Below are 111,227 nucleotides of genomic sequence, written 5' to 3'. Positions count from 1 at the left end.
ATTATCTCGGCGCGGATTCGCGGCGCCTGCCGGACGGCTTCGAGAGCTTCGGCGATTATGGCTGGGTCGATGAGGACGGCTATCTCTACATCGCCGACCGGCGGACCGACCTCATCATCTCGGGTGGGCGCAACCTCTATCCGGCGGAGATCGAGGCGGCGCTGATGGCCCATCCGGACGTTCTGGAAGCGATCGTGATCGGCCTGCCCGACGAGGATCTGGGCGCACGGGTCCATGCCATCGTGCGGCTCGCGGAAGGGGCAGAGGCAGGTCCGGAAGACCTGCTGCCGTTCGTGCGCGGCAGACTTGTGTCCTACAAGGTGCCGCGTACGATCGAGTTCACCGAGGCGCCGCTGCGCGACGAGGCCGGGAAGGCCCGGCGCAGCGCGTTGCGGGCGGAAAGGATCTGAAGCGAGGCAGGGAAGGGGCGCCCTTCCCCGCCTCATCGTCCTCAGTTCTCGAAGGCGACGCCCGGCAGTTCGGGGTTCTTGCGCCAGTCAGCGAGCATGTCGCGGAAGGCGTCCCAGCCAGCCACGTAGCCCTTGAACAGCGCCCACTTGGGGTTCTTCTCGCCTTCGTTGTTGAAGTAGCTGGGGGTGCACTCGTTCTGGAACGCGGACATGTCGACCTCGTTCTCGCGGCAGTGCTGCACGTAGCCCTCGACGCCCTGCTTCGTCGCGGTGAACGTGCTGGCGCCGCGCCGGACGGTCTCGCCGATCATGAAGGCGATGTGCTCGGCCTGCCGGCCGAACTGCTCGGTCGTGCTCGAGTTGGTGGCACCCTGGATATAGCCCATGTAGAACATGCCGGGGAACTGGTCGGTGGTGACACCGTGGAAGGTGCTCGGGCCGTTTTCCCAATGGTCGTAGATCGACAGGCCGTCCTGGCCCTCGACCGTGTCGATGCCCCAGCGGCGCTTGAGTTCGGAAGTCACCTCGAAGCCCGAAGCGAATACCATGAGGTCGACTTCGTATTCGACGCCATCTGCCACGAAGCCGGTTTCGGTCATCCGCTCGACGCCCTGCGTGGGCGAGACGTCGATCAGCTTGACGTTGGGCTGGTTGAATGCGGCGTAATACTCGTTGTTCGAGAGCGGCCGCTTGCACATGAAGCGGAACCAGGGCTTCAGGATCTCGGCGGTGTCCTTGTCCTCGACGATTGCATCGACGCGGCGGCGCAGGCGCTCCATCACCTGGAAGTCGATCACGTCGCGACGGGCCATCAGGTCTTCGAGGCTGAGCTGGGGATGGCCGTCCTCGGCCAGTTCCATCTCGAGGTTGCGGCTGATCTCGGTCCAGATGTCGCAGATCAGGTCGGGCTCGCCGGGCAGGAACATCATCTGTGCGCCGCGGTGGAAGTTCGCCATGCGCTCCTGCTGCCAGCCGGGCTTGAGCGAGGCGGCCCAGTCAGGATCGGTTGGCGGGTTGGGGCGCTCGTCGACGTTCGAGGGCGTGCGCTGGAGCACATAGAGCTGCTTGGCGTATTTCGCGAGGTAGGGGATCGCCTGCACCGCCGTGGCGCCGGTGCCGACGATGGCAACGCGCTTGTCCGCCAGCCTGGTGAGTTCGGGTGCCTTCCACGAACCGCCGGAGTAGTCGTGCTCCCAGCGGCTGGTGTGGAACATCTTGCCCTTGAAGTCATGGATGCCGGGAATGCCGGGCAGCTTGGGCATGTTCATCACGCCGCCTGCCATGACCACGAAGCGCGCGCGCAGGTCGTCGCCGCGGTTGGTCTTCACGTGCCAGCGCTTGATTGTTTCGTCCCAGGTGATGCTTTCGACGAGGGTATGGAAGAGCGCCTTGTCCTTCAGTTCGAAGCGCTCGGCCATCATGTCGCAGTATTCCTGGATCTCCCAGCCGTCGGAGAACTTCTTGCTGGGCATCCAGCCCATCTCTTCCAGCAGCGGGAGGTAGCAGTAGGCGTCATTGTCGCACTGCACCCCAGGGTAGCGGTTCCAGTACCACACGCCGCCGAAGCCGCCCGCATGGTCTATGTTGCGCACGTTCTTCACGCCCTGCTTCCACAGGTGGTGGCCTGCCAGAATACCCGAGAAACCTCCACCAAGGATCGCGACGTCGAGGTCTTCAACTACAGGTGCGCGCTCGGCGACGGGCGTGAAGGGGTCATGCGCGTAATTGTCGGAGAGGTCGTCGGTCGGGCGCACGTATTGCTCGCCGCCTTCCTTGCGCAGGCGCTTGTCGCGCTCGGCGAGATACTTGGCCTTCAGCGCCGGGATGTCGAGTTCCCCGGGCGCAGGCATAAGGTTCTTCTGGCAGGTCATGTCCGTTCCCACTTCTCCATACGGGCGACTCTGTGCCGGAGCGGCCGCCGTTACGTGGTGTGATGTAAGTTTGTGCGTTTAGTTGTCAACAGTGTTGTTCATTAATCGCCCTTGCTCGCCATGGCGAAACTGTAGCCGATGTGGCCGACGTGGCCGTGCAGGCCGAAGTCGAGGACCTGCGGATTCTCGGGCCCCTTGTCGTGGAAGCCTTGGCAGGCGGCGGCGACATCCTCGATCGTCCACGAGGGACGGTAGACGCCCTTCGTTTCGGCGAGGAATACGCGGGCCACACGCCCGGCAATCGAGGCGATCATCTCGCCGGTGACGGTGCAGGCTTCGTGCGCCAGCCAGGCGACGACCGGGGCGACCAGTTCGGGGTCCATTGGCGGGTACTGCGAGATGTCGATGCCTTCGGCCATGCGGGTGACGGCGCTGGGCACGATCACGTTCGATTTGACGTTGAACGCATCGCCTTCAAGCGCGGCGACGTTGTTGAGGCCGATCATGGCCGACTTCGACATGCCGTAGTTCACGCAACGGTTGTTGCCGTAGATGCCGCCAATCGAGCTGGTGAGGACGATGCGGCCGAAGTTCTGGTCGCACATGGGCCCGAACGCGGCCTGCACCACGTGAAAGGCCCCCATCAGGTGGACGTCGATCACGGATTTGAAATCGTCGTAGCTGATGTCGCGGATCGAGCCGTAGCGCACGTTGCCCGCGTTGTGGATCAGCACGTCGATGCGGCCCCAGGTGTCGAGCGCGGCCTGGATGATCGCCTTGCCGCCTTCGGGCGTGGCGACGGAATCGGCGTTGGCGATCGCTTCGCCCCCCGCTGCGACGATCTCGTCGACGACACTCTGCGCCACGCTTGTATCCGGCTCGTCACCGCGAATGGCGCCGCCGAGGTCGTTGACGACGACCTTGCACCCGCGTGACGCGAGCAGCAGAGCATAGGACCGGCCAAGGCCGCGCCCGGCCCCGGTGATGACGGCGACGCGGCCGTCGAAGCGCAATTCGGTATCGGGCATGGGCGGGGCGTCCTCTCGGTTCTTTGCCGGTTCGGAGAAAGCCAAACCGTGCAATTGCATGACCTGGCCTGTCGCGGCGAATGGCTATCGGAATGCTGAACGGGTATGCGGACAGCCACCTGCTTGGCAACCGCAGAACCACGCTTGTTATACGCCGTGGCGATGGCCTTGCCGGAGGCGCGCGTGAAAGCGCCTGTGCGTTGCGCCTTCCGGGACCCGGCGATAGGCTCGGGCCAAAGACTCGGCGCTTCGCCGTGGGAGAAGGATGTATACATGCTGGAACCGAGTGGCCGCAATCAGGGTGGATTGTCCGCGAACGCCGCCGAGGGCTGGGCATTGCACCGCATGACTCCGGCCAGCCGTCTCAACGGCGCCAACGGCATCCGCACCGGCGCGGACGGGCGCATCTATGTGGCGCAGGTTGCGGGCAGCAAGGTCAGCGCGGTGGACGTCGATACGGGCGCGATCGAGACGATCTCTCCCATGGGCGGCGGCATCGTTGGACCGGATGACCTGGCGTTCGACAGCGCGGGCAATCTCTACTGCACGGAGATCACTGAAGGGCGCGTTTCGATGATGACGCCTTCGGGCGAGTACAAGGTCGTCTACGGCGACATGCCGGTCGCGAACCCGATCACCGTCTATCAGGACCGCGTGATCGCGGGCGAGCTGCGCATGGGCGGGCGGATCATGGAGCTGGACAGGAACGGCGGCGCCCCGCGCGTGATCGTCGAGGGCCTGCCGATGGTCAATGCCTTCGAAGTCGGGCCCGACGGAAAGCTCTATTTCCCCGCGCAGGGCGCCAACGAGATCTGGCGCGTCGGCGTCGACGGCGGCGAGCCCGAAGTCGTTGCGAAGGAACTGGGCGTGCCGGACTCGGTGAAGTTCCATCCCGACGGCTACATCGTCTCGACCCAGGTCTATTCGGGGCAGGTGCTCAGGATCGATCCGCGCACCGGTGAGAAGTCGGTGCTGGCGGATATCGGGCCGGGCCTAGACAACGTGGCCTTCGTGAATGGCCGCACCTTCGTTTCGCACATCAACGGCTCGATCACAGAGATCGTCGCGCCGGGCCAGACCAAACCCCTGGTCGAAAAGGGTCTGCAGTGGCCGATCGGACTCGCCGTCGGGCCCAACGGCCATGTCTTCGTGGCCGACGGCGGTTTCTGTTACCTGCTCAATCCCGGAGAGCCGCTGCAGCTGATCGGCATGTTGTTCTCGCCCGGCTTCCCTGGCTGGGTGCGCGGCGTTGCGCCAGCGGGCACCGACGAATGGGTGGTCACCACGGCCAATGGCGATGTCGCGTACTGGAATCCGGCAACCTGCGAATCCCGGAACATCGCGAGCGGTTTCGATCGGGTGATGGGTGTGGCGGTGGCACCGGGCGGAGGCGTGGTCTTCGCTGAATTCCCGACAGGCAGGGTGCTTTCTGCCGATAACGGCGATTCCGCCGAACTCGCCGTCGGGCTCGATCGTCCGGTGGGTGTGGCCATTTCGGATGACGGCACCGTTTATGTGGCTGAAAGTGGCGCCGGACGGGTGGTCAAGTTGTCGGGCGGGCGCACCGAAACGGTGATCGACGGCCTGTCACGCCCCGAAGGCATCGCGATTGGCGGCGGCTGGCTCTACGTCGCCGATCCGGGCGCGGGCGAAGTGGTCGTCAGTGATCTTTCGGGCGGAAATCGCGAAGTCGCGGCCAGCGGTCTGCCCTTGGGCGGTCCGGGCGGGGCGAAGCCCGTCCAGCTCGGCGGCGTGGGCGACATGTGCGGGCCGATGAACACCTTCACCGGCATCGCCGCCGCGCCCGACGGCACCGTATACCTGTCCGCCGACGCCGAAGGGAGCGTACTTGCCCTGAAGCGCAACTGAGGAGGCCGCCATGGCCCGTGTCGACACGCTGGAACACCTTGCCGAACTGATTCCCGATCCCAGCCCGCGTGCGGCTGCCAAGGTGCTCGATCATATCGACACACAAGGCGCCGCCTTCATCGCGCAAAGTCCGTTCCTCATGCTCGGCACCGAGGGTGCGGAGGGCATCGAGATCAGCCCCAAGGGTGACCGGCCGGGCTTCGTTGAAATGGTCGATCCGCGCACTCTCCTGATACCCGAACGGCCCGGCAACCAGCTGAAGATGGGCCTTCGCAATATCGTCGCGAATGGCCGCATCGCCCTGATCTTCCTACGCCCCGGCACGGGAGACATGCTGCGGGTGAGCGGACGGGTGGAGCTCGATGACGATGCGGACCTGTGCGCGCGCTTCACGATAGAGAGCAAACCCGCGCTGCTGGTGATGCGCGTCGCCGTCGAGCGCGCGTTCTTCCACTGCGCCCGCGCCGCCCTGCGTTCCGGACTGTGGGAGCCGGATACATGGGGCCAGGCGCAGCGCATCTCATACGGGAAGATCTATGCCGAGGCGCTGGACAATCCCGAAATCGAACCGCTTTTCGATGCCATTACCGATGAGCGCAACGCCGACCTCTGGCACTGATCAGGCCTGCCGAAAGGATACGAGAAACCGCCATGCTCAAGCAGATCTGCTTCTTCCGCAAGCGCCCAGACATGACCATGGACGAGTTCATGGACTACTACGAGAACCAGCACTCGCAGCTGGCCAAGAAGATGGGCGCGCAGCCGGCCATTCCGAACGCGGTGCGCTATGTCCGCCGCTATCTGGTGCCCGAGAAGAATCCGATCACCGGCGAAGTGCATGATCCCGGCTACGACTGCATCATGGAAATCTGGTGGAATAGCCGCGAGGATTTCGAGCGCAGCCAGGCGATCATCTCCTCGCCAGAGCGTAAGCCGATGACCATGGCCGATGAGGAGAAGCTCTTCGCCAGCCATGCCAATCCCGTGGTCACCTGCATCGAATACGATTCGCCGATGGGCCCTAACGGCGAGGCCACCCACGTGGACCTGCGCTACGGCGATTGACGGATATGACCAAAACGACCGCGCGTGAAGAATGGCGCGCCCATGCCATGGTGCCGGTGGCGGCCGGGCTGGGCTATGCCACCAGTGTGATCCACATCTACGGCATCGGTCCCTACTTCGGCCCGGTGGCGGAACAGTTCGGCTGGAGCCGCACCGAAGTGACTTTCGGCCTGACTATCGCGACGCTGGTGCAGGCGGTGGGCGGGGTGTTCATCGGGCTGGCGGTCGACCGCTTCGGGCCGCGCCGGTTCGGCGTGGCGGGACTGCTGCTGCTGGGCGCGGCGTTCGCCCTGCTCGGCACGGCCAGTGGATCGCTCTTGCAGTGGTATCTGCTCTGGGCCCTTATCGCGCTTGCGGCGCTGCCGGTGCAGGCCTCGGTCTGGACCAGCGCGGTGGCTTCGCTGTTCCACGTTTCGCGCGGTATGGCTTTTGCCGTGACCCTGTGCGGCGCCTCGATCGCGGCGGGCGTGTTTCCGCTGATGGGCACCTATGCCATCGCCCGGCTCGGCTGGCGCATGGCCTTTTCCGCCCATGCCGGGGCATGGCTGCTGCTGGCGTTTCCGCTGATCTTTCTGTTCTTCCGGGGACGGTATGATCGTGGACGGAAGGGGGCGGAGGCAGATGCCAAGGCGACGGCCGCCGATCTGCCCGGCGCATCACTTCGTGAAGCGCTTCGCTCGACGATCTATCACCGCCTGTTCATCGCCAGCCTGCTGTTCACTTTCACGATCATCGCCATCGTCGTGCATTTCACTGCGATACTCGGCGACCGTGGGGCCGATCCGCTGACAGCGGCGGCGATCGCCTCGTTCGTCGGCTGGTTCTCGCTCGCGGGCCGTCTCGGTACCGGTGTGCTGCTGGACCGGCTCCCGGCCTCGCTGGTGGGCGCCGCCGTGTTCATGCTGCCGGTGGCGGGCTGCCTGCTGCTCCTGCTAGGCGGATCGTCATTCGCGGCGATGATCGTTGCCTCGGCGCTGATCGGACTGACACTCGGGGCGGAGATCGATGTCGTCGTCTATCTGCTTACCCGCCATTTCGGCTTGAAGAACTTTGGCGGCCTCTACGGCGGCGTGCTCGCCGCGCTCTCGATCGGCACCGCGATCGGCCCGCTGGCCGCTGCGCAGATCTTTGACCGCACGGGCAGCTATGAAGGCTTCCTGTGGCTGGCGCTGGCGTTCATGACCGGATCAAGCCTCGCCATCGGCACGCTGCCACGGCGGCATGAGGCCTTCGCCGCACATTGATGCGCCAATCCCCGGAACCGCACGGGCGATTTGCGAGTCTGTCTCGATAATGGGATAGTGGCCGTAAATCGGAACACTTTGCAGATAACGAGGACACCATGGGTGAGATAGGCAAGATCGTGCAGGCGCCGGAAGAACTGGTGGCGCCGGTCAATGTCCCCGCCGAGGCTTACGTTTCGCCCGAATACGCCAGAGCCGAGCGCGACAGGCTGTGGCGCAAGGTCTGGCTCCAGGCAGGCCGCATGGAGGACATCCCCGAGCCGGGCAACTACGTGACCTACGACATCATGGATGATTCGGTGATCATCGTCCGATCCTCGACCACAGAGATCCGGGCCTTCCACAATGTCTGCCCGCACCGCGGCCGCAAGCTGATCGATACGCCCAAGGGCATGCGCAATGCGCGCGGCGGCCGCGTGAACTTCATCTGCGGCTACCACGGCTGGACCTTCGACCTCGAAGGCACCAACACCTATGTCGAGCATCAGGAAGACTGGCAGGGGCACCTGTGCGGCGGTCTCGCCGACCTCGGCAAGGTGAACGTCGATAGCTGGGGCGGCTGGCTCTGGATCAACCTCGATCCCGACTGCATGCCGCTGGCCGACTACCTCAATCCGGCCGCCAAGATGCTCGATCCCTACGGCTTGCAGAACATGCGCCCGCGCTGGCGCAAGTGGGTGGTGTTCGAATGCAACTGGAAGGTCGCGATGGAAGCCTTCTGCGAGACCTACCACGTTTCCACCACGCACCCGGAATTCATGGAATTCGGCCAGTTCCGCGGCTGGGCGCGCAATCAGGGCCTGCATTCCAACATCGGCTACGACGCGCCCAAAGGGCAGGAAGAGGATTCGGGCAAGTTGCGCCTCGGCGCCGGTGAGGATCCGCGCCTGACCACGGCGGAAATGCAGAACTTCACCTGGGAAAACGCCAATACCAACACCACGCGCACGCTTGTGGACGTGGCGAACCGGCTGAAGGACGAATTGCCCGAAGGCACGCCTGCCGCCGAAGTCTCGGCCTACTGGATCACCACCGCGAAGAAGGAAGATGCCGAGCGCGGCGTCGTGTGGCCCACCGTCGATCCGCAGCACACCGCGCAGGCGGGCACGGCCTGGCAGATCTTCCCGAACTTCCAGATCGGCCACGCGGTCAACAACATGCTTTGCTATCAGGCGCGGCCCTACGGCACCGATCCCGACAAATGCATCTTCGAAGCGGCGGTCTATGAGCTCTGGCCCGAAGGCGAGGCGCCGCAGACCGAATGGGAATATACCCAGCCCCACGAATGGCCGCCGGTGCTGCAGCAGGACTTCGACAACATGGCTGCTGTCCAGCAGGGCATGAAGAACGTCGGCTTCCGCGGCGCCCAGCCCAACCCCTACATGGAACGCTCGGTGGCCTCGCTGCACTACAATCTGGCGAAGTTCATGGGGACGGGCGCACCCAAGACCTACTGACAGGTATGGTTGCCTGTCCGCGGGGGATCGTCTTCACGATCTTGGCGGACGGGTAGAGCATTGCCGTTCCTTTCGTGCGAGGCTGGCCGAAAGCCAGGACAAAGCGAGAGGACCCCGTCATGCAATTCCCCCTCGTCCACATAAGCTGGGCGCTGGCCGACAACGCTGCGCGTCCAGCCTGCGATGCTTTTTTCCAGGATGTGTTCGGGGCCGAGACGGTCTTCGAAATGCTGGTCACGCCTGAGACCGAGCATTACGGCTTCGACCGCGAAGAACGTCTGATGATGATCGGCGATGCCATGATCATCCCCATCGCGCCGGCGGGAGGTGGGGCGCAGGAGGGCAGTCCGCTGGGCGACATGCTGCGCCGCTCGGCCGCGCCGATGCGTTGGATCGGGCTTGCGCTCAAGACCACCGACCTGAAGGCGGCGGACGACTGGTTCGCCTCTCGCGGGTTCAAGCGCCACTACGACCGGGGCATGGAGGAGCACTACTTCCTCGTGCCGCGCGGGCAGGTGATGGGAATGCGGCTGGAGATCGTGAAGCAGGACATGCCGAACGAGCCGCGCATCCGCCCGGACTGGTCGCCCGCCAGGTGGCGCGATGCACACCCGCTCGGGATCGAGGGCCTGCAGGCCGTGGGCATCAGCGCCCCTTCGCTGGCAGAGGCGCGCGAATTGTTCGCCGGAAAGCTGGAATGGCCGGAGATTGCTGCGAGAGGCGAAGGCGATGCGCACCTCGCCGCCTTTGCCATGGGCGACACAGTGCTGGAGGCGCTCGAAGGTGCAGAAGGCTCACCGGTCGCAGATCATGCCCGCGACGTGAAGGGTATCTACCACCTCGTCTTCAAGGTGAAGGATGCCGCTTCGGCGGCGTCGTACCTGCGCGGCAAGGGTCTGACCCTGATCGGTGATGTTTCAGCCCGTTTCGCCATCGCGCCCGGTGAAGCGCAGGGGCGCCTGATCTGGTTCACCGAAACGACGCCCGGGGGGTATCCCGAAGTGGGGTCGAAGCTGGGTGAGGTTGCGGGCGGGTAGCGGATAAGCCCTGGCCGCCTGGGCCAGGCTTCAGAGGCAGGTACAACGGCGGTTATCGCGGCGCGGCATCAACGATCGGCCTTTATGCGCCCCAGCTGCCATCCGCATTCATCCCGGTCATGGCCCGGACACTCTGCCGGGAATAGGCCTTGATATCCTGCTTGATGACCTGAGGGGTTATGCCCTCGTACACCAATGCGGCTGTCACCACTGCCATGATAAGGATGAGCTTCCTTGCCATGTCCGGGACTTTACGATCATGGCATCAATATTTCGTTAAATTTCTCGCTCTGCCCTTTCCCGCGACGAGCGCTCGATCATTCCGAATGTCGTCATGCCGTCCCACGTGTAGCGGGCGCCGCTCTGCGAAAGACGCAGTCCATGCAGGTGGCCCTTGCTCAGCTGGAAAGTCGACAGCGCCGTAGCGCCTTCGATCCGCGTTACGCCCAGTTCCGATTCCAGTTCGAACGATACGTCCTGCCCCTGCGCGGCGATCGTCTCCAGCCAGGGGATTTTCGTTGCCCTGGCCGGGTACATCCTGCCGTCCTGATAGACGAAGCCTTCGTTCCACGGCTCAAGGCCATCGTCGTGCACGGGCCTTGCCTCGTATCCGGCAGCACGGCCATCCGGGAAAACGACGGCTTGCCAGCAATGACCGCGCAGCATCAGCCCGTCCGTGCGAACGCTTCGGCGTTTGACCTTGCTGCCGTTCACCTTTCCTGCGAGGCACTGGCCATCCGCTACGACCTCTCCTTCACCGCGCAGCATCTGTTCGAACCGTGAGCCCAGTCCGATGGAAACCGCGTCCCGCTGGCGGCCCTTGCCCCACGTGGCGAAGCGGCTGGGGGAAATGTCCTGAATGTTGGGCGGCACGACCATTTCCAGCTCGAACTCATACCGTAGCGGCACCTGCCTGCTGTGATCGACATTGACGGCGATCTGGTCATCGGCGTGGGTATCCACGGCCATTCCGTCGAACGTGACCAGCCAGCGCCGGAAAGGCTCGATACAGCGGTAGGTCAGCGGACCGCCGCCCAGCACGGCAGGCCGTCCCTTGTCGTCGAGGACGGAAGGCATGGCACCCATGCCAGCGCTCTGGAGGATGCGTCCGTCAGGAAAGGCGAAATTGGCCTGGTAGCGGCGGTTGTTCCAGCTCGACGGTTCGGCCTCCACACCGTTGCGCGGGATGCCGAAAGCACCGTTTTCCTCGAACAGCCAGTACGACGTGCCCTCTCTTACCCAGTCGAACGGCGGTGGCGGCGGGGTCTCCAGCATGAAGTCCGCTTCAGGGGGGAGCCCGCCGCTCAGGTCGATGTCTGCCATGTGCCTCTCCTTGGCCATGCCCGGCAGTTGTCCGGCTGTTGCATCCTGTATTCGCATATGAGATCAATAATTCACTATTTAGGCAATAGCAGATTGGGAGAGGCCATGGGCAAAGCCTTGGACGCCGGCACGGCGATAGCGCGTGCCGTGGAGCAGGCAGGGTGTTCCGACTTCGGCGCGGACGGCTGGCAGGACGGGCTTGAGCGGTCGCTCGCCGCCTTTGCAGCCATGCCGCTGACGGAGCAGGCCCGGAAAGCGATCGAGAACAAGATCGTCAGCGACCTGTGTATGCGCCTCCACATCGAGCAGTGGTACGGCCTGAATCCGCAATCGGCCGGGGCCGGAATGGAAGGCCCCGTTTTCGTCGTCGGCCTGCCGCGGACAGGCACAACGGCGACCGTGGCAATGCTGGCGCTGGATCCGGCTTTCCGGTTTCTGCGCCCCTGGGAGGGGGCAGCGCCTTTCCCGCCGCCGGTCGCAGGAGAGGAGGAGCGCGACCCGCGCCTCATCGCCGCGCGCGAAGCGGCCCGTGCTTACGACAAGCCGCACGTGCATCTCTACGATCCCGATGGTCCGGAGGAGGATCTCGCCTTTCTCGCCGGGCTGGACATGCATGCTTATCATGGCGCCTATCCGATGCCGGATGACTACGTGGCCTGGTGGATGGCGGAGGATTTCGCCAGCACATATGCCTTTCACGCCCGCGTTCTCAAGATGTTGCAGTCGCGCCGGCCGCCTAATCGGTGGCTGCTGAAATCACCACCGCAACTGTTCAAGCTGGATGCCATTGTCCGACAGTACCCGAACGCCAGGTTCATCATGACGCATCGCGATCCGTGTAAGGTGATCCCTTCAGTCGCCAGCCTGCACTTCATGCTGCATTCCGAACGGTGCCTGCCCGGCTCGCTCGACAAGGCGGCTTCGGGCCGCAAGCTGCTGTCGTTCTGGCAGGAAGGGATGCGGCGCGGGCTGGCGGCGCGCCGCGAGATCGGCGAGGACCGCTTCATCGACGTCTGGAACGAGGATGTGGCGCGACGGCCAATGGAGACGTTTGAGCGCATCTACGCTCATCTCGGCATGGATCTGACGGCTGAAATGCGCGACCGGTTGGCGGCATATAATGCCCGCAATGCCCCCGGCGCCTTCGGGCAGCATCGCTATACGCTCGAGGAATACGGGTTGTCGGAATGCGCCGTGCGCGATGCCTTCGCGGATTACCTTGAGCGGTTCGCCATGGCCTGAGCCGCGCCTACTTCGCCTCGGCAATCAGTTTCAGCGCCTCCGGCGAGGACCAGTCGTTGCCGCCCGTGTAGCGCCACACTTCCTTGCCTTTGCTGTCGAACAGCACGGTCACCGGCAGGTTGCCGCCATACTGGAAGCCAAGGTCGCCCTTTTCGTCGATCCACGGCTCCACCTGGTCGAGCTTGCGGCGGCGCAGGATCTCGACGACCTTGTCGTCCTGCCCCATGTCCTGCGAGATGGGCAGGACGCGTACGCCGAGTTCGTCCTCGCGGCCGATCAGGGCGTCGAGCGTAGGCATTTCGGCGATGCACGGGGCGCACCATGTGGCCCAGAGATTGATCAGCAGAGGCTTGCCCTTGAGCGAGCTGAGGTCAAGGCTTTCGCCGGTCGGGTCGGCGAGCGTGATGTCGGGGATCGGCTCGCCCTTGTGCGAACGGTCGAGCTTGTCGACCGCAAGTTCGTTGCTCTCGGGAGCGGCCTGTGAAGCCTGCGGTTGCGTGTCTCCGCCGGTTTGCTTATCGCAGCCGCCGGCCAGCAGGGTCACGGCCCCGGCAAGCGAACACAGGACAAGCGACTTGAGCGATTTGGAAGACAGCAAGGCGGGAGGCTCCAACCAGATGTGGGGCGGACGGTTCGCGGAAGGACCGTCGGCGATCATGCGCGAGATAAACGCCTCGATTCCCTTCGACAAGGCGCTGTGGCGGCAGGACATCGCGGCCAGCAAGGCGCACGTCGCGATGCTGGGCGCCTGCGGGATCGTTTCGGATGCCGATGCGGTGACGATCCGCGACGGACTCGATGCGGTCACGGCCGAGTACGAGGCGAACGGCGTGCCCGAGGACTGGGACCTCGAAGACATCCACATGACCACCGAGTCCCGCCTTGCCGAACTGATCGGCCCGGCGGCCGGGCGCCTGCACACCGCGCGCTCGCGTAACGATCAGGTGGCGACCGATTTTCGCCTCTGGGTGCGCGATGCCATGGATCAGGCCGATGCCGGACTGCTCGCGCTGCAGATCGCGCTGGTGACTCGTGCGGACGAGCATGCCGACAGCATCATGCCCGGCTTCACCCACCTGCAGACGGCACAGCCGGTGACGCTTGGCCACCACCTGATGGCCTATTACGAGATGATCGCACGGGACCGTTCCCGCTTCGCCGACGCGCGGAAGCGCATGAACAGGTCGCCGCTGGGCTCGGCGGCGCTGGCGGGCACGGGCTTCCCGATCGACCGCGAGATGACCGCGCAGGCTTTGGGCTTCGACGGACCGACTGCCAACAGCCTCGATTCGGTGTCTGACCGCGATTTCGCGCTCGACTACCTGATGGCCGCCTCGCAGTGCTCGCTACACCTTTCGCGCCTCGCCGAGGAGTTCATCATCTGGGCCAGCCAGCCTTTCGGCTTTGTGACGCTGCCCGATGCGCTTTCCACCGGCAGCTCGATCATGCCGCAGAAGAAGAACCCCGATGCCGCCGAGCTGGTGCGCGGCCATTCCGGGCGTATCTCGGGCTGCCTGATGAGCCTGATGATGACGATGAAGGGCCTGCCGCTCGCCTATTCGAAGGACATGCAGGACGACAAGCCGCCGGTGTTCGAGGCTGCCGGACTGCTGGCGCTGTCGATCGCGGCGATGACGGGCATGGTCGCGGACACGAAGTTCCGCACCGACCGCATGCGCGGCGCCGCCGAACTGGGCTTTGCCACGGCTACCGATCTGGCCGACTGGCTGGTGCGGGAGGGAGACATTCCGTTCCGCGAGGCGCACCACATTACCGGCGCGGCCGTTAAGCTGGCCGAGGGCCGGAGCGTGGCGCTCGATCAGTTGCCGCTCGAGGATCTCAAGGCCATCGACAGCCGCATCGACGAGCGCGTATTCAAGGCGCTCTCGGTCGAGGCGTCGGTCGCCGCCCGCAAGAGCCACGGCGGCACCGCGCCTGATCAGGTGCGCCTGCGCGTGGCCGAAGCGCGCGTGGCGCTCGGTCTGGAGTGATAGACATGCGCAAGGTTTCCGCCCTGATCCTGATCGCCTTGCTGGCAGCGTGCGGGCAGCGGTCCGGGCTGGGGCTGAAACCGGGCCAGCAGCTGCCGCCCGCGCCTTATGGCCGAGAGCAGAAGCCCGATGCGGCTGAACTGCTCGAGCCGCCCACGATTGCCATCCCGGAGCGCAGCGTCGAGCTGCGCACCCGCTCGGAAGAGCGTGACGATGACCCCTTCGACCTGCCGCCGCCCGAAGCGCCGCAGCCCGAAGAAACGGCCAAGCCCTGACAGGACCCCCATGGACCATTTCGAACTGAAGAACGGCGAACTTCACGCCGAGGATGTGCCGCTGGCCGCGATCTCCCGCGAAACCGGCACGCCCGTCTATGTCTATTCGCGCGCCACGCTTACCCGGCACGCCCGTGTGTTCCGGGAGGCGCTGTCGGCGCTGCCCAGCGTTCATATTGCTTTCGCCGTGAAGTCGAATCCGAACCTTGCCGTGCTGCGGTTGCTCGCCAGGGAAGGCTATGGCGCCGACGTCGTCTCCGAAGGCGAGATGAACCGCGCGCTGGCCGCCGGGATGAAGGCAGAGGACGTCGTGTTCTCGGGCGTGGGCAAGACCCATGCGGAACTGACGGCAGCGGTGAAGGCGGGGATCGGCCAGTTCAACCTCGAAAGCGAGGAAGAGGGCATCGAACTTGCGGAGATCGCGGCGAGCCTCGGCAAGACCGCTTCCTGCGCGCTGCGCGTCAATCCCGATGTCGATGCCAAGACCCATGCCAAGATCTCGACCGGAAAGTCCGAGAACAAGTTCGGCGTGCCCTATGACCTTGCTGCTGAAATCTATGCGCGGCTTTCCGCGCTGCCGGGCCTCGAGATGCGGGGCCTGGCCGTCCACATCGGCAGCCAGATCAGCGATCTGGAGCCTTCGCGGCAGGCCTTCCTGAAGATGGGCGAACTGATGAAGGCGCTGCGCGGGCAGGGCCTCTCCGTTACCCACATGGATCTCGGCGGCGGTCTCGGCGTGCCGTACAAGGCTGGCGATCAGCTTCCCACGCCGGCTGACTATGGCGCGATGGTCGCGGAAGTGGCCGGAGGCTGGGGCGCGACGCTCATGTTCGAGCCGGGCCGCGTGATCACCGGCAACTCGGGCGTCCTCGTGACCGAAGTGGTGCGCGTGAAGCAGGGAGCGAACCATCCCTGGGTGGTGGTCGATGCGGCGATGAACGATCTTGCGCGTCCCGCAATGTACGATGCCTGGCACGACTTCATGGCGGTGAAGCCCAGTGGCGAGACGATGACCGCCAACATTGTCGGCCCGATCTGCGAAAGCTCGGACACTTTCGCCATGGCGCGCGAAATTGACGTGGTGAAGAAGGGCGACCTCGGTGTGTTCCGCACCGCGGGGGCTTACGGTGCTACGATGGCCAACACCTACAATTCACGCGCGCTGGTGCCTGAGGTCATGGTCGATGGCGACAAGTGGTCGCTGGTCGCCAACCGCATCGATCCCGCCACGATTCTCGCTGCCGAGCAAGTGCCGGAGTGGCTGGATTGAAGCAGGGGTGCTAGCCTGAAGCCATGATCGAGACGCTTCCCCTGTTCCACCGCATCGACGGACAGCCGGTGGTAGTGCTGGGCATGGGTGAGGCGGCCGAAGCCAAGCGGAGGCTGGTCGAGCGCGCGGGCGGTCTGGTCATCGACGATTTGCAGGAAGGCATCGACAAGGGCGCGCGACTGGCCTTCATCGCCTATGAGGATGACACCGCCGCAGAAGCCGATGCGATCCGGGCGCGGTGTGCCGGGCTGCTCGTCAATGCCACCGACCGGCCGGCACTGTGTGATTTCACCGTGCCATCCATTCTCGACCGGTCGCCGGTTCTTGTTGCCATTGGCACGGGTGGCGCCTCGGCGGGCCTGGCCAAGCAGGTGCGGCTGCGACTGGAGCAGATCCTGCCGCAATCGCTGGGAGCGCTGGCCTCGGCGCTGGGCAAGGCGCGGGGAGCCCTGAGGGCGCGCTTCCCCGATGCAGGAGACCGTCGGCGGGCGCTGGATGCGGCTCTGGGCGAAGGTGGTGCGCTTGATGTGCTGTCTGATGTCAGCGCCGGGCGTGTCGAGGTCTGGCTCTCTGCGGCGCCGCTGGAACAGGGCGGCACAGTGGAAATTGCCTTGCGCAGCGATGATCCCGAAGACCTGACGCTGAAGGAGGCGCGGTTGCTCGGTTCTGCGGATGTCATTGCTTTCGAGCGCGGCGTTTCTTCGCGTATTCTCGATCGCGCCCGGGCCGATGCGCAGCGCGCGGTTCTTGGCAAGAATGACGGCGTCTCGTTCGCAAGTGGGCTGACAGTTATAGTTCGTGCGCCTTCAGCGGCCCGTTGACAGCTTGACCCTTTATTAAGTTGTTACAATAAATTAATTAATTTTCGGCGATGGAATCCGGCATATTTACTTTCATGTGAAGTCCATTCTGGATTTCGGGGGTGGAAATGAACATGGCCGAATTGGAGCAGGCCGGGCTGCGCAGGATTGAGCCGGAGGCGTTGCCTGACCTCAATGTTCTTACAGGCGTTTTCGGATGCCGGGCCGACGGGCCGCGTTTCGATGCGGAAGACGACAATCACGCCGTACTGATGCCGTGCCTGTTTCCATTCGCTTTGCTCGATTGACGATGCGCTGATGCCTTTGCGGAATATGCTGGCGAGGTGCCGGCAGGATGCTTCGGAGTGGGAACACGGGCAGGCAGAGCTTGCGCGGCGACTGGCCGGGTGGCGGGCCAGCCCCGCGGTTGCCCCGGTCCTGTCGGCCATGAACCGTTTCGGGGGCGGGGATACACTGGAAACGTGCGGGCCGCTGGCGGAGTTGTTCTCGGGTGAAAGCGGGGTTGCGATGGACTTCGTCCGCAGCTTTGCCGCCGCGGGGCTGGCCGGGCTGCGTGATCATCCGCTGGGACAGCTCCCGCTGCTCCACGGTACTCGCACGGCGGCTCCGGCGCTGGTGCTGGCCAGTGCGGGGCGGGCCAGCCTTGCTCTTGCCGCATATGATGGCAGCGTTCTCGATACATTGCCTCCGCCCAAAACGGCAAAATTCGTGCCGCGCGAGACCTGGGTTCACGTTCTCGAAGGCTCCGGCATCGCCGATCTGGTGCTGCTGCGTGACGAGGAAACGCAAGAGGGGCGTCGTGTCCTGCATTCGGGTTCGATCGATCTGCAGCCGGGTACGGTGACCTACCGGTATGGGCGGCGTCAGGCGCTGCAGGTGCGGTCTGCCAGGGGCAGTCTGGTGCTGTTGCGGCTCCAGCGGCGCTTTCCCGATCGTGAGCCGGTGCGGGAATACAGCCTGCCGGACGGTGCGCTGGTCCATCAGACCGCGGCGCGTGCGGAAGACACCATGCTGGAGCTGGCCGTGAGCCTGCTCGGGCGGATGGGCCGGCGGGACGCGGTTACTCCGCTAGTTCGGCTGGCATCGGGCGTGACCGATCCCGACGCGGGGCAGAGCCTGCGCTGGCAGGCACTGCGCGAAGCCCTTGCCATGGACCCCGCAGCGGGGCTCGACCTCCTGGCCATGCTGGCGACCAGTCCCGGCGACGCCCTGGCCCGCCCTGCAGCGGCGCTGCGAGCGTCACTGCTCGAGGCCCGGCCAGAGCTGGGGAGGAGCGGCTAGTGGCAACGACAATCGAGGTTCGCGATCCAACGCCGGCTTCTCTGGACGAATGCATCGCCGAACTGAACGCATGGGGCTTCGATCCGGCCGAGGACACCAGTCTCTCGCACGCGGCGAACTGGCTCAAGCGGCTGGGAAACAATCCGGATTTTCTGGGCGACGCATTGATCGCGATGCTTACCCGGTCGGGGCCTGCCCGAGCTGACATGCCGCTGCCGCAGGGTTCCGGCACCAACCGTGTGCTGTTGGCGCGGCCACAGCGGGGCAATTTCATTCTTGCTGCGGATCTCTGGCCGTCGTCAGCGGACCATGTGCTGCGCGCGAGCGCGCCGGCGGCATTGGGCTATGGCATCGTTCACAATCACAATGTGGACTTTCTTACGCTCGGCTATTTCGGCCCCGGCTATGAGGTGGACGACTATACCTGCGATCCGGACACGCTGTCGGGATGGAAAGGCGAGCGTGTTCTGCTTCGCCCCTGCCACCGCTACCGGCTGGAGCCGGGGCGGATGGTCCATTACCGCCGTATACGGGATGTGCGGTCGCTGCAGCCGCCCGCGTCGCTTTCGGTATCATTGACCCTGTCGCATGTGCACGGCGCGCAAAGCTGGGACAGCCACTGCATCTTCGAGCCGGTCAAAGGAAGCAAGGCTGGCTTTTGCGTGACAAAAGTCCTTGGTCATGGCCCGAGCGAGACATTCCTGCGTCTGGCGGTAGCGCTGGGCGGAGATGAGGCTGCCGATCTGGCCTATCGTTTCGGCAGGGAGCACCCCAGCGATCGCATGCGCCTGACCGCGTGGCGTGCGCTGGCTGGAGCAGCGCCGGATGATCACGCGCGCGATACGGTCTGGCGCGAGGCCGAAATGTCGGGGAGCCTGGCCGTCGCCGAAGTGGCGAAGCGCCAGCGGGCCTAGTTCCTGACCCTAGAACATGCCTCCTGCCAGCGCATCGATGGCACCCTGCAGGATGACTGCGGCGGCAGCCGAATCGATGCGTGTAGCACGCTTGGCGCGGCTCATGTCCTGCTCGATCAAACCGCGCTCGGCGCCACTGGTGGACCAGCGCTCGTCCCACAGCAGGATCGGCAGGCCCAGCACCGCTAGGTTGCGGGCGTAGGCGCGGCTCGATTGCGAGCGGGGGCCTTCCGATCCGTCCATGTTGAGCGGCAGGCCGATGACCACGCCCTTGATCGAACGCTCGCGAATCAGCGCTTCGAGCAAGGCCTTGTCGGCACCGAACTTGCCGCGTTTCAGCGTCTTGCCGGGTGAAGCGAAGCGCCAGCCGGCGTCGCAGAAGGCGGTGCCGATGGTCTGGGTGCCGAGATCGAGCCCCAGCAGCGCCCCGGCCTCGGGCAGGGCATCGCGGAATTCGAGTGCGCCGGTGGTAATCACGGGGCTCATCAGTTTTGCACCTTGTGCTTCTCCGCCCATGCCGCGCTGCGCCGGGCAAAGTCCGAGCGGAAATTCGACCAGAACAGCGGGATGTCAAAGACGTGGTAGTTGTTGCCCGGCAGCACGAAAGCGTCGAGCGGCAGCCTGGGTGGCGGGCCGATGTGCAGGAAGTGATCCGGGCCACAAGCGGCGGGAACCGTCTGAGGCTTGAGTTCGCCGCTCGCTTTGGAAAAGTCCGGGACAAGCGTGCCGGTGTTCCGCGAGGCATCGGTGGCGCCGCCGGGCGTGCCGGTCAACGGATTGGTGCACAGGAACGCACTTTGCCCCACCGGCTGTCCGTCGAGGCCCTTGCGGCGGCCATAGGCGGCCATCATCATCGCGGTGTCGGCGGGGTCAGCCACGCTGAGCCAGCTGAGCACGCAGCCCGAATCAGCGGCCTGTTCGCAGGCGGGCAGGCCCATCTTCGGCAGGTCATGGCCGAGCGAGACGGGCCATCCGACCGCATAGGCGGCGATCACGCGCCCTGCGAGCGGGGTCCCCGCGATCCGGTCACGCAAGAGGCGGCGCAGCAGGAAGGCGCCCTGGCTGTGTCCGGCCAGCACGATCGGGCGGTCTTCGGGCACTTGCGCGATGAAAGCATCGAAGGCGGACAGGATGTCGCGGTAAGCCAGGTCAAGCGCGGCGTTGGCTTCGGGCTTGTCCGTGAGGAAGGCGCCGATTGCGGCCTGACGGTAGCGCGGGGCAAACACGGCTTCCGCCGCGTTGAACGGACTCGCCATCGTCTGGACGAACAGCTTCGCGTATTGGCGCGAGGTCTTGTCGTTCAGATCCGCGTTCCAGTCACCCTTCTCGATGTAGCTGGTGGGGTGGATGAAGAAGACATAGGGGCGAGCAGGATTGGCCGCGCGCTGCGCGCCCGCCGGGAGCCATTCGGCGGGATCGGCACCCTTCGCCATCCCGGGCCGTGCTATCCACATGCCCGCGTCTTGATATGCATTGTCCGCGAGCGCTGGCCTGTCGTGGAACGGACCGTCCGGCACGAAGGCCATCGCGGTCAGGTCTTCGGCATAGAATGTCAAGATCAGCCTGATCAGGATGTAGAGCACAACGCAGACGGCGATGACGTAGAGGAACTTGCGGGCCATGGCCGCTGCGTCTCGCGCGGCCCGGCGCCGGGGTCAAGCGCAAGAGCAATGCTGGCCCGGCAGAAAACAGGACCCGCTCACCCTGAGCCTGTCGAAGGGGTGCACTCCCAGCGCTGCGCAAGGTCCTTCGACAAACTCTGGACGAGCGGCGCGTTGCGAATGATCTCAATTCTTCGCCGCGTAGGCCGGATCGATCTGCGGACGCAGGCTCCTGAAGGCGCGCCCTTCACGCATGGCGCTCCACCACGTCAGCGGGTTCCAGCTCTGGGTACCGTCGAGCGAAAAGGTGATGAACTCGGCCCGTCCGCCGATGTTCGACAGAGGCACCGGGCCGCCGAGACCACCGCCGGGATTGCCCATGAAGTCGGTATCGAACGGCGCGCGGCTGTCAGCCGAGCGGTCGCGGTCGTCGCCCATCAGGAACACGTGGCCTTCGGGCACGGTGATCTCGGCATAATTGTCTAGGCTCTGGTTCATGTAGTCGATGACATCGTAGGTCGCGCCGTTGGGCAGCGTTTCGCGATAGGTCGGCAGTTCGTAGACTTCGTGCCCGTTGGGCAGACGGGTGCGGTATTGCTCGAACCCGTCATAGCAATGGCCCGGCGCCTGTCCGTCGCACTGGAGCGAATCGTCGGCCGAAATCTGGGTGGCAGGCTCGACTTCGCGCTTGATGAACTTGCCGTTGAGCCGGATGCGGCCATCGACGACGGCGATGCGATCTCCCGGCAGAGCGACCACGCGCTTGATCAGGTCTTCCTTGCGATTGCCGGGCACGACGATGACGATGTCGCCATATTGCGGTGTGCTGCCGAGGATGCGCCAGGTGTCGCGCGGGAGCAGGTGAAAGCTCAGCGATGACCAGTTCCAGCCATAGGGATACTTGGATACCACCAGCCGATCACCCACCAGCAGGTTCGGCATCATCGAGATCGAGGGGATGTAGAACGGCTTGGCGAGGAACGAATGGAACGCCAGCACGCCGAGCAGCATCAGCGTGAGGCCGCGCACTTCGTGCCACCAGTTGATCTTTTCAGCCTTTCCCTTCGTCTCGGGAGCGGACGGGGGGGCGGTATCGGTCATGACGGGGGGCAATTCTGGTCCTGTTCGGCGGGAAGGGGGCGGGCTTCGATGACGACGAAGGCCTGCGCCCATGGATGGTCGTCTGTGAGCGTAAGGTGAACCACCACTTCATGACCGGGCGGTGTCAGCGAATCGAGGCGCATGCGCGCACCGCCGGTCAGAGCAAGCGTGGGCGCGCCCGACTTGGCATTCACCACACCGATGTCCTTCATGAACACCCCGGCCTTGAAGCCGGTGCCCACAGCCTTGGAAAAGGCTTCCTTGGCGGCGAAGCGCTTGGCCAGCGTTCCGGCCTTCGTGAACGGGCGGCGGTTGGCTTTCGCCTGTTCGATCTCGGTGAAGACGCGCGTCTCAAAGCGCTCCCCGAAGCGGTCGAGCGAGTTCTGGATGCGCTCGATGTTGCAGAGGTCCGAGCCCATGCCGATAATCATGACATCCCCTCCTTGTGGCGGAGGATATTCACCGCACTTCGTCCATCAGCGCGCGCATCTTCTTCACGCTGGCTTCCAGCCCGCAGAAGATGGCCTCGCCGATCAGGTAGTGGCCGATGTTGAGTTCGGCGAGCTGGGGAATCGCGGCGATCGGTTGCACGTTCTCATACGTGAGGCCGTGCCCGGCATGCGGCTCGATGCCGTTCTTGGCGGCAAGGGCTGCCATGTCGGTGATTCGCTTGAGTTCCACCGCCACCTGTTCGCCGGAGGCATGGGCATATTCGCCGGTGTGCAGCTCGACCACTGGTGCACCCAGCTTCATCGCTGCCTCGATCTGGCGCGCTTCGGGCGCGATGAACAGGCTCACGCGGATGCCCGCGTCGGTCAGGCGGCCGACGATGGGCGCCAGCTGGTTGTGCAGACCGGCGGCGTCGAGCCCGCCTTCGGTCGTGCGTTCCTCGCGCTTTTCCGGGACGATGCAGGCTGCGTGCGGCTTGTGCCGCAGGGCGATGGCGAGCATTTCCTCGGTCGCGGCCATCTCGAAGTTGATGGGCAGGCCGGTCGCGTCGGCGACGCGCTGCAAGTCCGCGTCGACGATGTGGCGCCGGTCCTCGCGCAAGTGCAGGGTAATCCCGTCGCCGCCCGCCTGCGCCACGATTTCGGCCGCACGGGCCGGGTCCGGGTGGTCGCCGCCGCGCGCGTTGCGGATGGTGGCGACGTGGTCGATGTTTACGCCGAGGCGCAGGCGGGAGGGATTGAGCACGTTGGTCACGATGATCCTGTCGGTGGTCCTGTCAGTTCAGGGCTGGGCGCGGCTGCCCGGCTTGATGGCCTCGGTTCCGGCCAGTTCGGGCGGCAGCTCGTCCGGCGCGTAAGTGGGGAAATTGATCGCCACCAGCGGGAAATAAGGCACGCCGAGATCGACCGCGCCAGCCGAGCGGTCCACCAGCGATGCCGCGGCGACCACTTCGCCGCCAGCCGCCTCGATGGCCTTGATCGCCTCGCGCGAGGACTTGCCGGTGGTCACGACGTCCTCGACCATCAGCACCTTGTCGCCGGGCTCCAGCTCGAAACCGCGACGCAGTTCGAACGTGCCCTCGGGGCGTTCGACGAACATCGCGTCGACCTGCAGTGCACGGCCCATTTCCTGGCCGATGATCACGCCACCCATGGCGGGAGAGACGACTTTCTGGATCTGCTTGCGGATGTCGTGGGGCAGAGTCGCGGCCAGCGCCACGGCCAGTCGCGCGGCGCGGTCCGGATTCATCAGCACGCGCGCACATTGCAGGTAGTGCGCACTGTGCCTGCCCGATGAAAGCAGGAAGTGCCCCTCAAGCAAAGCCTTGCTGGCCCGGAACTCGGCGAGGACCTCTTGTTCGGTCATATGGACATATACCCCTGGTGCGATTTGCATTGATCGGGAGCACGTTTGTGCATCCCATGGTCAAAAATTCCCCTAGAGGCGCTTGAGACACGCGGCAAGCACGCGTATAGCCCCCGCCGAAGGGGGGCTGTCGCCTCCGCATTTGGGGTGCGCGTAACCGGGGGGCTACTCGCTTGCGCGTCGATAACGAGAACGGAAGCGTGACAACGATGACATCCGGCAAAAACGCCAGTGCCTTTGGCAAGTCCCTGAAGGCTCTTGGTCTTTCTCTCGCAAGTTTCCTTGCCGTTGCGGCCGCTCCGGCGCTGGCGCAGGACGCTCCCGCTGCAGGCAGCTATACGCCGATGAAGCCGACCGAAGGCGTGGGCATGCCCGTTCCCGAAGGTCTCGGCCTGCAGGATCAGTATTCGAAGATCGGCGAATACGGCGCGTGGATTCACAACGACGTGCTGCTGCCGATCATCACGATCATCACCCTGCTGGTGCTGATCCTGCTGATCGTCGTCATGGTGCGGTTCAACCGCCGCGCCAATCCGGTCGCTTCGAAGACCAGCCACAACACGCTGATCGAAGTGATCTGGACACTCGTTCCCGTGCTGATCCTGATCGGCATCGCGGTCCCCTCGATCGACCTGATCGCCAAGCAGTACAAGCCGGCTCCCAAGGGAGCGCTGACCATCAAGGTCACCGGCAACCAGTGGTTCTGGACGTACGGCTATCCCGACAACGGCGACTTCGAAGTCGTGTCGAACATGCTCAATGTTCCCGGCCAGCCCACCATCAACAACGGTGTGCGTGAAGTCGGCTCCGAGCCTTGGGACGGTCCGTCGCACCTCGAGGTGGACAACCGCATGGTCGTTCCCGCCGGTGAGCCGATTCGCCTGCAGATCACTGCGGCCGACGTCATCCACTCGTTCGCGGTGCCCTCGCTGTGGTTCAAGCTCGACGCTGTTCCGGGCCGCATCAACGAGAAGGTGTTGATGATCGAGAAGCCGGGCGTGTACTACGGCCAGTGCTCCGAACTGTGCGGTGCCAAGCACGGTTACATGCCGATCGCCGTTGAAGCGCTGCCGCGCGACAAGTACGACGCCTGGGTCCTGACGCATCCGGGCGCTGTCATCGATGGCCAGAAGCCCGCGGCCGCTGAAGCTGCCGCTCCTGCAGCAGACGCCTCCGAGGCGCCGGCTGCCGACGCAATCGCTGAAGCCGAATAAGCGCGAATAGAAGGACAGGGTCCCCGAACATGGCAACGACTGCTGAACACTTCCAGGCTCACGCGGAAGACCACCACCACGATCACAAGCCGGGCTTCTTTGCCCGCTGGTTCATGTCCACCAACCACAAGGACATCGGTACGATGTACCTGATCTTCGCGATCTTCGCGGGGATCATCGGTGGCGCCGTCTCGGGCGTCATGCGCCTCGAGCTGGCCGAACCGGGTATCCAGTACCTGCAGTACATCTCGCCGCTGGTGGGTGATGATCCGTCGAACTTCAACGCCACGCTGCACCTGTGGAACGTGCTGATCACCGCCCACGGCCTGATCATGGTGTTCTTCATGGTCATGCCGGCGATCATCGGCGGCTTCGGCAACTGGTTCGTTCCGATCATGATCGGCGCGCCGGACATGGCCTTCCCGCGCATGAACAACATTTCGTTCTGGCTGACCGTCGCCGGTTTCTGCTCGCTGATGGCCTCGGCCTTCGTGCCGGGCGGCACGGGCATGGGCGCCGGCACCGGCTGGACCGTCTATGCGCCGCTCTCGACCACCGGTTCGCCCGGTCCCGCGGTCGACTTCGGCATCTTCGCGCTGCACCTTTCGGGTGCGGGCTCGATCATGGGCGCGATCAACTTCATCACCACCATCTTCAACATGCGCGCGCCTGGCATGACCATGCACAAGATGCCGCTGTTCGTGTGGTCGGTGCTGGTCACTGCGTTCCTGCTGCTGCTGTCGCTGCCGGTCCTGGCCGCCGCGATCACCATGCTGCTGACCGACCGCAACTTCGGCACCACCTTCTTCGATCCTTCGGGCGGTGGTGATCCGGTCCTTTACCAGCACCTGTTCTGGTTCTTCGGCCACCCCGAAGTCTACATCATGATCCTGCCGGGCTTCGGCATCATCTCGCAGATCATCTCGACCTTCTCGAAGAAGCCGGTGTTCGGCTACCTCGGCATGGCCTACGCGATGGTCGCCATCGGCGTCGTCGGCTTCATCGTGTGGGCCCACCACATGTATGCGACCGGCCTGTCGGTGAACACCAAGATGTACTTCACCGCTGCGACCATGGTCATCGCGGTGCCGACCGGCATCAAGATCTTCTCGTGGATCGCGACGATGTGGGGCGGCTCGATGGAGTTCAAGTCGCCGATGGTATGGGCGATCGGCTTCATCTTCCTGTTCACCGTGGGCGGCGTCACCGGCGTCGTGCTGGCGAATGGCGGCGTCGATGACGTTCTGCATGACACCTACTACGTCGTGGCGCACTTCCACTACGTGCTGTCGCTGGGTGCGGTGACGGCGCTCTTCGCGGGATTCTACTACTGGTTCCCGAAGATGAGCGGCAAGATGCACTCGGAGTTCCTGGCGAACCTGCACTTCGCGGTGTTCTTCGTCGGCGTGAACATGATCTTCTTCCCTATGCACTTCCTCGGGCTGCAGGGCATGCCGCGCCGTTATCCGGACTATGCCGAGGCGTATCACTACTGGAACCAGTTCGCGACTCATGGCTATGAGATCATGGCTGTCTCGATCCTGATCTGGTTCGTGAACATCATCTACGCGTACACTGCCGGCAAGAAGGCGGAAGACAACTACTGGGGCGAAGGTGCGACCACGCTCGAGTGGACGCTGTCGAGCCCGCCGCCGTTCCACCAGTTCGAGACGCTCCCCGTGATCGAGGAAGCGGCTCACCACTGATCCGGCTGCGCTCGCGATGACGAGCCGTGCGAAGCAATCCGGAGCCTCCCTGAGAGCGGCTTCGGATTGCTTCTCCGCATTGGCGGCTCGCATCGAGTGCGCATTCCGGTGTATGAATGGCCAGTCATGAACCCGACGATTCCCGCCTCTGCTGCCACGCCGCTGCCGGCTGACTGGCGCGATCTGTTCGCGCTGACCAAGCCGCGCGTGATGAGCCTGGTGATCTTCACCGGCCTGTGCGGCCTGATCGCCGCGCCGGAGCGAATTCACCCGGTGCTCGCGTTCACGGCGATCCTGTGCATTGCCATGGGGGCGGGCGGGGCCGCCGCGCTCAACCAGTGGTGGGAAGCCGATCTCGACGCGGGGATGAAGCGCACGGCCAAGCGGCCGTTGCCGCAGGGCCGGCTGGACCGCACGACCGCGCGCGACTTTGCCGGAATTCTCTGCGCTGCATCGGTGTTCCTGATGGGCTTTGCCGTGGGCTGGCTCGCCGCCGCGATCCTCGCCGTCTCGATCATCTATTATGCCGTGATCTACACGATCTGGCTCAAGCCGCGCACGCCGCAGAACATCGTCATCGGCGGTGGAGCGGGCGCCTTCCCGCCGCTGATCGGCTGGGTTGCCGCTACCGGCCATGTCACGGCGATGCCGATCGTGCTGTTCGCCATCATCTTCTTCTGGACGCCGCCGCATTTCTGGGCGCTCGCGCTCTTCGTGAAGAGCGATTACGCCAAGGTCGGCATCCCGATGATGCCGGTGGTGGCCGGTGAGAAATCCACGCGCCGCCAGATCCTGATCTACACCGTGCTTCTGCTGCCTCTCAGCGCACTGCCCTGGTGGCTGCCGGGCAAGGAGCACACCGGCGCGATCTACGGCATTTCGGCGCTCGTGCTGTCGAGCCTGTTCCTGGCACTGTCGGCGCGCGTCGCGTTCCGGGAACGTCAGGGGTCGGACGATACGATGAAGCCGGAAAAGCAGCTTTTCGCCTATTCGGTGATCTACCTCTTCGCGCTGTTCGGCGCGCTGGTGGTGGATCGTTTCATCGTGATCTGAGCGGGGCAGGCATGGACAATCCCAATTCCGAGCGGGACCGCCGGACCATCGACCAGATTCGCAAGAGCCGCAATCGCGTTCTCGGCCTGAGCCTTGCGGGCTTTGTCATCCTCGTGTTCTTCATCTCGATTGCCAAGATGGGCTGAGCGGTCATGAGCGGCACGATCAGCGCGACCGAAAGGGCCAGGCAAAGCAACCGCAAGGTTGCGACTGTCGCCTTGTCGCTGGCGCTGGGGATGCTCGGTCTCGGCTACGCGTCGGTGCCTCTTTACCGCATCTTCTGCCAGGTCACCGGTTACGGCGGTACCACCCGCCGGGTGGACGTGGCGCAGGCCGCCACCATCAAGGACAGCGGTCACGAGATGCGGGTGCGCTTCGACGCCAATGTCGCCCGCGACATGCCCTGGGAATTCAAGCCGCTGCAACGCACTGACACGGTATCGATCGGCGCGCGCGACATGGCGCTGTTCTGGGCGAAGAACGATTCGACCCAGACCGTCACCGGCACGGCAAGCTTCAATGTCGAGCCGGAGCAGGCAGCAAAATACTTCAACAAGATTCAGTGCTTCTGCTTCACCGAGCAGACGCTCAAGCCCGGCGAGGAAGTGCGGATGCCGGTGCTCTATTACATCGATCCGGCGATCCTCGATGATCCGGACAACAAGGACGTGCACGAGATCACGCTCAGCTATACGTTTCACGTAACGTCGATCGGTGATGGAAAGACACTGGACCAGAACAAATCGGGCGGTTAAGGCCTCCCGGAATCTGTGCGCGGGGCCTATGGGGGGAACCGCAGGAAAATAGACAGTTGGAAAACGGGGAAGTAGGCACCATGGCCGGTACGAAGAACCACGATTACCACATCCTTCCGCCGGATATCGCGCCGCTCGCCACGACCATCGGCGCATTGACGTTCACTTCGGGCATGGTGCTGTTCATGCACGGCATGCCTGGTGGTCATTTCGTGCCGTGGCTGGGGCTGGCGGTTCTGCTGGCGTCCATGTTCATGTGGTTCTCGAAGATCATCAACGAAGCGCACGCTGGCGATCACACGCCTGTCGTGCAGCTGCACCAGCGTTACGGCATGATCCTGTTCATCGCTTCGGAAGTGATGTTCTTCGTCGGCTGGTTCTGGGCGTTCTTCGACTTCTCGCTGTTCCCTTCGACGCTGGCCGAGGTGGTCGGTGGCCAGTGGCCGCCCAAGGCGATCGAAGCAGTCATGGACCCCTTCGCCCTGCCGCTGCTCAACACGCTGATCCTGCTGTGCTCGGGCACCACTGTCACCTGGGCGCACCACTCGCTGATCCACGGTGACCGCGATGGCCTGAAGAAGGGGCTGTGGGCGACCGTGCTGCTCGGCCTGCTGTTTACCTCGATCCAGGCTTACGAGTACATTCACGCACCGTTTGCCTTCGGCCAGAACACCTATGGTTCGGCGTTCTACATGGCGACCGGCTTCCACGGCTTCCACGTGATCGTGGGCACCATCATGCTGATCGTCTGCCTCGTGCGCTCGTACAAGGGTGACTTCACCCCGCGCCAGCACTTCGGCTTCGAAGCCGCTGCGTGGTATTGGCACTTCGTCGACGTCGTGTGGCTGTTCCTCTTCGTGTGCATCTACATCTGGGGCAACGCGGGCGCTGTCATCGAATAATGCCGGAGACCGGTAATCCGAAATCTGAGGGGCAGCCGGAGACCGCTTCGGCTGCCCTTTTCGGTCTCTGCCCGCGCTGCGGGGCGAAGACGCTGTTCGATGGCATGGCGAAGTTCGCACCACGCTGCCGATCCTGCGGATTGGACTACTCGCAGTTCAATGTCGGTGACGGCCCGGCCGCATTCCTGACGCTGATTGTCGGCACGATCGTTGCGGTATTGGCCATCTGGCTCCAGCTCTCGTTCGAGCCGCCATTCTGGGTGCATGCCGTGCTGTGGATACCCGTGACGACCGTGCTGGTGATCGGCGGGTTGCGCGTTGCCAAGGCCTGGCTCCTGGGTGCCGAGTACCGCCGCCGCGCTGGCGAGGGCCGCATCAAGGACTGACTGACGTGCGCCGCATTCCCGTCTTGCCGACGCTTGTCGTCCTTGCCGCTGTTGCCATGATGGTTTCATTGGGCGTGTGGCAGCTGCACCGGCTTCAGTGGAAGGAGGCGCTGCTTGCTGACTATGCGGCTGCGCAACGTTCCGGCACCGAGATGGCGTGGCCGCCGGAAGGACCGGGTGAGGACCTTCTCTATCACCGCGCGCACCTCACCTGCGCGGGCGTGACGAATCACAGCAGCATGGCGGGCCGCAATATGGCGGGCGAATCGGGCATGGCGCAGACAGTGGAATGCGTGCTGCCGTCCGGGGGCACGGCACTGGTGGTACTGGGCTGGTCGCAGCAGCCCAATGCTGCGCTGGAGTGGCAGGGTGGCGAGGTTGACGGAACCATCGCACCGGGGCCACGTCTGGTTGCAGATCCGCCGCTCGCCGGGCTTCAGGCCAGTGCGAAGCCCGATCCTTCGGAGATACCGAACAACCACTTTGCCTATGCGATCCAGTGGTTCTTCTTCGCCGGTACGGCGCTGGCGATCTATGCCATCGCGTTGTGGAAGCGGCCGCGGCAGGGCTGACCACCACGTGTAGGCTTTCCTTTCCGGCCTCATCCCGCTAACCGCGCCGCAAACAACAGGATTGGCCATGGAATACATCAGCACTCGCGGCAGCGCTCCGGCGCTTGATTTCGAAGGCGCCACGCTGGCAGGGCTCGCTTCGGACGGCGGCCTCTACGTGCCGCGCGAATGGCCGCGCTTTTCCAGCGACGAGATCGCCGCGATGGCGGGCCTGCCCTACGCGGAGCTGGCCGCAAAAGTCATGGCGCCGTTCGTGGGCGATAGCCTGACCTATGACCGCCTGCTCGAACTGACGACGCAGGCCTATGGGCGCTTCGCGCACAAGGCGGTGACGCCGCTCAAGCAGCTCGACGAGCAGCAGTGGGTGCTGGAACTTTTCCACGGCCCAACACTCGCGTTCAAGGACGTGGCGCTGCAGCTGCTCGGCCTGCTCTTCGAAGAGTTTCTCGGCCGTTCGGACCGGAACCTGACGATTGTAGGCGCGACCTCGGGCGATACCGGCTCGGCCGCCATCGACGCCGTCGCAGGCCGTGAGAAGGTGGACATCTTCATGCTCCACCCGCACGGCCGCGTTTCGGACGTGCAGCGCCGCCAGATGACCACGGTCTTGGCGCCCAATGTCTACAACATCGCCATAGAAGGCTCGTTCGACGATGCGCAGGCGATGGTGAAGCGCATGTTCAATGACACGGACATGACCGGGCGTTTCGCGATCGGCGCGGTGAACTCGATCAACTGGGCCCGCCTGATGGCGCAGGTAGTCTATTACTTCGCCGCCGGCCTGCAGCTCGGCGCGCCGCACCGCGCGGTGGCGTTCTCGGTGCCGACGGGCAATTTCGGCGATGTCTTCGCGGGCTATGTCGCTGCAAAGATGGGGCTGCCGGTCGAAAAGCTGATCGTCGCTACCAACGTCAACGACATCCTCCACCGCGCGCTCTCCACCGGCGACTATTCGCAGGGCACCGTCACCCCGACCGCCGCGCCTTCGATGGACATCCAGGTCTCGTCGAACTTCGAGCGCCTGTTGTTCGATCTCGGTGGCCGTGACGGCAAGGCGATGGCCGAGCAGATGGCAGGCTTTGAGGCGAGCAAGGCGATGCAGCTCACCAATGCCCAGCGCGAAGGCGCTGCCGCGCTGTTCCAGTCGGCGCGCGCTGATGCCGACGATATGGCTTCGACCATTCGCTGGGCCTGGGAAAGCTGCGGCGAGTTGATCGATCCGCACACCGCCTGCGGCCTGTTTGCCGCGCGCACGGGCGGCATCGATGCCGCAACCCCGGTCGTCACGCTGGCGACTGCGCATCCGGCCAAGTTCCGTGACGCGGTCGAACGAGCCACCGGCCACCGGCCGAGCCTGCCGTCCCGCGTGGGCGACCTGTTCGACCGCGAGGAAAAGTGCGTCGAACTGCCGGGCGACTACGCGGCAGTCTCGGAGTTCGTGGCGAGCCACGCCACCCCGAAGGCCTGATGGCGCAGCTCGTTACCCAGCCCGTTGTCCTCGCCGGCGAGGGCTGGGAGGATTATGGCCTCGTCGATTCGGGCCATGGCCGCAAGCTTGAGCGCTATGGCGCTTACCGTTTCGTCCGCCCGGAACCGCAGGCAATGTGGACGCCGCGCATTGCCGACTGGGATGCCCATGGCGAATTCGTCCCCGGCTCGGACGAGGACGGGGGCGGACGCTGGCAATTCGACAAGCCGGTCCCTCGCGATGGCTGGCCGCTGGCGTGGAACGAAGTGTCGTTCACCGCGCAGTGCACGCCTTTCCGCCATCTGGGGTTCTTCCCCGATATGGCCCCCGTGTGGGACTGGATGCGCGAGCAGTTGGCCGGGCGCGATGATGCCTCCACGCTGAACCTGTTCGGCTACACTGGTGTGGGCACGATGGCGCTTTCTGCGCACGGTCCGGTGACGCATGTTGATGCGTCGAAGAAATCGGTCGCCCAGGCGCGCGAGAATGCCGCGCTGGCCGGGCTGGAAGACCGCCCGGTGCGCTGGCTTATCGACGATGCCGCCAAGTTCGCCGCGCGCGAAGTGCGCCGGGGCAAGCGCTACGACGGGATCATCCTCGATCCCCCCAAGTTCGGGCGCGGCCCCAATGGCGAGACCTGGCGTCTGGAGGAAAACCTGCCCGGCCTGCTGGGTGATTGCCGCCAGCTGCTGGACGAGGAGAGCCGGTTCCTGTTTCTCACGGTCTATGCCGTGCGCATGTCCTCGCTGGCGCTGGCAGGGCTGCTGGACGAACTGTTTGCCGGTCTGCCCGGCACCATCGAACATGGCGATCTCGCCGTGCGCGAAGACGGGCTGGGGCGTCTGCTGCCTACAGCCATCTTCGCGCGCTGGCGCCGCGACTAGAGCCGCCTCAGCTTTCGGGCTTCACGAATTTCAGCACGAACTGGTCGGTCTTGCCGCGGATGGCGGGATCGAAGACCTTGAGCGTGTGATCGTCTTCCGGGTTGGCGAGCACAGGGCTCTTGCCTGCCAACTGGAAGCCGGCGGCCTCGACTTCCCTGATCACGGTAGCTTCCGCGATGCGGTGCAGCGTCGAGGTGACATCGGCAGGAGCATCGGCGGCAGCGGCGTGATCGTTGATGAGGTAGACACCGCCGGGCTTGAGTGCGCGGAAGGCGGCCTGATTGTAGAGCGCAGCAGCATCGCTCTCGCCGATCTTCGCGTTCTTGAAGTCGTGATAGTTCTCGGTGGTCCACACGATATCGACCGGCTCGGAGGCAAGATCGTCTCCGGCCTTGAGGATCGAGATGCTGACTTGCGGGTGCTCGGTGGCCCAGGCCTCGACGGCAGGAACCGGACGGCTCGAATCGGCGAAGACATGGCCTTCGGCGCCTACGGCAAGGCTGAGCAGGCGCGTGTAGTAACCGCCGCCGGGGGCCAGTTCGGCGATCCTGGCGCCTTCATGCACCCCGGCGAAGGTCATCAGTTCGGCGGGCTTGCGCTGGGCGTCGCGGGCCACGTCCTCGGCGGGACGAGCACTGTCGGCCACGGCCGCCGCAATGACAGGGACGGGCGTATCGCCGGCCATCACGGCGGCAGGGCTGGCGAGCAGAAGGGCGGTGATCGTCAGGGAAGGGATGATCTTGGGCATGGGGAGCTGTCTCCGCTGTTCATTCCGGCGGTGGGTCTAGCACCGGGTGGCGGGCGGCTCCACCGTGCTTGCGTGCGCGATGGACTTTTGACCTTGGCGATGGCATCGGCGGCTTATGGCAGACAGCCTTATCCTTGAAGTTGCCGATTTCGAACAGGATGTCCTCACTGGCATCTATTCGGAAGAGACCGGCAAGCCGCAGCCCTTGCGCTTCACGATCTCCGTGCGCCTGAAGCCGATCGCCCATTACGCGCCGGATACCCCGCTCGGGGCCAGCAAGAACTACATGGACCTCAAGTTCGCGGCCTCCGATGCCTTGCCGCCGGGGCTCCATTTCAAGCTGATCGAGGCGGTGGCCGATCACGTCTGCGAGACGCTGTTCCTGCAGGACGAACGGGTCGAGGCGGTGACCGTCAAGATCGTAAAGCTGGCAATCGCCGAAAACGGCGAGAAGATCGGGATGACGCTGACGCGGGAACGGCGTTGATGGAGTTGCTCTACGCCGGGCCGCTGGCGGATGACCCGCTCGATGCCGCGGCGGATTTTCATGCCCGCGTGCTGCCGGGCGTCGAGGCGACCCTGAACGCGGGGGCCAATCCGCTGACGCTGGTATTTCTTCCCGCGTCCTACGAGCACCATGCCTGGCGGCTGGCCGTGGTGCAGGGGTTGGCAAGGCGATTTGCCCCGTCGCGCATAAATGCCATCGAAACCGGCGAGGCCGCCGCCGCCGATGCCGCTTCCCGGTGGCTGGACGGTGCGTCGGGGGTTACGGGGCAACTCCTTCCGCTTGATGGAAATGGCGCGGGTTCAGTGCTATATCCGGCAGGATGAGTTCATTCGCCCCACTCGTGGACCAGTTCCAGCGCCGCATTACCTATCTGCGGCTGTCGGTTACCGACCGGTGCGACTTGCGCTGTTCCTATTGCATGCCCGAGCGCATGACCTTCCTGCCGCGCAAGGAGGTGCTGAGCCTTGAGGAGCTTCATGATCTGGCGCTGGGCTTCATTGCGCGCGGGATCACCAAGATCCGCCTGACCGGGGGCGAACCGCTGGTACGCCGCGACATGATCGAACTGGTGCAGGCACTGGGTCGCAAGCTCGGAGACGGGCTGGAAGAGCTGACGCTGACCACCAATGGCACCCGCCTTGCCGAATTCGCCGAGGACCTGTTCGCGGCCGGGGTCCGCCGGGTGAACGTCTCGCTCGATACGCTCGACCGCGAGACGTTTGAGCGCCTGTCCCGCCGCGATTCGCTGCCGCAGGTTCTCGAAGGTCTGGCGGCGGCCAAGGCGGCTGGCCTGAAGGTGAAGCTCAACACCGTCGCGCTCAAGGGCGTGAACGAGGAGGAGATCGCAGACCTCGTGGCCTGGGCGCACGGGCAGCATTTCGATGCCACGCTGATCGAGGTTATGCCGCTGGGCGAAATCGAGGAAGACCGCTTCGACCACTACCTGCCGCTCGCGGCGGTGCAGGAACAGCTCGCGCGGCAATGGACGATGACACCAAGCGGGCATCGCACCGGCGGCCCGGCACGCTATTGGGACGTGGACGAGACGGGCGGGCGGCTAGGCCTGATCACCCCGCTCACCAACAATTTCTGTGAAGGCTGCAACCGCATCCGTGTCACCGCGACCGGCCAGCTCTACGCCTGCCTCGGCGGGAACGAGCGCGTGGACCTGCGCGCGGCATTGCGAAGCGCCGATCCCGAAGCCGCACTGGCGCAGGCGCTCGACGTGGCGATGCGCATCAAGCCTGCCCGTCATAACTTCGTGATCGAGGAACCCGGGGCCGCCCCGGCGCTTTCGCGTCATATGTCCATGACGGGAGGATGACGCGCTATGGCACTCAATCTGGTGTTTCTCGGGCGTCTTGAGGACGTCGCGGGTGGCGGCAGCCGCGTGATCCCGCTCGCGGTGACGATCGATGCAGTGCTCGACGGGCTTGAGCCCGAGCTGGCAAGTGCCTTGCGCGGGCCCCGCGTGAAGCTCGCGGTCAACGGTATCCTGCTGCAGGACATGGATGCCCCGGTGCTCAAGGATGGCGACGAGATCGCATTCCTGCCCCCGGTTTCGGGCGGCTGAGATGAGCGATGTGCGCCTGCTGGCCGATCGGTTCGATCCGGCCTGCGAACTCGCTGCCTTCACGGCCGCGCATCCCGGAGCAGGCGGCGTGGTCAGTTTTCTGGGCCAGGTGCGCGCCGGTGGCGGCGTCGAGGCGCTTGAATTGCAGCACTACGGACCGCTCACGCTTCCGGCCATGAAGGCGTTGGCGGAGAGCGTGCGCGATCGCTGGGATCTGGATGGGCTGCTGGTGATTCATCGCAGCGGGGTGATGGCACCGGGTGATCCGATCGTGCTGGTTGCCGCCGCCGCCCGGCACCGGCGCGATGCCTTTGCCGCAGCGGACTACGCGATGGATCACCTCAAGAGCGAATCGTGGTTCTGGAAGCGGGAGAAGGCGGGCGGCGAATGGCGCTGGATCGAGCCGCGTGATCAGGATTTCGAGGATATCGCCCGCTGGGGATGACGGGAAAAGACCGCCGCGTTTGACGGCGGTCAATTTGTGAATCGCCGAGCTGCGACATGGTGCACTGACTGTACGGAGGTCATCACGATGTCGAAGCGCTTCAGCCAGGAACAACTTCAGGGCCTTGCCAGCGTCAGCGATTCGCCGTCGCGCTTGGGCGCGGACAGGAAGGCGGAACTGCCGCGCGGTCTCTATGCCTTGGCGGCGGCGGTTTATCTTGCCGTTCTCGGCGTCACGGCATTGCTGTTCCTTGAGGCAGGTTTGGCGCTTTCGATGATGATCCTCGCCAATCTTGTTGTTCTGGCGTTCGGCTTCGCTGGCCGCTGGGCAAAGGCGAAACCCGGTTATGATACCGCCCCGGTGGCTCGCGGCAGTTCATCGCGCACGGTATCGATACTCTGAGCGGGCGGCGGCTGGCCGGTACGCTGCCATGAAGGCTGTCTTTCCACCCGTGCTGATCCTGGGTGGAGGACCGGTGGCGTCATCACCAGCGGCTAAAAACTGACCGTTCTGTCCGGCCGGGGGGCTCTAGGACAGAAGGGCGGTCGTTCGGAGGGCCCCTTCCCCTGCTGGGGAAGGGGCTTTTTCGTGTTCAGCCCGGCAGGCGTGCCGAGAGCGCCGCGATCACGTCGTTCTGTTCGGCCACCCAGCCATCGACCTCATCGCGCGCTGCAGTGATGGCCCTGGCGCCAGGGGTTTCCTCCAGTGCGCCTGCCGTGCGCGCTTCCACATAAAGTGAATCGAGATCGCCGAGCGCAACCATGGCGCTCGACCGGCTCGATTCGAGGCGGGCAATGGCGACGCTGGCAGTGCTCCAGGAATCGCTTCCGGTATCGCCCGCGGCGGCCACTGCGCGCTCGGCAGCCGGGCGGTTGCTCTGGAACTGCGTGTTCGCCTCGCGCGCAATCGCAACGAGGCCGTCGAGCCGGGCAACGAGATCGGTGCTCGCCGGGGGCAGTGACGTGACTGGTCCTGCAGGCTCTCCCACGGCTGGCATCGCGCTGCCGTTTGCGCGTTCAACGTCGCGCAAGGCCAGCGACGGGTAGGTGCCGGCGGTAGAGCAGGCCGAGGCCAGCAGTGCCAGCGGAATGAGTGGTAAGCGGGCTTTCGCGGGGATCATGGCGCTGCCATAGCATGGCAGGACGACGAGGGGAGAGGATTTCGTCTCCGGATTCTCGGCAGGTGGCACGCAACACACCAGTCCTTGGTTGACACGAATCGGGCGTTGCACTAACGGCACCCACTCTTTCCGGCCCTCCGCGCCAAGCGGAGTGTCCGGCGCGTCGCCCGCAAGGTTCTTCCCTCACCGGTTGAACAGCGCGGCCGGGGCAAGGTTGTTTCGGCTCGTTTCGGGCACATTGATATTAGGTAAGGGCACCATGTTCGCAGTTGTGCGCACGGGCGGCAAGCAGTACCGGGTTGCCGCCGGAGACAAGATCGCGGTTGAAAAGCTGGCTGGTGAAGCCGGTGAGACCATCACCCTGGGCGACGTCCTGCTCGCTGGCAAGGACGGCGAAGTCGTCGATGCTTCGAAGGTTTCGGTTTCGGCCGAGATCATCGCGCAGGCCAAGAGCGAAAAGGTCGTGGTGTTCAAGAAGCGCCGCCGCCACAACTATCGTCGCAAGAACGGCCACCGCCAGCAGATGACCCTGCTGCGCATCGTGTCGGTCGCCTGAGCCAAGATCGGAAGGAACTGAGCAATGGCACATAAGAAAGCAGGCGGTTCTTCGCGCAACGGCCGCGACTCAGCGGGCCGCCGTCTTGGCGTGAAGAAGTTCGGCGGCCAGGAAGTCGTCGGCGGCAACATCATCATCCGCCAGCGCGGTACCCGCGTGTACCCGGGCGTGAACGTCGGCATGGGCAAGGATCACACCCTGTTCGCGCTGGCCGAAGGCCGCGTACGCTTCCACGATGGCAAACTCGGCCGCAAGTACGTGTCGGTCGATGCCATGGCAGAAGCCGCCGAATAACCGGATGACCGGAAAAAGGGTCATCCTGACGGGATGGCCCCGCCGGTTTCTTCGGAAGACCGGCTGAACGAGGGAGAGGGCCAAGGCCTGTCTCCCTCTTTGCTTTTCTCCCTCACATCGCCGCATGCGCGCCGCTGCACGCCTGCCGTCTTCCGCATTTCGCCAATGCCGGAGCGGCCGGGCCTGGTTCACGCGCGCCTGCGTAATCGCAATGTCACGCGTTCCGGCTATGCGGGTCGCGGGGCTGGAGAGTGGAGATTCAAGATGTTCATTCGCAGCGAACGGCTGTTCCTGCGGCCCGGATGGCCTGAGGACTGGCAAGAGGTGATGAGCCTGATCGGCGACGAAACCGTCGTCCGCAACCTGGCCAACGTGCCCTGGCCCTATACCGACGAAGATGCGCGATCCTTTCTGGCACTGCCGCAAGAACAGGGCTTTCCCCGTTTCCTGATCACCGTGCCGGGCACTTCGGGCGCGGCCATCATCGGCGGTGCCGGCTTGAACCGGACCGATGCCGTGCCCGAACTCGGGTACTGGATCGCCCGGGACCACTGGGGCCGGGGTTATGCCAGCGAAGCAGCAAGGGCCGTGCTGGGACTCGCCCGGGCCATGGGGCACGAGCGCATCACGGCTACGCACTTCATCGACAATCCGGCATCCGGGCGTGTTCTGGAAAAGGCGGGTTTCCGGCGAACCGGGCGCGTGTCCGAGCGGTTCAGCAAGGGGCGGGGCAAGGCCTGCCCCTCGCGCGAGTATGAACGGGTGTTCGGCGCTCCGGGCGATTGCGGTGATGGCAATGACCTCATGCGATGCAAGTGCGCTGCCTGACCAGGACCCCGTAAACCTCTTGTTAACGCCCGGGGCGCAGGCTCCGGGCGCGCGAGATGTCCATTACGGCGAATGCCTAGTGCAATTTTCCAGGATTGGGTGCATCATGGGCTTGCGGGATCAGGACAACGGAGAACCGTCGCATGTTTGTCCGCACGGAGAGGCTATTTCTACGGCCGGGTTGGCCTGAGGATCTGGACGACCTTATCGAGGCGTTCAGCGACGAGCAGGTACAACGCACGGTTGCCGTGAGGATGCTGCCGCGTACGCGTGAAGCAGTGCGCGAATATCTGGCGCGTCCGCGAGACCCACGGCTGCCGCATTTCTTCATGTACCTGCGCGGTGCCCATGGCGCCAGACTGGTGGGGGGGATTGGCCTTGGCAAATCCGGGGACGACGTTGAGGTCGGATACTGGATCGCCTCGGGTTACCGCGGGCGCGGCTATGCGCTGGAAGCGTTACGGGCGGTTGTCGATCAGGCCCGGGCGCTTGGTTATCACAGGCTGATCGCGAAGCATTTCGTGGACAGCAACGCCTCGGTGCGTGTGCTGGAAGCGGCGGGCTTTCAGGACACCGGCACCGAACATCTGCGGTATAGCGCGGCCAGAGGAGAAGAGGCTCCCGCCCATCTTTTCGTCATCGATCTGGACCGGCGGAAGGCCGGGGCAGATGAACAATCCGGCATAGCGCTCAGCGCCTGAGCGGCAGAAGTCAGGATGCGGCCGACAAGTCCAGCCACGCCGGCATGAGATCCGGCGCGATGTCGTCGACCCGCAAGTGGTCGACGGCCAGTCCGAGATCGGGATAGGCGGCGCGGCGGCGCTTGTCGTCCGAACGGTCGAGCGGCACGACGATCAGGCGGCGGTTCACTTTCTGCCGCCAGTTCATCCGTGCGGTGTTTTCCTGCCCGACGAAACAGCCCTTGGTGAAGCAGGCGCCATTGAGCTCGGCGGCATTGCATTCCAGCCACAGCGTTTCGCCGTCGCCGAGTTCAGCCTGCCCTTCGGGCACGCCGAGAGCGAGACGGTGCGCACGCCAGGCAGCATCGGCGCCGCGTTCGCTGTCCTCCGGATCTGCTTCGTCAATGACGGAAACCCAGCGTTCGCCCAGCGCGGACAGGCGCGGGTCGGCGGCCGCGCCGTCCCCCACGTGCGGGCGCCAGTGAACGGCGAGACTGTCGTCGCGGGCAATGTCGATCGCCTTGCGCAGACGGTACATGGTGAGCCGCTTGATCAGCGCTTCGGCGGCCGCTGCCTCACAGTCCAGCAGCATGTCTTCGCCTGCGGGCCAGACCATGAAGTCGAACAGGACCTTTCCTTGAGGCGTCAGCATCCCGGCCCAGACCGGGAGCACCTTCTTCACGTCGGAAGTGACAAGGCCCTGGAGGAAGTCGGCGACGTTATCGGCGGAACCCTCACGCGGGGAGAGGCGGATTACGGCGCGGTCGAACAAGCGGGTTGCAGTCATGCAGGCAAGGTGGGAAGTCTGCGGCGCGGTGCAAGCCCTCAAGGGCACTTTGCCAGCCTTTCGCGCATTTCATCAAGCACCCAGACAGCTGCCGGCCCCGGGGGACTGTCCTTGCGCCACAGTGCGACGAGGGCATAGCGGATGGTGGATAGCTCGGGCAGGTGCAACTGGACGAGCGTGCCGTTGTCGAGATCGTCGTGCACGCGGTGCAGCGGCATCGAGCCCCAACCGATCCCTTCCTTGAGCAGAGCATGCTTCGCGCCGAGGTCTCCGAGCCGCCAGGAGCGCGGGCTGAACACCGAAAAATCGCGGCCTTCGGTCAGTGGCGAACGATCGGTAAGGACCAGCTGGAGGTGCTTGCGCGCATCGCCCGGCTCTATCCGTCCAGCCCGGGCCAGAGGGTGGCCCGGTGCGGCGACGGCGACCATTTCGACCGAGCCCACCGCCTCGCGCTCGATTTCAGGCAGGTCGAGGATGTCGGGACCGGCAAGCGCCAGCGTCGCGCGGCCATCCTGCACCAGTGCGGCGACCGCCCCCAGCGCCTCGACGTGCAGGCGCAGCGGGACGGTGGGAAACCGTTCCTGGAAATCGCGCAGCAGGCGGGCGAGCACATGGTCGGGCACCATCACGTCCACTGCAAACGACAGTTCGGCTTCCAGCCCTTGCCGCAGGCTGCGCACTTTGGCGAGCAGAACATCGACATCGTCGGCTATGGCATGGGCTTCGGCAACAAGCGCGCGGCCGGCTTCGGTCAGGCGCGGCTTGCGCGAGCCCTCACGGTCGAACAGCCGCACGTCGAGCTGCGTTTCCAGCTGTGCAATCGCGTAGCTGACCACGGAAATGGCCCGGCCGAGCTTACGCGCGGCGGCGTTGAAGCTACCTTCCTCGACGACGGCGAGAAATGTGCGCAGGTGATCAAGACTGGGTGGCGCGAGATCAGGCATTCAACTTATCCGAACATTTGAGTCGAATTTATCCCAATTTCCCGATCGAATGCCAAGGCCTATCTGGGGGGCATCGGGTCACATGGCCCATCCTGTTCAACCGTTATCGAAGGAGTGCCCCCATGATCGAACTCCGTCCCTTCGGCAGCCTGGGCGCCGCCAACCATGGTTGGCTCGACGCGCATCATCACTTTTCCTTTGCCGATTACCATGACCCGGCGCGCACCAACTGGGGCCGGCTGCGGGTCTGGAACGACGATACCATCGCACCGAAGACGGGCTTTCCCGCCCATCCGCACCGCGACATGGAAATCGTCACTTATGTCCGCAAGGGTGCCATCACCCATCAGGACAGCCTGGGCAACACTGGCCGGACCGAAGCGGGCGACGTGCAGGTGATGAGTGCGGGAACCGGCATCCGCCATTCCGAGTACAACCTCGAGGATGAGGAAACGACGCTGTTCCAGATCTGGATCATGCCCGACCGGCGCGGCGAGCAACCGCACTGGGGCGCCCGCCCGTTTCCCAAGGGTGACCGTGCAGGGCACTTCGTCACGCTGGCCAGCGGTCATGCAGGCGAGGGCGATGCCCTGCCAATCAACGCCGATGCCCGCGTGCTGGGCGCCACTGTCAAGGCAGGCGATACGGTGACCTATGCCACCGAGCCCGGCCGTCATGCCTATCTGGTGCCTGCAATCGGCCGCGTGCAGGTCGGCGAAGTCGAAGCGAAGGCACGCGACGGCATCGCCATTACCGGCCTTGATACCATCACCGTAACCGCGCTCGAGGACGCCGAACTCGTCCTCGTCGATGCGGCCTGACACTTTTTCTTTTCCCTCTCTCCCAATCGAAAGGACTACCCCCATGACCGGACGTACCGCCAACCCCAGGATCGAGAAGCTCATCGTCGATCGCTGGAGCCCGCGCGCCTTCGACGGCAGCGAGATGCCGCAGGAAGACCTCGACGTGATCTTCGAAGCCGCCGGCTGGGCGCCTTCGGCCTACAACGTCCAGCCCTGGACCTTCCTCTATGCGAAGAAAGGTGATGCCAACTGGGACTTGCTGCTCTCGCAGCTCATCGACTTCAACCAGAGCTGGGCCAAGGATGCCTCGGCGCTGGTTTATGTCGTCTCGGATACGCAGATGCGCTCGGACAAGGGCAATTCGGACAATCACAGCCATAGCTTCGATGCCGGCGCGGCATGGGTGCTGGCAGCGCTGCAGGCACAGGCGCTGGGCTATCACACGCACGGCATGACCGGCCTCAAGTTCGGCGAAGCGGAAAAGGCGCTGGGTATCCCGGAAGACCACCGTCTCGAGGCAGCGTTCGTGATCGGCAAGCAGGGGCCGAAGGAAACGCTTCCTGATTTTCTGCAGGAGCGCGAAGTGCCCAGCACCCGCAAGCCGGTTGCCGAGATCGCCAAAGGTGGCAAGTTCGCCTGACGGCACTGGTCCGACTCTCTCCCGGGCGCTCGCATCCCCCCAAGCCCCCTCCCATGCGGGCGCCTTCTGGCCCGGCCTGTTCCAGATGAGCAGGCCGGGCCTTCAATTTTCAGGAATTTAACACGCGCCACGACACAATCCCGCCGTGATTGCATGGCGTTCTTGCAGGCATCGTCGAAGCGAGACCCGCCCATGCCGCCTGTCGACCTGCCCTCCGATCCGCCTGCTGTCGTCGCACAGGTGCAAGTCGGGTCATTCGATCTTGCACGGGTTACCCCTTCACCGGACAGACTGCGGTTGCCGCAGGCAAAGCCGCGTTGCCCGCTCAGCACCGGGCGTGAAATCGTCGTCTGCGCTCCCGATCCGGAGAAAAGCCGGCTTCGCCCCCTTACTGATGCCTATGCTGTTGAAGAGGGGCTGCCTCGCGCCAAGGTCGATATCGGAGAAGGCGTCACACTCGATCTGCATATGGATTCGGCCGCCATGCCAAACGGAACCGTGAGCAACCGCATCATGGCCGGGGTGAAGATCGCATTCTGAGCTGCGGCAAAGTTCACCTTTTTGCGGCCAAGGAACGATTGTCTCGCCAACCGCGCGTCCATTCGCCATAGCGCCACCACTAAAGTGGTATTCAAGGTGCATGTTTTGACTCAGCCGCTGGAGATATCGCCCCGGGCAAGCTGGCGCGTGCAGGCTGCCGGCCATCTGGGCTGGATGCGCGGTGCAGCCGGTGCGGCCATGGGTATTGCCGTTGCCGGAGCGGTGACGATCTTGCTGGTGGGCGGAAAGGGGGCAGCGCTGCCGTTTCTTGTCGCGCCGCTGGGAGCTTCGGCGGTTCTGGTGTTCTGCGTGCCGGCCAGTCCGCTGGCGCAGCCGTGGGCAGTGATCGGCGGCAATCTGTTGTCGTCCGTCATCGGGCTGACAGCCGGGCACTTGCTGGGCGATCCCTGGCTTGCGGCAAGCCTGGGGGTGGGCCTGGCCATTGCAGTCATGTCGCTGGCGCGCTGCCTGCATCCCCCCGGCGGCGCCTGTGCCCTGCTCTGCGCGCTGGGGGCGAGCGGCAGGATTCCCTGGGATGCCGTCTACATGCTGCCGATCACCGTGAATGTGTTGCTGCTCTGTAGTTTCGGCTGGCTCTACAACAACCTGACCGGGCATCCCTGGCCGCACCGCCCGCCCCGCCTGCCGGAACCATCGCGCCACGCCTATTCCCGCAGCGATATCGAGGCGGTGCTTGCGGACTGGAACGAAGTGCTGGACGTCGAAATCGATGATCTGGACGCGTTCGTGCAGGCCCTGCTGCGGCGGGGCGCGCGGAACGTCTGAGCGCTGTCCTACAGGCGGCCACTTGTGGCAGACAGGCAGCCATGACGTCTGCCGACACGTTCTTGCATGATGCCCTCGGGGCGCCTAGGCCGCCTTCGATACCGGGTTCGGCATTTTTGCGTCAGGACCGTGTCAACTGTGTCAACCACTGTGTCACCTTAGCCAGCAGAGAGGCCTCGCGATGACAGCCAATGCACCCGAACTCGTTCTTGCAGGGGGAATGGTCCACACGCCCAATGGTGCGGGCGTTGCCGATGTGGCTGTGCGTGACGGGAAGATCGTGGGCATCGGCAGCTATCCCGACGCGGCGCGGCGCATCGACTGCGCCGGGCTCGACGTTCTGCCTGGCGTGATCGACAGCCAGGTCCACTTCCGCGAGCCGGGGCTGGAGCACAAGGAAGACCTTGAGACCGGTAGCCGCGCAGCGGTGATGGGCGGCGTGACGGCGGTGTTCGAGATGCCCAACACCAATCCCAACACCGACACCGTGATGCGGGTGCACGACAAGCTCGAACGCGCGCATCACCGCATGTACTGCGACCATGCTTTCTATGTCGGCGCCACGGCCGAGAACGCCCCGGAGCTGGGCGAACTGGAACGCATCCCGGGGACGGCGGGCGTGAAGATCTTCATGGGGGCATCGACTGGCAACCTGCTGGTGGCAGAAGACGAGCAACTGGCGCGTGTGCTTGCCAATGGCCGCCGCCGCGTCGCCATCCATGCGGAGGACGAGGCGCGGATGAACGCGCGCAAGGGAGAGCGGATAGAAGGCGATCCCTCCAGCCATCCCGTCTGGCGCGACGATGAAAGCGCGATGCTGGCGACCCGCCGCATTCTCAAGCTGGCGCGTGAGGCCAAGCGGCCGATCCATATCCTGCACGTCACGACCCCTGCCGAGCTCGAACTGATCGCGCAACACCGCGACGTGGCGACTTGCGAGGTGACGCCGCAGCACCTGACGCTGGAGGCCGAGGACGCCTATCCGCGGCTGGGCACTTATGCGCAGATGAACCCGCCGATCCGCTCTGCCGCCCATGTCGCGGGCCTGTGGCACTGGCTGCGGCAGGGCGTTCCCGATGTGCTGGGTTCGGATCACGCGCCGCACACCAAGGAGGAGAAGTCCAAGACCTATCCTGCCAGCCCCTCGGGCATGCCCGGCGTGCAGACGCTGCTGCCGCTGATGCTGGACCATGTGGCGCGGGGCAACATGACGCTGGAGCGGCTGATCGACATGACCTCTGCCGGGGTGCAGCGGGTGTTCGGGCTGGTGGGCAAGGGCCGTATCGCGGCGGGCTACGATGCCGACTTTACGGTGGTCGACCGCAAGGGCCGCTTCACCATCACCGAGGATTGGGTAGAAAGCCGCTGCGGCTGGTCGCCCTTCACCGGGATGGAATTGCAGGGGCGCGTGGTCGGCACGATCGTGCGCGGCCACAGCGCCATGTGGGAAGGCCAGCTTGCCAATCAGGCACAGGGCGAGCCGCTACGCTTCGCAGGGGCGCTCTGAGCGGCCGCGCCGGGCCAGCAGGTCCCAGCAAAAAACGGCGATAGCGGTCCAGATGAACAGGAAGCAGACGAGCTGAACCGGCCGGAACGGTTCGCCGAAGACGAACAGGCTCTGCAGGAACAGTCCGGTGGGTGTGATGAACTGGATGAAGCCCAGCACCGAGAAGTCGAGCTGCCGTGCTGCGCGCGCGAACAGCAGCAGCGGGACGCCGGTCGCTACCCCGGCGCAGGCGAGCAGGGCGCTGATGCCGGGGGAGGTGCCCATCATCAGGCCCTGCTGCGTCATGGCCTGCCATCCGAGCAGGCCGAGCGCGGGCACGAACAGCACCAGCGTTTCGATCGTGAGGCCCGGCAGCGCATTGACCGGCGCTAGCTTGCGGGTCAGTCCGTAGCCGGCGAAGGACAGCGCCAGCGTCATGCTGATCCACAGCGTCGGCAGCGCGTCGCGAGCCAGGATGGCGACGCCGACCGCCGCCAGTGCGACCGCGAACCACTGCATCCGCGACAGCTTTTCGCGCAGGACCACGGCGCCCGCGAAGATGTTGACCAGTGGATTGATGTAGTAACCCAGGCTCGTAGCCAGCACGTGCCCGTGCATTACGGCGACGACATAGACCAGCCAGTTGGTCCCGATCAGCAGGCCGCTAATCGCCAGCGCGCCAACAATGCGCGGATTGGTGAGGGCCTGCCATAACTCGCGCCCCTGACGCATGGCCACCACGATTATCAGGCAGAACGGCAGCGTCCACAGCATGCGCCACGCCACGACCTCGAACGGCGAGACCGCGTGCAGAAGCGCGAAATAGAGCGGGAACAGGGTCCAGAGCAGATAGGCACTGATGGCCGGAGCCAGACCGCCAAGGCGGGTGGAATTGCTAGGTGTCATGACAATACTCGGGAAAATGCAGGGGCAGCCCGCTTCTGCCGCTTACGAGGGCTCGTCTGGCCCTGCAAGTCCTGTGCTTTGCGATAGGCGCACAGTCTTTTTCGCGAGGCAGTCGAATACTGACGACCCTGTTGTGTTTCGTTCATGTAAATAACGATAAATATGAACATCGATTTTCGATTCGAGTCACTGGCACGGCCCGAAATTGCAGAAGATTTTCCTGACGGTGCATTCCCGTCCGCCCGCCTTGCCTGATCCATTTCTTCGCGCGGACGGCGACGCGCGAGGGGGCCGTCCGGCCGCAACCTGCGTGCCCGGACGGGAGGGCGCCTGCGTCTGACGCAGGCGCCCTCGCATGTCTTTGGCTCTCAATGCTTGCCCCGGCGGTCTTCCCGAAATGGGACGGCGAGCGGTTATGGCTGGTACTCCGGCCGAAATTCGCGTTTCTTCACCGCGTATTGACGACCCCTTGGCCTTTCCGGGGCAGGACCGCGCAGGCCGCGCGGTGAAAAAAGGAACGCGACGATGAAAACCTCTGCCCGTTTCATGGCACGCCTGACGATTGCGAGCCTGGCCGGAACGCTGATGCTGACCGGCTGCGGCTCGAATGAAAAGGCGCCTGCCGGTCCCGAGACCGACCCGGCGATGAGCGGTGCTCTGGGCGACCGGATCATGGTCGATCCGGAGATGGCCGGGCAAGACGGAGCCGCGGTGGCGGCCAGCAGCGGACAGATCACGCTGCCGCCGGAAGACCGGTCTCCGGAAGCCATTGCCGATGCTAAGCAGAAGGCAGCGGCCATGGCTGGCGGCAAGCTGCAGCCTGCTCCTCAGCCGGGGCAGGGCAGCGCTGCGTCGCTGGCGGAAAACGCTGCCACCGCCGCGCAGGTGGCCAAGGCATCGCAGACGGCGCACACCGATTGTGCGGCCAAGGTTCAGTATTCGAACACCTGGGCAGCCAAGCTACCCGCAGAATTGCCGGTCTATCCGCGCGGCGCGGTGCAGGAAGCGGCCGGTGTCGACAGCGATGCCTGTGTGCTGAGAGTCGTCAATTTCGCGACGCCGGTTTCGCCGGGTGACGTGATCAGCTTCTACTACACCAAGGCCGGCAAGGCCGGTTACGGCGCCGAATACAAGCTGGACGGCAACGACCATGTGCTGGGCGGCCGCAAGGGTGGCAAGGCCTACGCGGTCTATGCGCGCAAGCTGGCCAACGGCCTCACGGAAGTGGATCTGGTCACCAGCGGGGAGTAAGCGCGGCTTTGCGCCCGGCCTCTACTTCAGTCCCACACCGATCACGGCCCGCGGCTGCTCCATCTCACCCGAAGCGACGGGATAGGCGCAGTAGTCGGCGGCATAGTAGCCCGTGGGGCGGTGATTGCCGGACAGGCCGATACCGCCCACCGGCGCCGCATGGCTTGGGTTCACTGTCGTGCGGTTCCAGTTGACGATGCCGGCACGCGCATTGGCCCAGAACTTGTTGTAATCCTGCGGCGTGCCGCCCACCAGCGAAGCGGCGAGGCCGAACCGCGTATTGTTGGCCTCGGCGATGGCCTCGTCGAAATCGTCGACGCGGATGACCTGCAGGATCGGACCGAACAGTTCCACGTCCGGGCGGTCCTTCATGGCCGTCGTGTCGATGATCGCCGGGCTGAGGAACGGCAGCGAGTCGTCCGGGCGCACCAGGTGCTTGATGGCCTTGCCGCCGTGGCTGAGCAGGTAGAGGAAGCTCTCGGTCAATCCGTCTGCCGCCATGTTGTCGATCACCGGGCCCATGAACGGCGCAGGTTCGTCGAAGGGGGCGCCGAAGATCACGCGATCGGCCAGGGCTTTCACTTCGGATATTACCGCGTCGTACATCGAGGCCTTCACGATCAGCCGGCGTGTCGCGGTGCAGCGCTGGCCGGTGGTGGCGAAAGCGGACTGGACGATGAGTGCGGCCGCGTCGGTCAGTTTGGGCGTGTCCCAGACGACCATGGCGTTGTTGCCGCCCATTTCCAGCGTGACCATCTTGTCCGGCCGTGTGGCCAGGCGCCGGTTGATGGTGATGCCGGTATTGGCCGAACCGGTGAACAACACGCCATCGACGCCTTCGTGCGCGACGAAAGCCTGTCCTTCGGCAGGGCCGCCGACGGCGAACTGCATGATGGCGGCGGAAATGCCAGCACGGCTGAAGCAGCGCGCGAGGATCTCCCCCGAAGCCGGTGCTTTCTCGCTCGGTTTGAAGATCACCACGTTGCCCGCGATCAGCGCGGGCACGATGTGGGCATTGGGCAGGTGCGCGGGATAATTGTAGGGGCCCAGTACCAGCAGCACGCCATGCGGCTTGTGGCGCACGGCCATGGTGCCCTGCAGGGCCGAGTCGAGCTTGCGCTGGCTGGTCCGCTCGGCATAGGCGCGGATTGAGATCTCGACCTTGTTGATGACGAGTTCGACTTCGGCATGGGCTTCCCACAAGGGCTTGCCCGTCTCGCGCGCGATCGTGGTTGCCAGCTTCTCGGCTTCCTTGCGCACTTCGTTGGCGAAGCGGCGAACCAGTTCCATACGGGTCGACAGGGGTTGCGCGGCCCAGGCCGGCCAGGCCCGGCGGGCACGGGCGACGGTGTCATCGACGTCGCAAACCTTGCCGCGCCAGATTTCCGTTCCCGTCGCCGGTTCGCAGGAAACGATCTCTGCCTTGCTCACGTTGCTGACAGGTCCCCGGTCACTGGCTACCGCTGCTGTGGTTATGGTTGCACCGTCCATTGCGGCTAAGAATCCGTTACCTAAAAGTGTTCTCGAATTCGCAGCTTATGACACAGGTATTCCTACCGGGGTGCTAACGCAGAGCTGAAATTTACCATTGAGCCTGGGGATGGGGCGGTTCGCCGAGATTTCGCCCAAGTTCACGAATTTCCGAGACTTTCGTCTGGAGCGCGGACCAGTCGTCATGCTCGTCGACGGCCGACCAGATGCGTTCGACCTCGTCGATCAGGATTCCCGGAGGTTCGTCCTGCTGCCAGAACACGTCGGTTGCGTTTGCTGCCGGCTTGTATTCGCGTAGCAGCGTGGCGAAGCTGTCATCCCCGGCCGCGCGGCCGGCGCGATGGGTGAAGAAGAACCGTTCGGGCGCCTCGCCACTTTCGGTCATGCTCTGCTCGGCCGCCTGGATCAGCGCTGTGTCCGCTTCCAGCCCTCGCGACTCGACGCCCAGCCGCCAGGTAAAACGGCGGGCCATGGCTTTCTGGTAGAGCGGTCCGAAGCGATCTAGCGCGGCGACAAGCGGCTCGGTATCGGCGAGCAGGCGCAGCGCCACGGCAAGCTGGCCACAATTCCACAACAGCGCTTCAGGCTGGCGGCCGAAGGCATAGAGGCCGCCATAGTCGAAATAGGCAGCGGTAAAGCGCGGATCCCATTTGGGCAGCCAGCGCCAGGGGCCGTAGTCGAAGCTCTCGCCCGAAATGTTCATGTTGTCGGTGTTGAGCACACCGTGGACGAAGCCGGCGACCATCCAGCTTGCGGCGAGATCGGCCAGCCGTTCGACAACCTGATGCATCAGGATCACGGCGGGTTCATCGCGCCCCGGGGCATCGGCAGGCGGTTCGCCACCTGGATAAGTATCGAGGCAATAGGCCACGAGCGCGGCCATCTGGTCCTTCTCGTCATGGGCGAGCAGGCGCTGGAAGCTACCGATGCGGATGTGCCCGTGGCTCAGGCGCACCAGCACGGCAGAGCGTGTGGGCGAGGGTTCGTCGCTGCGCCACAGCGATTCGCCGGTTTCGATCACCGAAAAGGTCTTGCTGGTGTTCACGCCCAGCGCCTCGAGCATTTCGGTGGCGAGAATTTCGCGCACCGCGCCCTTCAGCGTCAGCCGCCCGTCGCCGTCGCGGCTGTAGGGGGTGCGGCCAGATCCCTTGGTGCCGAGATCGAGCAGGCGCCCGTCCGAATCGCGCATTTGGGCAAAGAGGAAGCCGCGCCCGTCACCGATGTCCGGGTTGTACGAGCGGAACTGATGTCCGTGATAGCGCAGCGCCAGCGGCCCGGGCAGGTTGTCCGGCAGCGGCTCGAAACGGCCGAAATGGGCGGTCCAGGCCTCGTCGGTCAAATCGCCCAGGCCCACCGCATTTGCCCACCGGTCATTGCGAAAGCGCAGTTCGTGTTTTGGGAAGGATGCCGCGGGTACCGGATCGCCGATCCACTCGGCGATGGTTTCGATGCGGGCATCGGGGCGATAGGCGCTTGCTTGCGGTTCGCTTCGCATCAGGCGATAGTGGGGAGTGCAGGGCCGCCGATCAAGGCGTGCACACAGGAGGTCGTCCTTTCGGCATGACGGATTTCGAGGACCAGTTCTGGTCGAGCCGCGATGGACTCAAGCTGCATTACCGCGATTACCCGGGTCCTGAAGAGGGTGCCGGCGCTGCGCGTGTGCCGGTATTGTGCCTGCACGGGCTGACCCGCAATGCGCGCGATTTCGATATTCTGGCCCCGCGGCTAGCAACGGCCCGACGGGTGCTCTGCCTCGACATGCGCGGGCGCGGGGATAGCGAATATGCGAAGGATTCCGCCAGTTACACGCCGCCGCAATATTGCGAGGACGTTCTCGAACTGCTGGAGCAGGAAGGCATCAGCCGCTTCGTTGCTGTCGGCACATCGCTGGGCGGGCTGATGACGATGGGGCTCGCCACCGTGATCCCAGAGCGTATCGCCGGTGTCGTCATCAACGATGTCGGGCCGCGCCTCGAACCGGCGGGGCTGGAGCGCATCAAGGATTATGTCGGGCAGGGACGCAGCTATCCCACCTGGGTCCACGCCGCGCGCGGGATAGAGGCTGTGCAGGGGGCGGCGCACCCCGGCCAGCCGCTGGATTTCTGGATCGGCATGGCCAAGCGGGTCATGGCGCTGACCAGCAACGGGCGTATCGTGTTCGACTACGACATGAAGATTGCCGAGCCCTTCCTCGATTTCGATGCCACCAGTCAGCCGGATCTCTGGCCTGCATGGGAAGCACTGGCCGGCCGGCCGGTGCTGATCGTGCGGGGCGCGCTGTCCGATCTGCTGACGGAGGAGACGCTGGCGGAAATGGTTCGCCGCGTGCCGGGTACGGAGGCGCTTACGCTGGCCGGTATCGGCCATGCCCCGACCCTCGATGAACCCGAATCGGTCGCAGCGATCGAGCGGCTGATGGAACGTGTGAATTGAGCGCTACCGGCTTGCGCGTGCTGCACCTTCATTCGAGCTTTGCGGCGGGGGGCAAGGAACTGCGCGCGGCGCGGCTGATGAATGCGTTCGGGCCTGCAGTCGGGCACACGGTCGTGTCGGCGCAGCCGGGGGCCTATGGCGCGTCGGTCGCGCTGGATCCGGCCCTGACGGTCGCGTATCCACAGGACTTCCCCAGTCTGCAAGGGCGCCCCGGCCCTCTGCGTCTGCTGCGCCTCGCGAAAGCCATGCGTGGCTTCGATCTGATCCTGACCTACAACTGGGGGGCGATGGACGCCGTGCTGGCGCACCGGCTCTATGGCGCCATGCTCGGTCTGCCGCCGCTGGTCCATCATGAGGACGGATTCAATGAAGACGAGGCAGGTGGCCTGAAACCTGCCCGCAACCGGTTCCGGCGCATCGCACTCGCCCGCGCTTCGGCACTGGTGTTGCCTTCGCAGCGGCTCGAGGAGATTGCGCTGAAAGCCTGGCGCCAGCCGCGATCACGGGTGCGGCTGATCATCAACGGGATCAAGACGAGCGCCTATCGCGATCAGCCTCCGGCCAACGCCGTGCCGGGGCTGCTGAAGGCGCCGGGGGACCTTTGGGTCGGCACGCTTGCCGGCCTGCGCACGGTCAAGAACCTGCCTCGTCTCGTGCGGGCATTTGCCGCGTTGTCGGAGGACTGGCATCTCGTCATCGTGGGCGAGGGGCCGGAACGCGGTACGATCGAAGCACAGGCAGCGGCCTGCGGCCTTGCCGGACGTGTACACCTGCCCGGTTTCGTTGCCGATCCTTCGCGCGTGGCGGGCCTCTTCGATATTTTTGCCCTGTCGTCCGACAGCGAGCAGTTTCCGATCTCGGTGGTGGAAGCGATGGCGGCGGGGAAAGCTGTCGCTTCGCCCGCTGTCGGAGACGTTGCGGCCATGGTTGCCGGTGAGAACCGGCCTTTCATAACGCCCGCCGGGGACGAGGCGGCGCTGGCGGACTCGCTGGCGCGGCTGGCGGCGGACGGGGCCCTGCGAACAGCCGTTGGCGCTGCGAATCGCGCCCGCTCGCTAGCGGACTACGATGAAGACACAATGATCCGCGCCTATCGCGAGACGTATGCCCGTGCGCTGGGGCGGACTGCCTTTCCTTAGGGTCAGGACCCATTATTCACACCATTGAGGTTTGAGGCAAAATGGCTCAGCGCAAGGAGAGAAGGCAAAGGAAGATGTCAATATTTCAAGACTTCTCGACGCGGCGGTGGGCCATTTTGGTCAAATCCCTTAGGGTATCCCGGATGGCTTCCTTCTAGAGCCAAATCGCCCTGGGAAAGGCACCCAGCCTTCCCGGCGGACAATTTGGCCCGATATGTTCGCCATTCGGGCGCCTCGATGGCGTGAATAATGGGTCCTGACCCTAGCCGCATTCCCCGTTCAGGCGTGCTTCACCGCAGGGCAGGCAGCGATCCCCCGTTGAAAAGCCCTGTCCATACGCTAAACAGCCCCGCAACCAACCAGACTACCGCGGAAAGCGCCCAAATTGGCCCTGCCTCCTGAAAAGACCTCGAAAGCCGAAGACAAGAAAGCCGCGCAGCTGGCTGCCCAGCAGGACGTGTTCCTGCGCGAGGTGGACGATGCCCTGCGCCAGGATCAGTTCGAAGGCGTTATGAAAAACTACGGCAAGCCGTTTCTTGCCGTGATCGTGCTGGGCCTCGCCGGCTTCGCCGGGTGGATCTACTGGAACCACCGGCAGACCCAGGAAATGGAAGGCCAGACCGAGGCCTATGTGCAGGCGCTCGACAGCGTGCAGGCCAGCAATTGGGATGATGCCAAGGCCAAGCTGGAGCCGCTGGCGGCCGATAGCACGGATGCCAATGCTACTTCTGCCCGGCTGATGCTGGCGGCGATTGCGCTGGAAAAAGACAACAAGGCCGAAGCGCTCAAGCTCTACAGGCAGGTTTCCTCCGACGCCAAGGTGCCGCCGCCGCTGCGCGACCTTGCGAAAGTGCGGGAAGTCGCTGCCGATTTCGATGCGATGAAGCCGCAGGACGTGGTCGACCAGCTCAAGCCGCTGGCGGCGCCGGGCAACCCCTGGTTCGGCGTTGCCGGGGAAATGGTGGGCATGGCCTACCTCAAGCTGGGCAAGAAGGATCAGGCCGCTCCCCTGTTCGGCGCCATCGCCAAGGACGAAAGCGTCAACGATGGCCTGCGCAGCCGGGCCCGTCAGCTGGCCGCCTTGCTGGGTGTCGATGCGCTGGACAGTGTGGTCGATGAACAGGGCGAACCGCTCGACAAACCGATCGTGAAAGTGGTCAAAGCGGCGGATGCCGGCGATAAATGAACATGACTTGTGAGGATCCGCGTATGAAGGCATCTGCCTCGAACACCTGCCGCCCTGCCGTTCGCACGCCCGGCGCACGCAAGATCGTGCCATTGGTTGCCGTGGCGCTGTTGATGGGCCTGTCGGGCTGCAAGATGCTCGGTGGCGGGGGCAAGAGCGGGCCCAAGACGCCGACTGTCGGTGAGCGTGTGCCGATTCTTTCGCGCATCGAGAGCGGTGCCAAGGTCGACCCGACGCTGGCCACGATCGCAGTGATCCTGCCGCCGGAGCAGACGAACACAGACTGGGCGCAAGGTGGCGGTACGGCCAGCAAGGCCTACGGGCATCTCGCGCTGGCCGAAAATCCCGCCCGTGCCTGGACCGCGCAGATCGCGGGATCGTCCAACCGCCAGCGCCTCGCTGCCTCGCCGGTGATCGGCGACGGCCGGCTCTATGTGATGGATACCGACGGCGTGGTGCATGCCTTCGATGCCCAGTCCGGTTCGCACTTGTGGACCAAGAGCTTCGCAGTGAAGGGTGACGGCTCGAATTCCGTGTTCGGCGGTGGCGTCAGCTATGACAATGGCCATGTCTACGTGACGACCGGTCTCGGCGAAGTGGCCGCGCTCGAAGCGGCGACGGGCAACCAGATCTGGACCAACAAGCCTGCAGGGCCCCTGCGTGGTGCGCCGACGATTGCGTTCAACGCGGTCTACGTGATGACGCAGGACAACCAGATTTTCTCGCTCGATGCAGCCGACGGCAAGGTGGTCTGGAACGAATCGGGCTCGCTCACGCAGGCCGGCGTGTTCGGCGTCGCGGCACCGGCCGCTGGGCAGGGCACGGTGATCGCCGGATATTCTTCCGGTGAACTGGTCGCCTACCGCTATGAAAACGGTCGTCAGCTTTGGTCTGACGCGCTGGCGCGCACATCCATCTCGACCGAAGTGGGCAGCCTCACCGACGTCGACGCTGATCCGATCATCGATCGGGGCAGCGTCTTCGCGCTGGGGCAGGGCGGGCGCATGGCGGCTTACGAACTGGTGACCGGCCAGCGCATGTGGGAGCTCAACCTCGCCGGCATCTCCACGCCGGCCGTCGCGGGCGACTGGGTCTTCACGCTTGACGATCATGCCGAGATTCTGGCGATTGCGCGCACGACCGGCCGGGTACGCTGGTTGACCCAGCTCACCCGCTACAAGAACGAGAAGAAGCGCAAGGATCCGTTCTTTTGGGTCGGGCCGGTCCTGGCCGGCAACAAGCTGTGGGTGGCGAACTCGCACGGGCAAATCGGCACCGTCGATCCGGCCACGGGTACCTACACCAAGTTCACCGAGGTCAGTGACGCGGTGATGCTGGAGCCGGTGGTGGCCAACAATACGCTCTACATTCTCGACAATTCGGGGCGCATCACAGCTTACCGTTGATCCGGGAAAGCCACCGCCAGGCCCCGTTTCTGACCCCTTAACCATTTGCAGCTAGGGCATTGCGCATGAGCAATGCCCAGACCTTCGGACGCGCCCGGCCCGTCAGCGACGTCTCGGCGGGTGTCTGCCTGTCCGGGCTGGCGGCCCTCTTCATGTGGATCATGATCTGCCGCAACTGGGCATCGATCGCTGATGCCTTCGCGTTGCCCGGGCCCCGTGCGCCGATGAGTGGCCCATATGCTTCGGTGGCCACGCTGCTCGTGACCGGCTCGGTCATGGCGCTGTGGTCGGTGCTGGTCGACAAGGTGCATCGGCGCTCCTCGACAGGGATCGACTGGAGTGCGCCACGCCGCCTTTCGGAAACGCTGGACATCTCGATCACCAAGATCGCAGGGCTCTGGGCGACCTGGGCCGTGATCGGTTTCTACTACTGCATCGCGCGCTGGTACTGGGACGGACAGTACCTCTTCGCGATGGACGTGCTCGGTGCTGCCGCGCTGCCGCTCTTCGTGCTGTCGATTCCCTACATTCTCTGGCTCGACCGCTACATGATCGAGCCGCGAGATCACGTCTGGCACTTTGGCGCGATGCTGATCGGACGGGAGCCCTGGGACGGGGACGAGGTGAAGAAGCACTGGCGTGCATGGGCCATCAAGGGCTTTTTCGGCGCCTTCATGATCTCGATCTTGCCACCGGGTTTCGCGCAAGTGGTGAACGCGGACTTCGGGGCGATGGAATACGATCCGGTTGCGCTGGGCTCCACGCTGATCGCCGGGCTGTTTGTGATCGATGTGCAGATCGGCACGGTCGGCTACCTGCTGACGTTCCGTCCGCTCGATGCCCATATCCGCAGCGGCAATCCCTTCCTCGGCGGCTGGATCGCCGCGCTGATCTGCTATCCGCCTTTCGTTTGGGGCACGATGGGCCGCGCCGACGTGCTGGGCTACGAGGTCAACACGGTCGGCTGGGCCGGCGTGCTTGCGACTCATCCGGTGCTGTTATGGGGCTGGGCCGCGATGATGGTGTTCCTTACCGCGGTCTATGCCTGGGCGACTTTCGCGTTCGGCATCCGCTTTTCCAACCTTACCTATCGTGGCGTGCTGACCAACGGCCCCTATCGTTTCACGCGACACCCCGCCTACCTGTCGAAGAACCTGTTCTGGTGGGCATCCACCCTGCCGTTTCTGGTGCGCGACGGATCGCTGACCGAAGCCGTGCGCAATACCGTGTTGCTCGGCATGGTCAGCGGCATCTACTACTGGCGCGCCCGGACCGAGGAAGCCCACCTATTGGCGGAGGACCCGAAGTACCGCGAGTACTATGAATGGATGGGCGAGAACGCACTGATCACGCGCTCACTTTCGTGGATCGGCAGGCGTCTGCAGCCGCGCAATCAGCCTTTGCAGCCTGCCGAGTAAGTCAGAAGCTCTTCACGCCGTAGATACGTGAAATGTCGCTGCCCCATTCGCCGTGGTAGAGATCCAGCAGCCGCTGCGCCGGGACCTTGCCAGAGGCGATGATCTCGGCAAGCGGCTCCAGATAGCCGGTCTCGTTGTCACCCCCGGTATTGAGGCGTGCCCGTGCCGCAAGGCCTGAACGGGCGATGTCGAGCAGTTCACCGGCTATGTCGCGCAGGGTGCCGCCTCCTGGAATGGGTGCGTCGAGCGCCAGCTTGGGGACGGAGCTGCGTAGCAGTTCACGCCCTTCCATGTCCCAGCCCTTGACCAGATCCCATGCTGCGTCGAGCGCGCCCTGGTCGTAGAGCAGGCCGACCCACAGCGCGGGCAGGGCGCAGATGCGGCCCCAAGGCCCGCCGTCGGCGCCGCGCATCTCAAGGAAGGACTTGAGCCGCACTTCGGGGAAGGCGGTCGAAAGGTGGTCGTTCCAGTCGCTCAGGCGTGGACGTTCGCCGGGAAGCGCGGGGAGTTCGCCCTTCAGGAAGTCGCGGAACGACTGGCCCGCGGCGTCGATGTATTTCCCGTCGCGGAAGACGAAGTACATCGGCACGTCGAGCATGTATTCTACATAGCGCTCGTAGCCGAAGCCCTGCTCGAACACGAAGGGCAGCATGCCGGTGCGCGCGGGATCGGTGTCAGACCAGATGTGGCTGCGGTAGGAAAGGAAGCCGTTGGGCTTGCTCTCAGTGAAGGGTGAATTGGCGAAAAGCGCGGTCGCCAGCGGCTGGAGCGCCAGCGAGGTGCGGAATTTCTGCACCATGTCGGCTTCGCTGGAGTAATCGAGGTTTACCTGAATGGTGCAGGTGCGCAGCATCATGTCGAGGCCCATGCTGCCCACGCGCGGCATGTGCCGCAGCATGATCGCATAGCGCCCCTTGGGCATGATCGGCAGGGCTTCGCGGGTCTTGTCCGGCCACATGCCGAGGCCGAGGTAGCCCTTGCCGATGCGGTCGCCGATGGTCTTGACCTGTGCGAGGTGGCGGCCGGTTTCGTTGCACGTCTCGTGCAAGGTTTCCAGCGGCGCGCCCGACAGCTCGAGCTGGCCGGCCGGCTCGAGGCTGACGGTGCCGTCCGCGCCCTTCATGGCAATGACCTTGCCGCCTTCGACGATCGGTTCCCATCCGAATTCGGTGAGTGCCATCAGCAGGTCATGGATGCCGCCGGTCTCGTCGTAGGAAGGGGCGTGGTAATCGCCGGTGTCGTAGACGAACTTTTCGTGTTCCGTGCCGATCCGCCACTGTTCGCGCGGCTTCTCGCCCGCGGCCATCGGCGCGGCGAGTTGATCAAGGCTTTCGACGATCGGATCGTCGCGATCCGATACCTCCCTGGTGCTCATGCGGCGGGAATTAGGGATGCGCCGGGCGGGACGCCAGCACTATTTGTTTGGGGGACGATCAATTTCCCTGCGTTGACCAATCTCCGGACAAACCCATCCACAGAGCCGTGGCGGCAATGCTGGCCGTTTCGCCACGCAGGATGCGTGGGCCCAGCGAGATTGCCTGTGCTTGCGGATGCGCCCGGATCGCGGCGCGTTCGCCGTCTTCGAACCCGCCCTCAGGCCCAACCAGAAGCGCTGCCGGTCCCGGCGTGGCAGCAAAGGCGGCGGCTGCAGGCAGGCCGCCCTGCTCGTCGGCGAAGAACAACACGCGGTCTTCGGGCCAGTCGCGCAGCAGCGCTTCGAGCCGTTCCACCGGCGCCAGTCCGGGCAGAGCGGTGCGTGCGCATTGCTCGGCCGCTTCAGTAACGATGGTCAGCGCGCGTTCGGGATTGAGTTTGTCGGCGACGCAGCGGCGGGTGACGACGGGCTGGATGCGCCGCACACCGAGTTCCGTGGCCTTTTCCAGCACGAGATCGAAGTTCGGCTTCTTGAGCAGCGCCGCGCAGAGCCAGAAATCGGGAACCTGCTCGCGCTCGCGCAACCGTTTGCGCGGCTCCAGAACGAGATCGCGCTTGCTTGTGCTGGTGACTTCGGCCGCCCATTCGCCGGTCGTGTCGTCGCATAGCACCACGGCGTCGCCGGGGGCGATGCGCATGACCTTGAGGAGGTAGTGTGCCTGTCCTTCCGCAATCGTCACGGGGGCGCCTGCCGTCAGCGGTCCCGATACGAAAAGGCGCGGCGCCGATCGCGGCGGCCAGGCAGGAGTGGCTCCCATCGGCGAATTTTCCATCAAAGTTGGCAACGGGGGCCTTGTCGCGTGATCGCTTGCCCGGCGCAATGGGCAAATCCGAATGCGAAGTGTTCGCCCATGACATGGCGCCCTTGATCGACTAGGCTTGGTCTGTGAACGAACCATCCTCTCTTTCAGACCCCGGCGTGCCCGATACCGAGCATCGCGGGCTGGTGTCCTTGCTGCCGGAGCCTTACCGGTCCTATGCGATGCTGGCGCGGTTCGACCGGCCGATCGGTTCATGGCTGCTGTTCTGGCCTTGCGCATGGGGCGTGCTGCTGGCCGGCGGGGAAGAGCGTTGGAGCCTGATCCTCTGGTTTCTGCTGGGATCCATCGCCATGCGCGGGGCGGGCTGCGTCTACAACGACATCGTCGACGCCGATCTTGACCGGCAGGTGGCGCGCACCGCCGCGCGTCCGGTGGCGAGCGGACGGGTGAGCCTGCAGGCGGCATGGACCTGGCTGATTGCCCTGTGTCTGGTGGGACTGGTGGTGCTGCTGCAGCTGCGCTGGCAGGCGCAGCTGGTGGCGCTTGGCAGCATCGCGCTGGTGGCCGCCTACCCCTTCATGAAGCGCATTACCTGGTGGCCGCAGGCCTGGCTGGGGCTGGTCTTCACCTGGGGCGCGCTGGTCGGCTGGGTCGAAGTCCGGGGCGATCACCTTGAAGCGCTTGCGGCGCTCTATGCAGGGAGCATCGTGTGGTGCATCGGCTACGACACGATCTACGCGCTGCAAGACCGGGAGGATGACGCACTGGTCGGCATCCGCTCCTCGGCGCTGCGGCTGGGATCACGCGTGCGCGCCGGCGTCGGGGCCTTCTATGCGCTCGCAGTGGCGTTCTGGGCGCTCGCCTTCTGGGCTCTGCGGCCGGACTGGGTGGCGCTTGTCGCGCTTGCACCCGTGGCCATGCATATGGCGTTTCAGGTTGTCACGCTTAACCCGGACAGCGGCGAGAATGCGCTAGCGCGTTTCCGGTCCAACCGGGACCTTGGCCTCGTGATGGCGCTCGCCTGCTGGGTCGTGGGGAACGCGGGTGTGATCTGACGGGTTCCGGGCGTGGCGGTACCACGCTCCGGTCCGGGTGATGAGCGGCTCATTCATAGCTCACCACCTCGAATTCGATGCCGTCCCAGTCGAAGAAATAGAAGCGCCGGCCGGGATCGTAGTCGGCATGGTTGAACGGCTCGAGGCCCGCGTCGATTACCACCTGCTCGGCCGCGTCAAGGTCTTCGACAAGCAGTCCGATGTGATTGAGCGGCACGCCCTTGGCAAAGCGAGTGTGCATTTTGTGATCGGTGTAGATCGCGATGTAGCTGAATTCCTCGCCGACATGGATGGTTTCGCCATCGTTGATGGCGGGACCGCGCCAGCGTTCTTCCCAGCCGAGCAGGTCCTGCAGCAGTTTTGACGAGCGCTCGATGTCGCTGACGGTGATGTTCGCGTGTTCGAGGCGGCCTTTGGCTTTGGCCGGGTGTGTCATGATGGCAACTCCTTCGCTGTGCCGGCGAATCACCCGGCTTGGCAAAGATGCAATCTCAAGTTAACTCGAGCTCAAGCAGAAAATTGAGCCCCCTCTCGAGCCTCTGATGTCCAACGACCGCTTCATCTCCATCGGCGACCTGTCGCGCCGCACCGGCGTCGCCGTTTCGGCGATCCGTTTCTACGAGGAGAAGGGGCTGCTCACCGCACTGCGCACCAGCGGCAACCAGCGCCGTTTCCTGCGCTCCGACATTCGCCGCGTGAGCTTCATCCTGATCGCGCAGAAGCTGGGGCTGGCATTGGCAGACATCGAACGCGAGCTCTCCGCCCTGCCGCAGGGCCGCACGCCCACGCTGGGCGACTGGGAGAAGATCAGCCTGTCGATGCGCGCGTCGATCGATGCCCAGATCGGCTTGCTTGAACTCACGCGTCGCAAGCTGGAAGAATGCATCGGCTGCGGCTGCCTCAGCCTCGCCAAGTGCGGCATCTACAACGTGGACGATCACGCTGGCGGGCAGGGGACGGGGCCGCGCTTCGTGCTGAAATAGCTATTCCGCCGCCAGCAATTCCTCGGCCCCGCCAAGGTCGACGCTGACCAGCCGCGAAACGCCCTTTTCGACCATGGTCACGCCGAACAGGCGGTGCATGCGGCTCATTGTCACGGCATTGTGCGTGACGATGAGGTACCGCGTGTCGGTTTCCTTCGTCATCGCTTCGAGCAGGTCGCAGAAGCGCTCGATATTGGCATCGTCGAGCGGGGCATCGACTTCGTCGAGCACGCAGATCGGCGCCGGGTTGGTGAGGAACAGGCCGAAGATCAGCGCCACGGCAGTCAGGGCCTGCTCGCCGCCCGACAGCAGGGTGAGCGACTGCAGGCGCTTGCCAGGCGGCTGGGCGAAGATTTCGAGACCGGCTTCGAGCGGATCGTCGGAATCGACGAGTGCGAGGTGCGCCTTGCCGCCCAGGAACAGCCGGGTGAACAGCCGCTGGAAATGGCCGTCGACCGCTTCGAAGGCCGCGCGCAGGCGCTCGCGGCCTTCGCGGTTGAGATTGCCGATCGAGCCGCGCAGACGGTTCACGGCTTCGGCCAGTTCGGCCTGTTCGGTGACACTGGTGCCCAGTTGCGCTTCGGCCTCGGCGAGTTCGTCCGCTGCGACCAGATTGACTGGCCCGATCCGCTCGCGGTCCGTCACGAGCTTGTCCATGGCTGCCGATTCCTCGTTTGCGCCGCTGACTTCTGCGGACACGAAGGCGAAGCGCTCGGGCAGCACAGGCGGGGGGCACTGGAAGCGTTCGCCCGAGATCCGCGTCATCTCGACTCGGCGCTCGTCCTCGTTCTCGGCCCGCGCGACGGCCCCGGCGCGGCCCTCGCGGGCGCTGGCGAGCGTTTCTTGTGCGGCGGCAAGTGCGGCATCGGCTTTGCGCAAAGCTTCCGTCATGGCCGCGACAGCCGCTTCCGCCTTGGCCAGCTCTTCCGCAAGGCGCTGGCGGATCAGTTCTCCCTGCTCGATCTGTTCCATCAGCGAGGCGGGTTTGGCGGCGATCACGGCGTGTTCGGTCTCGATTTCCTCCAGTCGTCCGGCCATCTGGGCAAGCCGGTTGGTGGCGTCGCCCGCGCGCGCCTGCCAGTTGCGGATATCGCCGCGCTGCGAGGCAGTACGTTCGCGTGCCACCGCGAGCGCCTGATCGTGCGCGGCGAGCGTGGCGGTGGTGGCCTGCAGCCGAGCCTTGGCGGCCTCGTTCTTCGCCCTGGCCGCCTCAAGCCCGGCGCGTCCGGCCTCGGGATCGGGCAGCGCCGCCCGCTTCGCCTCTGCCGCGGCAAGATCCTGTCCGGCGCTTTGGTGCTGCTCGGCCAGTTCCCGCGCGCTGCGATCCAGTTCCGAACGGCGGGCCTGATGGCGTGCCTTGGTATCCTCGGCCTGATCGGCGGCGCGCAGGGCATTGCGCTCGGCATTGGCGGCGTCGGCGATGGCGCGTTCGGCGGCGATCACGGTCGCGGAGAGGGCGGATAGCTCCTGCTGCAATGCGGTTTGCCGCTTCTCGGCGGCAGTCACGGCTTCGCGCAGCGGTGGAAGCTGGGCATCGAGTTCGGCAAAGCGGTTTTCCGCTTCCAGCCGAGCGGCTTCGGCCGCGCCTTCGCCACGCGCGATGAAGCCGTCCCAACGGCGCAACATACCCGCACGCGTGACCAGCCATTCGCCCGGCTTCAGCGTGCGTTCGTCATCGTTCTCGACAACGTGGACCAGGGCCAGCCGGGCGGCAAGCTCAGGCGGGCACAGCGTGACATGCGCGGCGAGGCTTTTCGCTACCGGAGCAGGTGCCTCGGCTCCGGTCCAGAATCGTCCGTCGGCCTGTGCGATGCTGCCGAGCGGTGCCTTGGCATCGCGCCCAAGGACGGCGGCGAGCGCGCGTTCATAGCCCGGCGCGGCCCTTACGGTATCGATCGCAGTCTTGAGCCCATGTGCGGCCTTGGCGCCCTTGGCGCGGGCCTCGCGGTCGCGCAGCAGAGCAGTGTGTTCGCGTTCGATACCGGTCAGGTCGGCCCGGGCACCGGCAAGGGCTGAAGCGGCGGCATCACGTTCGGCCATGAGCCCGGTTTTGCGAGCGTGCTGCGCATCGAGCCCCTCGCGAGCCTTGGCAAGCGCGGTCGTGGCCGCCTCGGCCTCAAGCCGCGCCTTGGCGATGGCGTCGTCAAGATCTGCGGTTTCGGGCAGACCGGCAAGCTGGGCCTGAAGGCGCGCGCTCTCCGCGTTCAGGCGATCGATCCGGCTGCGGGCCTGCACCAGTTCGGCCTCGGCGATCCGCCATTCGGCTTCCACACCGGCCTGCGTAGCGGTGGCCTGCGCCAGATCGAGTTCGGCAGCACGTGCGGCGCGCTCTGCCCCTTCGAGGGCATTGGCGAGGCGCGGGCGTTCGGCCTCGTCGGTTTCGAGCTGCTTGGCGCCGTCTGCCAGTTCGCGTTCCAGCCTTGCCAGCGCTTCGGCGGCATCGCGGGTCATGCGGTCGGCGTCGCTGCGGTCTTCCTCCAGTCGGGTGCGCTGGCGGTCGAGGTCTTTCAGACGCTGCTCGGCGGCTTCGAGCTGGCTGGTGAGCGTTGCCATGCGGTGGCCTTGCGCGGTGGCATCGTCGCGGCGGTCGGCCAATTCGTCGCGCGTGGCGATCAGCGATTCGGCGGCGGTGGCCTGCGCTTCCTGCGCAGCCCTGGCGGCGTCCTGCGCCGCGGCGACGCGTGCTTCGGCAGCCTGCGCTTCCTTCTTCGCAGCGGTGGCGGCGGCGGCGGCATCGCGCCAGCGGGCAAAGACCAGGCGGGCCTCGGCCAGCCGGATCTGGTCAGATAGCGCCTTGTAGCGTTCCGCCGCCTTGGCCTGCCGCCGCAGCGAGCCGACCTGCTTGTCGAGGCCGGCCATGATGTCCTCAAGCCGGGCGAGGTTGGCTTCGGTTGCACGCAGCTTCTGCTCGGCGTCCTTGCGCCGCACGTGCAGGCCGGCGATGCCCGCCGCCTCCTCCAGCATCGCGCGCCGTTCTGCGGGCTTGGCGGCGATGACGGCGGCGATCTTGCCCTGGCTTACGAGCGCCGGGCTGTGCGCGCCGGTCGCGGCGTCTGCAAAGGTCAGGGCGACGTCCTTGGCGCGCACGTCGCGCCCGTTGATGCGGTAGGCGCTGCCCGCGCCGCGCTCGATCCGACGCACGACTTCCAGTTCGTCCCGGGTGCCGTCCTCACGCACGGCGGTTTCGCCTTGCAGCACCACTTCTGCAAAGGCGCGCGGGGGACGGTTGGCCGTCCCGGCGAAGATCACGTCTTCCATGCCGCCGCCGCGCATGGACTTGGGCGAGCTTTCGCCCATGACCCATCGGATCGCTTCGAGCAGGTTGGACTTGCCGCAGCCGTTGGGGCCGACGACGCCGGTAAGGCCCGGTTCGATGCGCAGTTCGGCGGGCTCTACGAAGCTCTTGAATCCACTGAGCTTGAGCCGCCTGATGCGCATCGGCGCGCCTTTACCGGAGCAGGCGCATCAGCGCGCGCCTGCCTCTTGGAGCTTGGGTTCCAGTTCCTTCCAGCCCATCGAGCCCTGCGTCGAGCCGTTGATGATGAAGGTCGGCGTGCCAGTGACGTTGAATTCGGTGCTGGCCTTTTCGGTCTGATCAGCCAGTGCCTTGGCCTTGGCAGTGTCGGCAAGGCAGGCCTGGCCCTGATCGCGCGAGATCCCGCGCGAGGAGAAGAATTCGGTCATGCCCGCAAGGTCGGCGATGGCGCCGATCTGCTGCTCCTTGGGCATGTCACCAAGTTCCTTGAGCTTGGCATCGCCTGCGGCCTGCACGTTTTGGAACATGTTCGGCTGCCAGGCCCAGAACTGCTCGCTGAGCGGGATCACCGCCTCGGTCGATCCGCAGGTTGCCAGCAGCGAGGCCGGAATATCATAGGGGTTCAGCATGAAAAAGCGCAGTTCATAGCTGACGCGGCCGCTTGCGACGTAGTCGTCGCGCAGCTTCTCGAAGCTTTCCTTGGCGAATTCGGCGCAGTGCGAGCAGCTCAGCGCGCCATATTCCACCAGCTTGATCGGTGCCTGGGGGTTGCCCATGCGATAGCCGCCTTCGGGCGTCTTCTCGACCATGTCGGCCCAGGCCTTGCCCGCGGGCGGGGCGATCTTGGCGATTGGCTCGCTGGACTTCGGCGCGCCCTCCTCGGCCTTCTTGCCGCATGCGGCAAGGCCCAGTGCGAGAGGCAGGGCCACCATGCCGATGGCGAGGTGGCGGATGGAGGTGCGGGTCATCGTGGCGAATCCTTTGCGAAGGCGGGAAAAGGCTAGCTCAAGGCCGTGCTGGAACAAAGCGGCGGAGAGTGCAGCTGTGGATTCTCTCCACAGCTGCACTGGCGGATTTCGGGGCTTCAGATGGCTCCGGCGTGCTGTTCGGCGAGTTTGTCGGTGATTGCCTTGGAGACCGAGTCCCAATCATGTGCGTCCAGCACTGCGCCGTTGAGCGTGAAGCTGGGGGTGCTGTTGATGCCGAGAGTGGAGGACTCTTCCTGCTGCGCTTTCAGCTTGTCGAGCATGGCCGTGTCGGCAAGGCAGGCATCGGCCTGCGCACGGGTAATGCCCCAGCCCGACATCTTGTCGTAGAAGCTGAAGTCGCTGGCGATGGCGCGCATCCGTTCAGGCATGGAGCCCTGATACCAGCGTTGTTGCTGCGCCTGCGTCATCGTCTGCGCCTTGGCGAGCCACTTTTCCTGCGTTGCGAAAAAGGCATTGTGCCGCACGAAGAAGCGCTTCGGATCGCCGCAGTTGGTCAGCAGGGCCACAGTCAGGTCGATGGGATTGCGCAACAGGTTGGTCACCGTGACCGTTACCTGTCCCTTGGGAATCACGGTCAGGCGCAGGGCCGGGTCCGATTCCTGCTGGTAGTGCGCGCAGTGCGGGCAGGTGTAGCTGACATATTCGGTAAGCTTGACCGGGGCATTGGGATTGCCGAGCTGATGGCTGCCGTTGGCAGTGACCGCGATGGCACTGTTCCAGTTCGTGCTGGGCGCCGCAAGGCTCTTGGCCGGCTTGCCGTTGGCCGCCATGCTCAGGATGGCTCCGGCGGTCAGGGCAAGGGGGGCAAGCGCGCGCAGCGCGGTCTTCATGCTGGGGGCCTTCATCATTGCTCGTCCTGATTGTTCTTTGCGCTCATGCTGCGCGCCAGCGACTCAAGCACTGCGCGCAGTTCCGGATCGCCGATGTCGCGCAGCGATTCCCCCAGTTCCAGCGGCACAGGTTTGAGCGAAGGCGGAGCAGCCTGCGGCTTTGAAGCAGCAGGTGCCTTAACCTCACCTTGCCGGATCTTCACTTTGGCCACGGCATTGTAGCCGAAAAAGCGGTTCACGCGCTCGACGATCTCGGGGATCACGTGCTGGATGATCGGGGCGTGCGCGGGCACGACGACGAGCTGGAGGATGCCGTCGCTCTTCTCGCCGGGGGGGAAGCGGATCGATTCGGGGCTGCAGATGCGGGCATGGCGGGCACCGACGATTTCCGGCCAGCGGGTGACGACGCTCGACTGCACGAAGCCGAAACGGCGGAAGGCAGTACGGCCCACCTCGGGCATCAGGTCGGAAATGGCGCGAGCCTGTCCGCCCCGCGGGCGCTCGTAGCGTTTGACTCCCGAAGGCTTGCCCTTCGAAGAGCCGGATTGTTTGCGATCATCCCGTTCCATTGTCCGGGCTCCAATGCCATAGCGGCGCCATGGATGCCAGTTCGGATGCTGTTGGGAGCGATCTTCTCGCCTGGTACGATGCCCATGCGCGGGACCTGCCCTGGCGGGCCCCGCCGGGGACGCCTGCGCCTGATCCCTACCGCGTGTGGCTGTCCGAAGTGATGCTGCAGCAGACGACAGTGGCGGCGGTGAAGGACTACTTTACCGCATTCACCTCGCGCTGGCCTGCCGTGGAGGCGCTGGCGGCCGCCGGGGACGAAGAGGTCATGGCGGCATGGGCTGGCCTTGGCTATTATGCCCGCGCCCGCAATCTGCTGGCCTGCGCGCGCGAAGTGGCGGCACGGGGCGGGCATTTTCCGGATACCGAGGAGGGGCTGCGCGCCCTGCCGGGGCTTGGCGCCTATACGGCGGCGGCAGTCGCTGCGATCGCCTTCGGGCGGCGCGCGGTGGTGGTCGATGCCAATGTCGAACGCGTCGTGGCCCGGCTTTTCGCAATCGGCGAGCCGCTGCCGGGCGCGCGCACCATGATCCGTGAAAAGGCCGATGCGATAACACCGGATGCCCGCAGCGGCGACTTTGCGCAGGCGATGATGGATCTGGGCGCGACCGTCTGCACCAGCCGTTCGCCGCGTTGCCTGCTGTGCCCGCTTTCTGGCCATTGCACGGCGAGGGCCATGGGCGAGCCGGACCGATTCCCGGTGAAGGCACCGAAGAAGGCCAAGCCCGCCCGCCGGGGACAGGCTTTCTGGATCGAGCAGGAAGAACAGGTCTGGCTGGTCCGCCGTCCGGGCAAGGGCATGCTTGGCGGAATGCGTGCCCTGCCGGACGACAACTGGTCGGCGCGCGCGGACGGCTCCGGGGAAGGGCCATTGTCCGGGCCGTGGGAAAGTGCGGGCAAGGTCAGTCACACCTTCACCCATTTCGGGCTCGATCTGCACCTTGCGGTTTACCTTGGGGCTGATTGGACTAGGTTGCCGCCCGGCGAGGGCGAGTGGTGGCCGCTCGACCGCCTCGACGAGGCCGGATTGCCCACGCTCTTCGCCAAGGCGGCGCGGCTGGCGCTGTCGGAAAGAGAGGCATGACGTGATCCGGGATCTGGAAACTCTCGCTGCTGCTGCCGATCGCCGCATGATCCTGAGCATGGCGGCCTGTGCCAGCCTCGGCGTCGCGCTTATGCCGCGCCTCGCACTGGCGGCGGCGGACCGGGAAATGCTTCCGCAGGTGCGAAAGGTCGTCGAGCGCTGGGTGGGCCCGGGCAAGTTTCCCGGCATGGTGGCTTCGCTGGGGATTCCCGGCCGTGATCCCGAATACGTCGCGCGCGGCTCGGAAGGCTTCACCGACGGTGACGCGGTGACGCCCGATAGTCTGTTTCGCATCTATTCGATGACGAAGCCCGTCACCGGAATGGCGGCGATGCAGCTGGTCGCGCAAGGCAAGCTGGGGCTCGATCAGCCGCTTTACGATATCCTGCCGAAGTTCCGGACCATGATGGTGCAGGATACCTACGACGGTTCGGTGACCGAACTGCACCCGGCCCCCCGTCCGATTACGATCAGGTACCTGCTCACACACACTTCGGGCATCGGCTACACCATCATCCAGAAGGGCCCCATCAAGACGCTGATGGAGGACAAGGGCCTCATTGCCGGGCAGGTCAGCCGCATGGAGATTCCGGGGCTCTCGCGCGGTGCGCCTGTTCACGGCCTCGACCACTTCGCGGATCGGCTCGCCGAAGTGCCGCTGGTCAGCGATCCGGGTGCACGCTGGATCTATTCCATGGGGCTCGACCTCATGGGCCGGGTGATCGAGGTCGTCACCGGACGCAGCTTCGATGCCCACTTGCGCGAGACGATCTTCGAGCCGGCGGGAATGACCAGCACCTTCTTCCGGGTGCCTGCAGGCGATGCCGGGCGCCTCACCACCAACTACGGCGCGGTGGGCGATGTTCTGGTGCCGATCGACGGAAGCGAAAATTCGATATTCCTCGATCCGCCGCCGTTCCCCTTCGGCGGGGCAGGGCTGGTCAGTTCACCGCGCGACTACGACCGATTCCTGCGCATGCTGGCGCAGTTCGGCGAGATCGATGGCGTGCGCGTGCTTGACGAGCAGGCAGTGCGCATCGGGACCGGCGATCTGCTTCCTGCGGGCGTGACGATCCCCGCCATGTTTGGAGGAAATGCCGGCTTCGGCGCGGGCGGCCGCGTCGGCAAGGGGGCGGAAGCGGGCATCTACGGCTGGTCGGGGGCAGCAGGCACGGTCGGCATGGTCGACATGGTCCACGCCTTGCGATCGCAGATTTTCGTGCAATTCATGCCGCCCAACGCCAGTGGCCTGCTGCCCGAATTCCAGACCGCGCTAAAGGCCGATGTCATGGCCCTGCTGGAGAACAAGTGACGTGTTGACGACGATAGCCTTCGCCGGATCCCACATCGACCGTGCCGATCACATCCGCAACGATCCGGCGGCGCTCGACGCGCTCAAGACCTGGCAGGCGCGGCTGCTGCGGATGGACGGGCTCGATCCGGTGCTGACGCCAGACAACACGCTTGATTGGGGCAGTCTGGCGGATGCCGCGCCCGACAGCGAACTGGTGTTTCTGGGGTTGGATGGGCCGGGACCTGAGGTGCGTGGCTGCTTTGCCGAAGTGCGCACCTCATATCCATCGGGCAGTCCTCATGCGGGTCCGGCAAGCTGGAATGCCATGGCGGTCCTCGAAGCTGGGGAACTGGCCGCCTACGGCGGCGCCCGCTCTCTGGTTGGCTGGCACGCGCGCCATCGTTTCTGCGCTGTCTGTGGCAGCCGGACCGAACTGGCCAAAGGCGGCTGGCAGCGCACCTGCACGAATGCGGACTGCAAGGCCGAACACTTTCCGCGCGTCGATCCTGTCACGATCATGACCGTCGAGTGCGACGGCAAGCTCCTGCTCGGCCGCCAGCCCCGTTTTCCGGCGGGGCGCTATTCGGCGCTGGCCGGGTTCGTCGAGCCGGGCGAGACGATCGAGGAAGCCGTGGTGCGTGAGGTTTTCGAGGAAGCGGGCGTGTGCGCCCGCGACGTCGAATACGTGATCAGTCAGCCCTGGCCGTTCCCCTCCTCGCTGATGATCGGCTGCCACGCTTTCGCCGACGATCCCGCCATCGTGATGGACGAGACCGAGATGGAGGACGTGCGCTGGTTCACCCGCGATGAGGTGTTCGAGGCGCTGGAGGCCGTCGAGCAGGGCGAGCAGGGTCGCGCATTCGGCGCACCGCCACGGACCGCCGTGGCCCACGCTCTCATCCGCTCGTGGGTGGAGCGGGGCTGAGCGCCGTTCAGCGAAGCGCCATCGGTCCTCCTGCCGCATCCACCCCGGCGATGGTGCCACCGTCGACAAGGATGTCCGTTCCGCTGATGTAGCTTGCGGCGGGCGAGGCGAGGAAAGTGACGGCCGAGGCGATTTCCTCCGGACGGCCCGAGCGTCCGAGCGCCGACAGCTCGATCATCTTGCGCATTTCCGGACCCTGCTGCTGTTCCAGCTGTGCCATCGGCGTGTCGATGATCCCCGGCGAGAGCGAGACGATCCGCACACCTTCCTTCCCGAAGCGCGGCGCCATCGCTTTCGCGTAAAGCTGCACCGCGCGCTTGGAGAGCGAATAGGCGGCGCCGGAATTGCGCAGCATCAGGCTCGCCAGCAGCGAGCTCTTGCCCTTGAGCAGCTTGCGGATGGCCCGGTCGACGATCGGACGGCCGATCATCTGGCCGGAGTTGGAGGCGATCAGTACCGCCGCGCCACCCGGCGCCATGGCGGGCAACAGCCCTTCGGCAAGGCGCTGCGACGCGGTGAAGTTGATGGCAAAGATGCGCTTGCCGTTGGTCATCGAGGGCGAGACTCCCGCCGCGTGGACCAGCACGCCGATGCGGGCAGGCGCGGCGGCAGTCCGCAACCGTTCGGGATAGTCAGACGCCGAGATATCGCCGGCAACCGTCACGACAGGCACTTGCGTGCGCAGTTCGTCCGCCACGGCCTCCAGCGGTTCCGGGTTGAGATCGCTGATGACGAGCGCATGGCCCTGCGCGGCGAAAGCGCGGGCAATCGCAGCCCCCATGCCACCTGCTGCGCCGGTGACAACAGTGACAGTCTGCGGCGTGTCGGCCATGATTTTTCCCTCCCCGGTCTGGCTGGCCGTTTGTCTAGACCGGAGGCGCCGCCGGGGGGAGGGCGTGTTTTACGGGAGGCGGCAACATCGCCTGCCCGTTGCGGATCACACCAGACCGAGCTTCGCCAGTTCGCGAGCCAGCTTTGGCGGCATGACGTCACCGCTGCTCTCGCCGTCGCCAAGGTCGCGCGGGGCGTCTTCCTCCTTGAGGTAGCGCCAGCCCTGATGCGCTCGCTTGGGCTTGGTGACGACCGGGATCAGCTTGGGCGCGAGGTGGATGTGCCAGCGCCCGTCGTCGCGCTGGGTGAAGCGCAGGATGGGCGAACGGCCGATCAGCGCGTGCTCATAGATCCAGTACAGCGAGCCGCCGACCATCTCCTCGTGGCGCTTGGGCAGGTAGCGGGTGGTCATCAGCGCTTCTTCCGGATGGCTTTCCAGCCATGCGCGCAAGTCCGCCGGGCTCTCGGCGGAATAGGCGATCTTGGTCATGTGCAGCGGCATGGTAGCCAAGATAGGGCGGGAGCGTGTCTCAGGCGAGTCCGGTGAGAACCGCGAGACCCAGAAACGAGAAAAAGCCCATCACGTCGGTCGCCGTGGTCACGAAAACCGCCGAGGACACCGCCGGGTCGACCTTGAAGCGAGTCAGGGTCACCGGCACGAGGATACCCGCGAGACCGGCGACGAGGTTGTTCACCACCATGGCCGTGGCGATGACCGCGCCAAGATGCGGATTGCCGAACAACAGGCCGGTGCCGAGGCCGATCAGCGTGCCGAGCGCGGCGCCATTGGCCAGCGCGATGCGGAATTCGCGCAGGATCATCCGCCAGGTATTTGAATCGGTCAGCTGGTTGGTCGCGATGGCACGCACCACCACGGCCAGCGTCTGGGTGCCGGCATTGCCGCCCATGCCCGAGACGATCGGCATCAGCACCGCGAGCAGCGCGAATTTCGCAATCGCCCCCTGGAACAGGCCGACCACCGAAGAGGCAAGGATGGCGGTCGCGAGGTTCACCACCAGCCAGGTCAGGCGCGCGCGCACGGTCAGCAGGATCGGTTCGTTGATGTCGCCGTCGCCCGCACCCGAGAGCAGCAGGGTATCCTCGCCGGCCTCTTCCTGAATGATGTGGACGATGTCGTCGACAGTGATCTGGCCGATCAGGCGGCCGGAATCGTCGGTCACCGCGGCGGAGATCAGCGCGTATTTCTGGAAGCGCAGCGCGACTTCTTCCTGATCCATCCCCACCGGGATCAGGGTCTGGTCGCGCTTCATCACGTCGTAGAGCGGGATGTTGCGCGGGCAGCGCAGGATCCACGACAGCGCGCAAGTGCCGACCGGGTGGTGCAGCGCATCGACGCAGAACACTTCCCAAAACTCGGTAGGCAGTTCGCGGTGCTCGCGCAGGAAGTCGATCAGGTCGCCGACGGTCATTGTCTCGGGCACCGCAACGAATTCGCGGCTCATCAGACGGCCGGCGGATTCCTCGGGATAGGACAGTGCCGATTCGATGGCGGCGCGGTCTTCCGGCTCCATCTCGGCAAGGACGGCCTGCTGGTCTTCCTCGTCGAGGTCCTCCAGCATGGCGACGGCATCGTCGGTATCGAGCTGTTCGGCGATCTCGGCGACGACTTCGGCGGGCAGCGCCTCAACCAGCAGTTCGCGAACCCAGTCGTTGAGTTCGGCGATGACCTCGACGCCCATGAGGTCGCGGATCGAGCGGGCGAGCGTGAGGCGCTCATCGGCATCGACCAGCTCGAACAGGTCGGCGATGTCGGCAGGGTGAAGTGGCTCGACAAGGTCATAAACGCGGTCCGAATCCTCGTCGTCCAGCGCCTCTTTCACGCTGCGGACGAATTCCGGCTTCAGACGGTTTTCCTCGTCGAGGCTCTCGGTTTCCTGCGCCGCTTCGGCTTCGGCGGCGGCCTCTTCTTCAGACAGATTTTCCTTGAGGTCCGCGTCGCTCATCTTGGCCGGTCTAAGCGCCTATTTCGCAATTGCAACAGGTGGATTCCCGGGGGCATTCACCGCATCGAAAACGTGACATTGCCGCAAGCTGCCCTATATCGGGCGCCAAGCCACTCCGCGCCCGAACCCGGGTGCCGGCAACAGGAGAGTTAACAATGGCCGACGAATTTCTGACCCTCACCCTCGACACCGGCGAAGGCCAGGGCGACGTCAAGATCAAGTTGCGCCCTGATCTGGCCCCCGGCCACGTCGAGCGCATCAAGGAACTGGTGGGTGAAGGCTTCTACAACGGGGTGAAGTTCCACCGCGTGATCCCCGGCTTCATGGCGCAGGGCGGCTGCCCGCACGGCACTGGCACCGGCGGTTCGGATAAGCCCGACCTGCAGGCCGAATTCAACGCCGAGCCGCACGTGCGCGGCGTGTGCTCGATGGCGCGCACCAGCTATCCGCACTCGGCCAACAGCCAGTTCTTCATCTGCTTCGATGACGCCACGTTCCTCGACAAGCAGTACACCGTCTGGGGCCAGGTGGTCGAAGGCATGGAACTGGTCGATGCGCTGCCCAAGGGCGAGCCGCCGCGGGCGCCCGGTACGATCGTCAAGGCGACCGTTTCGGAAGGCTGAGCGATCATTGCGTTCCCAAATTGTTAAAGGGGCGGTTCGCAAGGATCGCCCTTTTTGCCTTTCGAGGGAGGCCGAACATGCAAGGGTGATCGGCGAATGGCCGTCAAAGATCCTTAATTTCAGGTAACTAGGTCCCATCAGAATCCCTTACCTCGTGCGTGTCTAGATGAACGGGCTTCGTCATGAGAGTCGGGGGACCTTGCATGAAAGTTCGGCCATTCCTGTCCCGCCTGTGGTCCGGTGCCGATGGCAACGTATTGGCGCTGACCGCCTTCGGCCTTACCACCCTGATAGGTGGTGCCGCCCTCGCAACCGATACTGCCCAATGGTTTCTCTGGAAACGCCAGCTGCAGCAGGCGGTCGATGCCGGTGCCCGGGCGGCCGTTCTCAGCGAGCAGCTGGGATTCGACTACAACGCCGCCGCCACCAAGGAAGTTGGCCGCAACCGGGTTTCGACCTCGGGAGTCACGATCGAGCTGATCTCGAACCCGCCGACATCGGGCGCCTACATGTCGGATTCGAATGCCGTCGAGGTCCGGGCGATCACCAGCCAGATGCTGCCGTTTTCAAGCATGTTCCTCAATGTGGCGCCGACCGTGCGGGCCAGGGCCGTCGCTACCGTCGCTTCCGACGGTGAATATTGCGTTATCGCACTTTCACCGACCGGGGTCGGCATCAATACCCAGGGTTCGGCGCAAGTAAACCTGGGCTGCGGCGCGGCGGCAAACTCCAACGTGGCGACAGCCGTCGACCTTGACGGCAGCAGCTGGCTCAATACGCCCAATATTCATGCCGTCGGCGGCATCGACGCCAGCAGCGCGAGCATTCCCGCCAACGCAGCGCTACAGCCCTACGGCCTGCCGATTGTCGATCCGATCGCCGCACGCAACCTGACCGTGCCCACGACCCCGACTGCGTGCACCGCGAACAACCTCAACGTCGCGCCCAGTACGACGGTCACGCTCTATCCGGGCCGCTATTGCAACGGGCTGACGCTGCAGGGCAACGTCACGCTTTCGCCTGGCGTCTACCTGATGGACAAGGGAACCTTCAGCGTAACCAGCCAGGCACATGTCATCGGCGAAGGAGTCACCATCATCCTGACCGGTGACGATCCTAAGAACGTCGCCACCGTCAAGCTGGTGGGCGGCGCGGACCTTGACTTGCGCGCGCCCACCGCCTCGGAGGACCCGACCTGGAAGAACATTCTCTTCTTCCAGGATCCGATCGGTTCGACGAGTGAAAGCAATATGGCGGGCGGCAGCACCCTCCAGTTGGACGGCATTGTCTACATGCCGGGCGGGGACCTCACTTTCACCGGGAATTCGGGCCAGCATGCGGATTGCTTGCTGATGGTGGCCAACCAGATATCATTTGCCGGCACGACCTCGCTCGATAACAAGTGCGGCTCCGACTACAGTGATCTCGACATGTCCGCCCGCGTCGTCCGGGTGGTGGAGTGATGGCCATGCGTGTTCGGCAGTTGTCCCAAATTGTTCAGGCCGCCCTTGCAGACGGCAAGGGTGCGGCAGTCATCGAACTCGCCATCGTGCTGCCCGTGCTCCTGTTTCTGGTGGCCGGGATTATCGACGTTTCCCGGTACATATGCGCCAAGATCGACGTGGAACAGGCCGCACAGCGGACGACGGCCTTTGCCCTCGCTAAGCGACCTACCGGTTCCAGCGCCGCATATCTGGTGCCGGAAGCGGTTGCTGCCGCGGGCGTACCGTCGAACAACGTCACGGCGCAGCTTTTCCTCGAATGCGATGGCGTGCGGCAGTCCAAGTACGCCACCCCGTGCAATGTCGGGCAGTCGACGGCCCGCTTCGTCAGCGTCTCGATCAAGCGTCAGGTCCAGTTGCTGTTCAACTGGACGGCGCTAGGCAGAATGCTGAGCGCGCCAGCGATGGCATCGACCATAACGGTGACCGGCAGCAGCCTGATGAGGATCCAATGACTCCCAGAAATCTGCTCGCCGACGCGCGCGGGGCTGCAGCTATCGAGGCGGCATTCGCCTTGCCGGTCATCATCGTCGTGATGATCGGCCTGTTGCAGTTTTCGCTCGTCCTCCAGGCGTCGGGCGTCGTCCGCAATGCGGCGGGAGAGGGCGTCCGCTATGCCAAGGTCCACCCTGACGCGACCGAAGCCGAGGTTCTCGACAAAGTGCGAGCAGCCCTGGTTGGCGTCAAGAGCGGCGGGATCGTCTCGCTCGCCCTGCAGCGGGGGACAGCGACCAATGGCGCCAAGTACAGCCAGGTTACCGTAAAGTACCAGTTGGACCCGCTCATACCGCTAGGCTCTGACGTCGGGGCAATCATGCTGAACGAGTCGATGTCCTCGTACCAGCCCACCTGATGCGTCGACCCTGGCCGGCAGAGCAGCGATCACGTCGCGCCGCCGGGACGATTGGAAGGCTTATAGTCCAGCCTGCAGCAGCCATTCGTGGAAGATGCGCACGGGGCGCGTTTCCAGTGCCTTGGGCTTGCAGATGAACCAGTAGCGGTAGGGGCTTTCGATATCGATATCGAACAGCCGGGCCAGGCGGTTGTCGTGCGCGCGGCGGAAGTGGTCGTCGTGCATGATCGCGATGCCGAGGCCCTGCGCGGCCGCTTCGAGCACGAGCTGGCCGGAATCGAACTTGTCTATGGCCGCCGGTTCGAGATTCGGCATGCCGATGGCCTTCTTCCAGGCATCAAGGCTCTCGGGCAGGTCCTGGTGGATCAGGAACGTCTGCTTCGAGAGAGCTTTTTCATCCGGCACTGGCCCGATCTCGGCAGCCATGTCCGGCGACACGATGCCGTAGACCTTGTTGTGGTCCAGCTGGATGCGGTAAAATGCGGGGTCGGGCTCCTTGGAAAGGATTATGGCAGCGTCCAGCGTGTCGCCCACGCGGTCTTCTGAATGGGCCGCAGTGTCGATGTCGATGTGCAGGCGCGGGTGCAGTTTGCGCAGCTCGGGCAGGCGCGGGAACAGCCGCTGGCCACCAAACAGCGATGGCACGCCCAGATGCAGGCGGAGCACCTGACCACGGTCGATCTGCGCCTCCACCGCTTCTGCCAGTTCCTCCAGCTTTGGGCCGATGGCGTTGTAGAAGGCCTGACCCTCGTCGGTCAGTTTCATGGACTGGTGCTGGCGCGTGAACAGCCGCTTGCCGGTAAAGTCTTCCAGCGCGGCGACACGGCGCGAGAGCGCTGAAGGCGAGAGAGCCAGTTCATTGGCGGCGGCTTTGGCCGAACCGAGACGGACAACACGCACGAAGGCTTCGAGCGCGCGCAGGGGGGGAAGTCGGCGTACAGGCAATGTCAGTCTTTTCGTCGCGGTTGCTGGATATGCAATCTGCGGTGCAGATCATGCAACCATATGTGAGCTAATCCGCGGCGTTTTCCAAGTCCTGCTGTGGCGGATGGAGCCGCAAACGGGTTACATGTCGTTCATTCCCGTCGATAACCTCGATTTTCCAGCCGCTGTCATGCGTGAGTATCGTCCCGACTTCCGGCACTTTCTCCGCCAGCACGAAAGTCAGGCCGCCCAATGTGTCGACCGATTCCTCGACTTCGGCGAGGCGCGGGTCGATCCGTTCGGCCACATCATCCAGTTCGGCGCGGGCGTCGGCTTCCCACACGCCGTCTTCGAGCGATACCAGCAGGTCCTCGGGCGCATCGTCGTGCTCGTCCTCGATCTCACCGACGATTTCCTCGACGAGATCTTCGATGGTGATGATGCCGTCGGTGCCGGTATATTCGTCGATCACGACGGCCAGATGCGTGCGCTGCGCGCGCATGTCGGCCAGCACGTCGAGCGCACCGCGGGACTGCGGCACGTAGAGGGGTTGACGCAGCAGCGAACCCCAGTCGTCCGGACGGGTGCCCCGTGCGAGGTGTGAGAACACGTCCTTGATGTGGAGCATGCCCTTCACCTCGTCGAGCGAATCGCCATAGACGGGCATGCGCGAATGGCCGTGCTCGGCGAAGGCCTCGACCACCTCTTCCCATGATGCGGAAGCGGGCAGGGCGATGATCTCGCCGCGCGGGATGGCGACGTCGTCGGCATCGTGCTCGCTGAAATGCAGCAGGTTGCGGAGCATCTGGCGTTCCAGCGGCGAAAGGTCGCCGTTTGCGGGGCCGTCGCCGTCCGCCTCGCCTTCATGCTCGTTGATGACTTCCTCGATCTGCGCGCGCAGCGACTGATCGCCTTCGGGATGGAACAGCCTTTTGAAAACACGCAAAAGCGTGCTGCTACTGTCCCCGTCTCCCGAGCCGGACTCGGTGTGGCGGCCATTGTCGGCCATCGTGCTTGGTTATCCCCTGAAGCCTAAGATCGGTCCCCATATGGGTCGGCAATGCCCAGAATCGCAAGAGCCTTTGTTTCGAGCGCCTCCATCGCCTCGGCATCGGCGTCGGAAATCTCGTGATCGTGGCCAGCCAGATGGAGCAGGCCGTGAATGATGAGGTGGATGGCGTGATGTTCGACGGAGACATCCTTTTCCGCTGCCTCGCGCGCGCAGGTCTCGAAGGCGAGGGCAATGTCGCCGAGCATTTCGGGCGGGCCATCCGGTGCGAGGTCAAGCAAGTCATCGCGTTCCATCATGGGAAAGGAAAGCACGTTCGTCGGCTTGTCCTTGGCCCGCCATTCGCGGTTGAGCGTGTGAACTTCGCCATCCGAGGTGAACAGCACGCTGGCGATCAGGCGCTCGTTGCCGAGTTCAGGCGCCACCTGCTGCAGCGCCTCGAGCGCGCCCTCGGCAAGGTCGGCCCAGTCGGTTCCGGCGGGCCAGGGCGCTTCGATGTCGATTTCGAGGATCATTGCAGGCATTCTATCCGTTCGCGCCGAGCGAAGTCGAGCCACTCTGGCGGCCAGGTTCCGATTTCTCGTCCAATGCCAAGCCGTCAGTCGGGTTGCAGCGCTTCCGCGATTTCAGTGGCCCATTTGTCGACGAGCATTTCGATTTCGTTCGGGTTGAGAACCCACGTCCGGGTCTTCTGACCGGGGCGGAAAGCCGGGCGGGTCAACAGGATGCGCGCCTGTGCTTTGGCGAAGGGCTTGAACAGCGAGAAGTGCGTGACGCAGTCGAAGATCGTACCGATGATCGGTGTCTTGCCGTCCAGATCGATCAGCGTTGCGGGCTGATCCCAGGGAATGTTCATCATAAGACGCGCCTATCTTGCCATGACTTGGATTCAAAGCATGAAAGAGCAAGACGTCGATTGCCCGCCCGGAAACCGCCGGTTCCCGGACCATTCAGGCGGGGCTACTCCGCCTTGCCCTCGTAAGCCTCAACGATCCGCCCGACGATCGGGTGGCGTACCACGTCGGCGGCGGTGAAGCGGGTAACGGCGATGTCGTCCACGCCCTCCAGCCGCTGCACCGCGTCGGCAAGGCCGCTCATGCGGTCGCCGCCGGGGATGTCGACCTGCCGCGGGTCGCCGCAGATCACCATGCGGCTGTTCTGGCCGAAGCGGGTGAGGAACATCTTCATCTGCTCGCGCGTGGTGTTCTGCGCTTCGTCGAGGATGACGAAGGCATCGGCCAGCGTGCGGCCGCGCATGAAGGCGATCGGGGCGATCTCGATTTCGCCCGACGCAAGGCGCCGCTCCACTTGTTCGGGCGGCATGCAGTCGTACAGCGCGTCGTAGAGCGGGCGCAGGTAGGGATCGACCTTGTCCTTCATGTCGCCGGGCAGGAAGCCCAGCTTTTCGCCCGCTTCCACGGCAGGGCGCGAGAGGATCAGGCGCTGGACCGAGCCGGTCATCAGCTGGCTCACGGCTTGCGCCACCGCGAGGTATGTCTTGCCGGTGCCCGCCGGGCCGAGCGCGAAGATCACGTCGGCCTTCGATAGCGCGCGCATGTATTCGATCTGCGTCGCCGAGCGCGGGACGATGGTCTTCTTGCGCGTGCGGATCATGATCGGCGGTGCGCCTGCATCGCCGGAAATGATGCCTTCAAGGGTCGGTTCGGTCGACATGGCGATCAATGATTCTATCGCGCCTGAATCGAGATCCTGCCCCATTTCAAGCCGGTGATACATGCCTTTCAGCGTATCGCGGGTGCGGGCGACCGCGTCTTCGGGCCCTTCCACCTGAATCTTGTTGCCGCGCGCGGAAATATAAACGCCGAGCCGGTTTTCCACTTGCACGAGATTGGAATCGAACTGGCCGAACAAGGCCCCCAGCAGTGTCGGTTCATCAAACTCGACATCGATACGCGCCCGGCGATGGGTCTCGGGGCGGAACTGCGCCGTATTATCGGCACGGGCTGCTTTTCGGGCCATGTGCTCCTTTCGAACGAAGGAATTGTTCCTGATTCGAAAGATAGGACGGCAATCGTCCTGTGCAAGACATGTTGCAGCGCAGCGCAGTGGATAACTGCTCAGGCCGTCACGGTTTCCAGCAGTCTTGCCGAAATCGAGTTAGGCCCTGCTTCGAGCAGTTCCACGCGCACCAGATCGCCAGCTTGCACCTCGCCGGTAAAGTGGACCGACTGCAGCCAGGGCGATTTACCGAGCCACTGTCCGGGATGCTTGCCCTTGCGTTCGACCAGCACGTCGCAGGTCTTGCCCACGCTGGCCGTGTTGAAGGCGAGCTGATCGCGGTTGAGCGCGGCCTGCAGGCGCTGCAGGCGCTCGTCCATCACCGATGCCGCGATCTGGTCTTCCATGGTCGCGGCGGGGGTGCCGGGGCGCGGCGAGTACTTGAAGCTGAAGCACTGGGCATAACCGACGGCATCGACCAGCTTGAGCGTGTCCTCGAATTCGGCATCGGTCTCGCCGGGGAAGCCGACGATGAAATCGCCCGAAAGCGCGATGTCGGGCCGCATGGTGCGGACCTGCTCGAGAATGCGCAGGTAGCTGTCGACCGTGTGGCTGCGATTCATTGCCTTGAGCACGCGGTCGTTGCCCGCCTGCACCGGAAGGTGGAGGAAGGGCATCAGTTTGGCGATTTCGCCGTGCGCGGCGATCAGCCCGTCGGTCATATCGTTGGGGTGGCTGGTGGTATAGCGGATGCGCGCCAGTTCCGGGATGCCCGCCAGTTCGCGGATCAGCCCGTCGAGGCCGATCGTCTGGCCCTTGGCATTCTCGCCAGTCCACGCATTGACGTTCTGGCCCAGCAAGGTGATCTCGCGCGCGCCGCTCTCGACCAGCCGCTTCGCCTCATCGATCAGGTCGCCGTGCGGGCGCGAGACTTCCGCGCCACGCGTATAGGGCACCACGCAATAAGTGCAGAACTTGTCGCAGCCTTCCTGCACGGTGAGGAACGCGGTCGGGCCCGAACGGCGGCGCCTGGGCAGCGCGCCGAACTTGGTCTCGGCGGGCATGTCGGTATCGGTCACGCGTTTGCCCGCGCTGGCTTCGCGCAGCATTTCGGGCAGGCGATGATAGGCCTGCGGCCCGACGACCATCTTCACCGACGGAGCGCGGGCCATGATCTCCTCGCCTTCGGCCTGCGCGACGCACCCGGCGACGGCGATCAGCGGCGAAGAGCCGTCCTCGCGGCGCAGGCGCCCAATGTCGGAATAGACCTTCTCGGCGGCCTTTTCGCGAATGTGGCAGGTGTTGAGCACGACAAGATCGGCATCCTCGCCTTCGGGGGCGGGACTGATGCCCTGTTCGGCCAGCAACTCGGCCATGCGATCGCCGTCATAGACGTTCATCTGGCAGCCGAAGCTCTTGACCCGGTAGGTCTTGGGAATCTGGGTAACAGGCATCGCGCGCCCGTACACGCGTTTACGCGGATTTTGAAGGGGTGTGCACGGGAGCTGGTCTGCCCGGCGGCAGCCGCCGGAGATGGCCCGGCGGCATACTCGCATTCGCGGCCTTGCGATACCGGGAATGTCCCCCATCAGCACAGGCGTTTTTTCCGAGTTGCCGCTTTGCGTGCAAAGGCGCATCTTTCGGCAGGAAAGCACCTTCAGAGTGCAACCAACCGGGTCGCATTTGCGTTGTTGTAAAACGACAGGCGTAATGGAGGAGGCGGCACAATGGCTAGTCAATGCACTGCTTTTCGCGATTCCAAGGGCGGACTGCACGCCAGTCTCGAGAAAGCCACGCTTGAGGATCTTGCCGGAGTTCTCGGACGCGTAGGAGAAGAGGGAGGCATGACCGCCGGGGTCGCCAAGCTCATCTTCGACAGGCGTTGCGAAATCGAACGCATCTTTGCCGAGCACGACAGTCTGATCGGAATCAAGCCGGGCAGCGCTACGGTGGAGCGGCTGCACGTGATCTAACGCGTTGCGGGGTGATCACGGCTGACCTGTAATTACCGGCCGGGATGATTCCCGGGAGTGGATGGTGCGATCCGCATCGCACTGCGGTTCGGCGGCAATTCTGTTTCGTTTGCGGCTCGCGCATGGGCCTGAACGAGTGGCTTCGCATCACCCAAGAGTGGTCTGATGCCGGAATCCCGAGTGCGGCAAACGCACTCAGGAAAGCCCCAAAAAATTTTCGCCTCGACTGAGGATATCGGCTGGTGGCAGCGTCGTCTTCCGTGCCCGCGCGTTCGCGTCGCGGACACACACAAAAAGGTCGCTGCTGAGCAAGGGGTGATGGCGGAAAATCGCCGGGCCCCGCCCGTTGATTGTGTCGAGGCAAGAGGGGCCACCATGGACCGGCCATTTTCAAGCGGCATGCCGCCAATCCAGCATGGGACGAAGCCGGGATCCGGCATCCGGCCGTTCGCTCCCCTGGCGATGCCCTTTGCGCTGGGACTGGTGCTGCTGGTTGTTCCCGCACGCCGTGCTGCTGCGGTACCTGCCTTTGCCGAGCAGACCGGAATGGCATGTGAGGCCTGCCATGTTGGGGGTTTCGGGCCGCAGCTCACGCCGTTAGGGCGTGAATTCAAGCTGAGCGGCTACACAATGCGGGCGAAGGCGTTCAACGTGCCGCTTTCGGCCATGGCGGTTGCGTCCCTTACGCATGTCAGGAAGGATCAGGTTCCACCGCCGGATGGTCTGGACCGGAACGACAACCTCGCATTCGATCAGGGCAGCCTCTTCGTGGCCGGGGGCGTGGGCAAGCATCTGGGCAGCTTCGCGCAAATCACCTACGATGGCGTTGCAGAGGCGTGGGCCTGGGACAACCTTGACGTCAGGGCGGTGACTCGCGGAAAACTGTTCGGTACCGACGCGGTTTACGGTCTTACGCTCAATAATTCGCCCACGGTGCAGGACGTCTGGAATACCACGCCCGCCTGGGGCTTCCCGTACACGGACACTGCCGTTTCGGGCACGCCCGATGCGGCTCCGCTGATCGACGATGCACTGGCGCAGAACACCCTGGGGCTCAGCGCCTATGCCTGGGTTGGGCAGAAATATTATGCCGAGGCAGGGGCCTACACCAGCCCTGCGGCCGGAACACTCAACTGGCTGGGGGCGGACCCGGGCGATCCCGGCGACATCCGTGGTCTTGCGCCCTATGGCCGGTTTGCCTGGCAAGGGCAGGCCGCGGGCGGAACGCTGCAGGCCGGCGCGTTCGCTCTCAAGGCTGCGATCAGTCCCGGGCGGGACCGCAGCACCAGCCTGCGCGACCACTATACGGATCTGGGTCTCGATACGTCCTGGCAAAAGGTGCTGTCGTCCGGCGATACGATCTCGGTGCAGGCGCGCTACGTTCATGAAACGAGCAATCTGCAAGCCAGTTGCGCTCTGGCGCTGGTCGGCGATGGCTTGGCGCCCGATTGCGCGCACGATCACCTGAACGAATGGCGTGGTGACGTCAGCTATGCCTGGCACAATGGCATCGATGCGACGCTGGGGGCATTTGCCACTGCCGGCACCCGGAACGGCGATCTCTATGGCGGCAACGGGAAGCCGGACAGCAACGGATTGATGGCCGAGCTCGACTATAGTCCTTGGGGTAACGGAAACTCGCCGCTGGGTTCGCGCTTCAATATGCGCGTGGGCCTGCAGTGCACGGTGTACGGAAGGTTCGACGGCGCGCGGCACAATTACGATGGTGCCGGGGCCAATGCCTCGGACAACGATGCGGTCCGGCTTTACACATGGCTTGCCTTCTGATCGTCCCGGACCGGTTCGGCGGGGAGGCAATCCGCTTTCCTACAGGTACACAGTCGCGTTACTTTCGTGGGCATGGCGATCACATCGAGCCGATGCCTCCGAACCCCGTGCAAGGCTACACATCCGCCGCAAGGTGACACTTTGTCCTCTGGACCGTGTCACGCGTGTCAACCGATGTGTCACCTTGTGACGATCATGCCGCCTGTTCCCCTTTTCGGGTACTTCGGCTATCCGCGCGCCCATGAATGAGAACCAGACCCTTTACGCCGCCTTCGCAGGCCACCTTTCCGCCGCGCTCGATGCGCTGGAAGCAGCAGGTACGCTGCCGGGCGGTCTGAAGCGAAGCGCGGTCACGGTCGAGCCGCCGCGCGATCCCTCGCATGGCGATCTGGCGACCAATGCAGCGATGGTGCTGGCCAAGCCGGCGGGCATGAAGCCGCGTGATCTGGCCGAGGCGCTGGTCGCTGAACTGTCGAAGCTGGACGAAGTGACGTCCGCCGAGATCGCTGGCCCGGGCTTCATCAACATGCGCCTGGCGCCTGCTGCCTGGCTGGCCGAACTTGGCGCGATTGCCGCGTTGGGCGCCGATTATGGCCGCTCCACCATGGGCGGCGGCAAGACCGTGAACGTCGAATATGTCTCGGCAAACCCCACCGGGCCGATGCACATGGGCCACTGCCGCGGCGCGGTCGTTGGCGATGCGCTGGCGACGCTGCTCGAATTTGCCGGGCACAAGGTGGTCAAGGAATACTACGTCAACGACGCTGGCGCGCAGGTGCAGGTGCTCGCCCGCTCGGTGCACATCCGTTACCGCGAGGCGCTGGGCGAGGCCGTGGGGGAGATCCCGGAGGGGCTCTATCCGGGCGACTATCTGGTCCCGGTCGGCAAGGCGCTGGCCGGTGAATTCGGCGACACATACGCCAAGGCACCCGAATCGGAATGGCTCGTGCTGTTCCGGGAAAAGGCCGTTGCTGCGATGATGGACATGATCCGCGCCGACCTTGCGCGACTGGGCATCGAGCACGAGGTGTTCTCGTCCGAAGCCGAACTGCAGGCTTCGGGCAAGCCGGCCGAGGCGGAGGCATGGCTGCGTTCCAAGGGGCTCGTCTATGACGGCGTGCTCGAAGCGCCCAAGGGCAAGATGCCCGAGGACTGGGAGCCGGTGGAACTGCCGCTGTTCAAGTCCACCCAGTTCGGAGACGATCAGGACCGTCCGATCAAGAAGAGTGACGGCAGCTGGACTTATTTCGGCGCCGACCTCGCCTATCACTACCAGAAGGCGCAGGAAGCCGACGCGCTCGTCGACATCTGGGGCGCGGATCATGCTGGCACCGTCAAGCGTATCAAGGCTGCTGTCGCCGCCATGACCGGCGCAGATGGCGAGCCGACCCCGTTCGAGGTGAAGCTGGTGCAGATGGTCCAGCTGCTCAAGGGCGGCCAGCCGTTCAAGATGAGCAAGCGCGCGGGCACTTTCGTGACGCTGGCCGATGTCGTCGAGATGGTGGGCAAGGACGTGGTGCGTTTCACCATGCTCACCCGCAAGCCCGACGCGCAGATGGACTTCGATTTCGACAAGGTGGTCGAGGCTTCGAAGGACAATCCGGTGTTCTACGTACAGTATGCCCATGCCCGCGTCTGCTCGACGCTGCGCAAGGCTGCCGCTGAAGGGTTCGTACCGTCGGCAGAGCATCTGGAGCTGCTCGGCGAAGAGGAACTGGAGCTGGTGAAGCTCGGCGCGCAGTTCCCGCGTATCGTCGAAGCTGCCGCTGCAGCGCGTGAGCCGCACCGCATCGCCTTCTTCCTCCATGACCTCGCCGCGGCCTTCCACGGGTACTGGAATCTGGGCAATGATCGCGTCGAGAAGCGGTTTATTAACCATGCTGACGCTATTCAGACCGGCGCGCGGCTTTTCCTTGCCGTGCAAATCGGGCAGCTTGTCCGCAACGGGCTGGCGCTGCTCGGGGTCGAGGCTGTGGAGGAAATGTAATTATGGCGATCTCGGACACGGGTCGGGAAGACCTCAACGGTGATCCCAATTTCAGCGGACAGAACGGTTCGACCGAACCGCAGTTTGGTACGCCCCAATATGATCCGCCTCCGTTCAGCCCGCCCCCGTTTGATCCGCCGCAATATGATCCGCCGCAATATGATCAGCAGCAATATGATCAGCAGCAATATGATCCGCAGCAGAATGATCAGCAGCAGTTCGGGTCTCCCCAGTATGATCCGGCTCCGTTCGAACCGGCGCCCGTGAGTTATGAGCCGGCCACCTTTGAAGCTCCGGCTTCCGAGACATCCGTTGAGCCGTTGCCGTTTGATTCGTCCACTGAGTCCGGCACTGAGTCCGACACCGGGTTCGAGCAGCCGCCGCAACTGGAGCTCGGGGACGATAGCGTTACCCTGCCCTGGCTGGAAGGCGACGATGAAGAGTTCGAGGATAATGGCGGGCCGGGGATCGGCCAGGGGCTGATGCTCGTCGTGCTCGGGCTTGTAGCTATCGGCGTGATCGTTGGCGGCCTGTTCTGGGTCATGCGCGACAAGCCGGACCAGCCGCTTGTGGCTGATGGAGGCGTGATTGCCGCGCCCAAGGAGCCGTACAAGACCAAGCCGGAAAATCCGGGCGGTGAAGTTGTGGCCGGAACCGGCGATACCAGCTTCGCGGTTGCCGAAGGGCAGGCCCGGCCTCCGCAGATCGAGGACAAGCCCGAAGCGGCGAAGCCGGGATTCGAAACCGTCGGCAAGCCGGATAGCCGGCCTGAAGCCAAGCCATCGGAAGCCGCCGCGCCGTCCGGCGGGGTCGGCGTGCAGGTAGGGGCCTATTCGACGCGGAAATCGGCTGAGGCCGGCTGGAATGCGCTCAAGTCGCAGTACCCGGCGCTGGGCGATGTGTCTCACCGCATTCTGCAGGGCCAGGCGGACATCGGCACGGTTTATCGCCTGCAGGCGGTGCCGGGTAATCTCGCCGCAGCCAAGGCGCTGTGCAGTGGCATGAAGGACGCCGGGCTGAGCTGCCAGGTCAAGAACTGAAGGGCAGGGGGCTGACTGCCCCCGCAGTCCCCCGGGTTTTGCACATGCCTCACGCGGCCGTTCCTTGCGGACTTCGCGGATTTCTGCGACCAAATCGCAATGGTACCCGCGATTTTCGGCCTTTCCGGCCTGACGCTGACTGACGATGAACGGGCGTTCTTCCGCGACGCCGATCCGGCCGGATACATCGTGTTTGGCCGCAATGTCGAAAGCCGCGACCAGCTTCGGGCTTTGACCGATGATCTCAAGGCCATTCACGGGCGTGATCACCTCTACATCTGCATCGATCAGGAAGGTGGGCGCGTTGCGCGGATGAAACCGCCGGTCTGGCCGGCCTATCCCGCCGGTGAGGCGTTCGACCGGCTTTACGGGATCGCGCCTGCCTCCGCGATCGAGGCCGTGCGGGCCAATGCCGAGGCGTTGGGGTTGGATCTTGCCGAAGTGGGGATCACTGCGGACTGCTATCCCTCGCTCGACCTGCGCCAGCCCGGTGCGCACGACGTGATTGGTGACCGGGCCTTCGGTTTCGAGCCAATGCGCGTGGCCGCGCTGGGCCGCGCGGCGCTGGCGGGATTGGCGCGGGCGGGTGTGGTGGGCTGCATCAAGCATATGCCGGGGCATGGCCGGGCCATGGCTGACAGCCACAAGGAACTGCCCACAGTAACAGCGAGCGCAGAGGAACTGGAACTCGACCTCCAGCCATTTCGCGCACTGGCCGATGCTCCCGTGGGGATGACCGCGCACGTGCGCTACACAGCCTGGGACGATGAGCTGCCGGGGACTCTGTCGCCCTTCGTGGTCGGCGAAGTGATCCGCAAGCGCATCGGCTTTTCCGGCCTCTTGCTGACCGACGATCTCGACATGGAAGCGCTTGCGGGCTCGGTACCCGAACGGGCGGCCCGGGCGCTCGCGGCGGGTTGCGACATCGCGCTGAACTGCTGGGCCAAGATGGATGACATGGTCGGCATCGCCAGTGCCTTGCCGGATATGAGCGAGGAGACCGGGCAGCGGCTGCAGCGGGCGCTTACGGCGACAGGCGTTGGCGGTGAGGCGGGCGACCGGGCCGAACTTGTAGCGCGGCGCGATGCCCTTCTGGCGCAAGGCGTGGCTTGAGCGATGGACCTGACCGGCGACATTCCTGGACCGCCGGAGGCCGCTGAGGCTGAATGGGACGGCGCTGCGGCGGGCGAGGACCGCAACGAAGCGCTCTATCTGGAAATCGACGGCTGGGAAGGCCCGCTCGACCTGCTGCTCGATCTGGCCCGGCGGCAGAAGGTGGACTTGCGCAGGATCTCGATCCTCGAGCTTGTCGACCAGTACCTGACCTATATCGATCAGGCCGAGGCGCTGCGGCTGGAGCTGGCGGCGGACTATCTGGTGATGGCGGCGTGGCTGGCCTACCTCAAGTCCGCGCTGCTCCTGCCCAGGGAAGAACAGGAGGACCCGAGCCCGGAGGAACTGGCGCTGCGCCTGCAACTGCGCCTCCAGCGTCTCGGCGCTATGCGCGAGGCGGCGGCACGCCTGATGGGACGCGACCGCTTGGGGCGCGATGTCTTCGTGCGCGGGGCGCCGGAAGGGCTGCGGGTCGACCGCAAGCACTTGTGGCAATGCGAATGGTTCGACCTGATCCGGGCCTATGGCGACGTGAAGGTTCGCAGCGAGCCGGTGGTCCACATGGTGCGCGAACGTATGGTGATGACGCTCGACAGCGCGATCCAGCGCGTCTCCTCGATGCTGGGCGTGGCGCTGGACTGGATGGACCTGCGGGACTTCCTGCCGCCCGCGCATGACAGCTGGGCCAATCCGCAACTGCGCAAGTCGGCGCTTGCGTCCAGCTTCGTCGCCGCGCTGGAGCTGGCACGCACCGGCAAGGCGCAACTGGCGCAGGAAGAGACGTTCGGGCCGCTGCGGCTGAAGGCAGTGAAGCGGTGACGCCGGAGGATGCGGCCAGCCCCGATGATCTGGTGCGCGCCGTGGAGGCCACGCTGTTTGCGTCCGAGCAGCCCATGTCTGTCGAGCAGATCGCCGCTCATCTGGGGCAGGCGGATGTGCGCCCGGCGCTGGCTGAGTTGCAACGGCATTACGAGCGGCGGGGCATTCGCCTCGTCGAGCGCGGCAAGCGCTGGCACTTCGAAACGGCGCCCGATCTCGCCCACCTGTTGCGCCGCGAGAAGGAAGAGCCGCGGCGCCTGTCGCGCGCGGCGACCGAGGTTCTGGCAATCGTCGCCTATCACGAACCCGTCAGCCGCGCCGAGATCGAGGCGATTCGCGGCGTGCAGACGGCCAAGGGCACGCTTGACGTACTGATGGAGGCGGGCTGGGTTCGGGTGGCCGGTCGGCGCGAAGTGCCCGGCCGTCCCGTTATCTATGCGACGACGCCGGACTTCCTGGCGCACTTTGGCCTCAAGTCTCTGAAGGAGTTGCCGGGCATCGATGAATTGCGTGCCGCCGGATTGCTCGATCCGGTAGACGACGAGATGATCGAGACCGCGCTCAATCCCGGAAGTCCGGCAGGCGAACACGGGCATGACAGCGGGGTGACAGGTCCGGGTCTTTACGATGACAGACTGGCAAGTTCGGGGGAAAGCTCCTAGATGAGCCGGGTGGCGCCCTGAATCGGTTCGTATCGGCGCAACCAACTTGGAGTAGGGAATATGGGTAGCTTCTCGATCTGGCACTGGCTGATCGTTCTGGTGATCGTGCTCGTGCTGTTCGGACGCGGCCGCGTTTCGGAAATCATGGGTGACTTCGGCAAGGGCATCAAGAGCTTCAAGGACGGCATGAACGAGGAGGAGAAGAAAGCCTCCACCAAGACTTCCACGCCGCCCGCGCAGATCACAGCGCAGCAGGGCGATGCCAGCCCGAGCACGACCGAAACCAAGAACGAGCAGGCCTGACCTGACTCGAAAGCGGATAAGGTCGCACACCGGCGATGTTTGACATCGGCGCATCCGAACTCCTGATGGTCGTCATCGTGGCGGTCGTCGTCATCGGTCCGAAGGACATGCCGATGGCCATGCGCACGGCTGGCCGCTGGATCGGCAAGATGCGCAAGGTTTCAGGCCATTTTCGCGCGGGTGTCGATGCCATGGTGCGCGAGGCCGAGCTGGAGGAAATGGAGAAGAAGTGGCGCGAGCAGAACGAGGCGATCATGAAGTCCGCCCCGCAGCTCCCCACGGCCGAGGAGATGCAGGCACCTGCTGCGCCGGTGGAGACGCCCGCATCGACGGACACGTCTTCGCCGGAAACGGACGCTGGCGGCGCCGATACCGGTTCCCCCGATGACACGCGGCAGGCAGAACTCAATCTGCCGCCTCCTCCGGCCTGATCGGTTCCCGCATGGCTTTCGGCATTTCCGACATCGATGAAACCCAGGCGCCGCTGATCGAGCACCTGGTCGAGTTGCGCGCGCGGCTGCTGCGTGCCTTTCTGGCATTCGCCGTGGCCTTCGGCGTGTGCTTCTATTTCTCGGGCGACATTTTCAGTTTTCTCGTCCGCCCGCTGACCGAGGCCTTCCCGGCAGGGCAGGGCAAGCTGATCTACACCAAGCTTTACGAAGCCTTCTTCGTCGAAGTGAAAGTGGCGTTGTTCGCCGCCTTCTTCGTCAGCTTTCCCGTGATTGCCAACCAGATCTGGGCCTTCGTGGCACCGGGCCTCTACGCGAAGGAAAAGAAGGCGTTCCTGCCGTTCCTGATCGCGACCCCTGTGCTCTTCACGATGGGCGCGGCGCTGGCCTACTATGTGGTGATGCCCACCGCGTTCCACTTCTTTCTGGGTTTTCAGGGAGACAAGGGCGGGCTCAAGCTGGAGGCGCTGCCGGGGACGGGCGACTATCTGGCGCTGGTGATGCAGTTCATTCTGGCTTTCGGGATCAGCTTCCTGCTGCCGGTGCTGCTGATGCTGCTCAACCGCGCCGGGATCGTTACGCGGACGCAGGTAGCGGGCGCGCGGCGCTATGCCATCGTTGGGATCTTCATCATCGCGGCTGTCGCGACGCCACCGGACGTGATTTCGCAACTGCTGCTGGCCATACCGCTGATCGCACTGTTCGAAGGCACGCTGATCGTCATGTGGTTCACGGAAAAGCGTGACGCCAAAGCGAAGGCGGCCGAGGAAAATGCCGCCGCCGAGGTCGTTGCGGAGTAAGGCGAAAGCGCCTTATGGCGCTTCGCCCGGCTTTTCTGCTGTCATGTTCTCGTCCTGTGCTGCCGCCCAGGCGCGCTGGCCGCCGATCCAGGTTTCAAGTACCCTCGTCTTGCGGATCTGTTCGGGCGTTGCCAGCATCGGGTCGGTATCCACGAACAGGAAGTCCGCGTCATAGCCTTTGGCGATGCGGCCCAGTTTGTCTTCCGCGAACATCGCGTAGGCCGCTCCCGTGGTATAGGCATTGATCGCGGCTTCGCGGCTCAGGATTTCCTGCGGTTGCCAGCCGGCAAATGGCTGGCCGTCGGAACCCTGCCGGGTGATGGCGACGGCGATGCCTTCGAAGGGAAGGGCGGGTTCCACCGGCGTGTCAGAACCGAAAGCCAGTGTAGCCCCCGCTGCCGCCAGCGATTTCCACGCATAGGCGCCGGTCAGCCGGTCCGGTCCCAGCCGCGCTTCGGCCATCACCCGATCGGAGGCTTCGTGCTGGGGCTGCATCGAAGCAATGATCCCGTGCGTGCCGAAGCGCGCGAAGTCGTCCGGATCGACGATCTGCGCATGTTCGATGCGCCAGCGCCGGTCGCCGGTGTAGGTTTCGGACAGTTCGTCGATGGCGTTCAGCACAGTGGCATTGGCCTCATCGCCGATGGCGTGGACGGCCACCTGGAAATTGTCGATCGCAGCGCGACTCATCAGGTTGCCAAGCTGAGTCTGGTTCATTTGCGGCAGGCCAGTGGTCCCGGCACTGTCGGCATAGGGCTGCTTGAGCCAGGCTCCGCGCGATCCGAGTGCGCCGTCGAGGAACAGCTTGAGGCCGTTCATCTTGAGCCGGTCGTGATAGAGCCACGGGGTCGGGCGGGGGCCGCCAATCAGCCGCATGTTCTCGATGCCTGCCGCATAGGAGACGATGCGCACGCGCAAATGGCCGAGGTCGGCGGAACGGCGGAAGGCCTGCCAGTCCTCGATCGAGGTGCCCATATCGGCTATCGACGTCACGCCCTGTGCCAGAAATGCCAGCTGGGCTTCGCCCAGTGCAGTGTCCCGGTCTTCCGGGCGAGGCCGGGGCACGGCGTTCGCGACAAGTTCGGTAGCGGCATCGACGAAGACGCCAGCGGGCTTCCGGCTGCCAGCCACGCGCAGGATCTCTCCGCCTGCAGGGTCGGCTGTCGTGGCCGTGATCGCGGCCGCTTTTAGAGCCGCCGAATTGGCCCAGCCGGCATGGCCGTCGACTCGCGTAAGCCAGGCGGGCTTGCCGCCGGTCACGCCGTCGAGTTCGGCAGCAGTAGGCATCCGGCCGAGGCCCCACAGCATCTGGTTCCAGCCGCTGCCGAGAATCCAGGGTGCGTCCGGATGGGCTGCGGTCCACGCGGCGATACGTGATAGGGCCTCATCAAGCGATTTCGTCGCCGAGAGGTCCAGCGTCATCTTCGCGAAGCCCGTGGCCATGACGTGGCCATGCGCGTCGATCATGCCGGGCATCACCACGCGGCCCTGGCCGTCGAGCCTGTAATCGACCCGCTGGGGGCGCTTCTCGCCGCTGTGATAGACTTCCGCGATGTGCCCGTCAGCACCGATCAGGAAGCCATCGAAGTGCTCGATGCCACCTTTCCCGTCGGGCGTCAGACCATCGACATTGTCGATCAGGGTTCCGGCGACGGCGGGCTCGGTCGGCGGGGTCTTCTTCTTCGCCATGGCCGGGGTCGCCGAGAGCGACCAGGCGAGAACGGCAGTCAGTGCTGCCCGGGATGCAAACGTCACTTCTTGCCCTTCTTCGGCAGCCGCTTGATGATCGCGCTGGTGTCGAGGCGGCCGCCGCCCGTGGCCTGGATTTCGGCGAAGAACTGGTCGATCAGCGCCGCAACCGGCAGCGAGACGCCAAGGCCGCGGCCTTCATCGAGGCTGAGGCCGAGGTCCTTGCGCATCCAGTCGATTGCGAAGCCGAAGTCGAAGCGGTCTTCGTCCATCGACTTCCAGCGGTTGTCCATTTGCCAGGATTGCGCGGCGCCGCCCGAGATCGCCTCGTAGACCTTGTCCATGTCGAGGTGCGAGGCCTGCGCGAAGCGCACGGCTTCCGCGAGCGCGGCCACGTTGCCGGCGATGCATATCTGGTTGGCCATCTTGGCGATCTGGCCCGAACCGGCCTTGCCGACATGGACGATCCGCTGCGAATAGGCTTCCATCACCGGGCGCGCTGCTTCGATCGCATCGCCGCGTCCGCCGCACATCAATGTGAGCGTGCCGTTTTCGGCGCCGATCTGCGAGCCGGTCATGGGTGCATCGACGCAGTGGACCTGCAGGTCGCGCGCTTCGACCGAGATCTGGCGGGCGATGCGTGCGGAAACGGTGGTGTGGTCGATGAATACCCCGCCCTTCTTGAGCATCCGGAAAACGCCGTTGGGGCCGAGCACGACATCGGCAAGGTCATCGTCGTTGCCGACGCAGGTGATGACGACGTCAGCATCCTGCGCCGCGTGGGCGGGATTGGCGGCAATGCGGTGGGCGAGGCCGGGATTTTCGTCGGCCCATTTCTGTGCGCGTTCGGGTGTTCGATTGTAGATTGTCAGTTCGTGGCCTGCTTTCGCGATGTGCCGCGCGATCGCGCCGCCCATCACGCCCAGGCCGATGAAGGAAACCTTGCGGGTGTCGCTCTTGCTCTGACTCATGAGGCGACTTCTAGACGGTTTTGCGCGAATGCAAACAGCAAGAAGTGGGCTGTCGTCAGCCTTCTGCCCCAAGTTTGCTTTCAATTTCCCCCGGATTCCGGTAGGCGCGCCAGCCTATGAACAAACCTGTACTCGATATCGCTCCCGGGGCTCACGAGGCCCTGCTGACCGCAGCCGACGTTCGCGCGGCGGCGGAGCGAATTACGGGTGCCGTCGTCAGGACGCCGACGCTGCACAGCACCACGCTGAGTGCGATCACCGGCGCCGATATCTGGCTCAAGTTTGAAAACCTGCAATTTACCGCCGCTTACAAGGAACGTGGTGCTCTCAATGCCCTGCTCCAGCTTGACGAGGAGCGCAGGGCGCGCGGCGTGATCGCGGCATCCGCCGGCAACCATGCACAGGGCCTTAGCTATCACGGTACCCGTCTCGGCGTGCCGGTGACGATCGTCATGCCCAAGACCACGCCGCTGGTGAAGGTCATGCAGACCGAAAGCGTGGGCGGCAAAGTTGTCCTTGAGGGCGAAAGCTTTGACGAGGCCTACGCGCATGCGCGCAAGGTCGAAGAGGAACTGGGGCTGACGTTTGTCCACCCGTTCGACGATCCGCACGTTGCGGCCGGACAGGGCACCGTGGCGCTCGAAATGCTCGAGGACGTGCCCGATCTCGATACGCTGGTGCTCCCGATCGGCGGCGGCGGGCTTGCATCGGGCATGGGTACGGTGGCGCGCGCGATCAATCCGGATATCAAGCTCGTGGGGGTCGAGGCGCAGCTCTATCCGTCGATGTATAATCTGCTGAAGGGCACCAACCTGCCGATCGGCGGCGACACGTTGGCGGAAGGCATCGCCGTGTTTTCGCCGGGCCTGTTCACCTCGAAAGTCCTGCGCGACACGCTCGACGAATTCCTGCTCGTCAGCGAGTCGAAGATCGAGAGCGCTTTGGCGCTGCTGCTCCAGATCGAGAAGACGCTGGTCGAGGGCGCGGGCGCCTGCGGGCTGGCGGCGGTGATGGACAACCGGGACCTCTTCGCCGGCCGCAAGGTCGGCATCGTCCTGTCGGGCGGTAACATCGATACGCGCCTGCTTGCCAACGTGCTGCTGCGCGATCTCGCCCGGGCCGGCCGCCTTGCCCGCCTGCGCATCGGTTTGCAGGACCGTGCCGGCGCTCTGTTCAAGGTCGCCAAGGTCTTCCACGAGCACAATGTGAACATCATCGAGGTGTTCCATCAGCGTATCTTCACGCATTTGCCTGCCAAGGGTCTTGTCACCGAGATCGAGTGCGAGGCGCGCGATCGCGAGCAGCTCGACACGCTGGTCGCGGCGTTGCGCCGTGAGGGCTACGAAGTAAAGCAGGTCGAAACCGAATAACCACCCGCTCCCGCGTTACGGGAAGGAGTGCGGCTTTCACCGCTGCCGGGCTGGCGCCGGGCAGCGGGAGGGTCGCCGTGCCATCTGATGCTGGCCCGTTGCGGTGAAAGGTTGTTCGGCGCGGATGCTCCGATTTGGCACGCTGGTAACGCATTGCATCACCAGACGCGTGTTTTCGTCCTGCCTCGGCCGCATTTCGTGGTTAAAAGACTTTGAAGGTTTGGGCACGCCGTGCATATTTGGAACCAGACAGTGACGGCATCGCAAGAGAAATAGGAAGTTTCAGACTCGTGACGGCTCAGGTTCGCTTTCCCCGGTTCTTCGTGACGAGCCCCGCGCCGTGCCCCTATCTGCCGGGCCGCAACGAGCGCAAGGTGTTCACCGAACTCAAGGGGCCGCACGCGGACTCGCTCAACGATGCACTGGGTCGAATCGGTTTCCGCCGCAGCCAGACCGTCGCTTACCGTCCCTCCTGCCTCGATTGTGCCGCCTGCGTCTCGGTTCGGGTGGTGGCGGAAGAGTTCAGGCCCTCGGGCTCGCAGAAGCGCGCTCTCAAGGCCAATGCCGACATCATCGCCACCGTCTGCCGCCCCTGGTCGACCAATGAGCAGTTCGAACTGCTCCAGCGCTATCTGTCGGTGCGCCATCCCGAAGGCGGGATGACGACGATGGACGAGACCGACTTTGCCGACATGGTCGAGCACACGCCGGTCACCAGCTACATCGTCGAATACCGTGAGCCGTCCGCCGATGGTGTGACGCCCGGCCGGCTGATCGGCGCCTGCCTCACCGACAAGCAGTGTGATGGCCTGTCGATGATCTACAGCTTCTACGATCCGCACCACGAGGGACGGGCCGGCCTCGGCAACTACATCATCCTCGACCACATCCGCCGGGCGCAGGACATGGGTCTGGCCTATGTCTATCTTGGCTACTGGGTCGAAGGCTCGCCGCGCATGCAGTACAAGGTACGCTACCGCCCCATGGAAAAGCTGGGCCGCGCGGGCTGGGAACGCCTTGATGCCAGGGAACAGGAGCGCCTTATTGCCGCCGCCGCGGCCAATCCGCGCAGCCGCGCGGAGGCGGGGCAGACCGGCGGCAAGGACGGTATGCCCGCGATCGCCAAGGTCTGACGGCGAGGTCCGCCCTTCCCACAAGGGAACTTGACCTGACAGACCGCGCACGGGAGTTTCTCCGCCAACGATAGCGATTGCGGAGAGTTCATGCCGACCGATGCCCTGGAGCAGCGCCTCGCCGCGCTGGAAGCGCGCCTGAGGGCCGCCGAGGATCATCTCGAGATCCAGAACCTGCTGATGACTTACGGTCCGCTGGTCGACAGCGCCACGGCGGAGCCGGCCGGCAGGCTGTGGGTCGAGGGCGGCGGCTATAACTTCACGCTGCCCGATGGCGGATCGAAACGGCTCGAAGCGCCGGACGAAGTCGCCGGCATGTACACCTGGCCGGGGCATATCGACCTTGTGAACACCGGGTGCGCGCACCTGACCGCGACGCCGAAGATCACGGTGAGCGGGGACGATGCCGACGCGGTCGGCTATTCCTTCGTGGTGCTGAAGGAAGGGGAGCGCTGGTTCCTCTGGCGCGCGGCCGTGAACCACTGGACTTTGCGCCGTACGTCCGATGGCTGGCGCATTGTCGAGCGGTTCAACCGGGCACTCGATGGCTCGCCCGAGAGCCACGACGTCATGCGCAAGGTGGTAGCGGCATGAAGAGGTTTGAAGGCAAGGTGGCTATCATCACCGGCGCCAGCACGGGCCTTGGCCCGGTCATGGCGCGGATGATGGCGGACGAAGGTGCAAAGCTGGTGCTGGCTGCGCGGCGGCTGGAACTGGTCGAGGAGGCGGTCGCCGCGATTGGCGAGCAGGCCTTGGCGGTACGTGCCGATGTGACCGACGAGGCCGATGTCGCGGCCATGGTCGAGGCAGCGATGAGCCGCTGGGGCCAGGTCGACGTGATGTTGAACAACGCCGCGGTACCGGGCACCGACAAGTACATCTGGGAACAGACCGTCGACAACTTCCTCGATACCTACAAGGTCGATTGCATGGCGGCGATGCTGTGCACGCGAGAGGTGCTCAACCGCTCGATGATGGCGCGGCGGACTGGCAGCATCGTCAATTTCTCGTCCAGCGCCGGGTGGGACGGCATGGTGCGCAAGAGCCACTACAGTGCCGCCAAGGGCGCGTTGCGCATCCTCACCAAGACGATCGCGCGCGAGGTGGGAGAATACGGCATCCGCTGCAATTGCGTGGTGCCGGGCGCGATCGGCACCGACCTTATGCTCAATTACATGAAGCGTGTGGCCGATGAGCAGGGCAGGTCCGTCGAGGAGATCGAGGCAGGCATCGTCGCGCCACTGCCGCTCAAGACCTTCTCCACGCCCGAGGACGTCGCCCGTCTGGCTCTGTTCCTGGCCTCGGACGAAGCGCGCACGATCACCGGGCAGTCGGTGAACGTCGATGCCGGGCTGGTGATGTCGTGACGCTGGAAGATCTGCTTGCCCGCGAGGCGATCCGCGACACGATGGCAAAGTACAATACCGCGGGAGACCGGCTGCGGATCGATGATTTCGTGTCCTGCTTCACCGAGGATGCGGTGATGGAGAGCGAGCATGTGCCGGCCGAGCGCCTGTTCCGCTACGAAGGGCGCGCAGCGATCCGTGCCTGGCAGGAACGGTGGCTCGCGGGTGAAGGTGGCACGCATGGTGCGACCTTCGTGCGGCATCACCTGTCGACGTCCAAGATCGATCTGGCCGGCCCCGACAGTGCCCGTGCGCGCACCTATTGGGTTGCCTGGACCGACATTGGTCCGGATCATGCCGGTTATTATCTCGACACCTTCCGCAAGGTGGACGGCGAATGGCTGATCGCGCATCGCCGCGTGCGGATGGACTGGGAAGCGGAGGCCAGCCTGTTCCGAGCCGCGGTCCCGAACTCTAAGGCTTGACGGCGCTGCGGGCAGAACTTGTTTTTGATATTCGCAAGGCGTTCGGAAAGAATTCTCCGCTTCAGGAGGGCAAGATCGAAGCTTATGGCCTGACGCCGGGGTCGAGACCTGTCGCGGACCGAGCTGGTTCGGTCGCATCGCAAGTGCTCCAAGGTCACGCCCGGTCATCGGGCCGAAGTGGTGGAGGTTGCCACGCGAATGGCCTTGCCGGACAACAGCCTGTCCCGCCTCCTGCCGAGTCACTCCTGAAGGACGGCCGCCGTGGTTTCAGGCCCCCGGCTCCGGCAACAGTGAAACACTGTGGATCACTATTCACGGGGGGCGATATCAGCTGGCCCTTCGCTTTTTTGCGGGAACCGTTTCTGACCCGGTGAAATCCGCCGGATTTCCGCGGGCATGACCCTGCGGGAAGCCGCAGTGGCCTGATGTTGCATTGCACGTGCTGCGCTTGCGAGCGCCCTTGCGGCTCGATGGCATGGGTATATTATCCAAAATCGAGAACGATGTTTCCATATTTTAATCAATGGATTTCATCGCACGTGAGGGAGAGGTTTGATGAATTCCGTGTCATTTCGAGTCCTGCTTTGCGCCACGACGGCGCTCGCATATGCAGCGCCAGCTTACGCACAGGGCGCGCCGCAGGATTCGGCTGAAAGCAGCATCGGTACCAACGACATCATCGTGACCGCACGCCGCAGCGAAGAGCGGCTGCAGGACGTGCCGATTTCGATCACCGTCTTCAATCAGCAGCAGCTGTCCGACAAGAACGTTGTCAATGCCAACGACCTTGCGACCTACACGCCCTCGCTGTCCTCGAACACGAACTTTGGTACCGAGAACACGACCTTCGCCATTCGCGGCTTCGCGCAGGATATCGGCACCCTGCCTTCGGTTGGTACCTATTTCGCGGAAGTTGTGACGCCGCGCGGTGCTTCCGGGCAACTTTTATGACCTGCAGAACGTTCAGGTCCTCAAGGGACCGCAGGGTACACTGTTCGGTCGCAACACTACCGGCGGCGCCGTGCTGCTTGTGCCGCAGAAGCCGACCGAATTGCTGGAAGGCTATCTCGAAGGTTCGGCGGGCAATTACGGAATGCGCCGGGTGCAGGGTGCGATCAACATCCCGCTGGCGGATACCTTCAAGGTCCGCCTTTCCGGTGACCGCATGGTTCGCGACGGATATCTCAAGAACCAGAGCGGCATCGGTCCCAGGGACTTCAACGATGTCGACTACACCGCGCTGCGCCTTAGCGTGGTTGCCGACCTGACGCCTGATCTCGAAAACTACCTGATCGCCTCGTACATCCATTCGGATACCCACGGACCGCTGACCAAGCTTGTTGCGGTCGATCCTACCGAAGGATTGGGCGGTATCTTCTATGGCCAGCTCGCACAGCAGGGCACGGGCTTCTACAACGTCATCAATCCGCTCGATAAATCGTATTCCAAGATTGACCAGTGGCAGGTGATCAACACCACAACCTGGGTCGCGTCGGACAACGTGACGGTGAAGAACATCGTCAGCTATGCCGAATACAAGCAGGACATCCACGCCCCTCAGTTCGGGACGAATGCCACGATTGATTTCAATGCCCTGACGGGCGGACAGCTGCCGATCGGGGCCTACGACGTCCATTTCACGCAGATCACGGCGCCGCCGGGCCTGAAGACGGCGAACCAGTACACCTTCACCGAGGAATTGCAGTTCCAGGGCAAGGCGCTGAATAATCGCCTCGATTGGCAGGTTGGCGGTTATGCCGAAATCAGCCGTCCGCTCGGAGCTGCCGGCAGTCAGTCGTCATTCCTTGCGTCCTGCACGGATGCCGGCGCGAACTTCCAGTGCAACGATCCGATCGGGTTCCTGACCTATCTCGGCGCGGCGGGCGCGGTCGCCGCGGCTGGCGGTGATCCCACGACCGTGCCGTTGATCCACGTTGGTTCTGTCAACCAGACGATCGGCCGGACCTATTTTCAGGACTTCGGTCTTTACGCACAGGCGACTTATGAGCTTACCGACAGGCTCAAGCTCACCGGCGACCTCCGCTATACCTGGGACAAGCAGCGCAACGTCAGCCTGCGGCGCACGTACACGCTGCTGTATCCCCCCGTCCTATGGGCTGTTCCCCAGCCTCCCGGGCGCCGAGAACCCGCGCTGCACTGACCCGACCGCCGATGCGACGGGTTGCGTGACGACGCTGCGCCAGAAGTCGAGCAAGCCGACCTGGCTGATCGACATGGACTACAACTTTACGCCTAACATGATGGCCTATGCCAAGTATGCGCGCGGCTATCGTGCGGCGACGATCGCGCCGAACGTGGCAGCGCCGCTCAACCTGGTCGATCCGGAAAAGGTCGACAGTTTCGAGGTTGGCTTCAAGAGCAGCTTCCACGGCGCAATGCCGGGCACGTTCAACGTGGCGGCGTTCTACAATGACTTCTCGAACCAGCAGTTGCAGGTCGGCTTCAATGCAGTCCAGGGCAGCGGGCAGTCCTCGACGGCAGCTCCTGTCAACGCAGGCAAGTCAGAGATTTACGGTCTTGAGGCAGAAGCCTCGATCAGTCCCTTCGAGGGCATGATGCTGTCGGGCAGCTACACTTACCTTCACACCGAAATCAAATCAGTCCCTGATACGCTGCTGACGTATTCCGATCCCAACTTCACGCTCGCGGCGCCGTTCATTGTTGGCGATCCTGAGGTGCTCTCGCCGAAGCACAAGTTCACGGTTTCGGCCAAGTACACGCTTCCGTTGGATGCCAGCGTCGGCCAGGTCTCGTTCGGTATCGATTACACCTACCGCACGAAGATGCTGGTCAATTACATCGACCGTGAAAACCCGAACCCAGCGATTGCCGCGTTCAGCACGCTGCCATCGCTGGGTCTGCTGAACCTCAACTTCGGCTGGAACTCGATCGCCGGCTCGCCGGTCGACCTGTCCGTGTTCGCAACGAACGTGACCAAGGAAAAGTACTACACCTACGCGGCCGGTCTGGGCTCTCCCGAAGTCGGTTTCGAGACTGCATCGGTAGGCGAACCACGCATGTACGGCATGCGCCTGAAGGTTCACTTCGGCAATTGATCCGGATCGTCCCGTTCGCGGTACGCGGACGGGACCTGTTCGCAAGACGGCCCGGCAGCCTGCGTGGCGCGCCGGGCCTTTCTGTATTTACAGTGCGGCGATCATGCCCAGCGTATCGTTATCCAGCATCGCGCAGGAGAAGCGGGCGGTGTAGGCGGTATTGATCGCCTCGGGCTGGAAATCCGAGGCGTTGACCAGAAAGATGGCGTAACCGAAGGCAAGGAAGGCCGCGTACTGCTGCATAAGCTCGCTGAGCGGGGGCAGGGTGTGGCCTTCGGCCTCCATCGCCGCTTGGTAATGTGCGACAAGCTCGCGTTCGTTCGCGCGCCGGTCCGCCATGTCGAGCGCACCGGTCACATGATAGGCAACTTCGGCCATGACGGGCCCCAGATGGGGCTGGCTGTCGAAGAATCCCGGCTCGCCATCGGTGTCGATATAGAGATTGCCCAGGTGGGTGTCGCCATGGAGCAGCGCGCGCGGCACAGTCTTGCCGAAGCGTGAGAGCTTGCCGAGCGTATCGAGGAACCAGTCGAGGCCGTGGAACCGCACCGATGCCGCCGCGCCGCGCGCGCTCTCAACGAAGCCATGCCAGACCGGTGGTGTGAGGATTGTCTCGCCATAGCGGTAGAACCCGTCGATCATGTCGCCCGCCCAGTCGAAACGGCCTTGCGGCGCGAAGTCCCCGGGGCGCCCCAGCGTCATGGCATGGTGCTTCGCCAGTCTTTCCAGCCGCTGGGCGACTTCTTCCGGCGAGCGGGGCTGCTGCGGGTGAAGGAAGGTCACACCGCGTGCGACAAGGTCCTCCATGATGACGATGCCCTGCTGCCGCTCCGCATCGAATCCCGCAAAGAAACATCGGGGCTGGCGCAGCGGCGACATCGGCGCGACATCGGCATAGGCGTGCACTTCGTTGGCATGCATGTAGTCCATCATCCGGCTGTGCGGTTCGAACCCGCCCTTGAGGATCAGAGTCACAGGAACCGCCGGATTGTCCGTGACCAGTGCCAGCCGGATCTTCGTGCAGGTGCCGTTGTTGACGTCTGCGATCCGCACTGACGAGACGGTGCAGCCCAATGCGGACGAAAGCCACGCCTCGGTGATATCGCCGATTTCAACCGGAAGCGGCCGTGCATTCGCCATGGTCTGTCTCTCCTCCCCACGTTAGCCTTTGCCGGCAAGATGGGGAGAGAACCATGAGCGAATACGATGTGGGAACGCAATCACTGAAGCTGGAACGGCAGGGACCGGTCGTTTGGTGCCGCATTGATCGCCCAAGCGCGCGAAACGCTCTGACCCCGGCGATGTATTTCGGGCTCAAGCGGGCGGTTCGGCTGGTCAATTCGTTCAAGGAACCCTGCGCGCTCATCATTACCGGGACCGGTGACAGCTTTTCCGCTGGTGGCGATCTCGGCGGCCGCTACGAAGCGGGGGAGGAGCCCGTGCCGCAGGGCCTGACTCATGAGAGCCTCCCGTTCCTGGCCATTCGCGAATCGATGCAGCCGGTGATCGCGGCCGTGAACGGCATCTGTCAGGGCGGTGGACTGCTGATCGCGATGATGGCGGACATCGCCGTCGTCTCGGACCGGGCCACGTTTCGCGTGCCAGAGCTGCTTCGGGGGATCATCGATGCCAGTTACGCCGCGATGCTGCCGGCGCATATCGGCATGGCGCGCGCGCGGGACGTGATCCTGTCCGCGCGACGGATCGAGGCGACCGAGGCGCATGGCATGGGACTGTTCTCGCGGCTTGTGGCGCATGATGCACTGGAAGTGGAAGCCTTGCGGGCCGCCTGTGAGATACTGCGCACTGCCCCTGAAGCTCGCGCCCACACCAAGCGAATGCTCAACCAGCAGTACCCGCCGATCGACTACGAAACGATGTTTGCCAGCCTCGCGTACGGCCGGGAACCGCGCGAGGGAATGCGAGCGTTCATGGAAAAGCGCGATCCCGACTGGACGCCGAATGATCTGCCCGTCTGAAGGCGCGATGGTGTTGTCAGCGGTGACGGGCGATGTGCCGGTTGACGTGAGCCAGAATTACCCTAAATGCGCGGTTTCCGGCGTGCCGGGCGGTTAGCTCAGTTGGTAGAGCATCTCGTTTACACCGAGAGGGTCGGGGGTTCGAGCCCCTCACCGCCCACCATATTCCCATCCGGCAATGTCCATGTTCGTCTGGACAACCTTCAGAAAAGTAGGATATTTTGAGCTCTCATGGCTGAGGGTGTCCACTCGCGTTTGTCTGCAGCCATTCCGCATCGGGGGCCTTTTTGGGGCCCTTTGCAATTCGAGGTTGTAGAGAGGCCCCCACACATATGGCGCTCACTGATGTAACCGTCCGAAACGCCAAACCGCGCGAAAGGGAATACAAGCTTGCCGACAGTGGCGGTCTGTACCTTCTGGTTACTCCGTCAGGTGGGAAGCTTTGGCGCCTCAAATTTCGGGTCGATGGCCGTGAAAAGAAACTCGCCTTTGGCGGCTATCCAGAGATTGGTCTGAGTGATGCGCGCAAGCGGCGCGATGAGGCGCGTGAATTACTTGCAGAGGGTAAGGATCCTGCGCGCGAAAAACAGCAGGCTAGGCATTTGGCGAAGGTTTCTGCCGCCAACACTTTCGGTGAGGTTGCTAAGGAGTTTCTCGAGAAACGAAGGCGGGAAGGTCTTTCTGATTCGACTGCGGACAAGAGCGAATACTATGTTTCAAGAATGGGAACGGTTATCGCGAAGATGCCTATCTCTGATATCACCGTCCCCGATCTTCTAGCCGTTCTTCGGCGGATTGAAGCCAAGGGCAATTACGAGACGGCGCGGAGGGTATTGCAGCTTTCGGGCCGCATTTTCCGCTACGCGGTTGCCACGGCTCGTTTAACCTATGATCCTAGTCGAGACCTGCGTGGTGCGCTCACGGCGCCGACACCGAAGCATTACGGTGCAATTATCGACCCAAAGCGGGCCGGTGAGCTATTGCGCGCAATAGATGGATATGAGGGGCAAGTTCTTACGAAGCTTGCCATGCAACTATCGGCAAATGTTTTTGTTCGGCCTGGTGAGCTGCGTCATGCTGAATGGCAAGAGATTGATCTTGGCGTGGGCCTCTGGACCATTCCTGGCGTGAAAATGAAAATGCGAAAGGCACACCAAGTCCCGCTCTCGCGCCAATCAATCGAGATCCTAAGTGAAGTTCACGCCATCACTGGCCCGAGCGGATACGTCTTTCCTTCAATTAGATCGAGCCGCCGGCCTATGTCTGAAAACACGATTAATGGAGGTTTGCGGCGCCTCGGCTTCTCTGGCGATGAAATGACTGCTCATGGATTCCGGGCAATGGCTTCCACACTACTAAACGAAAGTGGAAAATGGCACCCAGATGCTATCGAGCGTGCTCTTGCGCATGGCGATGAAGACAGGGTGCGCGCTGCCTACCATCGTGGTGCTCACTGGAAAGAGCGTGTTGAGATGGCGCAATGGTGGAGCGATTATCTTGATCAGCTCCGCCATGGCGCCGACATTGTGCGACTTTCAGTCAGTTCAGTGCTCTGATGTTAGGCAACGGTGCTTGAATGGCTCGCTCCGGATTAGGTCAGGTAGACTATAACCTTTTGGCACAATTGGCACTTGGCGGCTTCTCGGCGACGCCAGAAGCTGACATTGCCAAGCTTTTGCGATCGCATCAGCCGATCGAGCCGCGAACGCGGGCACTTCTTGCAGATGTATTGGAGGGCAAATCTAAGAAGCTTGCTCTGAAGGCAAGTGAGAAAGCGTACGGAAAAGTTGTCCGTGCATTCAAATTGAGGCGCGACCGTCTCAAAATTGGTCGCGATGTCAGTCAAAGGGTTGATCAAATTGGATACGTAGATGCTATCGAGTATGGCACTGAGCTCTATCTTCTGGGTAGGAAGACCGTAGAACGTGCTGTAACATTAGCTCGCAATGTCGCCAATTGGATTGAGAAAGTTAAGGAAGAGGCAGGAGAATTTTCCTGCATTGACGAATTTACTCTGGAAGTTGTCTATCTTTACGCTGATGCTACGAAGCGCGAGCCACAGGATTGTTTGAGGCAGTCATCGTCATCTTTGGCTGAGCTAATCCGAGAGTTCGACGAATTCGAGGCTCCAGCCCATCATAAAATTCTCAAATAGGTGGATTTTCTCTAGGTCCCTGAGGGGCCCTAAAATCCAATTGCGAGTTAGGTGAAAATCCCTTCGCTTGTCCGATAACTGGACTGCTGTTCCCACAACGTACGGAGCAGTCCAATGAAGAATGACGACGCCTACCGCCACAAAGTGGCTTATTCTATCAAGGAAGCGGTTGCGGCCACAAGTCTGTCTCGCAGCACCATTTATGTTCTCATCGCCCAAAAGAAGCTGGAAAGCGTCCGGGTTAATGGCCGGGCATTGATCCCGGCATCTTCGCTGAACGCGCTGATTGCCGGAAAGGTGTGAGCATGGACCAGAAAAGCGAAACCCCGCCACTGGGCGGGGTTTTGCGGAACAGCTGTAGCACGCGTTTCCGCAACGATCTTACGCATCGCGAACTTCAGAAGCAAACTTTGATTTGCCGCTACCTCGTCCGTCCTGCTGTTGCGAGCATCTTGGCCTCCATTGCCTTCATGGAGGATCGCGATGGCTAAGCTCTATTTCGATCACCTCGTTGACCGCGCAATGACGTGTCGTTTCCTTATTGGGAAGCACCGGGCACTCAATAATGGCTAAGCGCCAAAGGCCGAAAAAACCGAATGTGACCGGACGAAACGACACTAGTCGTTTCGTCCGGTTGGACTACAGGATCCTCAATAGCAACGCGTACCGTGCGTTGAGTCCGAACGATCGGGCCCTTCTTGTCGAATTGGTCATGCTCTACAACGGCCAGAATAACGGTAGCCTCTACCTCAGTGTTCGTGACGGTGCCGCGCGGATGGGGGTGGCCGACGTAAATGCTGCCCGGCGGTCATTCGCCACGCTTCAAGAGCTGGGCTTCATCCAGATGACTGAGGATGCCTTTTTCCAAGTAAAGGCCAAAGAAAGCTCGAGGGCGCGTTGCTGGCGTCTTACATGGTTGGCCGGTCCTGGCCGCAAAGCCCCATCGTGGGAATTTCTTGAGTGTGAACCTGAGCCCAAAACGCAACCTCGCAAACGCATGGAGCGCGGTCAATCAGCATTGAAAGCTCATCGGAAAGCCCGGTCGAGCGGTCAATTGCCGGTATTGGATTCCAGTACGATTGACGAAGATTAGCTACATTTGATGTTCGAAGGTGTATTGAAAATCAATACAACAGTCGGTGACAATGGCGGAAAATAGCCAATTTCGTTCGTGTTGCGATCCACTACGCATATAGCTACCACCATGGGTGGTGTTTATCAGGTCATGTTAGGTTAGGATCGCAATAGGATTAGTTATCCGCTTTGCATCGTCCCACTGCCCAACCTAACCAACTCCGTGTTGTCAACCGGCGCGCAAAACTGACCCCCTATCGGCGCCCAATATTGACCCCACCTTTCGGTAGTCAGGCGGTTATCCCGGTAGTCGATAGGAGGGGCCCACGGACGACGACGCGCACCGTCAGGTGTGCTGGCGGCGGCGTCCGTGGGAGGTCCCTGTTGACCCACCGGGTTAACCGCCGGGGATGGGGGTCCGGGGGAAGGGGTTTTTGGTTCAGTTCCAGTTTTTGAACCCCCAGCTGTCATTGCCCGTCTCGATGATGTCGCGGTGGCGCGTTGATGCGATCGAGAAGCGGACAGATCAAATTCGCGGAAGGTGAGAATGGTGATGATGATGATCACCAATCACTTTTCCTGGAGCTTGCTGATCAGGAGAGGGACATTTTGTCGCTTTATCCCAGCGCTTCGTATGATTAGATGGGTAAATTTTTCACATTTCTCATAATGTTCGTTAAAGTGTAATGCCGCTATTTGAATGATTGCCTGATTGTCCGAGGAACCTGTTAGGATGTCCGGTCGTGTTGGACAGTATCAACCTCATTGATATGTTCAGGCAAGCCTCGGTAGTTGACGCTACGTTGTCGATTTAAGTTGACTATTCGGAAATGGTCCCACGGCATCAACATGGGTAATATGCACGGCCACCGATTGGACGCCGATCCCGGCCCCCGGTTCCGCGCCGATTGACACCATCACCCTTTGCCTCTGATCTTCCCATTTGACCATGCGCCAGCCATGGCGGCTACAAGCTGATTGCTGCGGGCGCTATTCCCAGTTAGGCGATTTGAGAGTCAACTTTCTGGATGGATCCAAAATCGATCCGTGGGTCGGGGCTAATTGTGAACGAGAATGGAAATGGCGCCAACTCATGATTCTGAAGTCGAAGACCCCGAAATATCGGATGTCCTTTAGCACCGGCGGCCTGTTCCTGAACGAGAGCGTTGCGATCGCACGCCTTTATCAGGAGCTGGGAGACTGGACTGCGGTCAAGAAGGCTGCGGGCGAACAGGGGGCCATCCCGTTCCGTAAGCAATCTTCGGTGACCCGCTCGGTCCGGGAGATCGCCAATCGCCTCGAAGTGCTCAAGGTGGATGAGATCGATTTGCTTTGTCATGGCGATTACGCGGATCAGCTTGCGGTTCTCTGGCTGGCCCTATGCCGGGGTTATCGGTTCATCGGCGAGTTCGCGGTCGAGCTCCTGTCAGAGCGCTTTCTGAGTTTCCGCACCCATATCACCTACGACGACTTCAATGTTTTCTATGCAGCAAAGGCTGAATGGGAGCCTGAGCTCGAGGCAATCAGTACTTCGACCCGAGAAAAACTGCGTCAAATCCTGTTTAGGTTCATGAGAGAGGCAGGGATTCTTAACCATGAGGATCATATTTGCCGGGCGTTGTTCTCGCCGAGCTTCATGGCCCTGATCGCGCAATCCGACCCGCAGGAACTGCGATATTTTCCGGGAGCGGAGCTCGGTGGGCAAAGGGATGCCTGATGACAAGAGATACAAACACGATGACGCCTCGAGAGCGTCAGGACCATTTGCTCGAAGTTGTTTCCAGCCAGCGCTTTCTTAGGAAGCTGGGCTTGGGGAACGAGGTTCCTTTCTTCATTTGCCCTTTCCCGGCCAGCGACGCTGTGGGTATGGAACAGGTGCGGAGCCAGCTTGTCAGACAACTCGCCAATCGTGGCGTCACGGTGCTGGACATCAATCTCTATGATTTGGCGATCACGATGCTGCACGAGCGCGGGATCTGGGATGAGCTGATCGCTGCCGAACCGGGTGTCTCAAAAGACGAGCTGCGGGAGCTTTTGCAGAACGTCCTTGACCCCGAGACGCACCTCATCCCCAATATTGGCAAGAGGCTGGCAAGCCAATCCTTCGATGTTCTCTTCCTGTCCGGCGTGGGTGAAGTCTTCCCCTATATCCGTTCACATAACGTGCTGAACAATCTGCAGAGTACGGCCAAGGAAAAGCCAACCCTGATGTTTTTCCCTGGAAGTTACACACACGCTTTGGTTAGCGGGGCTTCGCTGGATCTTTTCGGAATTCTGCACGACGACAAATATTACCGCGCATTTAATATCTTTAATTATGAGGTCTGAGGGGGCCGATATGACCATTTTGCGCAACATATTCGAAAAGCCCGTCGACCGTCCGATCGAAGGCGTCATCAAGGCAGATGACGGCGCGAGCCTGCGGATTGAGCTTGAAGAGTATGTTCTTACCAACGAGATCGAGAAGCAGATCGAGAAATTTCTCGACGCCTACATGAACTACACGACTGCCAATGGCGTCTGGATCTCCGGCTTTTTCGGCTCGGGTAAATCGCACCTGCTCAAGATGCTGGCGATGGTGCTCGAGAACCGCAAGGTTGACGGAGCCACGGCCTATGACCTGTTCAAGGACAAGTGCGCGGATAACGAAATCCTCTCAGCTGACCTCAAACGTGCCGTCGCTATCCCGTCGAGGAGCATCCTTTTCAACATCGACCAGAAGGCCGATGTCATTTCCAAGGACCAGATCGACGCGCTGTTGTCGGTCTTCCAGAAGGTCTTTGATGAGTCCTGCGGTTACTATGGCAAGCAAGCCCACATTGCCCAGTTTGAGCGCGATCTCGATAGCCGCAATGTCTACAGCGCCTTCAGGGAGGCCTACCAGGCGATTGCTGGCAAGCCTTGGGAGCGCGGACGGGAGCAGGCCCTCCTTGAGGGCAGCAACATCGCCAGTGCTTATGCAAAGGCGACCGGCGCCGATGCGTCCGAGGCGGCCGGGATCCTCAACAAGTACCGCTCAGATTACAAGGTTTCGATCGAAGATTTCGCCGACAAGGTGAAGGCTTACATAGACGTCCAAGGCAAGGATTTCCGCCTCAACTTCTTCGTCGATGAGGTCGGCCAATACATCGCCGACAACGTCAAGCTGATGACCAACCTCCAGACGATTGCAGAGAGTCTGAACACAAAGTGTCGTGGGCGGGCCTGGATCATCGTTACTGCGCAGCAGGACATGAATGCCGTCATCGGCGACATGAACGAGCGCCAGGAAAGCGACTTTTCCAAGATCCAGGCGCGTTTTGCCAACCGGATGCCGCTCAACAGCGCGGACGTGGCCGAGGTGATCCAGAAGCGGCTGCTGAAAAAGACGGAGCTGGGGGTTGAGAGCCTCTCCGATCTGTACCGCCGCGAGAGCAACAACATGCGCACGTTGTTCGATTTTGCGGATGGTTCGATCCATCTGAAGAACTTCGAGGACCGCGACCACTTCATCCACAGCTACCCGTTCATCCCGTATCAGTACCCACTGTTCCAGATGGTCATCCAGGGGTTGTCGCAGCACAATGCGTTTGAAGGCCGACACAGTTCGGTCGGCGAGCGTTCGATGCTGGGCGTGTTCCAGGAGGTCGCCATTCATCTGGCTGAACTGGAGCTTGGCCAGATTGCGACCTTCGATCTCATGTTTGAGGGGATCCGCACAGCACTCAAATCCAGCGTTCAGCAGTCCATCCAGATTGCGGAACGCAACCTTGGGGACGAGTTCGCCACGCGCATTTTGAAGGCCCTGTTTCTCGTTAAATATGTGAAGCCGTTCAAACCGACGGCCCGCAACATCGTCATCCTCATGCGCGAGAAATTTGACGAGGATGAAGCCGCGCTCAAGCGCCGGGTCGAGACGGCACTGAGCCTGCTCGAGCAAAATACATACATCCAGCGCAATGGCGATCTTTTCGAATTCCTGACCGATGAGGAAAAGGATGTCGAACAGGAGATCAAGAACGTCGATGTCGACGCCACCGAAGTCGCGCGGGAGTTGGAGATGCTGATCTTTGATGGGGTCATCAAGGACCGCAAGATCCGCCATGACGGGGCGGCCCATGACTACTCCTTTGCCCGTAAGCTCGACGATCGCCTTCAAGGACGGGATTACGAGCTTTCGATCAACGTCGTCACGCCTTTCCACGAACACAGCGGCAATGCCGAGACTCTGCGTATGGGCAGCATGTCAAACGACGACCTGGTGATCCTGCTCAAGACAGACGACCGCTTCGCCCGTGACCTGGTGATGTACAAGCAGACCGAGAAATATGTCCGCCAGACCCGTGCGACCGCTCCCCAAGCCTCGATAGAACGGATCATCAGCGAGAAGGGTCAACAGAACGCGAACCGCTACCGGGATCTTTCAACCCGGGCGAGAACGCTGGTTGCGGAGGCGCAACTGTTTGTGCGCGGTGAGGAACTGGATTTGCGCGGCGAGGATCCGCAGGCGCGGGTTCGGCGCGCATTCCAGATGCTTGTCGACAAAGTCTACACCAATCTGCCGATGCTGCGCGGGGCGACCTACGCCGAAACCGATATCAGCCGCTTCCTGAGGCAAACCAATGACGGTGCGCTGATCTCTGGTGCCAGTAACCTGACTGAAGCCGAGCAGGAAATCCTGAACTTTGCGCAAGGGAACGTCCGCACCGGTGTTCGCACGTCGGTTAAGGCAATCGTCGAGAAGTTCGAGGTCAAGCCCTATGGCTGGCCTAATGCTGCGATTCTCTGCACAGTCGCCAGCCTCTTTGCCCATGGCAAGCTGGAAGCCCGCTCGGATGGCGCTCCCCTGGAGGGGGATGCGCTGGAAAAGGCGCTGAAGAACGCGCATGCGCTCGCAAACATCGTTCTCGATCTGCAGGTGGAGTTTACCGCGAACCAGGTACGCACCCTGCGGGAATTCCATGCCGAAATGTTCGACAGCCAGCCTGTCGCTTCCGAGGCGAAGGCTCTGGGCAAGGAAACGGGAGAGGCTATCACGAAGCTGGCGGCTGAACTGGTAGCGCTTGAGGCGCAAATCCAGGATTATCCGTTCCTCGCGGCGATCACGCCGGTCATCGCGAAGCTGCGCGAACTGGAGAGCAAAGCCTATGGCTGGTACTTCACCGACCTCCCCAGGCATGCAGACGCATTGCTCGATGCGAAGGAGCAGGTGATTGACCCTATCCGACGCTTTATGGGCGGGGCCCAGCGCAAGATCTGTGATGAGGCCCGCAACTTCCTCGCCGAGCAGGTAACGAACCTTTCCTACACCGGCAGCACTCAGGCCGAAGTGATCCGGGCGGTTTTGGCCGATCCGCTCTGTTACAAGGGCAATGCGATCCAGCAGGTAAAGGCTGAGCTCGACAAGCTGCGTGCCAATGTCGATGCCCTGCTGGTGCAGGAGCGGGACAGCGCTCTCCGGGGTCTGGCCGAGCTCAAGGCCAAGATCGAGGTAGTACCAGAATTCGCACAGCTGGATGCCGCAGCCAAGGCTGGGATCCTCAGCGAGTGCGAGGCCGCTGAGACCAGCGTCCGCAATGCCAAACTGGTGGCTATGATCCGCGAGCGTACCGCCAATTTCCGATCGGAAACCTATCCAGCCTTGCTTGGGAAGGTCGCCCGGCTGGCAA

Annotated in this window: 118 protein-coding genes and 1 tRNA gene (2 of these 119 cut by a window edge); 82 read left to right on the top strand and 37 right to left on the bottom strand. The window is 63.8% G+C overall.

The window, feature by feature from the left end:
• Positions 1-410: the final stretch of an AMP-binding protein gene (locus tag MTR64_RS08400; protein ID WP_243992748.1), read on the top strand. It extends 1,045 nt beyond the left edge of the window; 410 of the gene's 1,455 nt are visible here — the last part of the coding sequence; the start codon falls outside the window, past its left edge; the stop codon is at positions 408-410.
• Positions 411-451: 41 nt separating this feature from the next.
• Here MTR64_RS08400 and MTR64_RS08395 read toward each other — a convergent pair whose 3' ends face one another.
• Entirely contained in the window at positions 452-2,281 is a 1,830-nt protein-coding gene (locus MTR64_RS08395; protein ID WP_243992747.1) for a flavin-containing monooxygenase, read from the bottom strand.
• A gap of 101 nt (positions 2,282-2,382) precedes the next feature.
• Positions 2,383-3,309: an SDR family NAD(P)-dependent oxidoreductase gene (locus MTR64_RS08390; RefSeq protein WP_243992746.1), complete on the bottom strand. Its 927-nt coding sequence runs from the start codon at positions 3,307-3,309 to the stop codon at positions 2,383-2,385.
• A gap of 273 nt (positions 3,310-3,582) precedes the next feature.
• Here MTR64_RS08390 and MTR64_RS08385 point away from each other — a divergent pair, with 273 nt between their 5' ends.
• The 6 genes from MTR64_RS08385 (at position 3,583) to MTR64_RS08360 (ending at position 9,981) form a co-directional block, all read left to right on the top strand.
• Positions 3,583-5,178 (top strand): gluconolaconase, encoded by a 1,596-nt coding sequence (locus MTR64_RS08385; protein WP_243992745.1) that lies wholly within the window; start codon positions 3,583-3,585, stop codon positions 5,176-5,178.
• Between the two features lie 10 nt (positions 5,179-5,188).
• Complete coding sequence (locus tag MTR64_RS08380; protein WP_243992743.1) at positions 5,189-5,797, top strand: MSMEG_1061 family FMN-dependent PPOX-type flavoprotein; 609 nt, start codon at positions 5,189-5,191, stop codon at positions 5,795-5,797.
• 32 nt (positions 5,798-5,829) lie between these two features.
• The gene (locus MTR64_RS08375) at positions 5,830-6,243 is read left to right on the top strand and encodes an EthD domain-containing protein (RefSeq protein ID WP_243992742.1); all 414 of its coding nucleotides are present in this window, start codon (positions 5,830-5,832) and stop codon (positions 6,241-6,243) included.
• Between the two features lie 5 nt (positions 6,244-6,248).
• Complete coding sequence (locus tag MTR64_RS08370; RefSeq protein ID WP_243992739.1) at positions 6,249-7,487, top strand: MFS transporter; 1,239 nt, start codon at positions 6,249-6,251, stop codon at positions 7,485-7,487.
• A 98-nt stretch (positions 7,488-7,585) separates the two neighbouring features.
• Complete coding sequence (locus tag MTR64_RS08365) at positions 7,586-8,944, top strand: aromatic ring-hydroxylating oxygenase subunit alpha (RefSeq protein WP_243992737.1); 1,359 nt, start codon at positions 7,586-7,588, stop codon at positions 8,942-8,944.
• Between the two features lie 119 nt (positions 8,945-9,063).
• Positions 9,064-9,981 carry a glyoxalase gene (locus tag MTR64_RS08360; RefSeq protein ID WP_243992735.1) on the top strand — a complete coding sequence of 306 codons (918 nt, stop codon included), beginning with the start codon at positions 9,064-9,066 and terminating at the stop codon, positions 9,979-9,981.
• Between the two features lie 82 nt (positions 9,982-10,063).
• On the opposite strand, the gene MTR64_RS08355 is transcribed toward MTR64_RS08360, so the two are convergent.
• A complete protein-coding gene (locus tag MTR64_RS08355; RefSeq protein WP_243992733.1) occupies positions 10,064-10,222 on the bottom strand; it encodes a hypothetical protein in 159 nt (52 codons plus the stop codon).
• Between the two features lie 35 nt (positions 10,223-10,257).
• Positions 10,258-11,304 (bottom strand): hypothetical protein, encoded by a 1,047-nt coding sequence (locus tag MTR64_RS08350; protein WP_243992731.1) that lies wholly within the window; start codon positions 11,302-11,304, stop codon positions 10,258-10,260.
• A 105-nt stretch (positions 11,305-11,409) separates the two neighbouring features.
• Here MTR64_RS08350 and MTR64_RS08345 point away from each other — a divergent pair, with 105 nt between their 5' ends.
• A complete protein-coding gene (locus MTR64_RS08345) occupies positions 11,410-12,546 on the top strand; it encodes a sulfotransferase family protein (protein ID WP_243992729.1) in 1,137 nt (378 codons plus the stop codon).
• Between the two features lie 7 nt (positions 12,547-12,553).
• Here MTR64_RS08345 and MTR64_RS08340 read toward each other — a convergent pair whose 3' ends face one another.
• On the bottom strand, positions 12,554-13,144 hold the full coding sequence (locus tag MTR64_RS08340; RefSeq protein WP_243992727.1) for a TlpA family protein disulfide reductase: 591 nt from the start codon (positions 13,142-13,144) through the stop codon (positions 12,554-12,556).
• Positions 13,145-13,163: 19 nt separating this feature from the next.
• On the opposite strand from MTR64_RS08340, the gene argH reads away from it, so the two are divergent.
• The 7 genes from argH (at position 13,164) to MTR64_RS08305 (ending at position 19,098) form a co-directional block, all read left to right on the top strand.
• Positions 13,164-14,537 (top strand): argininosuccinate lyase, encoded by a 1,374-nt coding sequence (gene argH / locus MTR64_RS08335; protein ID WP_243992808.1) that lies wholly within the window; start codon positions 13,164-13,166, stop codon positions 14,535-14,537.
• A 5-nt stretch (positions 14,538-14,542) separates the two neighbouring features.
• On the top strand, positions 14,543-14,812 hold the full coding sequence (locus tag MTR64_RS08330) for a hypothetical protein (RefSeq protein ID WP_243992725.1): 270 nt from the start codon (positions 14,543-14,545) through the stop codon (positions 14,810-14,812).
• Between the two features lie 10 nt (positions 14,813-14,822).
• A complete protein-coding gene (gene lysA / locus MTR64_RS08325; protein WP_243992723.1) occupies positions 14,823-16,082 on the top strand; it encodes a diaminopimelate decarboxylase in 1,260 nt (419 codons plus the stop codon).
• A 23-nt stretch (positions 16,083-16,105) separates the two neighbouring features.
• Positions 16,106-16,903 carry a precorrin-2 dehydrogenase/sirohydrochlorin ferrochelatase family protein gene (locus MTR64_RS08320; protein WP_243992721.1) on the top strand — a complete coding sequence of 266 codons (798 nt, stop codon included), beginning with the start codon at positions 16,106-16,108 and terminating at the stop codon, positions 16,901-16,903.
• Between the two features lie 113 nt (positions 16,904-17,016).
• Positions 17,017-17,190, top strand: a complete 174-nt coding sequence (locus MTR64_RS08315) for a hypothetical protein (RefSeq protein ID WP_243992718.1) — start codon at positions 17,017-17,019, stop codon at positions 17,188-17,190.
• A gap of 25 nt (positions 17,191-17,215) precedes the next feature.
• Positions 17,216-18,184, top strand: a complete 969-nt coding sequence (locus tag MTR64_RS08310) for a hypothetical protein (protein ID WP_243992717.1) — start codon at positions 17,216-17,218, stop codon at positions 18,182-18,184.
• On the top strand, positions 18,184-19,098 hold the full coding sequence (locus tag MTR64_RS08305; RefSeq protein WP_243992715.1) for a transposase: 915 nt from the start codon (positions 18,184-18,186) through the stop codon (positions 19,096-19,098). Before MTR64_RS08310 ends, MTR64_RS08305 begins: the two co-directional genes overlap by 1 nt.
• 9 nt (positions 19,099-19,107) lie before the next feature.
• On the opposite strand, the gene ruvX is transcribed toward MTR64_RS08305, so the two are convergent.
• The 6 genes from ruvX to pyrE all read right to left on the bottom strand — a co-directional run bounded on the left by ruvX (position 19,108) and on the right by pyrE (position 23,615).
• Positions 19,108-19,584: a Holliday junction resolvase RuvX gene (gene ruvX / locus MTR64_RS08300; protein WP_243992713.1), complete on the bottom strand. Its 477-nt coding sequence runs from the start codon at positions 19,582-19,584 to the stop codon at positions 19,108-19,110.
• A complete protein-coding gene (locus tag MTR64_RS08295) occupies positions 19,584-20,720 on the bottom strand; it encodes a DUF3089 domain-containing protein (protein WP_243992711.1) in 1,137 nt (378 codons plus the stop codon). The genes ruvX and MTR64_RS08295 overlap by 1 nt, the downstream gene beginning before the upstream one ends.
• 165 nt (positions 20,721-20,885) lie before the next feature.
• Complete coding sequence (gene lepB / locus MTR64_RS08290) at positions 20,886-21,800, bottom strand: signal peptidase I (RefSeq protein ID WP_243992709.1); 915 nt, start codon at positions 21,798-21,800, stop codon at positions 20,886-20,888.
• Positions 21,797-22,231, bottom strand: coding sequence for a holo-ACP synthase (gene acpS / locus MTR64_RS08285; protein WP_243992707.1), 435 nt, complete (start codon positions 22,229-22,231; stop codon positions 21,797-21,799). The genes lepB and acpS overlap by 4 nt, the downstream gene beginning before the upstream one ends.
• A gap of 28 nt (positions 22,232-22,259) precedes the next feature.
• Positions 22,260-23,003 (bottom strand): pyridoxine 5'-phosphate synthase, encoded by a 744-nt coding sequence (locus MTR64_RS08280; RefSeq protein ID WP_243992705.1) that lies wholly within the window; start codon positions 23,001-23,003, stop codon positions 22,260-22,262.
• Positions 23,004-23,030: 27 nt separating this feature from the next.
• Positions 23,031-23,615, bottom strand: coding sequence for an orotate phosphoribosyltransferase (gene pyrE / locus MTR64_RS08275; protein ID WP_243992703.1), 585 nt, complete (start codon positions 23,613-23,615; stop codon positions 23,031-23,033).
• Between the two features lie 209 nt (positions 23,616-23,824).
• Here pyrE and coxB point away from each other — a divergent pair, with 209 nt between their 5' ends.
• The 10 genes from coxB (at position 23,825) to MTR64_RS08230 (ending at position 32,555) form a co-directional block, all read left to right on the top strand.
• Entirely contained in the window at positions 23,825-24,829 is a 1,005-nt protein-coding gene (gene coxB, locus MTR64_RS08270; protein ID WP_243992701.1) for a cytochrome c oxidase subunit II, read from the top strand.
• A 29-nt stretch (positions 24,830-24,858) separates the two neighbouring features.
• The gene (gene ctaD, locus MTR64_RS08265) at positions 24,859-26,535 is read left to right on the top strand and encodes a cytochrome c oxidase subunit I (protein WP_243992699.1); all 1,677 of its coding nucleotides are present in this window, start codon (positions 24,859-24,861) and stop codon (positions 26,533-26,535) included.
• A gap of 126 nt (positions 26,536-26,661) precedes the next feature.
• On the top strand, positions 26,662-27,588 hold the full coding sequence (locus MTR64_RS08260) for a heme o synthase (RefSeq protein ID WP_243992697.1): 927 nt from the start codon (positions 26,662-26,664) through the stop codon (positions 27,586-27,588).
• Between the two features lie 11 nt (positions 27,589-27,599).
• Entirely contained in the window at positions 27,600-27,734 is a 135-nt protein-coding gene (locus tag MTR64_RS21335) for a hypothetical protein (RefSeq protein WP_268740809.1), read from the top strand.
• A 6-nt stretch (positions 27,735-27,740) separates the two neighbouring features.
• Positions 27,741-28,343, top strand: coding sequence for a cytochrome c oxidase assembly protein (locus MTR64_RS08255; protein WP_243992695.1), 603 nt, complete (start codon positions 27,741-27,743; stop codon positions 28,341-28,343).
• 80 nt (positions 28,344-28,423) lie between these two features.
• Complete coding sequence (locus tag MTR64_RS08250; protein ID WP_243992693.1) at positions 28,424-29,245, top strand: cytochrome c oxidase subunit 3; 822 nt, start codon at positions 28,424-28,426, stop codon at positions 29,243-29,245.
• A complete protein-coding gene (locus MTR64_RS08245; RefSeq protein WP_243992691.1) occupies positions 29,245-29,631 on the top strand; it encodes a DUF983 domain-containing protein in 387 nt (128 codons plus the stop codon). The genes MTR64_RS08250 and MTR64_RS08245 overlap by 1 nt, the downstream gene beginning before the upstream one ends.
• Before the next feature lie 5 nt (positions 29,632-29,636).
• On the top strand, positions 29,637-30,203 hold the full coding sequence (locus tag MTR64_RS08240; RefSeq protein ID WP_243992689.1) for an SURF1 family protein: 567 nt from the start codon (positions 29,637-29,639) through the stop codon (positions 30,201-30,203).
• Positions 30,204-30,270: 67 nt separating this feature from the next.
• On the top strand, positions 30,271-31,671 hold the full coding sequence (gene thrC, locus MTR64_RS08235) for a threonine synthase (RefSeq protein ID WP_243992687.1): 1,401 nt from the start codon (positions 30,271-30,273) through the stop codon (positions 31,669-31,671).
• Complete coding sequence (locus MTR64_RS08230; protein ID WP_243992685.1) at positions 31,671-32,555, top strand: class I SAM-dependent methyltransferase; 885 nt, start codon at positions 31,671-31,673, stop codon at positions 32,553-32,555. The genes thrC and MTR64_RS08230 overlap by 1 nt, the downstream gene beginning before the upstream one ends.
• A gap of 7 nt (positions 32,556-32,562) precedes the next feature.
• Here the strand turns inward: MTR64_RS08230 and MTR64_RS08225 are convergent, their stop codons facing one another.
• Positions 32,563-33,303: a class I SAM-dependent methyltransferase gene (locus MTR64_RS08225; protein ID WP_243992682.1), complete on the bottom strand. Its 741-nt coding sequence runs from the start codon at positions 33,301-33,303 to the stop codon at positions 32,563-32,565.
• 115 nt (positions 33,304-33,418) lie between these two features.
• Between MTR64_RS08225 and MTR64_RS08220 the strand changes: the two genes are divergently transcribed.
• The 6 genes from MTR64_RS08220 (at position 33,419) to MTR64_RS08195 (ending at position 36,231) form a co-directional block, all read left to right on the top strand.
• Positions 33,419-33,790: a dihydroneopterin aldolase gene (locus tag MTR64_RS08220; protein WP_243992680.1), complete on the top strand. Its 372-nt coding sequence runs from the start codon at positions 33,419-33,421 to the stop codon at positions 33,788-33,790.
• On the top strand, positions 33,790-34,134 hold the full coding sequence (locus MTR64_RS08215; protein WP_243992678.1) for a Rossmann fold domain-containing protein: 345 nt from the start codon (positions 33,790-33,792) through the stop codon (positions 34,132-34,134). The genes MTR64_RS08220 and MTR64_RS08215 overlap by 1 nt, the downstream gene beginning before the upstream one ends.
• Complete coding sequence (gene moaA / locus MTR64_RS08210) at positions 34,131-35,135, top strand: GTP 3',8-cyclase MoaA (RefSeq protein WP_243992675.1); 1,005 nt, start codon at positions 34,131-34,133, stop codon at positions 35,133-35,135. Before MTR64_RS08215 ends, moaA begins: the two co-directional genes overlap by 4 nt.
• 6 nt (positions 35,136-35,141) lie before the next feature.
• Positions 35,142-35,384 carry a MoaD/ThiS family protein gene (locus tag MTR64_RS08205; protein WP_243992674.1) on the top strand — a complete coding sequence of 81 codons (243 nt, stop codon included), beginning with the start codon at positions 35,142-35,144 and terminating at the stop codon, positions 35,382-35,384.
• Between the two features lies 1 nt (position 35,385).
• On the top strand, positions 35,386-35,829 hold the full coding sequence (locus MTR64_RS08200) for a molybdenum cofactor biosynthesis protein MoaE (protein WP_243992672.1): 444 nt from the start codon (positions 35,386-35,388) through the stop codon (positions 35,827-35,829).
• Positions 35,830-35,916: 87 nt separating this feature from the next.
• On the top strand, positions 35,917-36,231 hold the full coding sequence (locus MTR64_RS08195) for a hypothetical protein (protein ID WP_243992670.1): 315 nt from the start codon (positions 35,917-35,919) through the stop codon (positions 36,229-36,231).
• 190 nt (positions 36,232-36,421) lie between these two features.
• On the opposite strand, the gene MTR64_RS08190 is transcribed toward MTR64_RS08195, so the two are convergent.
• A complete protein-coding gene (locus MTR64_RS08190; RefSeq protein ID WP_243992668.1) occupies positions 36,422-36,949 on the bottom strand; it encodes a hypothetical protein in 528 nt (175 codons plus the stop codon).
• Between the two features lie 259 nt (positions 36,950-37,208).
• On the opposite strand from MTR64_RS08190, the gene rplU reads away from it, so the two are divergent.
• From rplU to MTR64_RS08170, 4 genes are all read left to right on the top strand, one after another.
• Positions 37,209-37,505, top strand: coding sequence for a 50S ribosomal protein L21 (rplU, locus tag MTR64_RS08185; RefSeq protein WP_243992666.1), 297 nt, complete (start codon positions 37,209-37,211; stop codon positions 37,503-37,505).
• A 24-nt stretch (positions 37,506-37,529) separates the two neighbouring features.
• Positions 37,530-37,799: a 50S ribosomal protein L27 gene (rpmA, locus tag MTR64_RS08180; protein ID WP_067734922.1), complete on the top strand. Its 270-nt coding sequence runs from the start codon at positions 37,530-37,532 to the stop codon at positions 37,797-37,799.
• 264 nt (positions 37,800-38,063) lie between these two features.
• A complete protein-coding gene (locus MTR64_RS08175) occupies positions 38,064-38,627 on the top strand; it encodes a GNAT family N-acetyltransferase (protein WP_243992664.1) in 564 nt (187 codons plus the stop codon).
• 143 nt (positions 38,628-38,770) lie between these two features.
• Positions 38,771-39,328, top strand: a complete 558-nt coding sequence (locus MTR64_RS08170; protein ID WP_243992662.1) for a GNAT family N-acetyltransferase — start codon at positions 38,771-38,773, stop codon at positions 39,326-39,328.
• A 10-nt stretch (positions 39,329-39,338) separates the two neighbouring features.
• Here the strand turns inward: MTR64_RS08170 and MTR64_RS08165 are convergent, their stop codons facing one another.
• Both MTR64_RS08165 and MTR64_RS08160 read right to left on the bottom strand, forming a co-directional pair.
• On the bottom strand, positions 39,339-40,094 hold the full coding sequence (locus MTR64_RS08165) for a YgfZ/GcvT domain-containing protein (protein WP_243992660.1): 756 nt from the start codon (positions 40,092-40,094) through the stop codon (positions 39,339-39,341).
• Between the two features lie 38 nt (positions 40,095-40,132).
• Entirely contained in the window at positions 40,133-41,038 is a 906-nt protein-coding gene (locus MTR64_RS08160; protein WP_243992658.1) for a LysR family transcriptional regulator, read from the bottom strand.
• 122 nt (positions 41,039-41,160) lie between these two features.
• On the opposite strand from MTR64_RS08160, the gene MTR64_RS08155 reads away from it, so the two are divergent.
• From MTR64_RS08155 to MTR64_RS08135, 5 genes are all read left to right on the top strand, one after another.
• Positions 41,161-41,859, top strand: coding sequence for a pirin family protein (locus MTR64_RS08155; protein ID WP_243992655.1), 699 nt, complete (start codon positions 41,161-41,163; stop codon positions 41,857-41,859).
• A gap of 43 nt (positions 41,860-41,902) precedes the next feature.
• Complete coding sequence (locus tag MTR64_RS08150; protein ID WP_243992653.1) at positions 41,903-42,481, top strand: nitroreductase family protein; 579 nt, start codon at positions 41,903-41,905, stop codon at positions 42,479-42,481.
• A gap of 297 nt (positions 42,482-42,778) precedes the next feature.
• Positions 42,779-43,021, top strand: a complete 243-nt coding sequence (locus tag MTR64_RS08145; protein ID WP_243992651.1) for a hypothetical protein — start codon at positions 42,779-42,781, stop codon at positions 43,019-43,021.
• 96 nt (positions 43,022-43,117) lie between these two features.
• Entirely contained in the window at positions 43,118-43,807 is a 690-nt protein-coding gene (locus tag MTR64_RS08140; protein ID WP_243992649.1) for an HPP family protein, read from the top strand.
• A 181-nt stretch (positions 43,808-43,988) separates the two neighbouring features.
• Entirely contained in the window at positions 43,989-45,314 is a 1,326-nt protein-coding gene (locus MTR64_RS08135) for a dihydroorotase (RefSeq protein WP_243992647.1), read from the top strand.
• Here MTR64_RS08135 and rarD read toward each other — a convergent pair.
• The gene (gene rarD / locus MTR64_RS08130) at positions 45,291-46,199 is read right to left on the bottom strand and encodes an EamA family transporter RarD (RefSeq protein WP_243992646.1); all 909 of its coding nucleotides are present in this window, start codon (positions 46,197-46,199) and stop codon (positions 45,291-45,293) included. The two genes, MTR64_RS08135 and rarD, sit on opposite strands and share 24 nt — an antisense overlap.
• 525 nt (positions 46,200-46,724) lie before the next feature.
• On the opposite strand from rarD, the gene MTR64_RS08125 reads away from it, so the two are divergent.
• Positions 46,725-47,450 carry a hypothetical protein gene (locus MTR64_RS08125; protein WP_243992644.1) on the top strand — a complete coding sequence of 242 codons (726 nt, stop codon included), beginning with the start codon at positions 46,725-46,727 and terminating at the stop codon, positions 47,448-47,450.
• Positions 47,451-47,471: 21 nt separating this feature from the next.
• Here MTR64_RS08125 and MTR64_RS08120 read toward each other — a convergent pair whose 3' ends face one another.
• Together MTR64_RS08120 and MTR64_RS08115 are read right to left on the bottom strand one after the other, a co-directional pair.
• Entirely contained in the window at positions 47,472-48,941 is a 1,470-nt protein-coding gene (locus MTR64_RS08120) for a succinylglutamate-semialdehyde dehydrogenase (RefSeq protein ID WP_243992643.1), read from the bottom strand.
• A gap of 91 nt (positions 48,942-49,032) precedes the next feature.
• On the bottom strand, positions 49,033-50,436 hold the full coding sequence (locus MTR64_RS08115; RefSeq protein ID WP_243992641.1) for a protein adenylyltransferase SelO family protein: 1,404 nt from the start codon (positions 50,434-50,436) through the stop codon (positions 49,033-49,035).
• A gap of 65 nt (positions 50,437-50,501) precedes the next feature.
• Here MTR64_RS08115 and MTR64_RS08110 point away from each other — a divergent pair, with 65 nt between their 5' ends.
• From MTR64_RS08110 to MTR64_RS08090, 5 genes are all read left to right on the top strand, one after another.
• Positions 50,502-51,374: an alpha/beta fold hydrolase gene (locus MTR64_RS08110; RefSeq protein WP_243992639.1), complete on the top strand. Its 873-nt coding sequence runs from the start codon at positions 50,502-50,504 to the stop codon at positions 51,372-51,374.
• An 11-nt stretch (positions 51,375-51,385) separates the two neighbouring features.
• Positions 51,386-52,513 (top strand): glycosyltransferase, encoded by a 1,128-nt coding sequence (locus tag MTR64_RS08105; RefSeq protein ID WP_243992806.1) that lies wholly within the window; start codon positions 51,386-51,388, stop codon positions 52,511-52,513.
• 385 nt (positions 52,514-52,898) lie between these two features.
• Positions 52,899-53,699: a tetratricopeptide repeat protein gene (locus MTR64_RS08100; RefSeq protein WP_243992637.1), complete on the top strand. Its 801-nt coding sequence runs from the start codon at positions 52,899-52,901 to the stop codon at positions 53,697-53,699.
• A gap of 23 nt (positions 53,700-53,722) precedes the next feature.
• Entirely contained in the window at positions 53,723-55,105 is a 1,383-nt protein-coding gene (locus tag MTR64_RS08095) for a PQQ-binding-like beta-propeller repeat protein (protein ID WP_243992635.1), read from the top strand.
• Between the two features lie 65 nt (positions 55,106-55,170).
• Positions 55,171-56,523 (top strand): methyltransferase family protein, encoded by a 1,353-nt coding sequence (locus MTR64_RS08090; RefSeq protein WP_243992633.1) that lies wholly within the window; start codon positions 55,171-55,173, stop codon positions 56,521-56,523.
• 1 nt (position 56,524) lies between these two features.
• Here the strand turns inward: MTR64_RS08090 and MTR64_RS08085 are convergent, their stop codons facing one another.
• Both MTR64_RS08085 and MTR64_RS08080 read right to left on the bottom strand, forming a co-directional pair.
• The gene (locus MTR64_RS08085) at positions 56,525-57,898 is read right to left on the bottom strand and encodes a glutamate--cysteine ligase (protein WP_243992632.1); all 1,374 of its coding nucleotides are present in this window, start codon (positions 57,896-57,898) and stop codon (positions 56,525-56,527) included.
• 58 nt (positions 57,899-57,956) lie between these two features.
• Positions 57,957-58,715: a 16S rRNA (uracil(1498)-N(3))-methyltransferase gene (locus MTR64_RS08080; protein WP_243992630.1), complete on the bottom strand. Its 759-nt coding sequence runs from the start codon at positions 58,713-58,715 to the stop codon at positions 57,957-57,959.
• Positions 58,716-58,843: 128 nt separating this feature from the next.
• Between MTR64_RS08080 and ubiA the strand changes: the two genes are divergently transcribed.
• On the top strand, positions 58,844-59,773 hold the full coding sequence (gene ubiA / locus MTR64_RS08075) for a 4-hydroxybenzoate octaprenyltransferase (protein ID WP_243992627.1): 930 nt from the start codon (positions 58,844-58,846) through the stop codon (positions 59,771-59,773).
• Positions 59,774-59,822: 49 nt separating this feature from the next.
• On the opposite strand, the gene MTR64_RS08070 is transcribed toward ubiA, so the two are convergent.
• Positions 59,823-60,209 (bottom strand): VOC family protein, encoded by a 387-nt coding sequence (locus tag MTR64_RS08070; RefSeq protein WP_243992625.1) that lies wholly within the window; start codon positions 60,207-60,209, stop codon positions 59,823-59,825.
• A gap of 106 nt (positions 60,210-60,315) precedes the next feature.
• Here MTR64_RS08070 and soxR point away from each other — a divergent pair, with 106 nt between their 5' ends.
• The gene (soxR, locus tag MTR64_RS08065) at positions 60,316-60,756 is read left to right on the top strand and encodes a redox-sensitive transcriptional activator SoxR (protein ID WP_243992623.1); all 441 of its coding nucleotides are present in this window, start codon (positions 60,316-60,318) and stop codon (positions 60,754-60,756) included.
• On the opposite strand, the gene smc is transcribed toward soxR, so the two are convergent.
• The 4 genes from smc to MTR64_RS08045 form a co-directional block, all read right to left on the bottom strand.
• A complete protein-coding gene (smc, locus tag MTR64_RS08060) occupies positions 60,757-64,194 on the bottom strand; it encodes a chromosome segregation protein SMC (protein ID WP_243992621.1) in 3,438 nt (1,145 codons plus the stop codon). It abuts the gene before it with no gap.
• Between the two features lie 27 nt (positions 64,195-64,221).
• Complete coding sequence (locus MTR64_RS08055) at positions 64,222-64,980, bottom strand: DsbA family protein (protein WP_243992619.1); 759 nt, start codon at positions 64,978-64,980, stop codon at positions 64,222-64,224.
• A gap of 116 nt (positions 64,981-65,096) precedes the next feature.
• A complete protein-coding gene (locus tag MTR64_RS08050; protein WP_243992617.1) occupies positions 65,097-65,849 on the bottom strand; it encodes a DsbA family protein in 753 nt (250 codons plus the stop codon).
• Positions 65,846-66,400, bottom strand: coding sequence for a DUF721 domain-containing protein (locus MTR64_RS08045; protein WP_243992615.1), 555 nt, complete (start codon positions 66,398-66,400; stop codon positions 65,846-65,848). The genes MTR64_RS08050 and MTR64_RS08045 overlap by 4 nt, the downstream gene beginning before the upstream one ends.
• A gap of 29 nt (positions 66,401-66,429) precedes the next feature.
• Between MTR64_RS08045 and mutY the strand changes: the two genes are divergently transcribed.
• The 3 genes from mutY to nudC are packed head-to-tail and all read left to right on the top strand — an operon-like array spanning position 66,430 to position 69,701.
• Positions 66,430-67,482: an A/G-specific adenine glycosylase gene (mutY, locus tag MTR64_RS08040; protein ID WP_243992613.1), complete on the top strand. Its 1,053-nt coding sequence runs from the start codon at positions 66,430-66,432 to the stop codon at positions 67,480-67,482.
• A gap of 46 nt (positions 67,483-67,528) precedes the next feature.
• On the top strand, positions 67,529-68,794 hold the full coding sequence (locus tag MTR64_RS08035) for a serine hydrolase domain-containing protein (protein ID WP_268740819.1): 1,266 nt from the start codon (positions 67,529-67,531) through the stop codon (positions 68,792-68,794).
• A complete protein-coding gene (gene nudC / locus MTR64_RS08030; protein ID WP_243992609.1) occupies positions 68,766-69,701 on the top strand; it encodes an NAD(+) diphosphatase in 936 nt (311 codons plus the stop codon). Before MTR64_RS08035 ends, nudC begins: the two co-directional genes overlap by 29 nt.
• A 7-nt stretch (positions 69,702-69,708) precedes the next feature.
• Here the strand turns inward: nudC and MTR64_RS08025 are convergent, their stop codons facing one another.
• The 3 genes from MTR64_RS08025 to mgtE form a co-directional block, all read right to left on the bottom strand.
• On the bottom strand, positions 69,709-70,533 hold the full coding sequence (locus tag MTR64_RS08025) for an SDR family oxidoreductase (RefSeq protein ID WP_243992607.1): 825 nt from the start codon (positions 70,531-70,533) through the stop codon (positions 69,709-69,711).
• Positions 70,534-70,638: 105 nt separating this feature from the next.
• Positions 70,639-71,034 carry a DUF1489 family protein gene (locus MTR64_RS08020; protein ID WP_243992605.1) on the bottom strand — a complete coding sequence of 132 codons (396 nt, stop codon included), beginning with the start codon at positions 71,032-71,034 and terminating at the stop codon, positions 70,639-70,641.
• A gap of 28 nt (positions 71,035-71,062) precedes the next feature.
• Positions 71,063-72,496 (bottom strand): magnesium transporter, encoded by a 1,434-nt coding sequence (gene mgtE, locus MTR64_RS08015; protein ID WP_243992603.1) that lies wholly within the window; start codon positions 72,494-72,496, stop codon positions 71,063-71,065.
• A gap of 155 nt (positions 72,497-72,651) precedes the next feature.
• Here mgtE and MTR64_RS08010 point away from each other — a divergent pair, with 155 nt between their 5' ends.
• From MTR64_RS08010 to MTR64_RS07995, 4 genes are all read left to right on the top strand, one after another.
• Complete coding sequence (locus MTR64_RS08010; protein WP_243992601.1) at positions 72,652-73,119, top strand: peptidylprolyl isomerase; 468 nt, start codon at positions 72,652-72,654, stop codon at positions 73,117-73,119.
• 257 nt (positions 73,120-73,376) lie between these two features.
• The gene (locus MTR64_RS08005) at positions 73,377-74,582 is read left to right on the top strand and encodes a pilus assembly protein TadG-related protein (protein ID WP_243992599.1); all 1,206 of its coding nucleotides are present in this window, start codon (positions 73,377-73,379) and stop codon (positions 74,580-74,582) included.
• 20 nt (positions 74,583-74,602) lie between these two features.
• Complete coding sequence (locus MTR64_RS08000; RefSeq protein ID WP_243992597.1) at positions 74,603-75,076, top strand: TadE/TadG family type IV pilus assembly protein; 474 nt, start codon at positions 74,603-74,605, stop codon at positions 75,074-75,076.
• A complete protein-coding gene (locus tag MTR64_RS07995) occupies positions 75,073-75,474 on the top strand; it encodes a TadE/TadG family type IV pilus assembly protein (RefSeq protein WP_243992595.1) in 402 nt (133 codons plus the stop codon). Before MTR64_RS08000 ends, MTR64_RS07995 begins: the two co-directional genes overlap by 4 nt.
• 60 nt (positions 75,475-75,534) lie before the next feature.
• Here MTR64_RS07995 and MTR64_RS07990 read toward each other — a convergent pair whose 3' ends face one another.
• The 6 genes from MTR64_RS07990 to miaB form a co-directional block, all read right to left on the bottom strand.
• Entirely contained in the window at positions 75,535-76,419 is an 885-nt protein-coding gene (locus MTR64_RS07990; protein ID WP_243992593.1) for a LysR substrate-binding domain-containing protein, read from the bottom strand.
• A 67-nt stretch (positions 76,420-76,486) separates the two neighbouring features.
• The gene (locus tag MTR64_RS07985) at positions 76,487-77,407 is read right to left on the bottom strand and encodes a hemolysin family protein (RefSeq protein WP_243992591.1); all 921 of its coding nucleotides are present in this window, start codon (positions 77,405-77,407) and stop codon (positions 76,487-76,489) included.
• A gap of 23 nt (positions 77,408-77,430) precedes the next feature.
• On the bottom strand, positions 77,431-77,922 hold the full coding sequence (gene ybeY, locus MTR64_RS07980; protein WP_243992804.1) for an rRNA maturation RNase YbeY: 492 nt from the start codon (positions 77,920-77,922) through the stop codon (positions 77,431-77,433).
• 83 nt (positions 77,923-78,005) lie between these two features.
• The gene (locus MTR64_RS07975) at positions 78,006-78,266 is read right to left on the bottom strand and encodes a hypothetical protein (RefSeq protein WP_243992589.1); all 261 of its coding nucleotides are present in this window, start codon (positions 78,264-78,266) and stop codon (positions 78,006-78,008) included.
• A 101-nt stretch (positions 78,267-78,367) separates the two neighbouring features.
• On the bottom strand, positions 78,368-79,387 hold the full coding sequence (locus MTR64_RS07970; protein WP_243992587.1) for a PhoH family protein: 1,020 nt from the start codon (positions 79,385-79,387) through the stop codon (positions 78,368-78,370).
• A gap of 98 nt (positions 79,388-79,485) precedes the next feature.
• Positions 79,486-80,820: a tRNA (N6-isopentenyl adenosine(37)-C2)-methylthiotransferase MiaB gene (gene miaB / locus MTR64_RS07965; protein WP_243992584.1), complete on the bottom strand. Its 1,335-nt coding sequence runs from the start codon at positions 80,818-80,820 to the stop codon at positions 79,486-79,488.
• A gap of 273 nt (positions 80,821-81,093) precedes the next feature.
• Between miaB and MTR64_RS07960 the strand changes: the two genes are divergently transcribed.
• The 10 genes from MTR64_RS07960 to tatC all read left to right on the top strand — a co-directional run bounded on the left by MTR64_RS07960 (position 81,094) and on the right by tatC (position 90,300).
• Complete coding sequence (locus MTR64_RS07960; protein WP_243992582.1) at positions 81,094-81,339, top strand: hypothetical protein; 246 nt, start codon at positions 81,094-81,096, stop codon at positions 81,337-81,339.
• 375 nt (positions 81,340-81,714) lie between these two features.
• Entirely contained in the window at positions 81,715-83,127 is a 1,413-nt protein-coding gene (locus tag MTR64_RS07955) for a hypothetical protein (RefSeq protein WP_243992580.1), read from the top strand.
• Positions 83,128-83,368: 241 nt separating this feature from the next.
• The gene (gene argS, locus MTR64_RS07950; RefSeq protein WP_243992578.1) at positions 83,369-85,114 is read left to right on the top strand and encodes an arginine--tRNA ligase; all 1,746 of its coding nucleotides are present in this window, start codon (positions 83,369-83,371) and stop codon (positions 85,112-85,114) included.
• Positions 85,115-85,116: 2 nt separating this feature from the next.
• Positions 85,117-86,154, top strand: coding sequence for an SPOR domain-containing protein (locus tag MTR64_RS07945; RefSeq protein ID WP_243992576.1), 1,038 nt, complete (start codon positions 85,117-85,119; stop codon positions 86,152-86,154).
• 99 nt (positions 86,155-86,253) lie between these two features.
• Positions 86,254-87,267, top strand: coding sequence for a beta-N-acetylhexosaminidase (nagZ, locus tag MTR64_RS07940; RefSeq protein WP_243992574.1), 1,014 nt, complete (start codon positions 86,254-86,256; stop codon positions 87,265-87,267).
• Between the two features lie 3 nt (positions 87,268-87,270).
• On the top strand, positions 87,271-88,086 hold the full coding sequence (locus MTR64_RS07935; RefSeq protein ID WP_243992572.1) for a segregation and condensation protein A: 816 nt from the start codon (positions 87,271-87,273) through the stop codon (positions 88,084-88,086).
• A gap of 74 nt (positions 88,087-88,160) precedes the next feature.
• Entirely contained in the window at positions 88,161-88,748 is a 588-nt protein-coding gene (scpB, locus tag MTR64_RS07930; RefSeq protein WP_243992801.1) for an SMC-Scp complex subunit ScpB, read from the top strand.
• A gap of 60 nt (positions 88,749-88,808) precedes the next feature.
• Entirely contained in the window at positions 88,809-89,051 is a 243-nt protein-coding gene (locus MTR64_RS07925) for a twin-arginine translocase TatA/TatE family subunit (protein WP_243992570.1), read from the top strand.
• A 35-nt stretch (positions 89,052-89,086) separates the two neighbouring features.
• Complete coding sequence (tatB, locus tag MTR64_RS07920; RefSeq protein WP_243992568.1) at positions 89,087-89,482, top strand: Sec-independent protein translocase protein TatB; 396 nt, start codon at positions 89,087-89,089, stop codon at positions 89,480-89,482.
• 11 nt (positions 89,483-89,493) lie between these two features.
• Positions 89,494-90,300: a twin-arginine translocase subunit TatC gene (gene tatC, locus MTR64_RS07915; RefSeq protein WP_243992566.1), complete on the top strand. Its 807-nt coding sequence runs from the start codon at positions 89,494-89,496 to the stop codon at positions 90,298-90,300.
• A gap of 12 nt (positions 90,301-90,312) precedes the next feature.
• Here the strand turns inward: tatC and MTR64_RS07910 are convergent, their stop codons facing one another.
• Together MTR64_RS07910 and MTR64_RS07905 are read right to left on the bottom strand one after the other, a co-directional pair.
• Positions 90,313-91,989, bottom strand: coding sequence for an amidohydrolase (locus MTR64_RS07910; protein ID WP_243992799.1), 1,677 nt, complete (start codon positions 91,987-91,989; stop codon positions 90,313-90,315).
• Positions 91,990-92,051: 62 nt separating this feature from the next.
• Entirely contained in the window at positions 92,052-92,960 is a 909-nt protein-coding gene (locus MTR64_RS07905; RefSeq protein WP_243992564.1) for an NAD(P)-dependent oxidoreductase, read from the bottom strand.
• Between the two features lie 116 nt (positions 92,961-93,076).
• On the opposite strand from MTR64_RS07905, the gene MTR64_RS07900 reads away from it, so the two are divergent.
• The 8 genes from MTR64_RS07900 (at position 93,077) to MTR64_RS21325 (ending at position 100,371) form a co-directional block, all read left to right on the top strand.
• On the top strand, positions 93,077-94,330 hold the full coding sequence (locus MTR64_RS07900; RefSeq protein WP_243992562.1) for a threonine ammonia-lyase: 1,254 nt from the start codon (positions 93,077-93,079) through the stop codon (positions 94,328-94,330).
• Between the two features lie 290 nt (positions 94,331-94,620).
• Complete coding sequence (locus MTR64_RS07895; protein ID WP_243992561.1) at positions 94,621-95,463, top strand: arginyltransferase; 843 nt, start codon at positions 94,621-94,623, stop codon at positions 95,461-95,463.
• Positions 95,464-95,553: 90 nt separating this feature from the next.
• A complete protein-coding gene (locus MTR64_RS07890; protein ID WP_243992560.1) occupies positions 95,554-96,057 on the top strand; it encodes a nuclear transport factor 2 family protein in 504 nt (167 codons plus the stop codon).
• Positions 96,054-96,830, top strand: coding sequence for an SDR family NAD(P)-dependent oxidoreductase (locus MTR64_RS07885; RefSeq protein ID WP_243992559.1), 777 nt, complete (start codon positions 96,054-96,056; stop codon positions 96,828-96,830). Before MTR64_RS07890 ends, MTR64_RS07885 begins: the two co-directional genes overlap by 4 nt.
• Entirely contained in the window at positions 96,827-97,294 is a 468-nt protein-coding gene (locus MTR64_RS07880) for a nuclear transport factor 2 family protein (protein ID WP_243992558.1), read from the top strand. Before MTR64_RS07885 ends, MTR64_RS07880 begins: the two co-directional genes overlap by 4 nt.
• A 555-nt stretch (positions 97,295-97,849) precedes the next feature.
• A complete protein-coding gene (locus MTR64_RS07875; protein ID WP_243992557.1) occupies positions 97,850-98,245 on the top strand; it encodes a TonB-dependent receptor plug domain-containing protein in 396 nt (131 codons plus the stop codon).
• Positions 98,223-99,455: a hypothetical protein gene (locus MTR64_RS21330; protein ID WP_327194257.1), complete on the top strand. Its 1,233-nt coding sequence runs from the start codon at positions 98,223-98,225 to the stop codon at positions 99,453-99,455. The genes MTR64_RS07875 and MTR64_RS21330 overlap by 23 nt, the downstream gene beginning before the upstream one ends.
• A 25-nt stretch (positions 99,456-99,480) precedes the next feature.
• Positions 99,481-100,371, top strand: coding sequence for a TonB-dependent receptor domain-containing protein (locus tag MTR64_RS21325; RefSeq protein WP_327194256.1), 891 nt, complete (start codon positions 99,481-99,483; stop codon positions 100,369-100,371).
• 87 nt (positions 100,372-100,458) lie between these two features.
• Here MTR64_RS21325 and MTR64_RS07865 read toward each other — a convergent pair whose 3' ends face one another.
• The gene (locus MTR64_RS07865; RefSeq protein ID WP_243992556.1) at positions 100,459-101,511 is read right to left on the bottom strand and encodes an ecdysteroid 22-kinase family protein; all 1,053 of its coding nucleotides are present in this window, start codon (positions 101,509-101,511) and stop codon (positions 100,459-100,461) included.
• A 53-nt stretch (positions 101,512-101,564) separates the two neighbouring features.
• On the opposite strand from MTR64_RS07865, the gene MTR64_RS07860 reads away from it, so the two are divergent.
• The 9 genes from MTR64_RS07860 to brxC all read left to right on the top strand — a co-directional run.
• Entirely contained in the window at positions 101,565-102,350 is a 786-nt protein-coding gene (locus tag MTR64_RS07860) for an enoyl-CoA hydratase/isomerase family protein (protein ID WP_243992555.1), read from the top strand.
• Positions 102,351-102,437: 87 nt separating this feature from the next.
• Positions 102,438-102,513: transfer RNA gene (locus tag MTR64_RS07855), tRNA-Val, on the top strand.
• A gap of 169 nt (positions 102,514-102,682) precedes the next feature.
• A complete protein-coding gene (locus tag MTR64_RS07850) occupies positions 102,683-103,906 on the top strand; it encodes a tyrosine-type recombinase/integrase (RefSeq protein ID WP_243992553.1) in 1,224 nt (407 codons plus the stop codon).
• 20 nt (positions 103,907-103,926) lie between these two features.
• Positions 103,927-104,505 carry a hypothetical protein gene (locus MTR64_RS07845; protein WP_243992551.1) on the top strand — a complete coding sequence of 193 codons (579 nt, stop codon included), beginning with the start codon at positions 103,927-103,929 and terminating at the stop codon, positions 104,503-104,505.
• Positions 104,506-104,619: 114 nt separating this feature from the next.
• On the top strand, positions 104,620-104,808 hold the full coding sequence (locus MTR64_RS07840) for a helix-turn-helix domain-containing protein (RefSeq protein ID WP_243992549.1): 189 nt from the start codon (positions 104,620-104,622) through the stop codon (positions 104,806-104,808).
• Positions 104,809-105,070: 262 nt separating this feature from the next.
• A complete protein-coding gene (locus MTR64_RS07835; RefSeq protein ID WP_243992547.1) occupies positions 105,071-105,598 on the top strand; it encodes a hypothetical protein in 528 nt (175 codons plus the stop codon).
• Positions 105,599-106,528: 930 nt separating this feature from the next.
• Positions 106,529-107,296 (top strand): DUF1819 family protein, encoded by a 768-nt coding sequence (locus MTR64_RS07830; RefSeq protein WP_243992797.1) that lies wholly within the window; start codon positions 106,529-106,531, stop codon positions 107,294-107,296.
• Positions 107,297-107,316: 20 nt separating this feature from the next.
• Entirely contained in the window at positions 107,317-107,907 is a 591-nt protein-coding gene (locus tag MTR64_RS07825) for a DUF1788 domain-containing protein (protein ID WP_419144929.1), read from the top strand.
• 10 nt (positions 107,908-107,917) lie between these two features.
• Positions 107,918-111,227, top strand: the 5' portion of a protein-coding gene (gene brxC, locus MTR64_RS07820; protein WP_243992543.1) for a BREX system P-loop protein BrxC. It continues 260 nt past the right edge of the window; 3,310 of the gene's 3,570 nt are visible here — the first part of the coding sequence; the start codon lies at positions 107,918-107,920; its stop codon lies off the right edge, out of view.

The sequence above is a fragment of the Novosphingobium album (ex Hu et al. 2023) genome, from assembly GCF_022832385.1.
GTDB classification, from domain to species: Bacteria; Pseudomonadota; Alphaproteobacteria; order Sphingomonadales; family Sphingomonadaceae; genus Novosphingobium; species Novosphingobium album.
The sequence above is the reverse complement of the archived record's forward strand: the minus strand, read 5'-3'. Positions and strand labels throughout refer to the sequence as shown.

Coding starts and splice junctions, on each gene's coding strand:
- MTR64_RS08260 (WP_243992697.1), top strand. CDS start 26,662: ATGAACCCGACGATTCCCGCCTCTGCTGCCACGCCGCTGCCGGCTGAC.
- MTR64_RS08375 (WP_243992742.1), top strand. CDS start 5,830: ATGCTCAAGCAGATCTGCTTCTTCCGCAAGCGCCCAGACATGACCATG.
- thrC (WP_243992687.1), top strand. CDS start 30,271: ATGGAATACATCAGCACTCGCGGCAGCGCTCCGGCGCTTGATTTCGAA.
- MTR64_RS08110 (WP_243992639.1), top strand. CDS start 50,502: ATGACGGATTTCGAGGACCAGTTCTGGTCGAGCCGCGATGGACTCAAG.
- MTR64_RS08190 (WP_243992668.1), bottom strand. CDS start 36,949: ATGATCCCCGCGAAAGCCCGCTTACCACTCATTCCGCTGGCACTGCTG.
- MTR64_RS07970 (WP_243992587.1), bottom strand. CDS start 79,387: ATGGCCCGAAAAGCAGCCCGTGCCGATAATACGGCGCAGTTCCGCCCC.
- MTR64_RS08320 (WP_243992721.1), top strand. CDS start 16,106: ATGATCGAGACGCTTCCCCTGTTCCACCGCATCGACGGACAGCCGGTG.
- lysA (WP_243992723.1), top strand. CDS start 14,823: ATGGACCATTTCGAACTGAAGAACGGCGAACTTCACGCCGAGGATGTG.
- MTR64_RS08095 (WP_243992635.1), top strand. CDS start 53,723: ATGAAGGCATCTGCCTCGAACACCTGCCGCCCTGCCGTTCGCACGCCC.
- MTR64_RS07850 (WP_243992553.1), top strand. CDS start 102,683: ATGGCGCTCACTGATGTAACCGTCCGAAACGCCAAACCGCGCGAAAGG.
- mgtE (WP_243992603.1), bottom strand. CDS start 72,496: ATGAGCGACGCGGACCTCAAGGAAAATCTGTCTGAAGAAGAGGCCGCC.
- rplU (WP_243992666.1), top strand. CDS start 37,209: ATGTTCGCAGTTGTGCGCACGGGCGGCAAGCAGTACCGGGTTGCCGCC.
- MTR64_RS08370 (WP_243992739.1), top strand. CDS start 6,249: ATGACCAAAACGACCGCGCGTGAAGAATGGCGCGCCCATGCCATGGTG.
- MTR64_RS08330 (WP_243992725.1), top strand. CDS start 14,543: ATGCGCAAGGTTTCCGCCCTGATCCTGATCGCCTTGCTGGCAGCGTGC.
- tatB (WP_243992568.1), top strand. CDS start 89,087: ATGTTTGACATCGGCGCATCCGAACTCCTGATGGTCGTCATCGTGGCG.
- lepB (WP_243992709.1), bottom strand. CDS start 21,800: ATGACCGATACCGCCCCCCCGTCCGCTCCCGAGACGAAGGGAAAGGCT.
- MTR64_RS07985 (WP_243992591.1), bottom strand. CDS start 77,407: ATGGCCGACAATGGCCGCCACACCGAGTCCGGCTCGGGAGACGGGGAC.
- MTR64_RS07955 (WP_243992580.1), top strand. CDS start 81,715: ATGGACCGGCCATTTTCAAGCGGCATGCCGCCAATCCAGCATGGGACG.
- MTR64_RS08345 (WP_243992729.1), top strand. CDS start 11,410: ATGGGCAAAGCCTTGGACGCCGGCACGGCGATAGCGCGTGCCGTGGAG.
- MTR64_RS08295 (WP_243992711.1), bottom strand. CDS start 20,720: ATGGCCCGCAAGTTCCTCTACGTCATCGCCGTCTGCGTTGTGCTCTAC.
- ybeY (WP_243992804.1), bottom strand. CDS start 77,922: ATGATCCTCGAAATCGACATCGAAGCGCCCTGGCCCGCCGGAACCGAC.
- MTR64_RS08225 (WP_243992682.1), bottom strand. CDS start 33,303: ATGCCCAAGATCATCCCTTCCCTGACGATCACCGCCCTTCTGCTCGCC.
- ruvX (WP_243992713.1), bottom strand. CDS start 19,584: ATGAGCCCCGTGATTACCACCGGCGCACTCGAATTCCGCGATGCCCTG.
- MTR64_RS08135 (WP_243992647.1), top strand. CDS start 43,989: ATGACAGCCAATGCACCCGAACTCGTTCTTGCAGGGGGAATGGTCCAC.
- MTR64_RS08010 (WP_243992601.1), top strand. CDS start 72,652: ATGGCCGACGAATTTCTGACCCTCACCCTCGACACCGGCGAAGGCCAG.
- MTR64_RS08195 (WP_243992670.1), top strand. CDS start 35,917: ATGTCGAAGCGCTTCAGCCAGGAACAACTTCAGGGCCTTGCCAGCGTC.
- MTR64_RS07860 (WP_243992555.1), top strand. CDS start 101,565: ATGAGCGAATACGATGTGGGAACGCAATCACTGAAGCTGGAACGGCAG.
- coxB (WP_243992701.1), top strand. CDS start 23,825: ATGACATCCGGCAAAAACGCCAGTGCCTTTGGCAAGTCCCTGAAGGCT.
- MTR64_RS08385 (WP_243992745.1), top strand. CDS start 3,583: ATGCTGGAACCGAGTGGCCGCAATCAGGGTGGATTGTCCGCGAACGCC.
- rpmA (WP_067734922.1), top strand. CDS start 37,530: ATGGCACATAAGAAAGCAGGCGGTTCTTCGCGCAACGGCCGCGACTCA.
- MTR64_RS07925 (WP_243992570.1), top strand. CDS start 88,809: ATGGGTAGCTTCTCGATCTGGCACTGGCTGATCGTTCTGGTGATCGTG.
- MTR64_RS08355 (WP_243992733.1), bottom strand. CDS start 10,222: ATGGCAAGGAAGCTCATCCTTATCATGGCAGTGGTGACAGCCGCATTG.
- MTR64_RS08215 (WP_243992678.1), top strand. CDS start 33,790: ATGGAGTTGCTCTACGCCGGGCCGCTGGCGGATGACCCGCTCGATGCC.
- smc (WP_243992621.1), bottom strand. CDS start 64,194: ATGCGCATCAGGCGGCTCAAGCTCAGTGGATTCAAGAGCTTCGTAGAG.
- acpS (WP_243992707.1), bottom strand. CDS start 22,231: ATGATTATCGGCATGGGCTCGGACCTCTGCAACATCGAGCGCATCCAG.
- nudC (WP_243992609.1), top strand. CDS start 68,766: ATGTCATGGCCCTGCTGGAGAACAAGTGACGTGTTGACGACGATAGCC.
- moaA (WP_243992675.1), top strand. CDS start 34,131: ATGAGTTCATTCGCCCCACTCGTGGACCAGTTCCAGCGCCGCATTACC.
- MTR64_RS08245 (WP_243992691.1), top strand. CDS start 29,245: ATGCCGGAGACCGGTAATCCGAAATCTGAGGGGCAGCCGGAGACCGCT.
- pyrE (WP_243992703.1), bottom strand. CDS start 23,615: ATGACCGAACAAGAGGTCCTCGCCGAGTTCCGGGCCAGCAAGGCTTTG.
- MTR64_RS07885 (WP_243992559.1), top strand. CDS start 96,054: ATGAAGAGGTTTGAAGGCAAGGTGGCTATCATCACCGGCGCCAGCACG.
- MTR64_RS08205 (WP_243992674.1), top strand. CDS start 35,142: ATGGCACTCAATCTGGTGTTTCTCGGGCGTCTTGAGGACGTCGCGGGT.
- MTR64_RS07865 (WP_243992556.1), bottom strand. CDS start 101,511: ATGGCGAATGCACGGCCGCTTCCGGTTGAAATCGGCGATATCACCGAG.
- MTR64_RS08025 (WP_243992607.1), bottom strand. CDS start 70,533: ATGGCCGACACGCCGCAGACTGTCACTGTTGTCACCGGCGCAGCAGGT.
- MTR64_RS08045 (WP_243992615.1), bottom strand. CDS start 66,400: ATGGAACGGGATGATCGCAAACAATCCGGCTCTTCGAAGGGCAAGCCT.
- nagZ (WP_243992574.1), top strand. CDS start 86,254: ATGGTACCCGCGATTTTCGGCCTTTCCGGCCTGACGCTGACTGACGAT.
- argS (WP_243992578.1), top strand. CDS start 83,369: ATGAATGAGAACCAGACCCTTTACGCCGCCTTCGCAGGCCACCTTTCC.
- MTR64_RS07875 (WP_243992557.1), top strand. CDS start 97,850: ATGAATTCCGTGTCATTTCGAGTCCTGCTTTGCGCCACGACGGCGCTC.
- MTR64_RS08080 (WP_243992630.1), bottom strand. CDS start 58,715: ATGGGAGCCACTCCTGCCTGGCCGCCGCGATCGGCGCCGCGCCTTTTC.
- MTR64_RS08155 (WP_243992655.1), top strand. CDS start 41,161: ATGATCGAACTCCGTCCCTTCGGCAGCCTGGGCGCCGCCAACCATGGT.
- MTR64_RS08085 (WP_243992632.1), bottom strand. CDS start 57,898: ATGAGCACCAGGGAGGTATCGGATCGCGACGATCCGATCGTCGAAAGC.
- MTR64_RS08220 (WP_243992680.1), top strand. CDS start 33,419: ATGGCAGACAGCCTTATCCTTGAAGTTGCCGATTTCGAACAGGATGTC.
- miaB (WP_243992584.1), bottom strand. CDS start 80,820: ATGCCTGTTACCCAGATTCCCAAGACCTACCGGGTCAAGAGCTTCGGC.
- MTR64_RS08020 (WP_243992605.1), bottom strand. CDS start 71,034: ATGCCGCTGCACATGACCAAGATCGCCTATTCCGCCGAGAGCCCGGCG.
- ctaD (WP_243992699.1), top strand. CDS start 24,859: ATGGCAACGACTGCTGAACACTTCCAGGCTCACGCGGAAGACCACCAC.
- rarD (WP_243992646.1), bottom strand. CDS start 46,199: ATGACACCTAGCAATTCCACCCGCCTTGGCGGTCTGGCTCCGGCCATC.
- MTR64_RS07830 (WP_243992797.1), top strand. CDS start 106,529: ATGCGCCAGCCATGGCGGCTACAAGCTGATTGCTGCGGGCGCTATTCC.
- MTR64_RS08360 (WP_243992735.1), top strand. CDS start 9,064: ATGCAATTCCCCCTCGTCCACATAAGCTGGGCGCTGGCCGACAACGCT.
- MTR64_RS07995 (WP_243992595.1), top strand. CDS start 75,073: ATGACTCCCAGAAATCTGCTCGCCGACGCGCGCGGGGCTGCAGCTATC.
- argH (WP_243992808.1), top strand. CDS start 13,164: ATGTGGGGCGGACGGTTCGCGGAAGGACCGTCGGCGATCATGCGCGAG.
- MTR64_RS08315 (WP_243992718.1), top strand. CDS start 17,017: ATGGCCGAATTGGAGCAGGCCGGGCTGCGCAGGATTGAGCCGGAGGCG.
- MTR64_RS08395 (WP_243992747.1), bottom strand. CDS start 2,281: ATGACCTGCCAGAAGAACCTTATGCCTGCGCCCGGGGAACTCGACATC.
- MTR64_RS07945 (WP_243992576.1), top strand. CDS start 85,117: ATGGCGATCTCGGACACGGGTCGGGAAGACCTCAACGGTGATCCCAAT.
- MTR64_RS07845 (WP_243992551.1), top strand. CDS start 103,927: ATGGCTCGCTCCGGATTAGGTCAGGTAGACTATAACCTTTTGGCACAA.
- tatC (WP_243992566.1), top strand. CDS start 89,494: ATGGCTTTCGGCATTTCCGACATCGATGAAACCCAGGCGCCGCTGATC.
- MTR64_RS08380 (WP_243992743.1), top strand. CDS start 5,189: ATGGCCCGTGTCGACACGCTGGAACACCTTGCCGAACTGATTCCCGAT.
- MTR64_RS08365 (WP_243992737.1), top strand. CDS start 7,586: ATGGGTGAGATAGGCAAGATCGTGCAGGCGCCGGAAGAACTGGTGGCG.
- scpB (WP_243992801.1), top strand. CDS start 88,161: ATGTCTGTCGAGCAGATCGCCGCTCATCTGGGGCAGGCGGATGTGCGC.
- MTR64_RS08090 (WP_243992633.1), top strand. CDS start 55,171: ATGAGCAATGCCCAGACCTTCGGACGCGCCCGGCCCGTCAGCGACGTC.
- MTR64_RS07935 (WP_243992572.1), top strand. CDS start 87,271: ATGGACCTGACCGGCGACATTCCTGGACCGCCGGAGGCCGCTGAGGCT.
- mutY (WP_243992613.1), top strand. CDS start 66,430: ATGGATGCCAGTTCGGATGCTGTTGGGAGCGATCTTCTCGCCTGGTAC.
- soxR (WP_243992623.1), top strand. CDS start 60,316: ATGTCCAACGACCGCTTCATCTCCATCGGCGACCTGTCGCGCCGCACC.
- MTR64_RS07825 (WP_419144929.1), top strand. CDS start 107,317: ATGACGCCTCGAGAGCGTCAGGACCATTTGCTCGAAGTTGTTTCCAGC.
- MTR64_RS07910 (WP_243992799.1), bottom strand. CDS start 91,989: ATGGCGAAGAAGAAGACCCCGCCGACCGAGCCCGCCGTCGCCGGAACC.
- MTR64_RS08390 (WP_243992746.1), bottom strand. CDS start 3,309: ATGCCCGATACCGAATTGCGCTTCGACGGCCGCGTCGCCGTCATCACC.
- MTR64_RS07890 (WP_243992560.1), top strand. CDS start 95,554: ATGCCGACCGATGCCCTGGAGCAGCGCCTCGCCGCGCTGGAAGCGCGC.
- MTR64_RS08150 (WP_243992653.1), top strand. CDS start 41,903: ATGACCGGACGTACCGCCAACCCCAGGATCGAGAAGCTCATCGTCGAT.
- MTR64_RS08160 (WP_243992658.1), bottom strand. CDS start 41,038: ATGCCTGATCTCGCGCCACCCAGTCTTGATCACCTGCGCACATTTCTC.
- MTR64_RS08035 (WP_268740819.1), top strand. CDS start 67,529: ATGATCCTGAGCATGGCGGCCTGTGCCAGCCTCGGCGTCGCGCTTATG.
- MTR64_RS08200 (WP_243992672.1), top strand. CDS start 35,386: ATGAGCGATGTGCGCCTGCTGGCCGATCGGTTCGATCCGGCCTGCGAA.
- MTR64_RS07840 (WP_243992549.1), top strand. CDS start 104,620: ATGAAGAATGACGACGCCTACCGCCACAAAGTGGCTTATTCTATCAAG.
- MTR64_RS08165 (WP_243992660.1), bottom strand. CDS start 40,094: ATGACTGCAACCCGCTTGTTCGACCGCGCCGTAATCCGCCTCTCCCCG.
- MTR64_RS08250 (WP_243992693.1), top strand. CDS start 28,424: ATGGCCGGTACGAAGAACCACGATTACCACATCCTTCCGCCGGATATC.
- MTR64_RS08175 (WP_243992664.1), top strand. CDS start 38,064: ATGTTCATTCGCAGCGAACGGCTGTTCCTGCGGCCCGGATGGCCTGAG.
- MTR64_RS08055 (WP_243992619.1), bottom strand. CDS start 64,980: ATGACCCGCACCTCCATCCGCCACCTCGCCATCGGCATGGTGGCCCTG.
- MTR64_RS08170 (WP_243992662.1), top strand. CDS start 38,771: ATGTTTGTCCGCACGGAGAGGCTATTTCTACGGCCGGGTTGGCCTGAG.
- MTR64_RS08070 (WP_243992625.1), bottom strand. CDS start 60,209: ATGACACACCCGGCCAAAGCCAAAGGCCGCCTCGAACACGCGAACATC.
- MTR64_RS08125 (WP_243992644.1), top strand. CDS start 46,725: ATGAAAACCTCTGCCCGTTTCATGGCACGCCTGACGATTGCGAGCCTG.
- MTR64_RS07975 (WP_243992589.1), bottom strand. CDS start 78,266: ATGATGAACATTCCCTGGGATCAGCCCGCAACGCTGATCGATCTGGAC.
- MTR64_RS07960 (WP_243992582.1), top strand. CDS start 81,094: ATGGCTAGTCAATGCACTGCTTTTCGCGATTCCAAGGGCGGACTGCAC.
- MTR64_RS07835 (WP_243992547.1), top strand. CDS start 105,071: ATGGCTAAGCGCCAAAGGCCGAAAAAACCGAATGTGACCGGACGAAAC.
- MTR64_RS07905 (WP_243992564.1), bottom strand. CDS start 92,960: ATGAGTCAGAGCAAGAGCGACACCCGCAAGGTTTCCTTCATCGGCCTG.
- MTR64_RS08115 (WP_243992641.1), bottom strand. CDS start 50,436: ATGCGAAGCGAACCGCAAGCAAGCGCCTATCGCCCCGATGCCCGCATC.
- MTR64_RS07900 (WP_243992562.1), top strand. CDS start 93,077: ATGAACAAACCTGTACTCGATATCGCTCCCGGGGCTCACGAGGCCCTG.
- MTR64_RS08050 (WP_243992617.1), bottom strand. CDS start 65,849: ATGATGAAGGCCCCCAGCATGAAGACCGCGCTGCGCGCGCTTGCCCCC.
- MTR64_RS08255 (WP_243992695.1), top strand. CDS start 27,741: ATGAGCGGCACGATCAGCGCGACCGAAAGGGCCAGGCAAAGCAACCGC.
- MTR64_RS08350 (WP_243992731.1), bottom strand. CDS start 11,304: ATGGCAGACATCGACCTGAGCGGCGGGCTCCCCCCTGAAGCGGACTTC.
- MTR64_RS08120 (WP_243992643.1), bottom strand. CDS start 48,941: ATGGACGGTGCAACCATAACCACAGCAGCGGTAGCCAGTGACCGGGGA.
- MTR64_RS08310 (WP_243992717.1), top strand. CDS start 17,216: ATGCTGGCGAGGTGCCGGCAGGATGCTTCGGAGTGGGAACACGGGCAG.
- MTR64_RS21335 (WP_268740809.1), top strand. CDS start 27,600: ATGGACAATCCCAATTCCGAGCGGGACCGCCGGACCATCGACCAGATT.
- MTR64_RS08230 (WP_243992685.1), top strand. CDS start 31,671: ATGGCGCAGCTCGTTACCCAGCCCGTTGTCCTCGCCGGCGAGGGCTGG.